We start from the raw sequence: 115,343 nt of genomic DNA, 5'->3' as shown, positions 1-115,343 counted from the left end.
AGGGCACCACGGTGCCAGGCTATCCCAACCTGTTTTTGATCATCGGGCCCAACACCGGGCTGGGGCACAACTCGATGATCCTGATGATCGAGGCGCAGGTCACCTACATCCTCGACGCGCTCAAGCAAATGCAGCGACATCGCATCGCCACCGTGGACGTCAAGCCCGCAGTGGAGAGCGCCTACAACCAGCACCTGCAAGACCAGCTCAAACGCACCATCTGGAACACCGGCGGGTGCCAGAGCTGGTACCTCGACCCGCGCACCGGCAAGAACACCACCCTGTGGCCCGGCTCGACCTGGCGTTTCAAGCAGGTGACCCGGCAATTTGCGCTCAAGGACTACGTGGCCGGCCTGGGGCCGGTCAATGCCCCTACCCGGCCGATGCCGCCGCCCCATTCCACCGCAGAAGGTAGCCTGTCATGAAGTCATTCAACGGCCGCGTGGCGGCGATTACCGGCGCGGCGTCCGGCATGGGCCGCGCCTTGGCCCTGGCCCTCGCGCGTGAAGGTTGCCACCTGGCGCTGGCAGACAAAAACAGCCAAGGGTTGGAGCAGACCCTGGGGTTGATCAAGACCTCGACCCTGTCGCCGGTGATGGTCACCACCCAGGTGCTGGATGTGGCCGACCGCCAGGCCATGGAGGCTTGGGCCGCACGCTGCGTGGCCGACCACGGTCAGGTCAACCTGGTGTTCAACAATGCCGGCGTGGCCCTGTCGAGTACGGTCGAAGGCGTGGACTACGCCGACCTGGAATGGATCGTCGGCATCAACTTCTGGGGCGTGGTCCACGGCACCAAGGCGTTCCTGCCGCACCTCAAGGCCAGCGGTGACGGCCATGTGATCAACACGTCCAGTGTGTTCGGCCTGTTTGCCCAGCCTGGCATGAGCGGCTACAACGCCACCAAATTCGCCGTGCGCGGTTTTACCGAATCCCTGCGCCAGGAACTGGACATGCAACGCTGCGGCGTCTCGGCCACCTGCGTACACCCGGGCGGCATTCGTACCGATATCTGTCGCAGCAGCCGTATCGACGCGAACATGACCGGCTTCCTGATCCACAGCGAACAGCAGGCCCGCGCCGACTTCGAAAAACTCTTCATCACCGATGCCGACCAGGCCGCCAAGGTGATCCTGCAAGGCGTACGCAAAAACAAGCGCCGCGTGCTGATCGGCCGTGACGCCTATTTCCTCGACCTGCTCGCCCGCTGCCTGCCGGCGGCCTATCAAGCGCTGGTGGTATTGGCCAGCAAACGCATGGCGCCCAAGCCGCGCCCCCCGGTATTTGAAACCCACGACGAGCCCCGACTCTGAACAGGAGCACGCAGCATGTTGCCGATTCGCCGCGATATCCATTTCGACCTGCCCGCCGAACGCATCAAGAACTGGCACGAACAAGGTCCGTTCATTACGCATTTTTTCAATGCCCTGTCGCTGCTGTTCCCCCAGGGCGAGCTGTTTTTCATGGACAGCGTGCGCCACTACCGCCAGCGCATCGAGGACCCGGAACTGAAGAAACAGATCCAGGGCTTTATCGGCCAGGAGGCCATGCACAGCCGTGAGCACGTGGCCTATAACGACCTGATGCAAGCCGCCGGACTTCCAGCGCACACCCTGGACCGTCGGCTTAAATTCATTCTCGACCTGCAGAAAAAACACTTTCCGCCGGCCTTCAACCTGGCGATCACCATCGCCCTTGAGCACTACACGGCGATGCTGGCCGAAATCCTGCTCAGTGACCCGTCACGCTTCGGCGATTCGCTCAAGGGTTACCAGCAGATGTGGTACTGGCATGCCCTGGAGGAAACCGAACACAAAGCCGTGGCCTTTGATGTATGGAACACGGTGATCAAGCCTGGGCCTAAACGCTACCTGCTGCGCACGGGCGCCATGCTCACCACCACGGTGTTTTTTTGGCTGGTGGTGCTGGATTTTCATGTGCGTCTGTTGATAGCCGACCGCAAGGCGGGTGGGCACCTCAAAGGCTTCTGGCGCATGTTGAAATTTCTTTATGGTCCCAAGGGCGTTTTCCCACGGATGCTGGTGCCGTGGCTGCACTACTTCAAGCCCGGTTTTCACCCCTGGGACCACGACAACCGTGCACGCCTGGCGGGTATTGATCGCCTGGTCGAGGACATCGAACAGACCCAGCGCGGCTACTAGACCTGCGCCATGGCCGCACGCTGGCGCACAAAGCCTTCCATCTGATCGCCCGGCAGCGCCTTGCTGAAATACCAGCCCTGGATAATCAGTTCGGTGCCGGTGTTCAGGAAGGCCAACTGCTCGGCGGTCTCCACGCCTTCCACCACCACACCCAGGTTCAGCGCTTCACAGAAACGCAACATGCCGGTGAGGACCTGGGCGCCCTTGGGATCGTGCTGGGCCACCACGAAACTGCGGTCGATCTTGATGAAGTCCACCGGGAACTGGTGCAGGTAACTCAAGGCCGAAAACCCGGTGCCAAAATCGTCGATATAGACCTTGGCGCCGATGGCCTGCAGTTTCTGGATGGTCTGGCGCGTGGCCGGGATATCGCTGACCAGTGCGTCTTCGGTGATCTCCACCGACACCTGCCCGTGGGCCTGGGCGAGGATCTCCACCAGGCGCTCGCCGTAGGCGGCGTCGGTCAGGGTTGCGCTGGAAATATTGATGGTCATCGGCAGGGCAAAGCCGAGCTTCTGCCATGCCTGGTACTGGCGGATCGCCTGGGACGCCACCCACATATCCACGTCCGGCATCAACCGCGCCTGGGCCAGCCACTGCAGGAACTCCCACGGTGAATGCACCGCGCCCTGCTCATCGCGGGCGCGCATCAGCGCTTCGCAACCCGTGCACAACCCGGTGCGGGTCGAGACCTGCGGCTGGAACTCAAGATAGAACTCGTAATCGCTGAGCTGTTGGATGTGGTTCAGTTCATTGGCCTGGCGCGCCAGGATCCGATGGGACGCCAGCACCGGGTCCAGCTCGCGCAGTCGGCCTTTTTCTTCCAGGCCGCGAAAGGTCATGTCCAGGGACTTGAGGTACACCGTGCCACCCTCGGTCGCCTGGCGATGAATCGCACGCACATAGGGTGCGTACACCAGCGTGCCCAGGACCAGGAGCGTCACTTGCAGTGCAACGGCCGCCAAGTCGCCGTGGGTACTCAGGTAGGCATTGAGCAGCACCGGTGCGGTAAACGGTACGCTGGCCACCGCCGGGGAAACCCACCCCAGTTGCACAACCGTAAGCGCCACCATTGCGTTCATCGCGGGCACCACCAGAAATGGAATGAACAAGCGCGGATTAAGGATGATCGGCAGGCCGAACAGCAGGACTTCACTGACGTTGAACAATGAGAGCGGCAAGCTCGCCACGGCCACCAGGCGCATGGACTGGCTCTTGGAAAACAGCAGGATTGCCAGCAACAGGCACAACGCTCCGCCCGAGCCGCCGATAAACGCAAAGCTGCCCAGCAAGCCGCTGTTCAACATGTATTTGATCGGCTCACCCGCTGCCAGCGCCGTGCTGTTGAGCACCACGGCCTGGTCCAGCACATCAAACAGCGGCTGCATGGCGTATACGCCGTGGATCCCGAAAAACCACAACAGCGAATTCATCAGGGTGACAAACAACCCGCTGCCGTAGGGCGACTCCAGCGCATCGAGCACCTGGGGGCCCTGCATCTGTGCCACGTAGGGCATTTGCAACAGCAAGGACAGCACCGCCACCAGCGCCAGGGCGGTGATGACCCCAGGCACCACCATATTGATCGTGCCTCGCAGATTGTGCCCCACCAGATCTTCATTGATCAGCCGCGTCCAGCGAAAACGGTGCAGCCAGGCCACCGCCGGTACATTCAGCAGCGGCGAAGCAATCGCAATGAACAGCACAAACGTCGCTGACGCCCGGGGGTACTCCCGCAGGATAAACGTCGCGACCACCACATGGGCCAGGCACAGGAACGCTACCGGCAGTTGCGGCAAGCGGTGCTGGATCGCCAGCATGTACCCAATGGATGCGGCCACCAGCAACGGGATCACCGAGCTGATCTGGTTGTGCAGCCCCGCCAGGAAGGTCACCACCTGCGGGGCCAAACCCATCACCCGGGCGCATTCGGACAGAATCAGAAAGCCCGCCGACACCAGCAGGCACGGCAGGATCCATAGCAGTCCTTCGCGGATCGCGCGCAATGAATCGGCACTGGCCAACGCTGCCAGACGCTGGGTAAAGAAAAGTTTGAACAGCGTTTGCGCCATGACCCATCCCTCTGCCCATCGCCCGCGGCCCTTGAAAGGCAGGGTCGGAAACATCGCGGCTAACGCTACACGTCCTGGCACCGGGTGCGAAAGTCTTTTGCCATGGGTATCGTTGAATTTTCAGCAAGGGGTGACAGGCACAGCCCTGTTTTCCCCAAAATAGTTGAATTTTCTGACCTGGACCGATCCTGGAATCTGCTTCAATACCTGTTATCTGTGTGCCGTGTGCCCACAGCGCTCGCCTCGGGCCAGAAACCGAGGCCTGATCCCACATGATTTGGAGTACACCCTTGTCACCTCCCGGCGATAACCACCAGCTCGCGCTGGATCGATTCTTGAACGAACACCCTGATGTGGCTGCAGAACTGAACACCCTGAACCCGCTGGCCGCGCAGGCCAAGGGCGAAACCCTGGAGCAGTACCGCGCCGAGCGGCTGCATGAAGCCTTCGAGGCCGAAGCCGAGCGCCAGGGTTTGTTTGCCTGGGAGTTGACCCTCAAGCTGACCGCACAATCCCCCGCAGACTTCGAGACGCAGCGCCTGGAAGTGCACAAGGAAGTCGCCCAGATGGCCGGGCTGAGTTGGATCGAATACTGCCAACTGCATGATTTGAGCGACTGACGCGCCCCTAAAGAAACCAGCGACGCCTGCGCCCATTCATTGCTTCACACAATTCCTCGACGCACATGGTGCGGTACTCAGGGTCCATGGCCAGCGCAGAATGCAGCGCCGACCAGCACTGCCGAGGCAGTTGCCGGGGCCTGGGCAGTGGCTTATCCGGCTCGCGCTCGCCGGGCCGTCGCCCCTGGGCCAGCGCATAAATCACGCAGGCGGCGGCATACACCTCGGCCCTGGCGGAGATGTCCTCCCCCGCCAGCAGTTCCGGCGCCGCATAGGCTGGGGTCCAAGCGTTCAAACGGCTGCGACTCAAGCTGGGCAACCCCGCAGCCTGCTGTGCCTGGGCATGGCCCAAGCCAAAATCGAACAGCCGCACGCCCTGCTCGCCCACCATGATATTGGCCGGCTTCACATCGCCATGCAGAACGCCCTGCTTGTGGGCATAAGCCAGTGCATCCAACAGTTGCAAGGCGATGGGTTGCAGCTCCTGCCACGGCAATCCGTCCGGGTACTGCGGCAGCAGACAGTCCAGGGTCATGCCCTGCAGCAACTCCATAGTGAAGAACGCAATCTGGTGCGGCGTATCGACCTCGAAAGCAAACGTTCTGACCACGTGATCGTGCCGCAGGCTTCGGGTCATGGCGAACTCGCTATACAGCAATACATGGCCGTCGGGGCATTCAGCGAGGGTATCGCCCAACAGCTTCAGCGCCACCCACGCATTGGGCTCACCGAACGCCTCGTGCAACAGATCACGGGCCCGGTAGACCACACCCATGCCGCCGGTGCCCAATATCCGCTCAAGGTGATAGCGCCCCGCAAGCAGTTTCGGCGGGGCGATGACGGCACTCATGGCTGCACCACCACGGCCGTCAGATCATCCCGGGCCGGCCCCCGCAATACCTCGGTAAACAAGCGGTCCACGACCTGTCGGGACGTGCCCACACTCAGGGCACTGCCCAACTCGCCATGACTGAGGCCCTGATACAAACCATCGCTGCACAACAAAAACACATCCCCTGGCTGGGTAGTGAACTCCAGCACCGCCAGGCTCAGCGGCTGCCGGCCGCCTATGGCGCGGGTCAAGGCCCTGGCATCCGGGTGGGCCAGGGCCTGTTCCAGGCTCAACTGCTGCTTGTCCATCAGTTGCTGCCACAGAGAATGGTCCCGCGACAGCTGGTACAAGCGTCGTCCCCGCCAAAGATAGCAACGGCTGTCCCCGACCCAAATACAGGCAGCGCGATTGCCCTCCAGCAGCAACGCAACCACGGTGCTGCCCATGATGCCGTCAGCAGCCTGCTCAGTCGTTGCTTGCCCCATTTGCCGGTCGAGCCCGCGCAAGCAGCGCCTCACTGCCTCGACCCGCTCGTCAAAGCTGCCCTGACAGGGCAACGACGCCAGGCTGCTGATGACCCAATGGCTGGCCACATCCCCAGCCTGGTGCCCCCCCATGCCGTCGGCCACCGCCCAGCAACCACGCTGGGGGCAATCGAGGAATGCGTCCTCATTGCGCGCACGCGCCTTGCCTCGCGCCGTTCGCCCGGCGCTACGCCCATCAGCAGGTACCTGGCTCACAGTTGCTCCGGCAAGCGGAAGGTGCGCCAGTTCGCCATCTGAAACGGGCTGGGATCGCGTTGACTGGTAAGCAGGAAGCTGGCGCGCATGCCCGAAAGCTCGGCCATGAGCACTTGTGCATCCCGATCACTCGCATGCTCACTGTGCATCAGCTCGATAAACCGGAACAACGACCAGGGGCCGGTGTTTTTCTCAATTCCCAATGGCCGCTCCTCGCCCCGCTCCAACACCAGGCTGCTACGGCCATTGGAGGCTTCGTTGGGCCATTGGAACGCCATGGGCACGATCGGGCCATGACGGTATTCCAGGTGTTGATCGGCAACGCTCAGGATCGCGCGGCTGACCCCCTGATCCAGGCTATAGGGTGCCAGCGTGAAGCGAACCGCCCACTCGCTCTGGTCTTCAGCGAAAAAACCCTGGCGAATCATCTGGGCTTTCGTCAGTTGCTCCAACAGCGAGCGCGACAGCGCCAGGCTACGGCCATCCAGGCCCCGTGGACGGTAGCGACTGCCCTCGACGCTGACAAAGGGCCGCAGGTAGCTTTCATAAAAGCGCACCATCGCGCCTTGGGGCTTGAAAAACGCCTGGAAGTCGCCAAGGGCGACATCACTGTTGGCCCGCGCGTTGAACGGATACCGACGCTGGATCGCCTTGGCGTAAAAGCCATAGACCTCGCTTTGGTAGCGCCGATTGACATACACATAGGCGTCATTGAGCAGCAGCCGCCAACTCTCATCGGCTATGTTTTCAAACCAGCCTTTGAGCGGTAACGGCAAGCGTGCGGACACATCACGCAAATGGCCCAGTAACGGCTGCTGCCCCTCCATACGTTGCTTGACCATCATGAATACCGCCTGCTCTGGCGTGCTCTCACGGTTAAGGGCCGCCAGTTGCAGATGCCATTCATCGAGCAGCCGCAAAGCCTGCGTCAGTTCAACGCCTGGGTTCTGATCCGCGTCCAGCAATTGGTGCAAGTGCTCGAACCGACGCTGCAGTGCACGGCGGGCAGAATCAGGCGCGGCCTGATCATGCAGCTCGCTGAGCAACACAATGGAGGCCGTAGCGCCCAACTCGTCGGCCTGCTGGCTCACCGCTTCAAGGCGATCATTGGCCGACAGCAAGCGCGTGTTTTCCCGAACCTGCCGCAACAGTTTCAGCAACGGTGACTGCGCTGAGGCCAGGCTGGAAAGCCTGTCTGCATGCTGGCTCAGGCTGTCACTTTCCTGGAGGCGAACCTGGCCAATGGCGTGACTCCAGGTATCGGCGTACTCGTTGAAGTAGCGCTGCTCCAGCTCCTGCATCAACTGGCGCAGGTCCATGGGGCTGAGGTCAACGCTCTCCCCCAGCACCCAGTTATCCTGCGCAATGGCATTGACCAGCCGAGGGCCCTGCTTTTCGAAGTACTGCACATACCTTTTGGTATAGAAGCCGGGGATCGGCTGCTCGGCAACGGCTAATCCCCGCCCCTCGGCCAGCCGATAGGGCTCCAGGATCCGTGCCTGGTTACGCAGCGCCCTATAGACAACCCCCGCCAATGATTCCCCGCGCAGTTCCTTGCGGGCCTCGGCAACCAGCTCAGCGTTCATGGGCGTCACGAAGGGAAGCTCAAGCAAACGTGCGAGATGTTCGTTCAATCGTTTTTGCACGGACGCATCACCGGCATAACGGACAGACCAATGACTGGCCACGCGTTGCGCCAGCCAACCGTTATCGCGACGCTCGCGCAGGCTGAGCATCAGGTAAGCCCGCAGGATATCCAGTAGCCCCTCGCGGTCGCCCAGGCTGGTCCGTACCTGGTCTTCAAGCATCGTGGACACCAGGGGCAACAACTGCTGGTGCAGCAACGTTTCATAGGCACCGACCAGCACCGGCTGGCTCATCGTCCCCTGGTACAAGCCGCCACGCTCGCCCGGTCGAACGTCCGCCAACGCTGGAAACACCTGGGTAGCCGCCAAGCGAACGTCCAGCAGCGGCAGGAGCGCCAGGGTGGCGTCCAAACCGGATGAAGCGGGCAGCTGCGGTTTGCTCAATTGCGCCAGCTGCACCAGGCGCTGGTGATTGACCGAATAACTGTATGCCCATAGCGCCCCCGCCACGCTAATGACCAGGCACGCGGCCAACACCACTAACCCCTGATGTCGACGAATACGTTGTCGCTCCGGTGTCTGCAGCCCCGCAAGATTGGCCTCGGCAAAAATTACCCGGGTGAACAAGCCTTGGACGAAGTGGGAGCGCCGGTCGGCAGTCTGCGCACAGGTCAGGTAAAACCCGCGTAGTCCGTTAATACGCTGAAAACGGTGGGCGGAGAACGCAGACTCCACAAACCCGCACAAACGTTCACCGATTTGCGCGGCCTGCCGAGGGAAATCAAGCATCTGGCCACGGCGCTCGGCATTTCGCTCCTGATGCAAACGCGGGATCAGCTCCGCTGCGAGGCGCTGCAGCATCGCCTCGAACGCCTCGCGGACCTGGTTGATGGCGGTACCGGTCGTGCCCATGACCAAAGGTTCTCCGAGCAACGCTTCGGCACTGTCGCCCTGCGCCGTGTCAAAGAACTCGACAAAGCCTGGCAACCGGTCGGCCTGGGTCAATACAAGATAGATCGGCACATCCACATGCAGCGTCTGCTGGATGTCCTGCAGCCGGGTGTGCACGTGGCGGGCGTGCAGATCCAGATCGCGCTCATTGCTGCCCAGCAGGGTCTCAACCGCCAGCGTCACCACCACACCATTGAGTGGACGGGCCCTGCGCCGCCATTTGAGCAGCCCCAGGAACGTCGACCACCCCGCGCTATCCACTGCATGGTCAGGCTGGGCCAGGTAACGCCCGGCGCTCTCGACGAGTACGGCCTCGTCAGCGAGATACCAATCAAAATACTGGGTTGCGCCTGAGGCCATGGCCGCGTCGCGGTCGAGCGGGAAGTGCGATCCGCAGGCCGCCAGCAGGCAGGTCTTGCCACTGCCCTGCTGGCCGATCAACAGATACCACGGCAAGTCGCTGCGCCAACGCTCGCTGTGTCCACCATAGCGACGGGAGGTTTTCAGCGTGTGCAACGCCTCTTTGAAACGACCTCGTACCTGCTTCTGCTCGTCGTCAATCAACCCCTTGCGCTGATGGCGCTCCTGGTGCTCAGGTTGATTCAATCGGGCGGTACGGCGCGCGCCCACCATGACCATCGCCAACCCCCACAGCAGCAATAGCCCGCTGATGGTCAATAGACGGGCCGGTGCGCCGTGCCAGAACCGGTGGTCATCCACCGCCAGCAATGGCCCGAAAAACCACACCAGCAGCGCGCTGGACAACACGACAATCAGGCTCCAGACCCAACTCTTGCGCAGAACCGTGCCTACGTCCTTGAAGAATGCATTCATTCATCGCTCCCAGCGTTACAAAGGCGACCGTGTCTGATCCGGCGCCAAAGGTTGAAAGGCATGCAGCACCGCCATGCGTTCATTGCCCAATGCCCAGGCAAAGCCCAGGTACATAGCCAGCAAACAGGCGAGAGTGAAGACGCCCACCCCGGTCGCGGAAATAATCCGCAGCCGGGCGCCGGGCGGCAGGTCTGAGGCTGCGGGCACAGACAGCTGCAGGCGATCACCGCGCACATGCCTGATCTGCCGATACAAGCCATCCCGTACCGCTTCCAACTGCGGCCCTCCCCGTTCCATGACGCGGTATTTGCCTTCAAACCCGAGCGACAGGCACAGGTACATCAGCTCCAGCATTGCCACGTGCTTGACGGGGTCGCGGGACAAGCGCTCGAGCAGTTGGAAGCACTTTTCGCCACCGAAGGTTTCGTTGTGAAAGCGGCTCAGCAGGCTGGACTTCGACCAGTCACTGCGGTCGCCCCATGCCGTAGTGACCACGGCTTCGTCAATCACGCTGCACAACACATAGCGCGCCGACATGACCTGACTTTCCTCCGCGCCCTGGTGCAAGGCATGCGTTTCAAACGTCATGATCCCCGACGACAACCGATTGTTGAGGCTCTGCAGGTCTTCGCGGCCGGAACTGCTCTTGAGCTGAACGACCTGCGACAAGAGTTCCCAGGCGGCGGCTACCAGGCTGTTGGGGCCGATATTGAAACTCAGTGCTCCTTGCAGGCCGGCGGTGTAGATAATTCGGTCTTCCAACTGCTCAAAGCGCGGCGGCGATGGAAAGTCCGTCACCGATGCCTGTGCGGGAGCGCGACCATCGCGGTCGAGCAGGACGGTTTTTTCGTCCTGCGGGTATTCGCTGTCGATCGTCATGGCATTCAGTTCCTGATGGCCCAGAAATTGAGTTCGAGTTCGGCAAACTCGCCGCTGGCGTGGAAGGCAAAACCACCGGATTGCTCCAGCTGCGTGATGTCACGGGCACTGAGTTCGAGCATGAAATAGGTTTTGCCGGCATGGAACGGGATCTGTCGGGGCGCTACCGGCAATGGCTTGATCCTGATGCCGGCCAGGTGCAGATTGACCAGCTCGCGGATGCGCTCTACAGAGCCAATTTTCAGGTGTGCAGGAAGACGGTGGCGCAACTCTTCCGAATCGCACTGGGCGGTTGCCGCCAAAATGAATGTCGCGCTACCCAGCAGTTTGAGATCACTCACCGGGCACACGAGCACCCCGTACTGTCGCGGTTCCAAGGCCAGCTCAATGGCATGTTGTTCCAGTACCAACGACAGCACCGTGCGAATGCCTTCCATCAACCCGCGAAAACTCGCCCCCTGCTCTCCATGCTGGTAACGCGTCTCCAACTGCGGGCGTTTGTTGTCGATGGCGAACGTGGACAACTCGCCGAAAACCGACAACAACTCGCGATACAAGGCCTCTGGCCGCACCTGGCTCTGGCCCAGGAAGTGCCGCAACACCAACTCGCTACGATTGATCAATTGCAGCATGAGAAAATCGCCGACCTGAGCCCCCTCCGACCCGCCGCGGATCCGCGCAGCAATCGCATCGCCTCGGGTGGCCAGCAGGCTGATCACTTCCTTGATACATGACGCCACGTAACCTGAGCGCTGCAGATAGATGAACGTCGGTACAAAATCCGCGTCCAGCCGCACGCCCGCCTCGCGCGTCGAATCCAGCACCTGGGCGACCTGAAGTGTCACATGCAGCGGGTCGGTGGCGTGCTCCCCTGACAGCAATCGCAAGTCCGGGCGTGCACAGTTGATCTGGCAACGGGTATCAAAGCCTGCATTGGAATCCGTGATCTCTGCTGCGCAGCTGACGTAGCGCGCCAGCACATCAGTGTGCTGTTGCTGGCGCACTTCAACCTGATTGCCGATGGCCAACGGCAACGCCAGGTACACCGCTTGCCCACCGGTGTTGGGAGGGACCTGCAACACTAGCGGTTCCATCGCGTTGCTCAGTTCGAACAGGCTGCCATCGGGAAATACACCGCTGGCCTGGTTGACGACTACCTTCCCCAAATTGAGGTACTGCACATCGACGTCAAGGGTCAGGAACCCCCAACCATCAACGCCCAGCAAACGGGTGCGGTTGAGCTGTTGGCGATAGTAGCGATCGTTGTGCTGCAAGTGTTGGGGGCGCAGCAGCATACCCTCCTGCCAGATGACTTTATGAACCTGCATTTCTATCCTCCAACCTTAGGACTTGAGGGTCGACGACGCGGACACCGGACTCGTCGAGTAGCAGGTCAACACGCGTCCGTCGCTGCTGGAACACGGACAGCACGAGCCGCCACTGCACATGGGGCAAGTCCCGATAGGCCGCCAGCACCCCGACATAACGACTCTGTGGTTCGAGACTGAGCTTGAGCGCCAACAGCTCACCGGGGCGCAGTTCCAACTCTTCGCTGGCGACCCAATCCTTGGGCAGCGCCTGCTCGGCGCGGCCATAGAGGGTGAAGAAGTCAGCATTTTCGAACGCCACCGGGTGGCGCAGCTCAATCAGGCGCACCACGACAGGAGATGGGCGCCCATGGAGGTCGGGGTTGACGGCTTCGCTGGCCCTCAAGGTCAGGTCCAGCTTGGTCAGGGTTGAAAACGGGGACACGTTGGCACAACCGGCCAGCAGGCCCATTACGAACAACATGGGTATTAGGGTGGCTCGATACATGACCGTCATCCCGGATGAGCCGCGTGCAGTGTGGCGACCAGGCGCACCTGCTCGGCGTAGGCTTTGGAAAATTTGTTGCGCAACAACTGCTCGCCCAAGGGTTGCTCGTCGAGCAGTCGTCGGTAATAGCGTTGATAAGCCCGCCAATGGGATCCGTCGGTAGAGAACCTGACCCGCATGTCCTGGCGCTCGAAGCACAGCAGCAGGTGGCTCGGTGCAAATGCCGCCACCGCGCCGCGCATGGCGGCACGGCAGGCCACGACCAAGGCCAGTTGGTGGACTTGCATTTCCCGCAGTGCCTGGGCGACCGCCGCCTCGGCGGACAACTGGCCCAATTCGCCGGGCCCCAGCAGTGAGGCCAAGGCCGTCTGGGTATCGGCGCAATCCTTCAAGGGGTTGTGGCTCTTGAGCGCAGGCAGGGTCCAACCCAGATTCAACTCGCCGTTCAGCTCATCGCGTGTACGCAGGCTCTGCTGCAGCCCTTCGATGGTTTGCCTGAACAAACCCGCCACTTTGATCGCCTGGGCCTCGCAGGCTTGCGTATCGAGGACATCCATGGGCATGCCCATCGCCTCGGCGAACTGCGGCCAGAATGGGTTACAAGCGTCTGCTGCAACCGGGGTGGGCTGAGTACAGGCCTCATCCGTTACTGGCTCGGCCCATCTCGGCACGATCAAGTGATCCCGCTCTACGGTGCCGTGAGAAAGTGCATAGGCCGCCCTCTCCGTTGCCGGTTCCAGTACCTCAGGGTCCTCGAACGAGGTGTCATACCCCTGCGCAAAATTCGGTGAGTGCAACGGCGCCATGACTAAGAAGGCGTCATCCGGAATCGTATCGTTACGGGAAAAAACCTGCTGGTCATTGGGTGTCACGTGCGCCACCAGTCGTGCACAGATATCCACCGACCCCAATTGATAGACATCTCCCTCGCAGATCAGGCGTGCCTGTCCCTTGGACAAACGTTCCGTGCTGCCCGACACGCCAATGCCGTTGGTGCTGATATCGGTTAAAAAATATTGACTGTCCCGATAACTGACCAGTGCATGGTGACTGGAGAGCAAGCGACTGGCGTCGGGGATAATCCAATCACAGCCCGTCCCGCGGCCGATCACGCCGCCGACGCGGTCAAATGTCTTACCGCATGCAGGCTCACTGCTCCCGGTATTGCACACCTCAAACACTAATTGCATGGCAAGGCTCCCCTGTTCAATCGCCACGGCGGCTCGCCTGGGGGTCACCCAGCGGACGGTAGTCAGCATCATCAAAAACGTAGTTGGCGTTGCATCCACTCAACAAACACAGGACAAGCCCCAAGGCTTTCCACGTACGAAGAGGCATCAGGTATCTCCAATGAAAGTAAGGCCGACGGTGAAGAGCGGGGTCTGTACGTGCGTCATTCAATGCCACCTCGGACGTCGCCATCAGGGATGTTCAAGCGTTTAAGGCGATAAAGCAGCGTGCGGCGTGCGAGCCCCAACTCACGTGCAGTCCGGGTCCGATTGCCACGGTTCTTGTGCAGGCAGTCGATCAGGAATACCCGCTCAACCTGCTCCAGGCGCTGGCGCAACGTCGGGTCGACAGTGGCAGCGCCCGCCCCTGGCGACAGGGACAGATGCTCCGGCAGCAGAACGGCGTCGTCACAGAGCAGCACCGCGCGCTCCACCAGGCATTTGAGTTCACGAACATTGCCGGGAAAAGCGTGGCATGAGAGTTGATCCAAGGCCGCAGCCGACCACTCCACCGGCGCGCGGCCCAGGGCAACACAAGCCGATTGCGCGAACTGTCGCGCCAACAACGACACATCGCCGTCGCGTTCACGCAACGCCGGCAATTCGATCGGGAACTGTGCCAGTCGGTAGTACAGGTCCTCGCGAAAACTCCCCTCGGCCACCATTGCAGCGAGGTCACGATGGGTCGCCGCGATAATCCGCACATCGACCTTATGTGCCGCGCTGGCACCCAGCGGGCGAACCTCGCCTTCCTGCAATACCCGCAGCAGCTTGGCCTGGAGCGCCAGCGGCATATCGCCGATTTCGTCCAAGAGCAATGTGCCGCCATCTGCGGCGTCAAATAGCCCTACATGGTGACGCTCAGCGCCTGTGAAGGCGCCTTTGCGATAGCCGAATAGCTCACTTTCCAGCAGTCCTTCGGGAAAGGCCGCGCAGTTCTGCACCACAAAGGCTTTGCGATTGCGCCGCCCGGCAGTATGGATAGCCCGCGCGACCACCTCTTTGCCCGTTCCGGTCTCGCCGCGCAGGAGCACCGTGTAGGGCGCATTCAGCACCTTGCCGATCAGGCGGTAGGTTTCGTCCATGGCCGTGCTGTTGCCGATCAGCCCATACGTCATACGCGCTACGGGTACGCAAGACGCGGCCTGGGTGCTGTTGCGCGCAGGATGCAGGCGTCGCAACAGCGCCAGTTGACTCAAGGCGAAGCTTCCCAGTTGCCTTAATGACGCGCCGTAGTCCTGCAGCGGTTTCGCCTGCTGGCTGGTGCACAGCAACAGACCCGCAACCGCCTGGTGTCGACCGAACAGCGGCACGCCGACCAATGCGCGCCAAGGTGTCGCTGTCGCCGGTAAAAAACCGCCCTCATACGCACTGTCCGCCAGGTTCTCCAGGCTCAGGACACCGCCATGGTTGAGGACGTCATGCAGCAGTGGCTGATGCTGGAAGTCGGAGCTGCAAGCGAGGTCGCCAAGGGGCAAGGCGCCAGGTAAATGCTGGGCGATCAGCTCAAGTCGGCCCGTCACCTCGTCGCGTCGATACAACTGGCTGAGTTCGCATTGACTCAGTTGCGCGGCCGCTGCAACACACAGGTCTGGCAACGTTGTCTCGTCACCATCGAGCCCCATGCGGTTGAGCCATGCAAGCAGGATATCGGCGTAGGACAGGGGCTGGGGTAAATGAGCAAGCACGCTGTCCCTCATTGGCTGAGCTCGCAGATCGGCACGCCGTCACCATCCAGGCTGGCATGGGCCAGCGACAGCGCCTCACCCATCGCCATCGCCCGCAAAAGTCGATCGACTATTTGCGGCAACAGGTGGATTTCGATCCATTGGTCGAGGTATCGCGCACCGCTGTCGTCATGGGCACACCGCTCGGCCATATGCGTGACCAGCTCGGTCGTATAACTCAATGCCAGCTTGCGCGCCTGCAGCCTTCGCCCAAGGCCGTCCAGCTTGAGCCTTGCCAGGTCATACAACACAGCGCCTGCGAGCGGGTAATAGGGCACGACCCGCATCCGGGCGAGCAGTGCCGGCTTGAAATAGTCGCGCAGCACGGGCCGGATGGCGTCGTGCAAGACCTCAGTGTCAGGCCGTCGGCCGCCGGCACATAAGTCGACGATGCAGTCACTGCCCAGGTTGGACGTCATCAGGACCAGCGTATTGCGAAAATCGATTTCCCGGCCTTCGCCATCATTGACCAGCCCCTTGTCGAAGATCTGATAGAACAGGTTCAACACCTCCGGGTCGGCCTTTTCGACTTCGTCGAGCAGCACCACCGAGTAGGGCCGCTGCCGCACGGCTTCCGTCAGCACGCCGCCCTCGCCATACCCGACATAACCAGGGGGTGCGCCAATCAGCCGAGACACGGCGTGTTTTTCCTGAAACTCCGACATATTGAGGGTGGTGACAAACCGCTCACCGCCATACAGCAAATCACCCAAGGCCAAGGCCGTTTCGGTCTTGCCCACGCCACTGGGGCCCACCAACAGGAACACACCGACCGGTGCGGCGGCCTGGTTCAGCCCGGCGGCCACTGCGCGCAGGTTGCGGTCAAGCGCCTGGATCGCGGGTTCCTGGCCGAGGATGCGTGAGCGCAGCGCATCGGCAACGCCCCGCACCGATTCACTGTGCTCAAGGGCCAGCTGTTCAACAGGAATGCCCGTCCAGGCGCTGATGACCTGAGCCACCAGGCGCGGGCACACGCGCACCTGCTCCGCCAGTGCGCGCTGTTCCAGCCAGCACTGCTCCAAATGTTGACGCTCACCCTCGACCGCCGCCAATCGCCGGCTCAACGCTTGTACAGCCGGCTCATCCGTTGGCAACCCAGCGTCCCTGTCTCGACTCAGCGCCTCGCGCTGCCGCACGCCTTCAGCCTGTTCGGTACATAAGCGTTCCAGCGCCTCGGGCATCGTTACCTGGCTGATGCGCGCACGGGCGCAGGCGGTGTCCAGCACATCCACGGCCTTGTCGGGTAGCTGACGCCCCGCCAGGTAGCGAGCGCTCAACTGCGCCGCTGCGACGACGGCATCGTCACGGATGTATACGCCATGGCTGGCTTCATAGGCCGGAACCAGCCCGCGCAGGATCGAAATCGCCTGTTCGACGCTGGGCTCGCTAACCAGCACAGGTTGGAAACGCCGCGCCAAGGCCGGGTCTTTTTCAAAGTACTTCTTGTATTCGCGCCATGTTGTAGCAGCGACGGTCCGCAACTCGCCGCGGGCCAGGGCCGGTTTGAGCAGGTTGGCTGCATCGCCGGCACCCGCTTGGGCGCCCGCACCCACCAGGGTGTGCGCCTCATCGATAAACAGAATCACCGGTTTCGGCGAGGCGTTCACCTCGTCGATCACGCCGTTGAGACGCCGCTCGAATTCACTCTTGATGCTGGCACCGGCTTGCAGCAAGCCCATGTCCAGGATCAGCACCCGCACGTCCTTGAGGGGGTCGGGCACCTGTGAGCTGGCAATGCGCAGGGCGAGGCCTTCGACCACCGCGGTCTTGCCTACCCCGGCCTCACCGACAAGGATCGGATTGTTCTTGCGCCGACGCATGAGGATGTCGATCAACTGGCGAATCTCGCCATCGCGACACAGCACTGGATCGATACGCCCTTCATGGGCCCGGCGTGTCAGATCATGGGTAAAACGTGCCAGCACTGACTCGCCGCTTGCTGCCGGGACAACGTCAGGTTCCTGGCTCAGCACATAGCCGTGGACACGCTGTGCATCCAAACGGCTCAACAACGCGTGATAGCCACTGCCTGCATGCTGTTGCAGGTGACGCAGCAGGGCCAGTAACAGGGCTGCGTGGTCGACGACGCTTTGGCGCAATTCCAGATGAGCAACCATCAACGCCTGTTGCAACCAATGCACAAGCGCCTGGGCAAATACCGGATTACGTGAAGCACTTGCCTGCCCCTTGGGTTGCAGCGTTGCCTGCAGCGTCTGCACCTCAATCCCCGCGTCGGCCAAGGCACGCATCAAAACGCCTTGGGGACGTTCCAGTTGGGCCAGCAGCAGGTCTTCCACCAGGACCTCCAGGCCGCCACGGGTCACACAGCGTTCGGCCGCGCGCTCCAGGTCTTGGCGGACGGGGGGCGTCAATGTCTGGATCAGTTGTTGCAGGTCTACATTCATCATAATCCTGAGTCCCTAGTGAGCATTGCTGGCCACGATGAGCACACCGTCGGCGCACTCATGCGCCAGCCAACTGGTCCAACCCAGCCTGCAGACGTTGTGTTCGCCCACGTACAACGGCCTGATCGCCTCCTTGGCCAGCACCAGGCGCAGGTCGTATTCCAGTGGGTCTCGCACGGTCATTCGTACCAACGAACACAGCAACGGATACTCCGACCCCGTCGGTAAAAAACCATGAAAGCGCTGCCAATCCAGCGCCTGGATATGCACCCTGAACTTACCGCTGCGGTCGGCGACCCGGCTTCCCAGTACCTGGTCGAGGCCCAGCACGCTGTTGGCACAGCCCAACTGGTTCAACTGCGGGGGAGCCACAACAACCGTGCGTTCCACCCATTGCTCTATAAACACGCGGTCGTGCCTGAAGTAGTAACGCAGCACCGTCTCGATCACTGCCGCCGAATGCACCCGCAGCCCAAGCAACCCCAGGTAGGGCAGCAGTCGCTTGCAGTCCAGTTGCGCTGCCGTGCGAATCGGCAGGCCCTTCAATCCAATCAATGCAAACATCTGGTCGGAAAACGCATCACGCGCCTGCGCCTGGAAACACGCCTGGTAGCGGTATTTGCGCCAGATCGGCAACATCAGCCGCTGCAGACGATGGTGAAACAGGTCCAGCAAGTCTCGGGTCGCGTGGCCGCCCGCCCCGTCGGCACACGCCTGCTCGCCGTAAAACGCCGGCAAGGGCGAACCTGCGCCACACAGGCCCAGAACGTTGAGGCGCAGGCGCGCGCGCAATTGATCGTGTTCAACAAAGAACTCCACTCGGTCGATATCGTGACCGGGAAACCCCAGGCCTGGGTTGGCCTGAAACTCCAATCGGTCATAGAGCGCGTTGTCATCCAGCAACGGATGGGCATCGCGCAGGCGCTTGATCACCTGCAAAATCGCCTGGAACAGCGAGTATTCGCGGATGCCGCTACACAGTTTTTTCAAAGCAGGGGCTGCTGCCCCATCCGAGGTGGCCATAGGTACACATCTCCTTGTGTGCTGATGACACGTAGTTCGTGGTAGGCATTAAGGCTGGCGTACAGCGCAAAGAACTCGTTGAGCACCGAGGCGAACACAAACGCTTCGCCCTGCCCCAGGAAACCTTGGGAATCAATCGCCAGGTCGATCCGCAACCCTCGAAACGGCATCCCTAGGTGCAAGCGATCGACGGCCGTATGGCGGATGGATCGCAAGGCGCCGAGCTTTCTCTGGCTGATCTTTTTCGCTTGCAGATCGTGGTAGCGCGGCACGTCATAGGTTTCGAGGACCATCCTCAAGGCACCGATATCGCTCAGTGACACGTAGTTGAGCGACATATTGCTGATAAGGCGCCAGAGAAAATCCTGTTCCAGGGGCGGTGCAAAACTCGCCGTCGGCGCGCAGATATTGCGAAACGACAACCCTTCCGGCGTCTGCTCACAGGCCTGAATGATCTCCCCTGCCTGCAGTTGCCCTGGCAGGTTGTGATTGGTACATGTCAGCTCGATCGACAGCGTTTCCTGGGTATGCCCCTGGCCGTCTGCGAATCTCAGCCAGGTATCGAGCCCGGCATGATGGGCCGACGCGCGTTGGCGAATGCAGTAGCTGGCAGGGGCTGCCGAGGGGGCGGCATCACCCTCATGTTCGAAGGATTCAAACGGCACGTACGCCTGATACCCCAACCCACCAGGACGCCAGCCCGTGACCTTGTCTACGGAAAATACACAGGCGTTTGCACGCGCGTATTCCCCGGGAATCAGCAGGTACTCGTCCTGCTTGCCGTCCAGCCGAATCGGCACTGCATCCTGTTTGAACAGATTGACAATGGGCGTGCAGTACAGCTTCACGTTGTCCAGCGTGGGGCATTCGGTTGCCTGGCCCCTGCGTAGCTTGAAGCACACCTTGAGGCTGCAGATTTGCTTGAGCACGTCCTGGGGCAAGCAGTGCAGGACATCCAGGCCCCCCACATCCACGAACAGGTACTTTTCGGGAAAGGCGAAGTACTCCTGCAGATGGCGGTACCCGCCAAACGTGTTCTGCGGATAGGGCATCAGTGCATGCTCCTCGGCAAACCCTACCGGTGTTACCTGATCGCCGCCCAGACGCAACACCAGGGCCTGGCCATCCGCCCCACTGACAGCACGCCCATCGCCGCCCAAGGGCAGCAGCTCGATGCCCTCGACCTCGCGCAGCAGGCTCAGGTACAACGCCTGACTGATGTAGCGGTCTCCGGACAGATGCAGGCGCAATTGATCGAACGTACATTCGCTGAAATTGCCTTCGGCACTCATGTCCAGGCGCAGGCTCAACAACGCCTGCTCTCCCTGGACGTAGTACTCCAGCGCAGCCAGTTGCAGCGGCTGGATACGTGTGGCGTAACAGGTTCGAAAGCGGCAACGCTCGCCCTTGACCGCAACGCTTTCCACCGGCGTATCCCGAGCGACCATCACGCCGGGCCCGATCTGCCTCAACGGATCAAACTGCAAGATGCTGAACGCGGGTATCGGCCGCATGTAGTTGGGCCACAGTAAATGCATCAACGAATGCGTCAGCTCGGGCAACTCGTCATCCAGTTTCTGGCGCAAGCGTCCGGTGAGAAAGGCAAAGCCTTCCAGCAAACGCTCCACATCCGGATCCTGACCGGCCTCCCCCAGAAAGGGCGCCAGCGCCGGATTGCGCTCGGAGAAACGCCGTCCGAGCTGACGCAACGCACTGAGTTCGCTCTGGTAATACGGGTTAAAGGACATCCGGCATGACCTCAACCTGTGCTGCACTGTGCAGGCGCGCGGTGAACACCACAGGCCGCGTCACACCGTCGACACAGAGCGTGGCATCGATGGCAAACGCCAGGGCCAAAGGATCGTGACCACAGCGCAGCGCCCTCACACGCACGTGCTTCAGGCGTGGCTCATAGGCGCGGATAAACCGCTCGATCAACACGCGCGACTGGCTCAATGACTCATGCAGGCTCTGGTTCATGTCATTGAGGTCCGGCATCCCGTAGTCGGCCAGTGTCTGCACACTGCCCACGCGAATGCTGAGCATCTTTCCCAGATGGGCTGCAACGGACGTCGCAGCACAGGCCGGATGTGCGGCCGGAAGTGCAAGTCGCTCAAACAGGCTTTGGTTACGGGTCATCCGTTGGCCCCTGTTCATGCTTTATCAAGCTTGCCAACCAGGGACAGCGTGAAGTCAGCCCCCATGTATTTGAAGTGCGGGCGCACGCTCAGGTTGACGCGGTACCAGCCAGGCTCACCCTCCACATCACTGACAACGATCCGTGCCGCACGCAAAGGCCGCCGCCCCCGCACTTCGGCACTGGGGTTTTCCTGGTCTGCCACGTACTGGCGAATCCACTTGTTAAGCTCCAGCTCCAGGTCGGTACGCTCCTTCCAGGACCCCAATTGCTCGCGTTGCAGAACCTTGAGGTAATGGGCCAGGCGATTGACCACCATCATGTAGGGCAACTGAGTGCCCAGGCGGTAATTCAGCTCAGCTTCCTTGCCCTCGGCACTGATGCCGAAATGCTTGGGCTTTTGCACCGAGCTGGCGGAGAAAAACGCGGCATTGTCACTGCCCTTGCGCATCGTCAAGGCAATGAATCCCTCTTGCGCCAGCTCGTACTCGCGACGGTCGGACACCAGTACTTCAGTGGGAATCTTGGTTTCGATTTCGCCCATGCTGTGGAAATGATGCAAGGGCAAGTCTTCCACGGCGCCACCGCTTTGCGGACCGATGATGTTCGGGCACCAACGAAACCGCGCAAAACTGTCGGTCAATCGTGTGGCAAGGGCGTAGGCGGTATTGCCCCATAGGTAGTGCTCGTGACTGTTCACCACGGTTTCCCGATAGGCAAAGGTCTTGACTGGACACTCCAGGGGATCGTAAGGCGTGCGCAACAGGAATCGCGGCACGGTCAGCCCGACATAACGGGCATCTTCGCTCTGGCGAAAGCTTTGCCATTTGGCGAACTGCGGACCTTCGAAGTGGTCCCTGAGGTCCTTCAAGTCAGGCAGATCGGTGAAGCTTTCCAAACCGAAAAATGTCGGCCCTGCGCCAGCGATAAAGGGGGCGTGGGCCATGCAGGCAACCTTGGAAGCGTATTGCATCAGCTTCACATCGGGGGCACTGGGAGAGAGAAAATAATCAGCGATGATCGCGCCTACAGGTTGACCACCGAACTGACCGTATTCGGTACTGTAGACATGCTTGTACAGCCCTGACTGGGTCACCTCGGGCGAGTCTTCGAAGTCATCCAGCAGGTCCTGGCACGAGACATTCAGCAGTTCGATCTTGATGTTCTCTCGAAAGTCGGTGCGCTGGACCAGTAACTGCAGGCCCTTCCATGAGGATTCCAGGGCCTGGAAACTCGGGTGGTGCAGAATCTCATCCATTTGCCGACTGAGTTTCTCGTCAATCTCGGCAATCATCCGGTCAACCAGGCGTTTCTTGACCGGTTCACCGTTGTTCTGCGGCTTGATCAGCTCTTCGATAAATGCCGAGACGCCACGCTTGGCGATGCCGTAGGCCTCGTCGTCCACACTCAGCAGCGTCTGGGCGATGATGTTGTCGAGGATGCTGTACTCGTCAGGCGTGTGTACAGGCATCGGGGTATGTTGAGTCGTCATGGCGTCAGTGTCCTTTTACTGAAAATGTCAGGCGGTTTGGCCGCTCAGGCCCAGCTCCGCCAAGACCCGGGCACGGGATTCGTCATCGGCCAGGGCCTGCTCGATGGCTTTGCGAAAGCTAGGGGTGTTGCCCAGCGGCCCCTTGAGCGCCATCAGCGCCTCACGCAGGGCCATCAGCTTGTGCAACTCGGGGATCTGCTCCACCAGGTTCGCGGGGTTGAAATCCCTCATCGAATTGATGCGTACCTGGATGACCAGCTCTTCGACATCCGCGCAGTCCTGGAGGCGATTGGGTACATTCAGCATCAGGCTCAGCGCCTGTTTGGCCAGCACCTCATCGAACGTGTGCGGGTTGATGGCGATGGGCTTGCGATCTTCAAGCTTGCGCACGTCCTCACGCTGGGTGAAGTCGCCCAGCACCAGAAGTTTCAACGGCAGCTCGACTTCCTCCTGTGCTCCGCCGATGGCGGGTTTGAAGGTGATATTGATGCGTTCCTTGGGTGCTACCGAACCTTCTTTGGCCACGGTAAATCTCCTTTTTCAAGTGGCTCGTAAGCCTATTCAAGTACCGCTTCGAGATCGAAGAGGCACAGCCTGCGGTGGGTGTCTTCCTTGCGTTCGCGTACGGCATGGTTTTGTGGCATCAGGTCACAGCAGCGATGCAAGAGTTGTGTCACTTGAAACGCCAGCTCGGGCTCCCAGCGTTCCAGGCCCGAGCGTTGCAGTTCGAGATCCAGATGTTCCAGCTGGATCTTCGCCAGTTCATGCTTGCCGGCGTGCACACATAAGCGCGCCTGGGCCAGGCGCCAATAAAAGCGGGAACGATCGCCGCGAGCGGCGTGCAGGCCTTGCTTGAGCTCGTGCACTGCGGCTTTGAGCCCCTCCTTGCGCAGCCGTGGCAGCAGCGCCTGCAAGGCGATCTCCCAGGGCGCGGTGTCGACCGCAACGCTGGGCGGCTGCGGGGCTTGCAGGTGATGGGAAACGTGCAGTGCGATCCAGTCACGAGTGCCGCTGCCGGCAAAAGGATCGCCCCCTTGGAAGCGAAACATCGGCAAGTCCGGCAAGCGTTGCAGCAACAGGGCGAAACTCACTTCCAGCTCGGTCATAGCCAGGTCTGCTTGCTGGGCTTCCAGGCATTGCCAGAGCATGTGCAGCCCGTCGAACCAGAACATCGCACCTGAGAGGCAGGCCTCCAGTTCAAGCAACAGGTCGGCGTAGTGGCCTTGGTCAAAACGTTCCTGATAGCGCTTGAGTTTGTCGGGTGCAGGCCCGCACAACGCGGTGACGCGCTCACCGTTGGCATCCGGATAGCGGACGATGGCCAACCAAGCCAGCGTTCGCCCCAGGCGCAAGGCCCGCAGGTCGGTAGCGTGCTGGCGTAACCACCAGGCACACAACGGACGGGCCTGCTCCTGCAAGGCACACAGCAATTTATTCGCGTCTTTTTCGTTGTTTAACGTCAGTTCGGTGTTTACCACTGGAGTGGCAGCCGATTGCACGTGTGCAGTGACGCCGTCCAGCGCTGCGACTGGACGCTGGTCTTGTACAGCCCTCTCCAACCATTGGTCCAATTGCCTGCGAATCGGCAGCAACAGCGGCGCTCCATCGGCCAAATGTGCAGTCCAGAGCTCATCGAGGCACCCAAGGCGCTCAAGCATGGAACGGACCAAGGGCTGCTGGTCCTGAAGCGAAAGGCGTTGAGCCGGCAGTGTCTCAAGGCGCAGGACCAACCAGCCGAACGCAGCACTGCGGGTGCGCAGCTTTTTCGGGTAAACGTCTGACCAGTGATGCTCACACAGATGGTGCAACAGCCCGAGGCCAGCCAGCAGACCGGCAAAGGACTCACGCTGGTACAGCGCCCAAGTCAACCAGACAGCCACGCGCAGATCCTTGGATTGCTCACGCAACAGGCATTCGCTGATGTCCAGAAGCTTTTGCCAGTCAGGCTGGCCAGCGCCATGAATGGACTGCACCTTTTCCAGTTCGGACTCCAGCGTTTCAAATTCACTCGAATAGCGAATATCACTGCCCGCAAAACTAGTTGCCAAACAGGGCGAGCTGGCAAGTTCAAGGTAATAAGCGCAGAGCTTGTCTGAATACACCATATTAGGACCGCACGCGACTAATCAAGGTACGAACGACAAACTAAGCGCATTTAAATTTTGCACCAGAATGCCATATAAACTTCGCTGGATACGCCGCGAAGTTCGCAAACCTTAGCCACGTCAATAATATTCAGCAAGCAATAGACTGACACTTAAGATATTTCCTACGACAGGCGTAAATCGAGGCATACGCAGGATTTTGCACACTTACAAAGTTATATTTCGCCGATTTTCGGCAGAGCACCAAATACCTAGCGCCGCATCAGCATGAGCAACTAACTGCGCACGGGTGCGCAAACAACATGCGCAAAACGGCGATCAAAACCATAACAACGGACTAAATCCCACGCCGATAGCCATATCACGCCAAGCCGTTATTGGTTCCCACACTTTCCGGCACGGTTTTTGTTATAGGCATTCCCACCCGGCCAACACAGTTGCCGGTTGGGACTACTTTTTTAATCAGGCAAGGAAACCCGTCATGCCAACACCCGCGTATCTTTCCATCACCGGTGTCAAACAAGGTTTGATTACGGCAGGCACATTTACCAAGGACTCCGTAGGCGGCAGTTATCAGAAAGACCATGAAGACCAGATCCTGGTCCAGGCCTTTGCTCACCAGGTGATCATTCCCCGCGACCCGCAGTCCGGTCAGCCGACCGGCCAGAGGCTCCACAAGCCCTTGATGATCAGCAAGGTCTTCGATAAGTCGTCGCCATTACTGTTCGAGGCATTGACCCGCGGTGAAGAGGTCACGTGCCGGCTGGAATGGTTCCGTACCCAACCGGCGGGCACCCAGGAGCATTACTTCACGATTGAACTCAACGGGGCGAGGATCGTGGACATCCAGTCGCGCATGCCCAATTGCCAGGACCCGGACAACGCGCATTTCACTCACTTGGAGGATGTGTACTTCACCTATCGCAAGATCGTATGGACCCACGAAGTATGCGGCACAATCGGGTCGGATGACTGGTGCAGCGCGGTAGGCGATTAAGTCGGATCTGCGCAGGGGAGGTGCCAGGGACGGCACCTCACCGGCCGGCCAACTACACCATCGCCAGGGGATGCTTGCGCTTGGGTGCGCCGAATACCCGATCAATGGCATCCAGGTCGTGCTCATCCAGCACCACCTTGGCGGCGCCCGCGTTAAGCCGCACGTGCTCCGGAGTTACCGCCTTGGGGATGGCGATCACACCGTCCTGGCGCAGCACCCAGGCCAGGGCAACCTGGGCAGGCGTGACCTCGTGGCGGCGGGCGATCTGTTTGAGGGTCTGGCTGGCCAGCAATTCACCACCCTGGGCAATCGGGCAGTACGCCATCAGCGGTAAATGGTGCTGTTGCCACCAGGGCAACAGGTCGAATTCGATCCCGCGCTCTTCAATGTTGTACAGCACCTGATTGGTCGCGCAGGCCGGGGATGCGAGTTCCTGCAGGTCGGCCACATCGAAATTGGACACACCCCAGCGGCCAATCTTGCCGGCCTCGCGCAGGCGCTCGAACGCTTCGACGGTTTCTTCAAGAGGGTACTGGCCACGCCAATGCAGCAGGTACAGATCAATGTAGTCCGTGCCCAGGCGCTGGAGGCTGGCTTCACAGGCACGGGGCACACCCTTGTGGCTGGCGTTGTGCGGGTAGACCTTGCTCACCAGGAACACTTGCTCGCGCCTGCCGCGAATGGCTTCGCCAACGACCTCTTCAGCGCCGCCCTCGCCATACATCTCGGCGGTGTCGATCAGGGTCATGCCCTCATCGATCCCCAATTGCAATGCTGCGACTTCAGCGCGGCGCTGGCCTGGGTCTTCGCCCATGCGCCAGGTGCCCTGGCCGATGACAGGGACGGGAACGCCTGCCAGATCAATGGTGCGCATGACAACCTCCTGATGAATTCGCGGATTAACAGTGTGGCATTGACCGGACAAAAGGGTTCAATCGAAGTATGGTTGCGCTTTGCCAAGTCGCCAGGAAGGACCTGCAATGCTGTTTGTCGTGATGCTCGGGGGCAAGCACCCACGGGCAAGAATTGAAGTTCACGATGTGGTGTTCGCCGTAGCGGACACGCTGGAAGGCACCTACCCGCAATTGCGTGAAGCTTGGTTCGGCAGCCCCAAGGGTGTGCATATCGATTCGTGGATGGCGGTGGATGGCGTCGACGGCTGGAAGGTCGAACTCAGCCACCTGGCCCCCGCTGCCGACGCCCATCACCTGTACTTCATCAACCTTGGCGGTTATGAAGCCAACAGCTTTGGCGAATCCCACCACTACCTGCTGGTGGTCGCCCGCAACAAACGGGAGGCGACCGGCAAGGGCAAGCAAAAGATGCTGCGCCATTGGTCCCAGGCCCACACGGACGGCGTACTGGATATCGACGACTGCCTGCCCATCGACCTGGTGGACGGCCGCTACCTGCACCTGGTGCAAGGTGACCATCGACCGATCATTCAGCAGAATGACTACATTGTCTTGAATTGATGAGGGCTTATTCGACCGGACATCAGATGACTTAGGTAATGTCAGACGTAACACTGCTGTTGCTGTTGCTGTTGCTGTTGCTGTTGCTGTTGCTCTGGCTCTGGCTCTGGCTCTGGCTCTGGCTCTGGCTTTTGATCTTGATCTCAGGCGCCCCATCAAACACGCTGGCCGAACGCAGGCTTGAATCCGTGGGTAACCCGGCAGGACGCCGGGTTAGCCGTCCTGGGCCAAGGATGGCCCATGACGGCGGCCCACGGATTCAAGCCTGCGTTCGGGCACACCGAGCCTAGGCGAGGTGCCGAGTGTTGGGGCGAGGACCTTTTGCTTACTTTTGGGTCCCTCCAAAAGTGAGCCGCTGTAAGAGCGGAACCATAGGTGGCCGTTACCGCAGCAACGGATATGTACTCGGTCTGATCCAACATCCTGGTCGGCTGTCAGGCCGCCATCGGGAGCAAGTCGAATCGTCGCACCGCCCCTCCCACATTTGATCTCCATACATCAGGTAGATACTAGTCTGCTCTGGATCTCACTCCATTACCGCAGCAACCGATATGCACTCGATCTAATCCAACATCCTGGTCGGCTGTCAGGCCGCCATCGGGAGCAAGTCGAATCGTCGCACCGCCCCTCCCACATGTGATCTCTATGCATCAGGTAGATACCAGTCTGCTCTGGATCTCACTCCATCACGCCAATACCCAAGCCCAACGCCCCAACCTGAACCCCAGCGGAACTTTGCCAGGAAATAACCGCCTGAATCCGGTACGCTCACCGTTTTTACTCAAGGAGTTAATCCCCATGGCCAAAGCCACCGCCCGTCACATCCTCGTTGCCACTGAAGACAAGTGCAACGAACTCAAGGCCCAAATCGAAGGCGGCGCCGATTTCGCAGAAATCGCCAAAGCCAACTCCAGCTGCCCATCCAGCCGCCAGGGCGGTGACTTGGGTTCGTTCGGTCCAGGCCAGATGGTCAAGGAATTCGACACCGTCGTCTTCAGCGCCCCGGTCAACACCGTGCAAGGCCCGGTGAAAACCCAGTTTGGCTACCACCTGCTGGAAGTCACCAGCCGCCAGGACTGATCCAGTCCGCGCTGCTGCTTGAAACAACGGCCCGCCTCTTGGTGGGCCGTTGTGCATGTGACGACTGGCGACGCTGATGCCGTTAGCGTACAAATCCCTATTCTTCTTCACCCGGCGTTCAAGGCTGACAATGCGATTGGCTTTTTCCAGACTGCTCAGTACCTCCCTGGCCTTGTTACTGGCCAGCAGCGCCGTGATCGCGGCGCCCCAACCGTCCATGACCGTGTACGGCGAACCGGCCAAGTATCCCGCCGGTTTCAGCCATTTCGACTACGCCAACCCCAACGCCCCCAAGGGCGGCAGCCTGCGGCGCTCGGCGCTGGAGATCGGACGTTTCGACCATGTGCTGCCGTATATCGACAAAGGCATCGGCGTCTCCCAGGTCGACGGCTGGCTGTATGCGCCCCTGGCCCTGCGCTCCCTGGACGAGTCCTATACGGTATATGGCCTGGTTGCAGAGAAGATGGAGCGCGCGGAGGACGGCCTGTCCCTGCGCTTCTTCCTCAACCCCAAGGCGCGTTTTGCCGATGGCAAGCCGATCACTGCCGAAGACGTGCGCTACAGCTTCGACCTGCTGATGACCCAAGGCAGCCTGCGCTTTCGCACGCTGTTCGCCGACGTCAAGCACGTCGAAGTCGAAGGCCCGCGCCAGGTCCGTTTTGATTTTTCCAGCAATGAAAACCGCACCCTGCCCCTGGATGTCGCGACCCTGCCGGTATTCCCCGAGCACTGGTGGAAAACCCGCGACTTCGCCAACGGCGGCGGCTACGAAGCCCCCCTGGGCAGCGGCCCGTACAAGGTCAGCAAGATCGACTCGGGCAGCACCATCACCTTTACCCGCGACCCTGACTGGTGGGGCAAGGACTTGCCCGTCAGCCGCGGCCTGTACAACTTCGATCACCTGAGCCTGGAGTACTTCGGCGACACCGAAGTGGCCCGCCAGGTATTGCGCGGGGGCGCCTACGACTTCAACCGTGAGTTCTCCGCCACCGGCTATTCCATCGGCTACAACGGCCCGGCCCTGGACGATGGCCGCCTGCAACGCGCGCACCTGGCCAAGGACATGCCGCAACCGGCCCAGGGTTATGTGTTCAACGTGCAAAAACCAATGTTCAAGGACCGCCGCGTGCGCCAGGCCCTGGCGATGCTGTGGGACTTCGAATGGGCTAACCGGCAGATGATGCGCAACCTGTACATCCGCCAGCAAAGCTACTTCTCCAATAGCCCGCTGGCCGCCACCCAGTTGCCCACCCCGCAAGAACTGGCGATTCTCGAACCCTTGCGCGGGCAGATTCCCGACGAGGTGTTCACCCAAGTGTTCAAGGCGCCAGTCACCGATGGCAGCGGCATTATCCGTGACAAGCAACTGCAAGCCCTGGCCCTGCTGGAAGACGCCGGCTGGAAGCCAGACGGCGACAAACTGGTCAACGCCGAGGGCGAGCCGCTGGAGTTCACCTTCCTCAATGCCCAGAACGGGCTGGAGCGCCTGTTGTTGCCGTACAAACGCAACCTCGCACAGATCGGCATCACCTTGAACATCCGCCGCATCGACTCTTCGCAATACGTCAACCGCTTGATGGCCCGCGACTACGACATGATCGTGACGGGCTTCCCGGTGACCACGTCGCCCGGCATGGAGCTGTACAACTACTTCGGCTCGACCGCCGCATTCGATCCGGGCGCCAACAACTACATGGCGCTCAAGGACCCGGCCGTCGACAGCCTGATCAAGGGCCTGGTCAAGGCCGACACCCAAGCGCAGATGCTCACCTATGCCCACGCCCTGGACCGGGTGCTGCAATGGAATTACCTGTGGATCCCCAATTACTACCCGCCCGGCACTTCCGCCGCCTGGTGGAACCGCTTCGGCCGCCCGGCCATCGAGGCCAGGAATGACGAAGCCCTGGAAACCTGGTGGGAAATCAGCCCTACTCCGCTGACGAATGAACAAATGAACGCCGAGTTGAAAAAACGCGCAGGAGCTCGCTGATGTTTGCCTATATCGTGCGGCGCCTGCTGCTGATCATCCCGACGCTGGTGATCATCCTGCTGGTCAACTTCGTGATCGTCCAGGCCGCACCCGGCGGGCCGGTGGAGCAAGCCATCGCTCACCTGCAAGGCATCGGCGGTGGCGCAGTCGGCGGCTCATCCGGCGACGCTGTCAGCAGCGGCTCCCGCGCCAGCCGTGGCCTGGACCCGAAACTGATCAAGGACATCGAAAAACAATACGGCTTCGACAAGCCCGCGCCGGAACGCCTGTGGCTGATGCTCAAGAGCTACGCCCAGCTGGATTTCGGCAACAGCTTCTTTCGCGGCGCCACCGTGATCGACCTGATCCTGGAAAAGATGCCGGTCACCATTTCCCTCGGCCTCTGGGCCACGCTGATCACCTACCTGGTGTCGATCCCCTTGGGCATTCGCAAGGCGGTGCGCCATGGCAGCAGTTTTGATGTCTGGAGCAGCACCGCCATTGTGATTGGCTACGCGATGCCGGCGTTCCTGTTCGCGATGTTCCTGATCGTGGTGTTCGCCGGTGGTACGTCATTGAACTGGTTCCCGGTGCGCGGGCTGGTCTCGGAAAACTTCGCCGAGCTGAGTACCGTGGGCAAGATCGCCGACTACTTCTGGCACCTGGTACTGCCGGTCAGCGCACTGGTGATCGGCGGGTTCGCCACCCTGACCATCCTGACCAAAAACTCGTTCCTCAATGAAATCACGCGCCAGTACGTAGTGACCGCCCGCGCCAAGGGCCTGAGCGAACGGCGGGTGCTGTACGGTCATGTGTTTCGCAACGCCATGCTGCTGGTGATCTCGGGGATTCCCCAGGCGTTTATCAGCGTGTTCTTTGCCGGATCACTGCTGATCGAAGTGATTTTTTCCCTCGATGGCCTCGGCCGCATGAGCTACGAAGCCGCCGTCTCCCGGGATTACCCGGTGGTGTTTGGCTCGCTGTTTATCTTCACGTTATTCGGGCTCTTGATAAAACTGATCGGCGACCTCTGCTACACCCTGGTGGACCCGCGTATCGACTTCGCCGCGAGGAACGCCTGATGCTTAACCTGTCTCCCGTGGCCCGTCGGCGTTTCGAACGCTTCAAGAAAAACCGGCGCGGCTGGTGGTCGCTGTGGTTGTTTATCGGCCTGTTTATCCTGACCCTGGGCGGCGAGTTGATCGCCAATGACAAACCCTTGGTGCTCAGTTACAAGAACGAGCTGTATTTCCCCGTCTTCAAGCGCTACACCGAGCAGCAGTTCGGCGGGCAACTGCCGTTCCAGGCCGATTACCGCAGTGACTACGTGCAAAAGCTGATCAAGCAGGACGGCGGCTGGATGCTGTTCCCGCCGATCCCGTTCAGCGACGACACGCCCAACTACGAACTGACCCGCCCGGCCCCCAGCCCGCCCTCGACGGTGAACTGGCTGGGCACCGATGACCAGTCGCGGGATGTGTTGGCGCGGGTGATCTTCGGCGCGCGGGTGTCGATCCTGTTTGCCCTGGCGCTCACCGCGATCAGCGCCGCCATCGGCATCGCCGCCGGGGCCTTGCAAGGCTATTACGGCGGCTGGGTGGATCTGCTCGGCCAACGCATCCTTGAAGTGTGGTCCGGGCTGCCGGTGCTGTACCTGCTGATCATCCTGTCGGGGTTTGTCGAGCCGAACTTCTGGTGGTTGCTGGGGATCATGGCGCTGTTTTCCTGGCTGGCCCTGGTGGATGTGGTGCGCGCCGAGTTCCTGCGCGGGCGCAACCTGGAGTACGTCAAGGCCGCACGGGCGCTGGGCCTGGGCGACGGCAAGATCATTCGCCGGCACATCCTGCCCAACGCCATGACCGCCACCTTGAGCTACCTGCCGTTTATCCTCACTGGGGCAATTTCCACCCTGAGCGCCCTGGATTTCCTCGGTTTCGGCATGCCTGCGGGCAGTGCGTCATTGGGCGAGCTGATTGCCCAGGGCAAGCAGAACCTGCAAGCGCCGTGGCTGGGCTTGACGGCGTTCTTCACCCTGGCGCTGATCCTGTCGCTGCTGGTCTTTATCGGCGAGGCATTACGTGATGCCTTCGACCCACGCTCATGAGTGACTGCATATGAACCTGATCGAAATCCGCGACCTCAGCGTCGCGTTCAGCGGCCAGACCGTGGTGCGCAACCTGAGCCTGGACGTCCGCCCCGGCGAGTGCCTGGCGCTGGTGGGCGAATCCGGCTCGGGCAAGTCGGTGACGGCGCACTCGATCTTGCAACTGCTGCCCGAAGCCGGCACGGACACCCGCGGCTCCGTTAAGTATCGCGGCCAGGAACTGATCGGCGCCTCGGCGTCGACCTTGCAGAAACTGCGCGGCAACCGCATTGCGATGATCTTCCAGGAGCCGATGACCTCCCTCAACCCGCTGCACAGCATCGAAAAACAGATCGGCGAAACCCTGCTGCTGCACAAGGGCCTGGGCGGCAAGGCGGCGCAGGCGCGCATCCTGGAATTGCTCGAACTGGTAGGCATCCAAAAACCTCAGGAACGCCTGAAGGCCTATCCGCACCAACTCTCCGGGGGCCAACGCCAACGGGTGATGATCGCCATGGCCCTGGCCTGTGAGCCGGAGCTGTTGATTGCCGACGAGCCCACCACTGCCCTCGACGTGACCGTGCAGCGCAAGATCCTGCTGCTGCTCAAGTCCCTGCAACAACGCCTGGGCATGTCGCTGCTGCTGATCAGCCATGACCTCAACCTGGTGCGCAGCATTGCCCAGCGCGTGTGCGTGATGCGTGCCGGTGAGATTGTCGAGCAGGCTGACTGCGAGACCTTGTTCACGGCGCCACAACATCCCTACAGCCGCCTTTTGCTGGACGCCGAGCCGTCCGGCGATGTGCTGTGCAGCGACCCACGGGAGACCGTGCTGGAAGTGAACGACCTGAGCGTGCAATTCCCCCTTGGCGGCGGCCTGTTCCGGCGCAAGACCTACCTGCGCGCCGTGGATGGCATCAGCCTCAGCGTGCAGCGCGGCAAGACCCTGGGGATTGTCGGCGAGTCCGGTTCGGGCAAGTCCACTCTCGGCCAGGCGATCCTGCGCCTGCTGGATTCCACCGGCAGCATCCGTTTCCAGGGCGAGGCCCTCGACCCGCTCAACCACAAGCAAATGCGCCCGTGGCGCAAACAGATGCAGGTGGTGTTCCAGGACCCCTACGGCAGCCTCAGCCCGCGTATGTCGGTGCAGCAGATCATCAGCGAAGGCCTGGAGGTGCATGCGCCATGCAGCGTGGCCGACCGCGATGCGCAAGTGATCCAGGTGCTCAGGGACGTGGGCCTCGACCCGGCCAGCCGCCATCGTTTCCCCCATGAATTCTCCGGCGGCCAGCGCCAACGCATCGCCATCGCCCGTGCGCTGGTGCTCAAGCCGGCGCTGATGCTGCTGGACGAACCCACCTCCGCCCTCGACCGCACCGTGCAGAAGCAGGTCGTGGCGTTGCTGCGCGAGTTGCAGGAAAAATACGGCCTGACCTACCTGTTTATCAGCCATGACCTCGCCGTGGTGCGCGCCATGGCCCATGACATGATCGTGATCAAGGACGGCAAGGTGGTGGAGCGCGGGCCGAGCCATGACGTTTTCGAAGCGCCGCAGCACCCGTATACCAAAGAACTCCTGGCGGCGGCCGGCGGGCTGTCGTCATGAGTACCAGCCTGACGGACTACCAACAGGTTCGCGGCCTGGCAATCCAGTCGCTGTTCGAGATCATCGAGCAGTCCAGCGAAGGCACGGTGATTGTCGATCGCGACGCCAATATCGTCTGGATGAACGAGCGCTACGCCAAGCGCTTCGGCCTCAACAGCGCCGATGAAGCCATCGGCCAGCCGTGCGAGCGGGTGATTTCCAACAGCCTGTTGCGCCAAGTGGTGCGCACTGACCGGCCGATTCTGCTGGACATCCAGGACACCCCCAAAGGCCCGTTGGTGGTGATGCGCCTGCCGATCCACAACGATGCCGGTGCCGTGATTGGCGCGATTGGTTTTGCCTTGTTCGATGAACTGCGCAACCTGTCGCCGCTGATCGAACGCTACCTGAGCATGCAGCAGGAACTGGCCTCCACCCGCTCGTTGCTGCGCTCACGCCAGAGCAAGTACAACTTCGCGCACTTTATCGGCACCAGCGCCGCCAGCCTGGAAGTCAAACGCCGTGCACGGCGCAGCGCAAGCGCCGAGTCGCCGGTGCTGTTGCTCGGTGAGACCGGCACCGGCAAGGAACTGCTCGCCCAGGCGATCCACGGCGCCTCACCGCGTGCGCACAAGGCCTTTGTCAGCATCAACAGCGCGGCGATTCCCCATGACCTGCTGGAAGCCGAATTCTTCGGCACCGCGCCGGGCGCCTTTACCGGCGCCGATCGCAAGGGCCGTCCGGGTAAATTCCAGATTGCCCAGGGCGGCACGCTGTTCCTTGATGAAATCGGCGATATGCCGCTGCCGCTGCAAAGCAAGCTGCTGCGGGTGTTGCAGGAAAAGGAATTCGAACCGGTGGGTTCCAACGAGATCCTGCACAGCGATGTGCGGGTGATCGCGGCAACCTCCATGGACCTGGAAGCGGCGATCAAGCGCGGTGAGTTCCGTGCGGACTTGTATTACCGCCTGAATGTGCTGCCAATCCAGGTGCCACCGCTGCGTGAGCGGCTGGAGGATATTCCGGCGCTGAGCGAAGCGATCCTGGAGGAGCTGCGCAGCCAGCATGAACTGGACCGCGAAGCCCTGGCGCTGTTGGCGCAACATGCGTGGCCGGGGAATATCCGCGAGCTGCGTAATGTGCTGGAGCGGGCGGCGTTGCTGAGCGATGACTTGGTGTTGAACGCTGAGGAGATTCGCACGGCGATTGGCACCTTCAGCCCGGTGGAACGCGGTGCGGTGGACACGGTTGAGGGTGAGACGTTTGCCGCGGCGCGGGAGCGGTTTGATCGGCAGGTGATTGCGGCGGCACTCAGGGCGTGTGACGGCAATGTGGTCGAGGCGGCCAGGCGATTGGGGCTGGGGCGGTCGACGCTGTACAAGAAAATGGTGGCACTGGGAATTGCCTGATCTCCAAACAGAGACAAAATTCTCCATAGAAAGACACTCCCTGTGGGAGGGGCTTGCTCCCGATAGCATCAGGTCAGTCAACACATTTACTGGCTGATGCACCGCTATCGGGAGCAAGCCCCCTCCCACATTTGGTCTTCATTTGTCTCTAAATTGAGACAGCATTCAAAAACACTCGAAAGAAATTAAAAAATATCTATATATTTCAATAGCTTGAAAACATGGCACACATCTCGCTATAGCCCTCCCCACCGCTTCACCCACAACAATAACAATCCGATGGAGACACACCATGAGTGTGATCATTGCCCTGGCAGCGCTCGCGTTGCTGATGCTGGCTGCCTACCGTGGCTATAGCGTTATCCTGTTTGCCCCCATCGCCGCCCTCGGCGCCGTGCTGCTCACCGACCCGTCCGCCGTCGCCCCTGCCTTTACCGGGGTGTTCATGGAGAAAATGGTCGGCTTTATCAAACTGTATTTCCCGGTGTTCCTGCTCGGTGCGGTGTTCGGCAAGCTGATCGAGCTGTCAGGCTTCTCGCGCTCTATCGTGGCGGCAGCGATCCGTTTGCTTGGCACGCGCCAGGCCATGCTGGTGATCGTGCTGGTCTGCGCCCTGCTCACCTACGGCGGCGTGTCGCTGTTTGTAGTGGTGTTCGCGGTGTACCCGTTCGCGGCGGAGATGTTCCGCCAGAGCAATATCCCCAAGCGCCTGATCCCGGCGACCATCGCCCTCGGTGCGTTCTCGTTCACCATGGACGCCCTGCCCGGCACGCCGCAGATCCAGAACATCATCCCCAGCACCTTCTTCAACACCACCGCCTGGGCGGCGCCGTGGCTGGGGCTGATCGGCACGATCTTCGTGTTCTGCACCGGCATGCTCTACCTGGCGCGCCAGCGCAACAAGGCACAACGCGCTGGTGAAGGCTATGGCACCGAACTGCGCAACGAGCCTGAGACCGCCGAAAACCTCACGCTGCCCAACCCGTGGATTGCGCTGTCGCCGCTGATCCTGGTAGGGGTGATGAACCTGCTGTTCACCCACTGGATCCCGCAGTGGTACGGCAAGACCCACAGCCTCAGCCTGCCGGGCATGAGCGCACCGGTAACCACTGAAATCGCCAAGCTCACCGCGATCTGGGCGGTGCAGGCGGCGTTGCTCGTGGGCATCATCATGGTGCTGGTGTTCGGCTGGTCAGCGATCAAAAGCAAGCTCGCCGAGGGCAGTAAAAGTGCGGTCAGCGGCGCCTTGCTAGCGGCGATGAACACCGCGTCCGAATACGGCTTCGGTGCAGTGATCGCCTCGCTGCCGGGCTTTCTGGTCCTGGCGGATTGGCTCAAGGGCATCCCCAACCCGCTGGTCAACGAAGCGATTACCGTAACCCTGCTGGCCGGCATCACCGGCTCTGCGTCCGGTGGCATGAGCATCGCCCTGGCAGCCATGTCCGAGAGCTTTATTTCGGCGGCCCATGCGGCCAATATTCCCCTTGAAGTGCTGCACCGGGTCGCGGCCATGGCCAGCGGCGGCATGGACACCCTGCCCCACAACGGCGCGGTGATCACCCTGCTGGCGGTGACCGGCCTGACCCACCGCGAAGCCTACAAGGACATTTTCGGCATCACGATTATCAAGACCCTCGCGGTGTTCGTGGTGATCGGTACTTTCTACGCCACCGGCATTGTGTGAGGTTTTCATGACGACTTTGAACGGCAAGACCGCCCTGGTTACCGGTTCCACCAGCGGCATCGGCCTGGGTATCGCACTGAGCCTGGCCAAGGCCGGTGCCAACCTGATCCTCAACGGCTTCGGCGACGCCAGCGCGGTGGTCGCCCAGGTGCAGGCGTTTGACGGCAAGGTCGGCCATCACCCGGCGGACGTCAGCGACCCGGCGCAGATTGCCGACATGCTCGCCTACGCCGAGCGTGAGTTCGGCGGCGTCGACATCCTGGTCAACAACGCCGGCATCCAGCACGTGGCGGCGGTGGAGGACTTCCCAGTGGAGCGCTGGGACTCGATCATCGCGATCAACCTGTCGTCGGTGTTCCACAGCACGCGCTTGAGCCTGCCTGGCATGAAGGCCAAGGGTTGGGGGCGTATCGTCAACATCGCCTCGGTGCACGGCCAGGTCGGCTCGGTGGGCAAGGCCGCGTATGTGGCCGCCAAGCACGGCGTGATCGGCTTGACCAAAGTGGTGGGCCTGGAGACCGCCACCAGCAACGTGACCTGCAATGCAATCTGCCCCGGCTGGGTGTTGACGCCGCTGGTGCAGAAGCAGATTGATGATCGCGTGGCCAATGGCGTCGATCCGCAGCAGGCGCAGCATGATCTGCTGGCGGAGAAACAGCCGTCGCTTGAGTTCGTGACGCCGTCGCAGCTGGGTGAGCTGGTGCTGTTCTTGTGCAGCGAGGCCGGTGCGCAGGTGCGGGGGGCGGCGTGGAACATTGATGGCGGCTGGCTGGCCCAATAAACCAGACACTGAAAATCAGTGTGGGAGGGGGCCCTCTCCCACATTTGACCTATGTTGACGGGTAGATTTTTACAAGAACAAGAGACCTTGCTGATGTCCGAGATCCTCTGGCAACCCTCCCCGGAACGCATCCGCAACACGCGGATGGACCAGTTTCGACGCTTTATCAATGATCGCCACGGCGTGCAGCTCGCCGACTACCCGGCCCTGCACCAGTGGAGCATCGACCAGCGCCCGGACTTCTGGCAGGCGATCGTCACGTTCTTCGAGGTGCAGTTTCGCAGCCCGCCCAGCGCGGTGCTGATCGAAGATGCCGAGATGCCCAGCGCCCAGTGGTTCCCCGGCGCGACCCTGAACTTTGCCGAGCACCTGCTGCGCCGTCGCGATGATCACCCGGCCGTAGTCGCGATCAGTGAAGACGGCCAGCGCGAACAACTCACCTACGCCGAGCTGGCTGCCCATGTCGCCGGCCTGCAAGACAGCCTGCTGGCGGCCGGTGTCGGCAGCGGTGACCGGGTGGCCGCCTGCATGCCCAACACCTGGCAAACCCTGGTCGGCATGCTCGCCACCACCAGCCTGGGCGCGATCTGGTCGTGCTCCTCACCAGACTTCGGCACCCAAGGTGTCATCGACCGTTTTGGCCAGATCGAACCCAAGGTGCTGATCACCTGCGCCGGGTACCGCTACGCCGGTAAAACCATCGACCAAAGCGCCAAGCTCAATGAGATCCTCGAACGCCTGCCGTCCCTGGAACAATTGATCATCGTCCCGTATGCACGGCCCCAGGCATGCGTCGAGGACTATGAGACCCAGGCCCGCGTCGCGCTGTGGAGCGACTTCTACCAACCCGGCGGCGAGCCTGAGTTCGTCGCGGTGCCGTTCGATCACCCGCTGTATATCCTCTATTCCAGCGGCACCACCGGCGTGCCCAAATGCATCATCCACGGCACCGGCGGCGTGCTGCTTACCCACCTCAAGGAACACGGCCTGCACGCGGATCTGTCTCGCGAGGACTGCCTGTTCTACTACACCACCTGCGGCTGGATGATGTGGAACTGGCTGGTCTCGGTGCTGGCAATCGGCGCCACGGCGGTGCTGTATGACGGCTCGCCGTTCCACCCCGGCCCGGAACGCCTGATCGACCTGATCGACGCGGAAAAGATCAGCGTGTTCGGCACCAGTCCCAAGTTCCTCGTCACCCTGGAAAAGGCCGGGCTGCAACCGCGCCTGAGCCATGACTTGGGCAGCCTCAAGGGGCTGATTTCCACCGGTTCGCCGCTGTCGCCCCAGAGCTACGACTACGTGTACCGCGAGATCAAGGCCGAGCTGTGCCTGTCCTCAATGTCTGGGGGCACCGATATCGTCTCCTGCTTTGTGATCGGCAACCCGGTGTTGCCGGTGCGGCGCGGGGAAATGCAGTGCAAGAGCCTGGCGATGGCCATCGAGGTGTGGGACGACCAAGGCCGGCCGTTGGTCGGGGAAAAAGGCGAGTTGGTGTGCACCCGGCACTTTCCGGCGATGCCCATCGGCTTGTGGAACGACCCGGGCCGGCAGAAGTTGCGCGCCTCGTATTTCAGTCAGTTCCCCGGCGTATGGGCCCAGGGCGACTACGCCGAGCAACGCGCCAACGGCAGCCTGCTGATTCACGGCCGCTCCGACGCGGTGCTCAACCCGGGCGGCGTGCGCATCGGCACTGCGGAGATTTATCGACAGGTGGAAAAAGTCCCGCAGGTGCTGGAAAGCCTGGCCATCGGCCAACGCTGGCGGGACGATGTGCGGGTGGTGCTGTTCGTGCGCCTGGATGACGGCGTGATGCTGGACGACGCCCTGGAGCAACACATCCGCCAGGTGATCCGCGCCAACACCACGCCGCGCCATGTGCCGGCGAAAATCCTCGCTGTCAGCGATATCCCCCGCACCATCAGCGGCAAGATCGTCGAACTGGCGGTGCGTAACGTGGTGCACGGCGAGCCAGTGAAAAATACCGACGCACTGGCCAATCCGCAGGCGCTGGAGCAGTTCCGCGACCGCCCTGAACTGGCCGAGGGATGAAAGGTTTCAGCCCTGAAGCACTCATTTGAAGACAAACCCCCAATGCATGCTATTTTTCGAGGGTAGTCATCCATCGGTGTCCCACGGGATAATGGGTGTTGTCATTTTTCAAAGCGTTACGCTCAGGGCTTTTTATGAAGGGAACAACCACCGGCAGCGAAGCCGCTGCATTGATTGCGCGGCTGGACTGGGCCCAAAGCCCCCTCGGTGAGGCCAATGATTGGCCGCAAAGCCTGCGCACAGCCGTGGATATCGTGGTCAACTCACCGATGCCGATGCTCCTGCTGTGGGGCAGCCAGCTGACCCAACTCTACAACGACGGCTTCGCCTTGCTGGCGGGCAATAAACACCCCGAGGCCATGGGAAAGCCGGCGCACCAGAGCTGGCCGGAACTCGAAAGCTTCACCGCACCGATCTACGACGCCGTACTGACCGGCCAGGTGCGCACCTTCAGCGAGCAGCGCTTCGTCCTCCAACGCAATAATCGCGACACTGAAATCTGGCTGGACCTGACCTACAGCCCCATCCGCGACGAAAGCGCCCGCGTGGCCGGCATCCTGGTCACGGCCATCGAAACCAACGAGCGCCGCCGGGCCCAGCACAACACCGAGCAGCGCCTGCAACTGGCCCTGGCCGCCACCGACGCGGTGGGCACCTGGGATTGGGATATTGGCGAAGACCGCTTTATCGCCGACGCGCACTTCGCCTACCTGCACGGCGTCGACCCGAGCGCGTCCGGCCAGTTGCCGATCAGCGACTACCTGCTGGGCGTGCATCCCGAAGACCGGGGCACGGTGACGCGCAGCATCAAGCATTGCATCACCCATGGCACCGAATACGCCGAGGAATACCGCCTGCAACAAGCCGACGGCCAAGTGCGCTGGGTGTTTGCCCGTGGCCGTTGCTACAAGGATCACCAGGGCCGCCCGGCGCGTTTCCTCGGCGCGGCACTCGACCTCACCGAGCGCAAGCATACCGAGCAAGCGCTGCGCCAAAGCCAGACCGAGCTGCAGTTGATCATCAACGCCATGCCGGTACTGATCGGCTACGTCGACCACGAGCAGCGCTTTCGCCTGAACAACAGCGCCTACCTCGACTGGTACGGCATGACGCCCCAGGAGCTGTACGGCAAGACCATCCGCGAGGTACTCGGCGACGAGGTGTACGCCGGGCGCGAAGACAAGATCGCCGCCGCGCTCAAGGGCAAGGCCTGCAGTTTCATGACCATCACCCCCCATCGCGATGGTCGCCCGCGTCATGCGCTGATGAAATACCTGCCCCGCTTCAGCAATGACGGCTCGGTAAACGGCTTCTACATCTTTGTGATCGATGAAACCGAACGCAAACTCACCGAAGAAGCCCTTCGTCACCTCAACGAGAACCTCGAAGAACGCGTGGCCCAGCGCACCCAGGCGCTGGCCGAAGCCAACGAACGCCTGCAAAACGAGATGTTCGAGCGTGAGCGCGCCGAAGATGCCCTGCGCCATGCGCAGAAGATGGAAGCCGTGGGCCAACTCACCGGCGGTATCGCCCATGACTTCAACAATATGCTCACCGGCATCATCGGCAGCCTGGACCTGATGCAGCGCTACATCGCCGCCGGGCGCAGCGAGGAGATCGGCCGTTTCACCGACGCCGCCGTGTCCTCGGCCCATCGCGCAGCCGCCCTCACCCACCGCCTGCTGGCCTTCTCGCGGCGCCAGTCGCTGGACCTTCGCCCGCTGGATCCCAACCAGCTGGTGGCGTCCCTGGAGGAGCTGTTCCAGCGTACCAAGGGCGCACATATCACGCTCAAGGTGCAACTGGGCCACGACATCTGGCCGGTCAACACCGACGCCAGCCAATTGGAAAACGCCCTGCTCAACCTGGTGATCAACGCCCGCGACGCCATGCCCGACGGCGGCGAACTGCTGATCGAAACCGCCAACAGTTACCTGGACGGCACCGACATCACCACCCTCGAACCGGTCAGGGCCGGCGACTATGTGATGCTTGGCGTGTGTGACAACGGCAGCGGCATGGCGCCGAAGATTCTCGCCAAGGCGTTCGACCCGTTCTTCACCACCAAGCCCATCGGCCAGGGCACGGGCCTTGGGCTGTCGATGATCTATGGGTTTGCCCAGCAGTCCGGTGGCCACGTGACCATCCAGAGCGAACCGGGCCAGGGCACCTGCGTGCGCCTGTACCTGCCACGCCTGCACGGCACCGCCCTGGAGAGCAGCCTGCCCACTCATTTGGGCGAAGCTCCGGTAGCCCTTGCCGGCGAAGCGGTGGTGGTGGTCGAAGACGACCCGGCGGTGCGCATGCTGGTGGTCAATGTGCTCGACGAGTTGGGCTACACCGCACACCAGGCAGCGGATGCGCGTGCGGCGCTGCCGTTGCTGGAGTCGGATTTGCGCGTAGACCTGCTGGTGACCGACGTCGGCCTGCCCGGTATGAACGGCCGTCAACTGGCAGAGATCGCCCGCCAGCATCGGCCGGGCCTGAAGGTGCTGTTCATGACCGGCTACGCGGAAAAAGCCGCCGAGCGCCAGGGCTTCCTGGAGGACGGCATGGACATGGTCGCCAAGCCGTTTTCCGTCGACGTGCTGGCGACCAAAATCCGCAGCATGATCAGCGTTGATGGTGCAGTTAAGGCATAATCGCGCGCCGTCGCACACCTGGTAGAGATCAATGAAAGCCCAAGCCCGTCATATCCTGGTGAAAACCAGCGAAGAAGCCGAACAACTCAAGCAGCGCATTGCCAAGGGCGAAGCGTTTGATGTGCTGGCCAAGAAGTACTCCACCTGCCCGTCCGGCAAACGCGGGGGCGATTTGGGCGAAGTGCGGCCGGGACAGATGGTCGGGGTGATTGATGCGGTGATCTTCAAGAAGCCAGTGAAGGTGGTTCACGGGCCGATCAAGAGCAAGTTTGGGTATCACCTGGTGCAGGTGTTTTACCGCGACTGAGGCGTTGACTTAAGACCGCTATCGGGAGCAAGCCCCTCCCACAGGGGATCGCATTCCTCCAGATGAAATGCGGTCACAGGTGGGAGGGGCTGTGCGACGATTCGACTTGCCCCCGATCCGCCGCAGGCGGCCATTCACCTACTCCCTGGGGATCAGCGCACCCGGCACCTGGATAACGCGGCTCGCCAGCCGATGCCCGGCCAAAGCGGCCTCCTGCGGCGAACCACCCTTGAGCCGACTGGCCAGGTACGCCGCGCTGAATGAATCCCCCGCCGCCGTGGTGTCCACCACCTTCTCCACCTTCAATGCCGGCACAACAAAGCGCTCGCCGTCGCAACGAATCAAACACGCATCCGCACCGCGCTTGAGCACCACTTCCGCAATCGCCGGGTACGCCGCGAACACCTGTTCGCTGTCGGCATAACCAAACAACGCGCGTTCGTCATCTTCGGTCAGCAAGGCGATATCCACCTCGGCCAGTACTGTGCGATAAGCCTCACGGGCAACGTCCACCGTGGCCCACAGTCGCGGCCGGTAGTTGTTGTCGAACACCACTGCGCCGCCACGCCGGCGGGTTTCGATCAGCACTTCGAGCAAGCGCTGGCGCCCGACTTCACCCAGCACCGCCAGGGTAATGCCGCTGAAATACACCACGTTGTAGTCCGGCAATGCCGCCAGGATCGGTACGGCCGCCGGCGTGGTAAAGCAGTCACGCACGGCCGCTTCGTTGCGCCAGTAGAGGAATTTGCGTTCGCCGTTGGCATCGGTCTGGATGCAGTACAAACCCGGTAAGCGTCCGGGCAAGCGCTGGACCTTACTCAGCCCCAGACCTTCTTCGGCCCAGTGCGCACACATGGCGTCGCTGAAGCTGTCATCGCCCAGGGCGGTGACATAGTCCACCATGCCGATATCCCCCAGCTCACGGCGCAGGTACACCGCCGCGTTCAGGGTGTCGCCGCCGAAGCTCTGGTGCAGGCTGCCGTCGGCGCGGTGTTGCAGTTCGATCATGCATTCGCCGATCAGGGCGATGCGGGGATGGGTGGTGGTCATGGCTTTACACTCAGAAACGGGTTTCCAGGGACTCAATCACCTGCAACTGCTCATCCACCAGACAACCGACCTGCCACTTGTCGAAGGTCAGGCAAGGGTGCGAGGTGCCAAAGGAAATGATGTCGCCGATGCGCAGCTCTACCCCCGGCGCTATGGTCATGAAGGCGTGCTGGTCCATCACGGCGGTGACGGTGCAGGCGCTCACGTCATCGCCTTCGGCGGTCAGGATCCCGGCGCGGTAACGCTTGAGCGGCACCGGCAACCCGGCGTCGTAGGCCACGTCGCGCTTGCCCAGGGCGATCACCGCAAAACCCGGCTCAGGCAACGACTGCACATGGGCCCAGACTTCCAGGGCCGGGCGCAGGCCTTCATGCAGGTCGCTGCGGCGGTCGAGCACGCAGCATTGCGCCGCTTTGTAGATGCCATGGTCGTGGGCCACGTAGCTGCCGGGGCGCAATACGCTAAGGAAACGGCCGGCGGCGTTTTGCGTTTCGAAGGACTCGGCGATCAGGTCATACCAGGCCGAGCCCGACGCGGTGATGATGGGCTTGGGCAGGTCGAAGGAGCCATTGTTTTGCAGGTCCACGGCCAGGCGCACCAGGCTCGCGGCGAAGTCGCGGATGCCACTGATGGCGTGCTCGCCGTGGATCACTCCTTCGTAGCCTTCAATCCCGGTGAGCGCCAGGGCCGGCTGGGCCTTGATCGCCTTGGCCAGATCGCGCACCTCCTGCTCGCTGCGGCAACCGCAACGGCCGCCGACCACGCCGTACTCGATCATCACGTTGAGGCGCAGGCCACGGGCGGCGAAGAACAGCCCCAGGTCAGCGACGTTGTCCGGATGGTCGACCATGCAGTGGAAGTCAAAATCCTTGTCGGCCAACAGGTCGGCAATCAACGCCATGTTCGGCGCCCCCACCAGTTGGTTGGCCATCAGCACACGGCGCACGCCACCGGCATACGCGGCGCGGGTCTGCACTGCGTTGGCCAGGGTGATGCCCCAGGCACCTTGGGCGATCTGGCGCTGGAACAGCGCGGGCATCATGCTGGTTTTGCCATGGGGTGCGAGTTCGGCACCGCTGTTGCTGACGAAATCCTGCATCCAGCGAATGTTGTGCTCCAGGGCGTCGCGGTGCAGCACCAGGGCAGGCAGGCTGACGTCACGGACCAGGTAGGCACCGACCGCGGCGGCGCCCTTTTCAACGGCATTGATGGCAGACATGAAATGCTCCTATTCGTTGATGCGACGGGCCAGGTTGTTGGCGCTGTCGATCAGCACCCGGCGATAGTCGTTGTAGTTTTTGCTCGCATCGGCCCGTGGGGCGACGATGCACAGCGTCGCAATGCTGACGCCCTGCGCGTCCCGGACCGGGGCGGCAAAGCAGTGGGTAAAGGTGTCGGCCACGCTGTCGAAGGAAAAGAAACCGTCGAGGGTGGCCTGGCGGATTTGCGCGAGGAAGGTCTCCAGCGGCAGGCGCTGGCCATCCGGCAGGATAAAGTCGTCGTGGTCGATCAGGTCGATGATCTGCTGGTCGCTCAAGTGCCCCAGCAACAGGCGCCCGGAGGCTGTCCACGGAATGGGCGCGTTTTCACCGATATCCGAGGAAATACGGAAATGCCGCTCGCCTTCGCGCATCAGCGCCACCGTGTATTTGCGCCCGTTAAGCAGGCACATCTGCGCGGTCTCGTGGGTTTGGCTGACGATCTCCTGCAAGGCATGGTCGGCCTCGCGGGTCAGGTCGAAATGGCGTAGATGCGCCTGGCCGAGGAAGTACAACTGACGGCCGAGGTAGACGTGACCGTCTTTGCCCACGGTTTCGAGGATGCGCCGCTCAAGCAGGGACGCAACCAGTTCGTAGACCGTGGATTTGGGGCTGCCGATGCCGCTGGCAATATCATTCGGGCGCAGGGGCTGGCCGATTTCCTTGAGAAAATCGAGGATATCGAATGCACGGTCCAGGCCTTTGGCGCGGCGTTTGATGGTGTCTTCGGTCATGGCAATTTCGGTCCGGTCGAAATGGTAGGGCTGGCGCAGGTCCACTGTGGGAGGGGGCTTGCCCCCGATGGCGGCGTGTCAATCAACACCTCTGTTACTGATACACCGCTATCGGGGGCAAGCCCCCTCCCACATTTGATCTCTGGTGGGCTTAAGAGTGGGGCAATTTAGCCCTTTTTCTTGTAGGCCACGCAATCAATCTCGACCTTGCAATCCACCATCATGTTGGCCTGCACACAAGCCCGCGCCGGGGCGTGTTCCGGGGTGAAGTATTCGCCGAAGACCTTGTTGAAACTCCAGAAGTCCCGCGGGTCTTCCAGCCACACGCCCACCCGTACCACGTCTTTCAACTCGTAGCCGGCTTCTTCGAGGATTGCCACCACATTGCGCATGGTCTGCCGGGTTTGCTCGATGATCCCGCCGGTGATGATTTCGCCGTCCACCGCAGGCACTTGGCCCGAGACGTACAACCAACCGTCCGCTTCCACCGCGCGGGCGAAGGGACGAGGCTGGCCACCGCCGGCAGTACTGCCGGCACCGTAACGAGTGATGCTCATAAAAATATGCTCCTGATTAAAAACGAATGTTCTTGAGAAATTCCGCCAGGCGCGGCGATTGCGGCCGCTCGAAGATATCCTTCGACGAGCCCTGCTCTTCAATCCGACCCTGGTTCATAAAGACGATCTTGTCCGAGACTTCATAGGCAAAGCGCATTTCGTGGGTGACCAGCAACATGGTCATGCCCTCCTCCGCCAGGCCCTTGATCACGCTGAGCACCTCGCCCACCAGTTCCGGGTCGAGGGCCGAGGTGACTTCGTCGAACAGCATCAGGCTGGGGTTCATCGCAATGGCGCGGGCAATCGCTACACGCTGCTGTTGGCCGCCGGACAACTGGCCCGGGAAGTGATTGCGGCGCTCCAAAAGTCCTACACGGTCCAACCATTTTTCCGCGAGTGCCACCGCCTCGTCCTTAGGCATTTTCTTAACTTTCAATAAGCCCAGAGTCACGTTCTGCAACGCGCTCAAATGCGGGAACAGGTTGAACTGCTGGAACGCCATGCCAGTCATCGCTCGGTGCTGTGCGATCACGCGCTCGGGGTGACGCACGCGCTTGCCGCCGATGTCGCTGTAGCCGATGGACTCGCCATCCAGGGTGATCTGCCCGCCCTGGAATTCTTCCAGCAAGTTGACGCAACGCAACAGGGTGGTCTTGCCCGAGCCGCTGGAGCCGATCAACGTCACCACGTTGCCGCGCTGCATGGACAGGTCGACGCCCTTGAGCACTTCGACCTCGCCGTATTGTTTACGCAGGCCGCGGATATTCAGCAGCGGCTCGGTTGTTTGAGGTTGGTTCATGGCAAGGCCACCCGCTTTTCAATGTAGCGCCCGAATAACTCGATGGCGTAGTTGATGACAAAGAACAGAAACCCGGCGAACAGGTAGAACTCCAGGGTCATGAAGGTACGTGCGATCACCTGCTGGGTACTCAGCAGCAATTCAGCGACGCCGATCACCGAGAGCAAGGTCGAGGCCTTGACGATTTCCGTCGAGGAATTGACCCAGGTCGGCAGGATCTGCCGCAACGCCTGGGGCAACAACACGTAGGCCAGGGACTGCTGGAACGTCAGGCCAATCGCCTTGCCCGCTTCCAGTTGCCCCCGGGGAATGGCTTGCAGTGCACCGCGCACGATTTCCGAGACGTGGGAGCCGCAGAACAGCGTGAGCCCGACGGCGCCGGCCTGGAACGCGGTGATCTTCCAGCCCAGGGCCGGCAGCATGTAGAAACACGCCAACACCAGCACAAACACCGGGGTGCCACGGATCAGGTCGACATACAGGCGAAACGGCGCACGCATCCAGAATTTGCCGTAGGTCAGGATCAACCCCGCGACGATGCCGATCAGCGTGCCAAAGATAATCGCCAGTGCCGATACAGAGACACTGGCCTGAAACCCCGCCCAGAGGGTATCCCGGGCGATCCACAACTCATGCAGCCAGCTGGGGGACTCGTACATGGAAACCCTCCTTAACGACGGATCGCCAGACGCTGTTCCAGGTAACGGAGCAGCATGGCAATGAGGTAACAGGCCGCCACGTAGAGCGCGGTCGTGACCAGCCAGGTTTCAATCACCCGGTAGCTTTCGACGTTGATCTTGCGGGCGTAATAGGTCAGCTCGGGCACCGCGATGGCGGCGGCCAGGGAGGTGTCCTTGAACAGCGAGATAAAGTTGTTCGACAGCGCGGGCAGCACGTTACGCAGCATCACCGGCACGGTGATATAGGCGCGGATCCGCCATTCGCCGAGGCCGATGGCCAGCCCTGCTTCGCGCAAGCCCTTGGGAATATTCAACAGCCCGGCGCGGAACACTTCAGTCAGGTAGGCACCGGCGTAAAGCGACAAGGTGATGATGAACGAGGGGATCTTGTCCAGGCGGATGCCGAGACCGGGCAAGGCGAAGTAGATCAACAGGATCAGCACCAGGATCGGCGTATTGCGGATCACCGTCACATACACCGAGGCGAAGATGCGCAACGCGCGGTGTTTGGACAACATGGCAAACGCCATCAACAGGCCGATCACGCAGCCGATGGCGATCGACAGCAATGCCAGTTGCAGGCCCAGGCCGAGCCCCGCCAGCAAGGTGTCGAAATCACGCCACACGGCGGCAAAGTTCAACTGATAGTTCATGGTCAGCAGTACCTGATGGGGGCGCCGTTGGCGGCGCCCCGGTTTTCACGAATCACTTGAACTCGACGGGGAAACCAATCGCAGGCTCCGGCAGGTCCACACCAAACCACTGCTTGAACGAGGCTTTGTAGGTGGGGAACTCCACACCGGTCATGGCTTCATGCAGGGCGGTGTTGACGAAGTTCAGCCAATCCTGGTCGCCACGCTTGACCGCGCACGCGTAGGTTTGCGGGCTCCAGGCGTAGGCCGGGCTGCGATAGCGGCCGGGGTTCTGCACCATCAGGTATTTGACCGAGGACTGGTCGGTGGCGGCGGCATCGGCGCGACCGGAGTTCACCGCCTGGTACATCAGGTCGACGCTGTCGTACTGGTCGACCTTGGCCTTGGGCAGTGCCTGGTGCACCAGTTCCTCGGCGTAGACGTTCTGCAGTACAGCCACGGTGACGCCATCACCGGCCGCTTGCAGGTCTTCAATCTCTTTGTACTTGCTGTTGTTCGGCAGCAGCAGGCCCACGCCTTCGCGGTAGTACGGCAGGGTGAACGCCACTTGCTGCGCACGACTGGCGGTGACGGTGATGAACTGACAGCTCATGTCGACCTTGTCGGTCAGCAGGTTGGGAATGCGTGCGTCGGAGGACTGCACCACAAACTCGACCTTGCTCGGGTCGTTGAACAAGCCCTTGGCCACAATGCGGCCGATGTCGATATCAAAACCCTGCAACTTGCCATCCGCTCCCTGGAAGTGCCACGGCGCATTGGTACTGCCTGTACCCACGATCAGGTGCCCACGCTTGAGCACATCATCGAGCTTGCTGTCCGCCGCCTGCACGATGCCTGCGAGGGAAGCCGATGCGGCGAAGAGAAAAACACACGCTTTAAACACGGAAGGTCGGTGATGCATGACAAGCACTCCAGGAGTTGTGTATTCCGCTATACCGGAACTTAGTATGTAACAACGGAATAGACAGCAGAAAGTGTGCCACACATGCCGGGCGAAACCTATGACCTCGATAAAGTGCTTAGTAATCAGACAGATAAATCGCGACCTGAGATGCGGCGTTGCGCCAGCACTTGCAAGCGGATTGCTACCCAAGGCCTCACACGGAGGTGACAGCACGATTCAAGTGCGTCACCGCCCCGTTACTACGCACATCGGCGGTGCACCCGCCCATGGAAAATCCGCAGTGCTGGACTAGTCTTTGGCACACGCCTCATGACAAGGACCGCACTCCGATGAAGTTCAGTCTCACCTTGGTTTTGCTGTGTTTTCTGGCGGCCGGCAGCGCGCAGGCCAGCAACGACCGCCGCGAATGCAAAGAAGAACTGCGCAAGCTCAAAGCAGCGTTCGACACCAACTACACCAGCCAGAATCACCATGGCTATCGCCGCGCCAAGGCGTCCAGCGACAATGAGGAATACCGCAAATGCGCGAGCCAGGCCCGCAAGGCGCGCGAACGTGCGGAGCGTGATGCCAACCTGTAAAGGTTGACAGTAGACGATGGCGGTCCCCGGGCTTAGCGTTGGCAAAAGCCTGCACGGCTCACAGGGAGATGATCATGGGGATTGCCACCGCAACCATTGCCAATGCCGAAGACTACCGGCGCGTGCTGAGCACTTCACGCCCGGTATTCATGCTGTTCATCTCAGCTCACTGCCCGGCCTGCGGGGTAGCCGGGCCGCTGTTTGAGCAGATTGCCAGTAAATACCGATCGGTGATGAGCCTGGTACTCGATTGCGCGAAAACGCCGAGGCACCCAAAGGTTACAGGTACCCCGACGCTGCTGATCTTCCAGAACGGCACCTTGATGGAAACATTCAAAGGTTTCGGACCGGAGGAACAGCAAGCGCAGTTTGTGGAGGAAACCTTCAGGCGTTATGCACGCCGCAAGGGTGCAAAATCACCTGCGTCACCCGCCGCTCCTCTACCGCCGCCACCGTCAGGCGCCAGCCCTCATGCTCCAGGCTATCACCCACCACTGGCAGGCGGTCGAGCAGGCTCATCACCAGACCGGCCAGCGTCTGGTAGTCCTCGGTCGCAACAGCCTTGAAGCCGGTACGTTGGCGAATCTGGGTGAGGTTCAAGGCGCCATTGGCACGGAAGCCAGGACCCTCCTCGACAATATCCGGCCCTTCGATTTCACTGGCGTCCGGCAATTCACCGGCGATGGATTCCAGAATGTCGGTCATGCTCAATACGCCCATGAAGTCACCGAATTCGTTGATCACGAAGGCGATATGGGTCGACTCCTGGCGCATCTGCTCCAGGGCATTGAGGATCGAAAAGCTCTCCAGCAGGTTGATCGCCCGACGCGCGAGGTGCTCCAGGTTCGGCTCGTTGCCGGCCAGGTACTCCTTGAGCAATTCCTTCTTGTGCACGAAGCCCAGCGGCTCGTCCACGGCACCGTTACGGATCAACGGCAGGCGTGAGTAGGACGAGTGCATCAGTTTCAAGCGAATCGTATCGGGATCGTCGGCCAGGTCGATAAAGTCGACGTTGGCCCGCGGCGTCATCAAGGTGCGAATCGGCCGCTCAGCCAGTTGCAGCACACCACTGATCATCACCCGCTCACGTCGGTCGAACAGCGGACCTTGCGCAGCATCCGTCTCGCCCAACAGGTCAGCCACCTCTTCACCCACTTCTTCCACCGCCAGGCTGCGACCGCCGAGCAAGCGCATCACCGCATGGGCTGTACGCTCACGTACCGGCAACACACCCTGGGCAGACTTCTTGCGACGAGCGCGGGCAATCTGGTTGAACACCTCGATCAGGATCGAGAAACCGATGGCCGCGTACAGGTAGCCCTTCGGAATATGGAAACCCAGGCCTTCGGCGGTCAGGGCGAAACCGATCATCATCAGGAAGCCCAGACACAGCATGATCACCGTCGGGTGGGCATTGACGAAGCGGGTCAGCGGCTTGCTCGCGACGATCATCAGGCCGATGGAAATGATCACGGCGATCATCATCACCGCCAACTCATCGACCATGCCCACGGCAGTAATGACCGCATCCAGAGAGAACACGGCGTCGAGCACCACGATCTGCGCCACGATTGGCCAGAACATGGCGTACGCCACATTGCCCGAGCGCTGGGCCACATGGCCTTCCAGGCGTTCGTGCAATTCCATGGTGGCCTTGAACAACAGGAACACACCGCCGAACAGCATGATCAGGTCACGGCCGGAGAAGCTCTTGTCGAACACCTCGAACAGCGGCTGGGTCAGGGTCACCAACCAGGAAATACTCGCCAGCAGGCCCAGGCGCATCAGCAACGCCAGGGACAAACCGATCAAGCGCGCACGGTCACGCTGCTCCGGCGGCAGCTTGTCCGCCAGGATCGCGATAAACACCAGGTTGTCGATGCCGAGCACCAGTTCCAGCACAATCAAGGTCAACAGGCCGAGCCAGGCCGTTGGATCCGCTAACCATTCCATTTATATAAGTCTCTCTACGGGTTTCAGAATGCCGGGCACGGCAAAGCGCGGTCAGTGGACCGGGACAAGGTTAGCAGTCGGAATACGGGATGTTTCAGCGGGAACGGCGACAGTGGATGTCTTGGGGAAAGACGACTGGGAGGCTCCGAGAGGATGTTCATGCAGGTCCTGAAATAACAAAAGGACTTGGATCCTACAGTCGAAACACAAACTTCATACAATATAAAAATGTTACCAAACCTGTCTTCGATCCCCACACAAAACGAGGCGGGAGGGGCTTGCCCTAATCCAGTCAGTTAAGGCTTTTTGTAGGAGCGAGCTTGCTCGCGAAAAACTCACAGGCGCCGCGTTCATTCAGGAAGCACGCGTTATCGTTGACGTTTTTCGCGAGCAAGCTCGCTCATACAGGAGGCGATGTACGCTTAGCTGACGGGCAAGCGCCCGCCCACAGGTATGACCTATACCCCCAATAGGGTTACCAGAACCGTTGCTGGGTCAGGCGGCTCCACCAGGTCAGCAGCACGCGGTCTACCGAGCCGCTGGCCGCCAGGCCCACCCGCTCCTGCAGGCTTTTACGCTCGGCATAGTGCAGGTGGAAGACCTCGGCGGTCTTGGCCTTGGTGGCCAGGTATTCGTCGCTGGTTTGCAGTTCGTCGACCAGTTGCTTATCCAGCGCTGCAACGCCCAGCCACACCTCTCCGGTCGCTACGTCGTCAATCGCCAGCTGTGGGCGATAACGCGAGACGAAGTTCTTGAACAACTGATGGGTGATGTCCAGGTCTTCCTGGAACTTCTCGCGGCCCTTCTCGGTGTTTTCGCCAAACACCGTGAGGGTGCGTTTGTACTCGCCGGCGGTCAGCACTTCAAAGTCGATGTCGTGTTTTTTCAGCAGGCGGTTGACGTTGGGCAACTGCGCCACTACGCCAATCGAGCCAAGGATGGCAAACGGGGCGCTGATGATCTTCTCGCCGATGCACGCCATCATGTAGCCGCCGCTGGCCGCGACCTTGTCGATGCACACGGTCAACGGCACGCCCGCCTGGCGGATACGCGCCAGTTGCGACGACGCCAGGCCGTAGCTGTGGACCATGCCGCCGCCGCTTTCCAGGCGCAGCACCACTTCGTCCTTGGGCGTGGCCAGGCTCAGCAGTGCGGTGATTTCATGGCGCAGGCTCTCGGTGGCCGAGGCCTTGATATCGCCGTCGAAATCCAGCACGAACACCCGTGGCTTGGTTTCGGGCTTCTTCTTGCTGTTCTTCTTTTCGGCTTTGCTTTCGGACTTGCGCAGGGCCTTGAGCTGCTCCTTGTCGAGCAGGCTCGACTCAAGGCGCTCACGCAGGCCCTTATAGAAGTCATTGAGCTTGCTGACCTGCAGTTGCCCGGCGGCTTTGCGACGCCCTTTGCTGCGCAGTGCCGCGAAGCTGATCAGTACCACCAGAATAGCGATCACCAGGGTGACGGTCTTCGCCAGAAAGCTCGCGTATTCAGCCAAAAAATCCATGTGTCTCCTTAAACAATGCACGGCGCCAGGCGCGGATTGGCCAAGCATACCGACGGGATCGCCGGGCGACCAGTGCTCAAACCGCCAGCAGGTGCGCGCTCTAACGAGGTTTTAAAACAAGCGTATGTTTTTTCATTGACAGCTCCCTGGCATCCTCATAACCTCGCCAGACTTTCAACGTACCGGGAAAACGGACGTGGGCAGCATCTATCTGATTCGACATGGCCAGGCCTCCTTCGGTGCAGACGACTATGACGTCCTGTCGCCCATCGGCGTGGAACAAGCGCAAGTGCTCGGTCGTCATCTGGCGGACATGGGCCTGGTGTTCGACCGCTGCATAGCCGGCGACCTGCGCCGCCAGCAGCACACGGCCACTGCCGCCTTCGATCAATACCGCACCCTCGGCCTGCCGGTGCCTGCATTGGAAACCGACAGCGCCTTCAACGAATTCGACGCCGACGCAATCATCCGCGCCCTGCTCCCCGACCTGCTCAGCAGCGAACCCGACGCCCTGGACATCCTGCGCAACGCTGCGCAAAACCGCAGCGAATTCCAACGCATTTTCGCCCTGATCATCGAACGCTGGCTGGCCGGCACCTATGACCCGCCGGGACTGGAAAGCTGGCTGGGCTTCGTCGAGCGCGTCCAAGGAGGCCTGCAACGCATTCTTGAACTGGCGGACAACACACAGAAAATCGCCGTGTTCACTTCCGGCGGCACCATCACCGCCCTGCTCCACCTGATTACCCGGATGCCTGCCGCCCAGGCCTTCGAACTGAACTGGCAAATTGTTAACACCTCGCTCAACCAGCTGAAATTCCGCGGTCGCGAGGTGGCACTGGCTTCCTTCAACAGTCACACCCACTTGCAACTGTTGAAGGCGCCGCAACTCATCACCTTCCGATGAAGTGCGGCCAACCGTGACCCCAAGGTCACTGGACTCACCATAAAAGGATCGAAACCATGACTGACGTAGCTAAAGCCGTAGAAGCAATGAAAGCCAAATTCAACCCAAGCGCTGCTGAAGGCTTGGACCTGGTGTTCGGTTTCCGTATCGACGACACCAAGAACTTTTCCCTGGTGGTCAAAGACAAGACCTGCGAACTGAAAGAAGGCGAAAACCCTGACGCCCAAGTGACCCTGGTCATGGACGGCGAGACCATGAAAGGCATCGTCGACGGTTCCACCGACGGCATGCAGGCCTTCATGGGCGGCAAGCTGCGCGCTGAAGGCGACATGATGCTGGCCATGAAACTGAGCGAACTGTTCCCGGCCTGATTCACGGGCAACCCTGAATCTCTGTGGGAGGGGGCTTGCTCCCGATGGCGGTTGGTCAGTCGCTTCATCAGTTGACTGACCCACCGCTATCGGGAGCAAGCCCCCTCCCACATTTGGGCTGTAGCAGCAACGCCACCAACGCACTCCATCCGGTCTGGTGTGATGCGCCCAGCCCCCGCCCGGTCTCGCCATGGAAATACTCATGGAACAACACCAGGTCACAGCTAAGCGGGTCCGCCTCCAATGGCGCATACCCGGCCATCGATGGCCGTGCACCGTTTTCATCCCGCAGAAACAAGCGGGTCAACCGCTGGCTTAGGCTGTCGGCCACCTCCTCCAGCGATGCCAGATACCCACTGCCCGTCGGGTACTCCACCGAGAAGTTGTCCGCGTAATAGCGGTGAAATTCGCGCAGCGATTCGATCAGCATGTAGTTCACCGGCATCCACAATGGCCCGCGCCAGTTGGAGTTGCCGCCGTACAAACGTGAGTCGGATTCACCCGGCTGATACCGGGCGCACAAGGTGTCGCCGTTCATCTTCAGCGCCAGCGGCTGCTCGGAAAAGGCCTTGGACAAGGAGCGCACGCCAAAGGCCGAGAGAAACTCCTCATCATCGAGCATGCGTCGCAGCAGATCCTTGGTGCGCTCGCCCCGCAACAGCGCGAGTAACAGGCGATTGCCCTGCCCTGGTTCGTTCCAGCGCGACACCAGCTTGGCCAGGTCCGGCCGGTGATGCATGAAACCCAACAGCCGTTCACGCAACCCCTCCAGCCCTTCGTGCTCGCGCTGTTCCAGCACCAGCACGGCAAACAATGGCATCAGGCCGACGATGGAGCGCAGGCGCACCGGCTCGTTCTGGCCGTCGGGACGGTGCAATACGTCGTAGAAAAACAGGTCCTGTTCATCCCACAGCCCCTCGGCGCTGTCGTCGACCCGGTTGATGGCGCCGGCGATGTACAGGAAGTGCTCGAAAAACTTCACCGCAATATCGACGTACACCGCATTGCGCTTAGCCAACTCCAGGCCGATACGCATCAAGTCCAGCGCATACGCCGCCACCCAGGCGGTGCCGTCGGCCTGATCCAGCTGATAACCCGGCGGCAACGCAGCCGAGCGGTCGAACAAGGCGATATTGTCCAGCCCCAGGAAGCCGCCCTGGAACAGATTGCGGCCCTCGGCGTCCTTACGGTTAACCCACCAGGAAAAATTCAGCAGCAGCTTGTGGAAGATCCGCTCAAGGAAATCCAGATCGCCGACACCGGTCAGCGCCTTGTCCTGCTGATACACGCGCCAGCTGGCCCAGGCATGCACCGGTGGGTTGGCGTCGTCGAAACGCCACTCGTAGGCCGGCAGTTGGCCGTTAGGGTGCATAAAGCGGTCCTTCACCAGCAACAACAACTGTTGCTTGGCATACCCAGGATCCATCAGCGCAAATGCCACCGCCTGGAAACCCTGGTCCCACGACGCGTACCACGGGTATTCCCAGGTATCGGGCATGGAGAGGATGTCGAAGTTGGACAGGTGCCGCCAATGGGTATTGCGGATATGCAGGCGCTCGGGCGGTGGCGCGGGCTGGGCCGGGTCGCCGTCGAGCCACTGGTTCACATCAAAATAGTAGAGCTGCTTGGACCACAGCAAGCCGGCCAGGGCCTGGCGCTGCACATTGCGCGCATCGTCATCGGCGATACCTTGCTGCAAGGCGGCGTAGAAGTCATCGGCCTCCTGGCGCCGCTGTTCAAACAGTTTGCGCGCGTTGACCTCGGGGGCGTCCACGGGCGCAAAGCGCAGGTAAAGGCTTTGGCTTTGCAGGCCCGCCAGTTCAAGGATAAAGCGCGCGGCCACCTTGGTACCGGTGTCGCGGCGAATCGCAGCGTCCAGCCCATCGACTACGTAGTCGTTGATCCCGTCCTTGAAAGGCCCCGGCGCCGGTTGCCCGTCGAGCAGCGGGAAGTTGCTTTCGTTCTCACAGAACAGCCATTCCAGGCCCTCCTGGCCCCAGGCGCTGAGATGCCGATCAGGCAGTTCATGATGACGGGCCAGCACGTATTCGCCGTCCAGCCTCAACTGCGGCTTGGGTGCATCAAAGGTCCAGCTCCAGTCATTGCGCGCCCATACCTGCGGCAACACCTGCAGGCGCGTCGGCTGCTGCGAACGGTTGTGCACGGTGACGCGCATGAAGATATCGTCGGGCTGATGCTTGGCGTATTCGACGCTGACGTCGCAGTAGCGGTTGTCTTCGAACACACCGGTATCGAGGATCTCGTACTCGGCATCGCCCAGCCCACGGCGGGCGTTTTCGGCGATCAGGTCGGCGTAGGGAAAGGCGGCATGGGGGTATTTGTAGAGCATGCGCATATAGGCATGACTGGGCACACCGTCGACGAAAAAGTACAGTTCCTTGACGTCTTCACCGTGATTGCCCTCGGCGTTATTCAGGCCGAACAGGCGCTCCTTGAGGATCGCGTCACGCTCGTTCCACAGGGCCAGGCCCAGGCACCAGCGTTGCGCCTTGTCGCTGAAGCCGGCCAGGCCATCCTCGCCCCAGCGGTAGGCGCGGCTGCGTGCATGTTCATGGGGGAAGTAAGCCCAGGCATCGCCGTCGGCGCTGTAGTCTTCGCGCACCGTGCCCCATTGGCGTTCGCTCAGATAGGGGCCCCACTCGCGCCAACGCTCGGCATCCTGTGTCGCCAGGCGCTGGCCTTCAATCGTGTCCAGTATTCGGGTGTTGGGTGTGGCCGTCATCGGGTCCTCCATCGCCTACCAGGTGAGGAGCAGTGTAGAACCCAATGACGCCCGGGTGCACATGAAGACTTAGAAGATGGCGTACGTGTAGTTGAAGATCAGGCGCGTCTGATCCTGATCGGCGGTGCCGGTGTTTTTGCCGTGGTAGGTACCGGTACGCAAGGTGGTACCGAAGCCTTTCAGAGGACCGGCCTGGACCACGTAGTCGAGGCGGAAGTCGGTTTCGTTTTCTTTCTGGTCAGGGCCACCGGCGACCTTCGACTTGATATCCGAACCGTCCAGGTACGCCACGGACGCTTTCAGACCCGGCACGTAGGCCTTGAAGTCATACGAGTACTGCCCGAAGTTGACCTGCTCGCCCGCCCGGGAGAACTGGCCCACCACCGCATCGGTGAACAGGTAGAAGTCGCTGCCGCCGGCACCTTGAGCGTGCGGATCGGCGAGGCTGCCCTGGTTGACCCACACAAAGCCGCCATCGTCACCCACGCCAATGTGGCCGAGCATCAAGCTGCTGCCGCCCAGTTGGTAGGTGAACGCGGCACTGTAGGTTTTGTTGTCCACTTCGTTCGCGTGCTTGGCGTAGCCGCCGTTGTTGTTGAACTGGTAGCCACTCTCGCCATTCTTGCCGTCGCTGCTGCTGTCGAAGTAACGCAGGTCGGTCTTGAACGACTGGTCGTTGCCCAGCGGCAGCACGTGGACCAGGCCGAAGTAGTTCTGTTTGTAGAAGTCCTGCAACTGGGCGTAGTAGTACTGCAACGTCAGGTTCTTCGCGACGACGTTGTCGGACGAACCAAACGGCTTATAGTCCACCCCACCAAACTTGAAGCTGTCGCTGTCGCGCGTACCACCGGCCACGCTCAAGCCCGTGGAGTTGCTGGAGGCACGGCCTTCGGCACGGTTCAGCTCGCCGCCGGTGAAGGTGACGTTGGGGATGTCGCTGGAGGTAAGGATGCCGCCGTCAAAGGTTTGCGGCGCCACGCGGCTGTCGTTGGAGACCAGGATCGGCAGCACCGGCGCCAGACCACCACCGACATGCAACTCGGTCTGGGAAATACGGAACTTCACGTTGCCGGCCGCACGACCGAAGGCATCCGCCGGCTCGGTACCGTTGTTCTTGGTCGGGAAGAAGCTGTTGCCGTTACCCGCCAGGCCTGGGCCCGCGGTGTGACCATCTCCGCCGTCCAGGCGCAGGGCGCCGAAGGCCATGACGTCGAAACCCAGGCCAACGGTGCCTTGGGTGAAGCCGGACTTGTAGTCGAAACGCAGCGCGGTAGCAGCTTCGCGCAAGTCGTTGTTGGTCCCCGAGCGGTTATCCGCGCTGTAGTACATGGTCCGCGAACTGACGGACGCATGGCTGTCTTCAAGAAAGCCGCTGTGGCCATTGCCCGTGCCCAGCGCGCCGAGCCCGAAGTCATCAGCGTAAACCTGTTGTGCAAGAACGGCGGCGGTGATCGACAACGCCAGTGTAGAAATTTTCATTAACTGCGGCCCCTGAATGTTCTTTTATCGTGTTTGGCGTGCAAAACAACTGTCAGCTCTGCAAACGTGGCGATTCTTTCACGCCGGCCAGGGTGGGCCTCGTGAAGCTTTCTTTAGAAAAGTGGGCGAAAAATGAAATTATCTGGCCGCCTATTTTTGTCGTATTCACGTCATCTCATTCATTTGCAGAATGAAGTCCAGAGGATTCTTCGTTTGCACGCCTGCCCACCGGCCAACAAAATCCAGGCATAGGCCACCTCCATCGGCAACGTCATCAGGAATTTTTCTATGCACACCACCGCACATGTCAGCCCCGACGAGATCCGCAAGGGCTTTTCCAAGGCCATGTCCGATATGTACCGAGATGAAGTTCCCCTGTATGGCGCGCTGATGGAACTGGTCGCCGCCACCAACACCCGCGTACTCGACAGCGACCCGCGCCTGGCGCAACAGCTGCAGCGCACCGGCGAAATCCAGCGTCTGGACATGGAGCGCCACGGTGCCATCCGCCTGGGCACTGCGGCGGAGCTGGCGACCATCAGCCGCCTGTTCGCGGTGATGGGCATGCAGCCGGTGGGCTATTACGACCTGACCCCCGCCGGCGTACCGGTGCACTCCACCGCCTTTCGCGCCGTGCATGAAAGCGCGCTGCAAACCAGCCCGTTTCGGGTGTTCACCTCGCTGCTGCGCCTGGAACTGATCGAAAATCCCGAGCTGCGCGCGTTTGCCGAAACCGCCCTGGCCAAGCGCTCGATCTTCACCCCCGGCGCCCTGGCGCTGATCGAACAAGCAGAGCAAGACGGTGGCCTCAACGCTGAGGATGCCGATGAGTTTGTGCGCCAGGCCCTGGAAACCTTCCGCTGGCACCACACCGCGACCGTCACCGCCGCGCAGTACCAGCAACTCAGCGACCAGCACCGCCTGATCGCCGACGTGGTGGCCTTCAAGGGCCCGCACATCAACCACCTGACCCCGCGCACCCTGGACATCGACCAGGTCCAGGCCGCCATGCCCGGCAAGGGCATCACCCCCAAGGCCGTGATCGAAGGGCCGCCCCGCCGCCACTGCCCGATCCTGTTGCGCCAGACCAGCTTCAAGGCCCTCGACGAACCCATCGCCTTCACCGATGCCCAGGGCAGCCACAGCGCGCGCTTTGGCGAAATCGAACAGCGTGGCGTGGCGCTGACGCCCAAAGGCCGTGCGCTGTACGACCAACTGCTGAATGCCGCGCGCGATGAGCTGGGCGCCTTCCCCAACGAGGGCAACGCCGCGCGTTACATGCAGTTGATGGAGCAGCACTTCCAGGCCTTCCCGGATAACCACGCGCAGATGCGTGAACAGGGCCTCGCCTACTTCCGCTACTTCGCCACGCAGAAGGGCCTGGCCGCACGCGGCCAGGCCGATCAACCGCGCACACTGGAGGCACTGGTCGCCGCCGGCCATGTGGATGTCGAACCGCTGGTGTATGAGGATTTTCTGCCGGTGAGTGCGGCGGGGATTTTCCAGTCGAACCTGGGGGACTCGGCGCAGAGTCACTACGCGGCCAATTCGAACCAGGCTGAGTTCGAGAAGGCACTGGGGCGCCAGACGATTGATGAATTGATGTTGTATGGCGAAACGCAGCAACGCTCGATGGATGAATGCACGCGGACACTGCTCGCGTAAAAACACAGAGTGCCCACCCGGCTCACCGGCGTAATCCTTGCGCCGTAACAGTCCCCAGAGCCGGGTGGGCGAGCGGCATCATAGACAGTGGCGTGAATGATGCCCCTAAGACAATCCTGAATAAATACGCTGTGCTTTTTGTAGGAGCGAGCTTGCTCGCGAAAAACTTGAGAACGCCGCGTTAAATCAGAAGAGCGGCGTAATCGTTGACGTTCTTCGCGAGCAAGCTCGCTCCTACCGGTGGGTCAAGATTTTCATTTAACCCAATCGCCCCACAATCTCGTCTTTGACCAACAGCCGCTTCTTCTTCAGCTTCTCCACATCCTCATCGCTGGCTTTGGCCGATTCTGCCTTCAGCACCTCCCCGTCGGCAGCGTCGTATTGAGTGAGCAGCGAGTCCAGGCGTTTGTCGCTCGCCCTGCGTTCGTGAACGGCTTCCTTGCTCAACCCCAAGTCCTGATACAGGTCGTGTTTCACTGGCATGGCGTACCTCCGCAAGTTGATCAATGGCTTACGCCCTTGAAGCTAGCCCATTCCAAGGGGTCTTGTCATGTCCGAGGGCAATTGCTCCCCGTTCGTCGCACCGCCGAGGATGGGATCAAACCTTTGCCACACACTGCCCTCCACTGTAGATCGCCACCCGAGGGAGAACGGTTTCATGACTCACGCTGCCACTGCTGTCGACACCCTGTGCATCAACACGCTCCGCACCCTGGCCATGGACGCCGTGCAGAAGGCCAACTCCGGCCACCCCGGCACGCCCATGGGCCTGGCGCCGGTGGGGTATACGCTGTGGAGCCGCTTCCTGCGTTACCACCCCGAACATCCCGACTGGCCCAACCGTGACCGGTTTGTGTTGTCGGTGGGGCATGCGTCGATGCTGTTGTATTCGCTGCTGCACCTGGCCGGTGTGGTCGAGATCAATGCCCAAGGCGAACGCTCGGGGCAGCCGGCAATCAGCCTGGACGATATCAAGCAGTTCCGGCAGATGAGTTCCAAGACCCCGGGCCATCCCGAGTACCGCATGACCACCGGCGTGGAAACCACCACCGGTCCCCTGGGCCAGGGCTGTGCCAACAGCGTCGGCATGGCCATGGCCGAACGTTGGCTGGCCAAGCGCTTCAACCGCGACGGCCAGGTGCTGTTCGACTACGACGTCTACACCCTCTGCGGTGACGGCGACATGATGGAGGGCATCAGCAGCGAAGCCGCGTCGATGGCCGGGCACTTGAATCTGGATAACCTGTGCTGGATCTACGACAACAACACCATCAGCATCGAAGGCCACACTGAGCTGGCCTTCAGCGAGGACGTGATCAAGCGCTTCCAGGCCTATGGCTGGCACACCTTGCACGTGACCGACGCGAATGACTTGCAGGCCCTGAGCGAGGCGCTGAACACCTTCAAGCGCAACACCGGCGCGCCGACCCTGATCGTGGTCGACAGCGTGATCGGCTACGGTTCGCCGCACAAGCACAACACCGCCGCCGCCCATGGCGAGCCGCTGGGCGATGAAGAGATCCGCCTGACCAAGGCCGCGTATGGCTGGCCCGAAGACTCAAGCTTCCTGGTACCCGATGAGGCCCGCACAGTACTGCGCGATGCACTGCTGGAGCGCAGCCAGCCGTTGTATGACGCCTGGAACCAGAACCTGTCGCAACTGGAGCAATACGCGCCCGAACGCGCCGACGAACTGCGCCGCATGCGCGCCGGCGAAATGCCGCAGCATTGGCAGGACGATTTGCCCAGCTTCGACACCGACGCCAAGGGTGTGGCCAGCCGTGCTGCCGGAGGCGAAGTGCTGAATGCGTTGGCCCAGCACATCCCCTGGCTGCTCGGCGGCTCGGCGGACCTGTCGCCCTCGACCAAGACCAACCTGACCTTCGACGGCGCCGGGCGCTTCAGCGCAGATGACTACAGCGGGCGCAACCTGCACTTCGGCATCCGCGAACACGCCATGGGCGCAATTGCCAATGGCATGGCGCTGTCCTACCTGCGGCCGTACACCTCGACGTTCCTGGTGTTCAGCGACTACATGAAACCGCCGATCCGCCTGGCCGCGATCATGGAGTTGCCGGTGGTATTCGTGTTCACCCATGACTCGATTGGCGTGGGCGAGGATGGACCGACCCACCAGCCCATCGAACACCTGACCCAACTGCGCGCCACGCCGGGGCTGCTGACCCTGCGCCCCGGCGACGCGAATGAAACCCTGGAGCTATGGAAAGTTGCGCTGGCACAAACCCACCGGCCAAGTTGCGTGGTGCTGTCCCGCCAGCCCCTGCCGACGCTGGATCGTACAAAGTACGCGGCGGCCTCGGGTGCGGCCAAAGGTGCGTATGTACTGGCGGGAGCTGATGAGCCTAAGGTGATTCTGTTGGCAACGGGCAGTGAAGTCAGCCTGGCGGTCGCAGCGTATGAGCAGTTGAAAAGCGAAGGGATTGCCGCGCAGGTGGTTTCAATGCCCAGCTGGGAACTGTTCGAAGACCAGGACCAAGCCTACCGCGACAGCGTGTTGCCGCCGGCAGTGAAGGCACGGGTAGTGGTGGAACAGGCCGGCCCCTTGGGCTGGGACCGCTATGTCGGCCAGACCGGCGCCAAGGTAGTGATGAACAGCTTCGGCGCATCGGCGCCGCTGGCGAAGTTGCAGGAGAAGTTCGGGTTTACGGTTGAGAACGTGGTGAAGCAAGCCAGGGCACAGATCAACCTGACCTAACGCTGAGCAAAATGTGGGAGGGGGCTACACCCCGATGGCGGTGGCTCAGTCAAATTATTAGCGACTGACACTCCTTCATCGGGAGCAAGCCCCCACATTTGGATCTCATCGCGTGTTAGAACAGCTCTCGGGCCAGGAATGGCGCGGTGCGGCTGGTTTTGTTTTTGGCCACTTTCTGCGGCGTGCCACTGACAACCACCTTGCCACCCAAATCCCCAGCCCCCGGTCCGATATCGATTACCCAGTCACTTTGCGCGACCACGCGCATTTCATGTTCGACCACGACCACCGTATGCCCCGCATCCACCAGATGATTGAGCTGGCTGAGCAAGCGGTCGACATCCCGTGGGTGCAGCCCGGTGGTGGGTTCGTCTAACACATACAACGTCGCGCCACGGGCATTGCGTTGCAGTTCGGTGGCCAGCTTGATGCGCTGCGCTTCGCCGCCGGACAGCTCTGTCGCCGGCTGGCCCAGGCGCAGGTAACCCAGGCCGATATCCCGCAGCACTTGCAGCGAACGCAATACGCCAGGTTGTTCGGCAAACACCGCCACCGCTTGTTCCACCGTCAGCCCCAGCACCTGGGCAATGCTCAGGCCTTGCCATTTGATCGCCAGGGTTTCGGGGTTGTAGCGCGCGCCATGACAGGTCGGGCACGGTGCATACACGCTGGGCATGAACAGCAACTCGACGCTGACAAAGCCCTCGCCTTCACAGTTCGGACAACGCCCCTTGGCGACGTTGAAGGAGAACTGTCCGGCGTCGTAATCGCGCTTCTTCGCTGCCGGTGTGGCAGCGAACAGTTTGCGTACGTTGTCGAACAAACCGGTGTAGGTCGCCAGGTTGGAGCGCGGGGTGCGGCCGATGGGTTTCTGGTCCACCTGCACCAGACGACGGATATGGTCCAGCCCGGCACCGATGCGTCCGCCGCTGGTTTGCGGGGTGTCGTCTTCCAGGCTCGGTTCTTCGTCGTTTTCCAGCACACGACCGAGGCCGCTGCCGACCAACTCCAGCAGCGCCTGGCTGACCAGGCTGGACTTGCCCGAGCCGGAAATACCGGTAACCGCCGTAAAGCAGCCCAGCGGAAAATCCACGCTCAGGTCCTTGAGGTTATTGCGCGTAACACCTTCCAGGCTCAGCCAGCCGGTGGGTTCACGGCGCGCCTGATTCGCAGGGCGTTTTTCGGCAAACAGATATTCCCGGGTCTGCGACGCTGTAACGTCCGCGAGACCGGCAGGCGGCCCGCTGTACAGCACTTGCCCACCGTGCTCGCCAGCGGCCGGGCCCACATCGATCAGCCAGTCGGCGCGGCGCATGGTTTCCAGGTCATGTTCCACCACAAACAACGAATTGCCTGCCGCTTTCAAGCGTTCGAGCGCAGTGAACAACGCTTCGCCATCTGCCGGATGCAAGCCTGCCGAGGGTTCATCCAGCACATAGATCACACCGAACAACTGCGAGCCCAATTGCGTAGCCAACCGCAGGCGCTGCAACTCCCCGGACGACAGGGTCGGCGTGCTGCGCTCCAGGGACAGATAGCCCAACCCCAATTCGATCAAGGTACTGACCCGCTCCAGCAGATCCGCGGCGATGCGCTGCGCCGCCAGGCGTTTTTCCACCGACAGCTTCATCTTGTCCTGCCCCGCCGCCACCGGCCGCAACAATGCGGCCAGTTGCGTCAATGACAGTTGCGACAACTCACCAATGTCCACCCCGGCAAACTTCACCGACAGTGCGGCCTTGGTCAACCGCTTGCCCTCGCACAGCGGGCAGGCGCTGCCCTGCATGAACTGCGACACACGCTTTTTCATCAGCGCGCTTTGGGTGTGGGTGAAGGTGTGCAGGATGTAGCGCCGCGCACCGCTGAAGGTGCCCTGATAGCTAGGCTCCAATTTGCGCTTCAGCGCTTCGCGGGTCTGCTCGGGGGTGAAACCGGCATACACCGGCACGGTGGGGGTTTCTTCAGTGAACAGGATCCAGTCGCGCTGTTTTTTCGGCAGTTCGCGCCAGGGGATATCCACGTCATAGCCCAGGGTCACGAGGATGTCGCGCAGGTTCTGGCCCTGCCACGCCAGCGGCCAGGACGCCACCGCGCGCTGGCGAATGGTCAATGACGGATCGGGCACCATCAGCGCCTCGGTCACTTCATACACGCGGCCCAGGCCATGGCACTGCGGGCACGCGCCCTGGGGCAGGTTCGGCGAAAAGTCCTCGGCATACAGCATCGGCTGCCCCGCCGGGTAGCTGCCGGCGCGCGAGTACAGCATGCGGATCAGGCTCGACAAGGTGGTCACACTGCCCACCGAGGAACGCGCACTCGGCGTACCGCGCTGCTGTTGCAACGCCACGGCGGGTGGCAGGCCCTCGATGCTGTCCACATCGGGCACGCCCACCTGGTCGATCAGGCGTCGCGCATAGGGCGCCACCGATTCGAAATAGCGACGCTGGGCTTCGGCATACACCGTGGAAAACGCCAGGGACGACTTGCCTGAACCCGAGACACCGGTAAACACCACCAAGGCATCCCGGGGAATATCCACGTCGACGTTCTTCAGGTTGTGTTCGCGGGCGCCGCGCACCCGTACATAGCCAAGGTGCTGGGCAGTGATCGGGGGGATGGTGCGCTGTGAAGTCATGAACAACCTTGTCTGGCGGTGAGCACGCTGCGCAGCCGTTGCGTCAGGGCCTCGGGACTGTAGGGTTTACTCAGCAGATGAATATCGGTGCTGAGCAGATGATTGCTGGAAAGAATGTCGCGGGTGTGCCCGGAGGTGAACAGCACCGCCACCGGCGGCGACTGAGCGCGGGCCCACTCGGCCAGGTCGGTACTTTTGATCCGGCCGGGCATCACTACATCGGTGAAGATCAGGTCGGGCCGCACCCCGCCCTGCAACGCTTGCATCGCGCGGTCGCCGTCCTCGGCGGTAAACACCGTGTAGCCGGCCTGCTCGAGCAGCTCCACCACGGTTACGCGCACGTCTTCATTGTCTTCAACCACCAGGATCGTCTCATCCGCACTGGTGTACAGGACCGGCTCAACGTGGCTCTCCTGGCTCTCTTCACCCAGGTCGCGAGGGAAATACATCTGCACCACGGTGCCCTTGCCCTCCTCGCTCCACACCTCCACGTGCCCGCCGCTTTGCCGGACGAAACCAAACACCATGCTCAAGCCAAGGCCGGTGCCGTGGCCGTTGCGCTTGGTGGTGAAAAACGGCTCGAACACCCGCGCCAGGATGGCCGCCGGCATGCCCACACCGATGTCCGTGACGGCCAGGCGCACGTACTCGCCCGGTTTGATGCTTTTGCCGATGCAATCCTTGGGATTGAGGATGATATTTTCGCCGGTGATGCGAATCACACCCTCGCCTTTCATGGCATCGCGGGCGTTGATCGCCAGGTTGAGCAACGCATTTTCCAGCTGGTTGCGGTCGACGTTGATGCACCAGGAATCCTGCGGCAGTTGCACGTCGATATGAATGGTTTCACCGAGTGCGCGCTGCAGCAGTTCGCCCAGCCCGGCATAGATGCGCTGCGGGTTATATACGGCCGGTGACAACGGTTGGCGACGGGCAAAAGCCAACAGTTGCGACGACAGTTTGGCGCCACGCTCCACCGCCGCGATGGCCGCCGTGACGCGCCGCTGTACCTGGGCATTCTCCGGTTCATGGCGGGCCAGCAGATGCAGGTTGCCGGCGATGACTTGCAGCAGGTTATTGAAGTCGTGGGCCACGCCACCGGTCAGGCCACCAATGGCTTCGAGCTTTTGCGACTGGCGCAATTGCTCTTCAGCGGCGGAACGTGCCTGGACTTCGGCGGCCACGCGCTGCTCCAGGTTATGGGTCAGTTCCTGGCGCAAGCGCTCGGAGTGCACATGGGCGGTGGTTTCCACCACAATCGCCAGCACACCGGCCGGCTGCTGGTCATCCCCGGCGACGGGGCTGTAGTAGAGATCCAGCCACACCGTTTCCGGCTGGCCGTTGCGCAGCAGCACCAGGTCTTTATTGTTGAACGATAGGGTGCCGCCGGCCAGGCAGGTGTCCACCACATGGCGGTTGAAGTCGGCCACTTCCGGCCAACCCAGCTCCACCGGCGTGCCCAGCAAATACGGATGGCGGCCACCGGCAAACACCGAATAGCTGTCGTTGTAGATCATGTACCCCGCGGGCCCCCAGAGCATCACCATGGGCACGGGGGACGCCAGCATCATCTGCACGGTACAGGCGAGGCTGGTGGACCAGCGGTCAAGCGGTCCCAGGTCGGTGGTTGACCAGTCAAATGCGCGAATTCGCTGGGCCATTTCGCCGGCCCAACCTTCACAGCCGTGGGGGTCGGATAAGAATTGCATCGTTCGGCTCTGCGCAGAGAAAGGACAGTCGCAATTTTTTGAGCGTATCAAGGGAAGATGGTTTCATTTTGTATAAATTAGGGGTTAATCACGCCAAACGCTACCGGCCTCAGTGAAAATCCCGGCTGCGCACCGTGATGCCTTCCAGCAGCGGCGTCAGGTCGGTCAGGCGCCCGGCGATCAGGTGCCGCACCTCGCCCACCGCCTCCCAGCGCCCGTCCACCTTGAGCAGGCGCGACCCCACCAGGGCCTGGCGCTGACGTTCGGCGAGGTCGCGCCAGACCACCACGTTGAGGTTACCGAACTCATCTTCGAGGGTGACAAAGGTCACGCCACTGGCGGTGCCCGGACGCTGCCGACCGGTGACCAACCCCGCGACACTGACATTACGCCCATGCTCCACCGCCATCAGCTCGCGGGAACTGCGGCAGCGCCGCTTGCGCAGCTCATCGCGCAGCAATGCCAGCGGATGCGGACCAAGGGTGGTGCCGAGCATCGCGTAGTCCGCGTGCAAGTCCTCGCCCACCGTGGGCGCAGGCAGCGCCACCACCGCCTCGTCAGGGCTGGGCAGGCCGGCGAACAGCCCAAGTTGCCTGTGCACCCCCGCCACGTCCCAGCGCGCCTGGTGGCGGTTGCCGGCCAGGGCGCGCAGGGCACCGGCATCCGCCAGCAATGCCTGGGCGCGCGCCTCCAGCCCGGCGCGTTCGTCCAGATCGGCAATATCGCTGAAGGCCCTGTGCTGACGTGCCGCTTCAATACGCCGCCCATCCTCTTCGCGAAACCCGGCGATCATGCGCAAGCCCATGCGAATCGCCGGTTGCTGGCCGTCGATGGGTTCCAGGCTGCAATCCCAGTCGCTGGCCTGCACATCCACCGGGCGGATCTGCAGGCGATGGCGCCGCGCATCCTGCAGGATCTGGTCCGGGCTGTAGAAACCCATGGGCCAGCTGTTGATCAGCGCACAGGCGAAGGCCGCCGGCTCATGGCATTTGAGCCAGCAACTGGCGTACGTCAGCAAGGCAAAACTGGCGGCGTGGGACTCGGGGAAACCGTAGCTGCCAAAGCCCTTGATCTGCTCGAAGATCTGCGCGGCAAAGGCCTCGGTGTAGCCATTCTTCAGCATGCCGGTGCGCAGGCGTTCTTGATGCGGTTCGAGGCCACCGTGGCGTTTCCAGGCGGCCATGGAACGGCGCAACTGGTCGGCCTCGCCGGGGCTGTAGTCGGCGGCGACCATGGCGATCTGCATCACTTGCTCCTGGAACAGCGGAATGCCCAGGGTACGCTTGAGCACCGCCTCAAGCTCCGGCGACGGATAGGTGGTGGGCTCCTCTTCGTTACGTCGGCGCAGATAGGGATGCACCATGCCGCCCTGGATCGGCCCGGGGCGCACGATAGCGACCTCGATCACCAGGTCATAAAAGGTCTTGGGCTTGAGCCTGGGCAGCATCGACATCTGCGCCCGCGACTCGATCTGGAACACGCCGATGGTGTCGGCCTTGCTGATCATCGCGTAGGTGGCCGGGTCCTCCTTGGGGATCGTCGCCAGGGAAAAGTCCAGATGGCGATGGCGGCGCAGCAGATCGAAACAGCGGCGGATCGCGCTGAGCATGCCCAGGGCGAGGATATCCACCTTGAGCAGGCCCACGGCATCAAGGTCGTCCTTGTCCCACTGGATGATGGTGCGCTCGGCCATGGCGGCGTTTTCCACCGGCACCAGGGTGTCCAGCGGGTACTCGGAAATCACGAAGCCACCGGGGTGCTGGGACAGGTGCCGGGGAAAACCGATCAGTTGCTGGGTGAGTGTGAGCACGCGGCGCAGGATCGGGCTGTCGGGGTCGAAGCCGCCTTCGCGCAAGCGTTCCAGGGGCGGCGCATCGTCACTCCAGCGCCCGCAACATTCAGCCAGCGCGTTGATCTGGTCCGGCGGCAAGCCCAGGGCCTTGGCCACATCGCGCACCGCACCGGCCGCGTGGTAACTGCTGACCACCGCCGTCAGCGCCGCGCGGGTGCGGCCATAGCGCTGGAACACGTACTGCAGCACTTCTTCGCGGCGTTCGTGTTCGAAGTCGACGTCGATGTCCGGCGGCTCATTGCGCTCCTTGGACAGGAAACGTTCGAACAGCGTGTTCATCAGGCTCGGGTTGATCTCGGTGATCCCCAGGGCAAAACACACCGCTGAGTTGGCCGCCGAGCCACGCCCCTGGCACAGGATCGAACGGCTGCGGGCGAAGCGCACGATGTCGTGCACGGTGAGAAAGTAGCTTTCGTAGCCCAGCTCGCTGATCAGTTCCAGCTCGTAATTGATCTGCTGCAAGGTCTTGGCATCGACCCCTTGCGGCCAGCGCTGGGCGATGCCTTCTTCGGTGACGGTGCGCAACCAGGATTTGGCGTCATGCCCCTCGGGCACCAATTCGCGCGGGTAGTGGTAGCGCAACTGGCTAAGGTCGAAGCTGCAACGCTGGGTGATGGCCAGGGTTTCGTCGAGCAGCGCTTGCGGGTACAGCGTGGCCAGGGCGTCGAGGCTGCGCAAATGCCGCTCGCCATTGGGGTGCAGGCGCGTGCCGGCTTCGGCCACCGGTACGTGATGACGGATCGCGGTCATGGTGTCTTGCAGGGCGCGGCGGCCGCGCGCATGCATATGCACATCGCCGCAGGCCACCGCCGGAATCTGCAGGCTGGCGGCCAGGTGCAGGCGTTGCTCCAGATGCCGCGCATCGTCCTGGCCGCAGTGCAGGTGCACCGCCAGCCACAGGCGTTCGGCGAAGGTACGGCGCAGCCACTGGATCGAGGCCTGGGTGTCGCTGTCTTCGGCAATCCATAGTGCCAAGAGGCCGTTGAGGGGGCGGTCGAAGTCTTCTTGCAGCAGGCGATAACGGCCCTTTTCAGCGCGGCGGCGGGCCAGGGTAATCAGACGGCACAGGTGCTGGTAGCCGCTGAGGTCCTGCACCAGCAGCACCAGTTTCGGGCCATTCTCGATGCGCACTTCGCTGCCGATAATCAGCGGCAAATCCACCGCCTTCGCGGCCTGCCAGGCCCGCACAATGCCGGACAACGTGCATTCATCGGTGATCGCCAGGGCGCTGTAGCCCTGGCGCTTGGCCCGCTCGAACAACTCCAGGGCGCTGGAGGCACCGCGCTGGAAGCTGAAGTTGGACAGGCAATGCAGCTCGGCGTAACTCATGGCCACCGCCGCCTGTAGGCGCGAGCTTGCTCGCGAAGCGCGTTAACGATGACGCGGGAGCCCTGGGTCATCGCGGTGCCCTTGCGTTTTTCGCGAGCAAGCTCGCTCCTACAGAGGCCGGTTGCAGCCTCATGCAAACCAGCCCTGCAGCCACAGCCCATCGCTTTGCCCCACGCTGCGGTAGGCCCAGCCTTGCTGGCCGGCGCGGGTCTGGATCAGGTAGTAGTCGCGGCGAATATCGGCGCCGTCCCACCAGCCGGATTCGATGCGCTCCGGGCCCATGAGGATCTGCACGCCCTGCTCGGCCAGCAAGGTCGGTTCGTTCAGCAACCAACCGGGACGCTGGACCTTGTTCAAGGTGACGCACGGACTTTTATCCGCCGCCATTTGCCAGGCACATTCGGGGCGATGGTCGGCATGAAAGCGCAGGCCTTGCACCGCTTCATCCCCCAGGCGGGCACGCAGGCGTTCGCGCAGTTGCTCCCAGGGCAAGGTCTGTTGCGGGCGATCGTCGAACAGGTCCTGGCGTTGTGGCACGAACACCGGCAGGTCCTGGGCCACCAGGCGAAAGCCGCGCACCGGAGAACTGACCTGGACTTGCTCCAGGCGCCCACGGGCCAGTTCGAACAGCATCGCCGGTTCGCGCTCGGCACTGAGCAGGCCGACCGTGATCACGCTGTCCGGCGCCTGGGCATGTTCCAGGTGCAGGTCGAAACGCTGCACGCCACTGTCGCGGCCGCAGAGGAAGGCCGAGAGGTCGGCGGTCAAACGGCGCAGGGGGAATAACAAGGCCTGGTGGGATTGCACATCGAAATTCAGCTCGATGCGCACATCGAACTGGTCCGGCGGCTGATAGAACGCCAGGGCCAAAGGCCGTTGCCCGCTCAACGCATCCAGGTGCTTGAGCAGGCCGGCGTCAAAGCGCCGCGCCAGGGTGTGCCGGGGCAACGCCTGCACCTGGGCCAGGGTACGCAGGCCCATGCGCGATAACGCGGTGGCGGTCTGCGGGTCGAGACCGGCGCGGTCGATGGGCAGCGGCGCCAGGGCCTGACGCAACGCGTCATCATCGGCCACGGCCAAGCCATCGTAAAGATTGGCCAGCACCCGCGCCGCCGCCGGGTTGGGCGCAGCGACGATACGGTGACGAAAACCCAGCTCGGTGAGTTCCTCGCGCAAGCGTGCCTCGAACTGCGGCCAAGGTCCGAACAGGCCCAGGCTTGATTCAATCTCGAACAGCAACGCACGTGGGTAATACACACTGACCTGGGAACTGAAGCGGTAGGCCCAGGCAGCGAGAAACTGCTGCCAGCGTTCGATCTCCACAGGGTCGTACTCGGCGCTGGCAAATGTCTTGGCCAGGGCATGGGCCGCCGTCAGCGATTGGCCGGGGCGCAAGCCCAATGCACGGGCGGCGTCATTGACGGTTTGCAGCACACGTCGCTGCGGGGTGCCGGCCAGCAATGCCAGGGGTTGATCCGGCTCGGGATGCACACGCTGCACCCCGTCCAGCGCCAATTGCGGGAAAACAATACATACCCAGCGCATGGCAACCTCAGTGCCCCGCCAGTGCAATCGGCGCCGGATGAGCCAAGCCACCGCGGCACTTGAGCACCCGTACCTGCGCGGGTTTTGCCTCAACCGCCAGGCGTAAGGCGGCAGGCGATGCGTTGATCGCCTCACTCAAGGATCGCCAGGCAAACGCCAGGGTCTGGCCGGTTTCCGCCGCCACTTGCAAGCGCCGCAACGCCCGATCATCCGCCTTGCGCGGCCAGCACAGCACCGCGCCGCAACTGCCGGAGCGCAGGCACTGCTCCACTGCCCACAGCGCATCGCGGTCCTCGGCCTGGATCACCGAGAGCTGACGCAAATCCACCCCGGCGTTTTGCCAGGCGTGGGGATACGGCGTATAGGGCGGCGCCACCAGCACAATGCGCTCCCCCGCCGCCGACAACCGCGCCAGGGTCGGCAGCACCAGTTGCAGTTCGCCGATGCCTTCCTTGGCCATGAGGATTTCGCTCAAGGCCGACTCCGGCCAGCCACCCGTGGGCAACACCGCATCCAGCGCCGCCAGCCCCGTGGCGTGCACGCTGGCCGGGGGCGCGGCAGGCCGGCCTTTCCAGACGCGGCCGCCATTGAACAGCGTATCCAGCGCAACCACGGCGCCCATCAGCCTTGCCTCACCAGACCGCAGAACACCCCTTCGATGGCCAAGTCCTGGTCGGGGCCTACCACGATAGGTTCGTACGCGGGGTTGCGCGGCAGCAGGCGCACACGGTCGCCACTGCGTTCGAAACGCTTGATGGTGACTTCGCCGTCCAGGCGCGCCACCACAATCTGCCCGCTCAAGGCTTCGGCACTGCGGCGTACGCCCACCAGATCGCCGTCAAGGATGCCGTCTTCGATCATCGAATCGCCTTGCACCCGCAACAGGTAATCCGGGGTTTTCGCGAAAGTGGCAGGATCAAGTTGCAGGCGACTGTGCACTTCGGCATCCGCGCCGATAGGCCGGCCAGCCGCCACTCGGCCGAGCACCGGGACATCCAGCCACTCCGGGCGTACGGGCTGGTTGAGCAAACGAATACCACGCGCCTGGTTGGGGTTGACCTCAATGAAGCCGGCTTCGGTCAGCGCCACAACGTGTTTACGCGCGACACTGCGGGACGCAAAGCCGAACGCCTCGGCGATCTCGGCGAGGCTGGGGGGTTGGCCTTGCTGCGCGATACGGTCGCGGATGAAGGTCAGGATGGCGGTGCGGCGGGGGGTCAGGTTTGTCATGGAGTACATTTGTACTCTTATAGGAAATTTCTTACAAGAACCGGTAGTCGGAGTTGGGTGTTATGCAGATTCAATGTGGGAGGGAGCTTGCCCCTCCCACATTGAACCGAGTACACCAGGCTCACAACTCCGATCGGCCCAGAGGCCGCCAAGCTCAACCCCCTCCCGCCATATGCTCCGCAATCCTGCCCCTCAACCACCGCTCCGCCGGGTCATTGTCATGCACCCCGCTCCACACCATCGACAACTCCGCCGCATCAATCGCAAACGGCGGGTCCTCTGCCCGTAGCGCCGTGCCCTCGGTCAACGCACATGCCGCATAATCCGGCACCGTCGCAATAATCTGCGTACCGGCCAGCAACGCCCGCAGCCCACTGAATTGCGGCACCGCCAGCACCACCCGCCGTGCACGGCCGATACGCGCCAGGTCCAGGTCGATGTTGCCGCTCAAGTCCCCGGAGAACGACACCATCGCATGGGGCCGCTCGCAGTACTCATCCAGGGTGAGCGGCGCCAACCCGTCATCACCGCGCAGTACCTTGCAGGGAATGTCCCGCAGTTTCTTACGCTTGGCATTCGCCGGCAGTTCGGTGGTGTAGCTCACCCCCACCGAGATCTCGCCACTGGCCAGTAACGTGGACATCAGCAGGTAGTTGGCGCGGCGTACCACCACGATAATGCCGGGGGCTTCTTCGCGCAGTTGGCTGAGCAACGGCGGGAACAGGCCGAACTCGGCGTCGTCGGACAGGCCGATGCGGAACACCGCACAACTGGTGGAAGGGTCGAAGTCCTTGGCGCGGCTGACCGCGCCTGAAATGGTGTCCATGGCCGGTTGCAGTTCCTTGAGTATCGCCACGGCGCGCGGTGTGGGCTCCATGCCCCGGCCATTGCGCAGCAGCAGCGGGTCGTCGAACAAATCTCGCAGCCGACCCAGGGCCGCACTCACCGCCGGTTGGCCCATGAAGAGCTTTTCGGCAACCCGAGTCAGGTTCTTCTCGAACATCAGCGCTTCGAAAATCACCAACAGGTTCATGTCGACGCGGCGCAGGTCGTTGCGGTTCATGGCGGTATCCAAACGGTTAGCAGGCTGCCAGCTAAGCAGGCAAAACACTGTCTGGATTGCACGCCTGTGCTGTCTTTTTCGTGACCGCACCTGGCGAAATTAACAACGATTAACTCGCCAGCCAGACGGTCCGGCGCCAAAAATGAGCCGGTCTACACTGCATCCATTCACCGGGAACGCTCCCATCGACTGCGGATATTCGTCATGGCCCGACCTGCGTACTACTCTCCTCGCTTATCCGCTACCGGCGGCCTATGCCCACGGCGCGAGCGCATCGCCAAGCAATTGATCCTCGCCAACCTCGGCGAAAGCCTGGCGATTGCCGACCTGGCCCAAGCCTGCGCCCTGTCGCGCAGCCATTTCTCCCGCGCATTCAAGTGCACCACCGGGCTGTCGCCCCAGGAATGGATACGCCAGCAACGCATCCAGCGGGCCAAGGAACTGATCACCGGATCCTCCTTGAGCCTCACGCAAATCAGCCTGGAGTGCGGGTTTTGCGACCAGGCGCATTTCTGCCATATGTTCACGCGCAGCGAGGGCGTCAACCCGATGACCTGGCGAAATCACCAACTGCGTCACAAGCCTCAAGAGATCGCCGCCTAGTGGTCTGCATGCGCCTGGAATATGCTGGCCGCTACTTTCCCCAGAACATGGCCACCCATGAGTGACCCACGCGACCAGGCCGTGCATTTCGGCCCCTACCGTATTCACCCGCACCAGCGTCTGGTGCTGGAAGCCGGTCGCCCGTTGCGCCTGGGACGGCGGGCAGTGGATATCCTGCTGATCCTGCTGGAGCAGGCCGGCAATGTGGTGAGCAAGCAGGAACTGATCGCCCGGGTCTGGCCTAAAAGCGTGGTGGAAGACGGCAACCTGCGGGTGCATATGGCAGCGCTGCGCAAGGCCCTGGGCGATGGCCAGGCCGGGCAGCGCTATATCGTCACGGTGGCCCAGCGCGGCTACAGTTTTGTGGCACCACTGAGCATCGAGCCGATGAGCCTACCCACCGAAGGCGCGCCCCAACGCCCGAGCCACAACCTGCCGCTGCGACGCACGCGCATGCTCGGCCGCCAGGCCCTGATCGACAGTCTGGTGCAGCACCTGCCCGAGCAACGCTTTATCACCCTGACCGGCGCCGGCGGCATCGGCAAGACCACCGTCGCGTTGCGCGTGGCGGAATTGTTGATCGGGCATTACCCCGACGGTATTCGCCTGCTGGACCTGGCGCCTCTCAGCGCACCGTCGATGATCCTGCCCAACCTCGCTGCGCTGCTCGACCTCACCCACACCGAGCACGAGCCGCTGGCTGTGTTTGCACGCCGCCTGCAGGCGCGCCAGTTGCTGCTGGTGATCGACAACTGCGAGCACCTGCTGGACGACATCGCACTGATCAGCGAGACCCTGCTGCGCCACGCGCCCAAATTGCACATCCTCGCCACCAGCCGCGAGGCCTTGCGCGCCGAGGGCGAGTCGGTGCAACGCCTGGAGCCCCTGGCCTGCCCGCCCGCCACCGGCAACCGCGCCCAGGCCTTGGGCTATCCGGCCCTGCAACTGCTGATCGAGCGGGCCATGTCCCATCAGGACAGCTTCGAACTGAGCGACGCCGAACTGCCCCTGGCCATCGACATCTGCCAACGCCTGGACGGCATTCCCCTGGCAATCGAGCTGGTGGCCGCGCAGATCGAACGCTTCGGCCTGCCCGGCCTGCTGGTGCAAATGGAAGACAACTTCCGCCTGCTCACCCGTGGCCGACACAGCGCCCTGCCCCGCCATCAAACCCTGCGCGCCACCCTGGACTGGAGCTTCGAACTGCTCACTGGCTGCGAGCAAATCTGCCTGCGTCGCCTCGCGGTGTTCCGGGGTGGTTTCAGCCTCGCCAGTGCTGCGGCGGTGATCGCCGGGCAAGAGGTTGCGCCGGCCGAGGTGCTGGGTTCGATCACCCAACTGGTGGCGAAATCCTTGCTCAATGTGGAGGCCGGGGATGACGAGGTGATCTATCGCCTGCTGGACATCACCCGCACCTATGCCCTGGAAAAACTCAGCGTCGCCAATGAACTCGACGCCACCCGTGAACGCCACGCCAACCGCTGCCTGGTGCTGATGAACCAGGCGCAGGACGATTGGGAGCAGACCGCCACCCAAGCCTGGATCGACCGCTATGCCCCGCTGCGCGAAGACATTCGTGCCGCCCTCGACTGGGGCCTGGGCGACCAGGGCGTCCACCTGCTGGGCATTCGTCTCACTGTCAGCGCCACGCCGCTGTGGCAGGAGTTGTCACTGCTGCGCGAACACGGCCTGTACGTGGGCAAGGCCCTGACGCGGCTGGGGCAATCGAGTGTGCCGAGCCAGCGTTTGAACATGGCCTTGCAGTTGGCATTCGGCAGCTTTTCCTATCACGCCCAGGGCGGCACGCCGCAGACCATCGAAGCCTTTGCCTGTGCGCAGCGCCTGGCCGAAGCCGACAAGAACCTGGTCGGCCAACTGCGTGCGGTATCAGGACAAATGGCGGTCAGCCTGTGCGGCGGCAACTACCACGAGGCCTTGAAGCAAAGCCTGCATTTCGACCGATTGGGGCCTCAGGCCGAGCCGTTGCTGGCCCTCAGCGCCCAACGCCTGAGGGTGCTGGCGCAGCACTTCGCCGGCCACCAGACGCTGGCGCAGCAGAATGCCGAACAGGTGATCCAGAGCATGGCCCAGAGCGGCCATCTCAACCGATTTACCCACGGATTTGGCGTGCAGTACGACCAGAGCGTGGCCTCGTTGACCATCCTCGCACGCATCCTGTGGCTGCGCGGTTTTCCCGAACGTGCGTGGCGCACCGCAAGCCAGGCGCTGGAGTTGGCGTTGCAGATCAACCACGGCACGTCGATTTGCTACACCCTGGCCCTGGCGGGGGTGGTCATCGCCCACTACAACGGCGACAGCCTCGCAGCCCGCGACCAGTTGGACCTGCTGCTACAGCAGGCGCAAAAACATTCGGTGCAGTTGTTCCACACCTGGGCGCAATGCTACGAAGGCACCGCGCAGATCGCCGATAGGCAGGGGTTGGGGCTGGTCGAAGACATCCTGGTGACCTTCAACGCCCGTGCAGTGGATGAGGCCTTGTTCGAACGCGCCCGGAGCGGTGCCGCCGGCTGGTGCAGCCCGGAAATCCTGCGCGTGCGCGCCGAGGCCATGCCCGATGCCAACGGGGCTGAGGCGCTGCTGCTCGAAGCCCTGGGCCTGGCACACCAGCAAGGCGCGTTGGCCTGGGAGCTGCGCTGTGCGGACTCCTTGGCGCGGCTGTGGCAAAAACAGGGTCGTGTGCAGGCCGCCCGCGACCTGCTGGGTTCGGTCTACGCGCGATTTACCGAAGGCTTCGCCACCCAGGACCTAGTCCGCGTACGCCGCCTGCTCGACGAGCTGCAGGACAAACGGCCGGCCTGAAAACGTCCCCAGGTAATGCCCATAGCCCTGCTGCAAACGCGCCACCTGCTGCGGGTTGCGCAGGAGTGCCAGGCCATAGCTGCGCACACTGTTGAGCAGGCGATAGCGTGGATAACCCGGACCGGGTTCCACGCCCAGCAGCGAGGTGCCGACCAGGCGCCCGAGCAGGTACGACAAATCAGCGTGTTCCAGCTCGGTGCCGGCCACCAGCTTGCTCAGGGTGGGCAAGGTCACGGCCATCTTGAATAAGCTCAATTGCAGGAACAGCCAACGCTCCGGCAGGCTCAGGCGCTGGTATGTCCAGTCCAGGGCGGCGGTCAGGGATTGGTGGCGCTCCACCGCCGTGCGGCGACCCCGGGTCAGTACCTGCAACCCACTGTGCAACTGCGCCTGTAAACCGCGTACGCCCAACGCGTCCACCTGGGCCGCCGCCAGTTCAAGGGCCAGGGGAATACCGTCGAGGCGCCGGCAGATGTCCCGCAACGGCGCCAGGTCCTGGTGGCGCAATACAAAGCCCTGTTGACCGGCACACGCCCGCGCGACGAACAGTTGCACGGCGGGGAACGCCATCGCCTGTTCAATACTGCCCACCGCCGACGGCGCCGGCACGGCCAGTGGGGGCACGCGCAGCACCCATTCGCCTGGGGCCTGCAACGCTTCGCGACTGCTGACCAGCACGCTGACCTGGGGCGCGTTTTCGCGCAGCGCCCGCAAAAGATGTCGACAGGCACCGAGCAGCAGGTCGGCGCCGTCGAGCACCAGCAGCAATTGCCGGGACACCAGTTGGCGGCACAACTCAGTGACACTGCCGCGGGGTTCCAGATGCAGGGCCGTGGCCAGGTGGCACAGCATCAGCAGCGGTGTCTCCAGGGTGGCCAGGTCGACCCACCACACACCGTCGCGGTAGCGCGGCAACACGCGCTCGGCCAGCGCCAGGGCCAGGGTGCTCTTGCCCACGCCGGCGCAACCGGTGAGGGTTATCAGGTGCTGCCCGGACACCCGCCGCACCAGTATGCCCAGCAGCTCATCGCGACCGATCACCGGGCTGAGTCGGGTGGCGAGGTTATGCCGGGGCAGCACCGTGGCGGCTGCAACCTCCACAGGTGCAACAAAACAGTAACCGCGCTGGGGGTCATTGAGGATAAGGCGTTGCCCGTCGAGGGCACGGCGCAGTGCGGCGATGTGCACCCGCAGGTTGTTCTCTTCCACCACACTGCACGGCCAGACCCGCTCGATCAGGGTGGCCTTGCTGATAAATTGCCCTGGCGACTCCAACAGTACCGCCAGGATATCCAACGCCCGCCCGCCCAGCGACACCGGCCAACCCGCCTTGCTCACCAGTCGCTGCTGCCTGTGAAAGACATAGTCACCGAAACGCACCGTGCTATCCGCGTCAATCGCCAGAGGGATATTCATGTCTGCAATCGCGCTGGAACACCCGGTCTTGGGCGTCCGCGCATCCTTTTCCATGGGCTCGACGCTATCTTGCCAGCTACCCGTGACAGGACAATGCTGGCACGGGGAGCACGACGGACAATCGGGTGCGCGAGACGGACATCCTGTCGTTAACTGAACTGCTGTCGGTATTGGGTAGGGTTCAGGCCGAGTTTTTCACTGAATAGAAAGCGCATATGCCGCACGCTGCCGAAGCCTGCGTGGAACGCCACGGTCTTGAGCGGCAGGTCGGTGGTTTCCAGCAGTTGCCGGGCGCGGTCGATGCGCGCGCCTTGCAGGAAGGCCATGGGCGTCATTTGCACATCCTTGGCGAACAACCGGGCAAAGTGGCGTGCACTCATGCCCGCCAGCTCGGCCATGGACTCGATGCTGAAGGGCTGGTCCAGATGGGCGAGCACATGGTTCTGCACGCGGGTGATCGCGGTTTCCTGGGGCGCCACGGACGCGGTCATCGGACTGAACTGGGCCTGGCCGCCCTGGCGCTTCATCACCACCAGCAGCACCTTGGCCACATCCACCGCCACTTGCTTGCCATGGTCCTGGGCGACGATCGACAGCGCCAGGTCGATACCGGCGGTGACCCCACCCGAGGTAATCAAGCGCCCGTCCTGCAGGTAGATGCGATCTGTCTCGACGATGGCCTTAGGGAAGGCCTTGATCAGCCGCTCGGTGTAGTGCCAGTGGGTGGTCACGCGGCGCTCGTCGAGCAGCCCGGCGTGGCCCAGCACAAAGGCTCCGGTGCAGATCGAACCGAAGCGTCGCGCCCGTGGCGCCGCCGCCTTGAGCCAGGGCAGCAGCGCCGGGTGGCATTCGTTATAGGCACCCGGGCCGCCGGGCACCAGCAGCAGGTCATAAGCCGCCTGGGCCTGGTCCAGCAGCAGGTCAGTCTGGACCAGCACCCCATTGGAAGCGCGCAACGGACCGGGCTCGGTACCCAGGGTGAGAATCTGGTAATGCTCCGCCGCCGGCAGGTAGCGGTTGGCAATGGAAAACACTTCGAGCGGCCCGGCCATGTCCAGCAGGAGGAAGTCCGGGAACAGCGCCATGGCCACGGTTTTCATACAGGAAGCATCCATCAAGGGGAAAGAAAGCGGCAGGCATTATGGCATGCCTTTAACTGTCAATCTGAGAGAGACAGTTATTCAAATTTCAGCTTCTTAATGAATATTTCAGTTACCAGTAACCTTCTTCTCAACGCAAGCGCCCTGCATCTCGCAGCCCGCGCTCACTTGAGGACACCACCATGCTGACCCTTCGCAAAGCTTCCGAACGCGGCGCCGCCAATCACGGTTGGTTGAAGTCGTTCCACACTTTCTCGTTCGCCAACTATTGGAACCCCGATGAACAGGGTTTTTCCGACCTGCTGGTGATCAACGACGACCGCGTCGCGGCCGGCAAAGGCTTCGGCCAGCACCCGCACCGCGACATGGAGATTTTCTCCTATGTGCTTGAAGGCGCCCTGGAACACAAGGACACCCTGGGCACCGGTTCGGTGATCCGCCCCGGCGATGTGCAACTGATGAGCGCCGGCAGCGGCGTGGCCCACAGCGAGTTCAACCACAGCCAACACCTGGGCGTGCACTTCCTGCAAATCTGGATCGTGCCCGCCGTGGCCGGTGCCGAGCCGCGCTATCAACAGGAGCACTTCAGCGCGGCGCAGAAACAAGGGCGCCTGCAACTGATCATCTCGCCGGACGGCACCGACGGCTCCCTGACCGTGCGCCAGGACGCCAGGGTGTACGCCGGGCTGTTCAAGGGCGACGAAGCCGCGACCCTCGACCTGCCGCCGGATCGCCACGTGTACATCCATGTGGCTCGGGGCAGCGTCGACATCAACGGCCAGCGCTTGCAGGAAGGCGACGGTGCCCGAGTGCGCGATGAGCGGCAAATCCGCCTGAGCCAGGGCCAGGATGCCGAGGTGCTGGTGTTCGACCTGCGCCCCCAGGAACGGCCACAGATGCCGTGACCGGCGCGGCGATGGCCCTTTGAAACGGGCCATCGCTGGCATCGATAGTCACCATCAGCGCAATGAAGTTCTCTTAAAAAATGCAACGCGTAACATCAAACCCATACCAAGCAACACCCAACTAAAACACTCGGAGCACACCATCATGAAACGCCAAATCTTGCTTAGCCTCGCTTTCTCGGTACTCGCTGCAAACGCATTTGCCCACCCTGTTGTTGCTGAAGGCGGCGCGGATCGCCTGATCGAAAGTCGTGTTGCCGAAGGTGGCTCGGATCGCCTGCTGGAACGTCGTGTTGCCGAAGGTGGTGCTGATCGCTTGCAGCAACGCGGTATTGTTGAAGGTGGTGCCGACCGCCTGCAAGGCAACCGCGTTGCCGAAGATGGCGCCGACCGCCTGCAAGGCAACCGCGTTGCCGAAGATGGCGCCGACCGCCTGCAAGGCAATCGCGTTGCCGAAGATGGCGCCGACCGCCTGCAAGGCAACCGCGTTGCCGAAGGTGGCGCTGATCGCTTGCAGGAACGTGGCCTGGCCGAAGGCGGTGCTGATCGCTTGCAGCAACGCGGTCTGGTCGAAGGCGGTGCTGATCGCCTGCTGGACAACCACGCATAACCTGCCCTGCTTAAAGGGCACCCCAAACCGGCCTGATCAGCCGGTTTTTTTTCGCCTTCGATTAATGCAGGTCGCGATCTACCCACACCACGGCCTTGCCGATCTGTTGCCGCGCTTCGATGCGCTCATGCACCTGCTGCAGCGTTTCCAACGTGTAATGCCCTTCGATAGCCACGGTCAACGTGCCTTCAAGCATCGCCGCAAACACCGCGTTGGCGCGCCGTTGTACGGTCGCGCCGTCAGCCATATGGTCGGCCAATCGGGGACGCGTCAAAAACAGCGAGCCCGCCTCCCCCAGTTCCATCGGGTCGAGGTCGGTCAGCGAACCCGAGACATTGCCATAGTTCACGATCAGGCCGCGCGTGCGGCAGGCGCGGAAGCTGTCACGCAGGGTGCTTTTGCCGAGCGAATCGAAGACCACATCCACCCCCTGCCCGCCCGTGGCCTCCAACACCCGCTCGGCAAATCGGCCGCCGTCATAGACCCAGGCCTGGTGAGCACCGCGTTCGTGGGCAATGGCACAGCGTTCAGCGGTGCTGCCGGTGGCGAACACCGTGGCGCCTGAGCGCCGGGCCATCTGCACCAACAACTGGCCGATGCTGCCGCACGCAGCGTGGACCAGGCAGGTGTTGCCGGTCTGCAACCTGGCGACATCCTCGATCAAGTAGTGGGCGGTACAGCCTTGAAACATCGCCGCAGCAGCCTGATCGAAGGCGATGGCAACGGGAATCTGCGCCACCCTGGCTGCGGGCACCAGGGCGTACTCGGCGAAGGCGCCCCAGGCGATGCACCACGCCACCCGATCGCCTACGGCCAAATGGCTGACGCCTGCGCCGACTCCCACCACGACGCCGGCGCCCTCCATACCCAAGGTGCAGGGCACACGCACCGGATAGGTCGACGACTGCGCATATTTGCCCTGGCGGGTATGGATATCCATGAAGTTGATCCCGGCGCACGCCACCTTGACCAGCACATGCCCGGCCAACAGCTGGGGTTTGGGGACGTCATGGCGCAATTGGGCGACTTCAGGGCCGCCGTAGGTTTGCAAGGTAATGGCTTTCATCGGGGACAACTCCGTGTGCACTGGGAAGCGGCCATGGTAAAAGGACACCCTCAGTAGGAAAATTCCCCAAACTCTCCCAGCCTCCGTGCGGAAATAACCCGATGTTCGATTGGCAGGATCTGTATTACTTCACGGTGTTGGCGCGTAGCCAGTCGTTGTCGGCGGCCGCCCGCGAGTTGCAGGTGGAGCACGCCACCGTCGGGCGCCGCGTCGATGCCCTGGAAAAAGCCCTCGGCGTCAAGCTGGTGGACCGCCTGCCGCGCAGCCGCCCACTCACCGCGCAAGGCCTGGCATTGGCGGAGTTGGCGGCGGGCATGGACGAAATGGCGACGCAGGTGATGCGCCTGTCGCGGGTCGCGTCCATCGAAATGGCCGGCACGGTGCGGGTCAGCTGCCCGCCGTCCATCGCCCACTATTGCATCGCGTCCCATATAGCGCGCCTGCGCAGCCGATACCCGCAGTTGAACCTGGTGCTGATACCGTCGACCGAACTGGCTGCGCTGGACAAAGGTGAAGCGGATATTGCCCTGCGCACGGTGCGTCCCGATGAGGAAGCCCTGGTGCGCAGGAAGGTCGGCGTGGTGCGTTTCGGGCTATATGGCCCGCCGACATTCCTGCAATTGCCGGCTGCGCAGTGGACTTTCATCGCCTACGACAGCAGCCGCGATCACCTGCCCCAGCAAGCCTGGATGCACCAACTGCGCGGCAGCCGTGAGATCGCGTTTGCCGCAAGCGACCTGGCCACCCAGCAAATGGCGGCCAGGGCCCAGGTGGGCGCGGTGGTCTTGCCGACCGTGGTGGGCGATCACGACCCGTTGCTGGTCAGGCTGCCCACGGCGGTCGAAGGCCCTTTACGTGATATTTGGCTTACGGTGTACCCCGACATGCGCCGCTCGCCGTCCGTGAAGGTGGTCATGGAGTTTTTGGTGGCGTGCATCGAGGCCGAGGTGCAGCTACGTCGTTGACGTCGAGCCGAGGCGGTGTCCGCCAACCTTGGGGTCGCCCTGCCGGCGCTTTTTCCGGCCTGAGCAGGCAATGCTTAAACCTGCGCCGGTGAAAAAAAATCGTTGGAACTAAAATACTTATCGCACATTAAGAGTTTGCACTAGCATATGTCTAAGTCCGTACAACCCCCCGTGCACTATCCCCCTATTACCCGGCTGCGCTCGTAAAAGCCAAGTGGCGAATGTTAAAATTTGTCACGTTTTAGCCTAATCAATTCGATTAGTATCTAAACGCTAGCAGCGATTGAACTGACGGCCTTGCATGCCGGAAAAGGGAGTAGGTGATGCATTTTTCCAACGTCCTCGCTATTGCACGGACTCAATCGAAATCGGAGGACTTTCGGGCGCTTTTAGTTCGCACTGTAGCGAATAATTTAAAAGTCGATACACGTTGCTACGGGCAACTAATTGACACCCAGGAAAGTCACATGCATTACCGTGCCATCATCCTGGAAATTGATACACCCTCCGCCAGCAATCTAAGCCTGGACATAATAAGAAAGGCGCGAACTGAAAATCCCGACTGCACGATATTCGTCGTCGTCACCTTTGCCTCCACCCTGAGCAAAACAAAATACTACCTGGCCGGCGCCGATTACTGCATCAAGGTGATCGAAACTTCCCCGGAAAAAAAGTTGCACCTGTTTGATGCGTTCCTCAGCGAAAGTGCTCGTTTCAATCAGTGCGACCTGATACTCGACCAGGACCGCATGTGCCTGTATGGCGACGGCAAGAAGTTGGAAATTTCCTTCGTCGAAATGAAAGTACTGGAAGCGCTTATTCAGAACCGACTGCTCAGTCATAATGAGATCGCCAGTGTCATGGGACTTAATACCAAGTACTACGACTCCCGCGCACTGGAAAAATCCATCAGCCGTTTGCGCAGTAAAATCAAGGCGCACTACGGTGAAAACATCATCCAGAATATTCGCGGTTATGGTTACAAACTCAGCCGGGGTCTTATTTGCGCCAGCCATTTCCACTCTGCTCAGGAAGGGCCGAACCGTGAATAGCGAAAAAACCCCCTCTTTACAGCCCCCTCACTTCAAGATCATCAGGCAAGCCATCGTTGATCGCGGTCATGCCTGGTGGGGCAGTGAAATCAGCGTGGCGGGGGGCGTTAATCTCGAACAACTTGAAAGTGCCTGCACTGAGGCCTTGCGCCATATCCACCCACCGCGCAAAACGCTTAATGCACTCCACCCGGCGAAGAGTCATACGCTTCTGCGCATCGGGCAATCAGCCTTGATGAACGACGATATTCTCAGGGCGATCATTCAAGCCGCGCGGGCATTGGAATACCACAAACACCCCTTCACCCTGAGTCTCGACAACCCACTGGACGCCCTGCCCGGTCCGGTAGAACGGCGGGCGATGGTGCGCCAGTTGTATAAGTTGAAAGACCACAGCATCACATTGGCCTACAACAACTACAGACTCGATACAAAGCCGGCAGACCTGCTGATCGACCTTGAGCTCTACGACTACATAAAAATGCCGTTTCCGGATTCTGCCCTGCGGCTCAGCCTTAATACCCGTTCGGACCTGTTCGACCGGCTCTATGACCGCATGCTGGAGCTGATCAGTGTGAGCAAAGTGTGCTTTATCGCCGATCAGGTCGAATTTGCCGACAGCGCAATGCTGGCTAAAAACTTACCGTTCGAATACTTTCAGGGCGGTTATTACTCCCCCGCTGACTGCCTCTAACAACTGCATCTTCCTGATATGGGTGGACCTTATGAGCTCCTTCAAGAAACACGCCTTCGCTCCGACACTTGCATCTATCGCACTGCAGGACTTCACGCCCAACGCAGAGTTCTTCCATTACGATGTAAACGCGGCGGCCAAAACGGACCCCGCCGATACAAACCTGGCGTTTTCTCAACCACAGATCACCCCGCGCTTTAATGCCTACATCATTACCCACACCCTCAACTTGCCCTCACAACCGTTTAACGCCAAGTGGCAAGAATCCATAATGCCAACCGCCAAGGACCCTGACAGCGCGCCGAATAACCACACACGCACCCAGGATATAAGCGCTGAACGAACGCCACCGCATCCACAGGATTTCTGGCTGCTCACCCAACATGACCGAACACTGGTCAAAGGTGGCCTGCGCATCTCATTGACCACCATTGAATCGGCATTGATTAAAAAGATGCTGCACCATGAAGAGCGTGTGGTCAGCAAAGAAGAGTTGATCCGTAATATAGGGCGTGAACCTGATTTATACCGCGGACTGGAAATGTGCCTGAGTCGCCTGCAGGAAAAATTCAAGCGGGTCAACGACGGTGAACGTCTGTTTCGTGCAGTAAGAAACCGTGGTTATTGCCTGACGCAAAAAATTAAAAAGCCGCTAGAGCTTAGTCAGCCACGCCGTTAACAAAAATAAAAAAACCCAGACTTTTTAATTCACCCTGCCTATTAACAAACTCTTCTACCTGCCCTTTTATAACACCCCCTTCGCTAGCACGCTCCTGACCTTGTTATAACTCGTCAGCCACTGCCCCCTGCCGTTCATTACTATCAATGGGTACGCGCCTGCGCGTGCCTGTCGTTTATAACAGCTAACCCCTTAACGCCTGCCACCACGTGCGCGGTCATCACCGGGAGCAGAACTATGCTTACTAACACTAGACTGCATCGAAACCTGACCCCCAGGGGTTTAACGTTCTGGGGACAATGGACACTTGCATCGGGCTTGGTGGTTGCACTGTTATTTACGTTGGTTATCCTAAAGACCGGCCAACTGGAGTATTACTACCGCGTCTTGGCCGCCTTTACGATATTAGCCTCTCTCCCGGCGTATACATTGTGCGACGTCTATAGCAAGAAAGATGACTATGCCGTGGGCCTTGGACGTTTATTCATGGGCTGGCTGTTAACCATGGCTATATTGTTTGCCGTGGGCATAGCGTGTAATGCCAGCGCCCTGTTTCCGCTGGAAACCTTATTACTCTGGGCGGCCGTCAGTTACCCGTTATTGGCACTGTGTTATATACCGCTGCACAGCCTGTCCCGGTATTACCATCGCCAACTTCACGAGCGCCACAAGTCGTTGATCGTAGGCACTGGCAAGCTTGCCGTGGACCTGGCCAGAACCCTCTCGCGGCAAAAACGCTCGCCCCTGGTGGGCCTGGTCGGCAGCCGTGCCGAGGCCGCAGAGGCTGCGCAAGCGCAGATACTCGGCGAGCTGCCGCAATTACCCCAATTGATCCGACAACACGGCATCCGCCGGCTCTACATCACCCATTCATTGCAGGAAGCCACCCACATTGAGGCGTTGTACCTCAACCTGCTGGAGATCAGCGTGGATGTGATCTGGGTGCCCGACCTCAATAACATGCTGCTGCTCAACCATTGCGTGGCCGAGGTGGATGGGCTGCCAGCGATCTTCCTCAATGAAAGCCCGCTGACCAGCCGCCCCACCGCAGCGCTGAGCAAATCGCTGCTGGACAAGAGCCTGGCGCTGCTGGCGATCATCGTGCTGAGCCCACTGCTGTTGCTGTTCGCGGTGTTGATCAAGCTCACCTCCCCTGGCCCGGTGATCTTCAAGCAAGACCGCCACGGCTGGAACGGTGAGGTGATCAAGGTGTGGAAATTCCGCTCCATGCGCGTGCATGACGACCATGAGGTACGCCAGGCCAGTCGCAACGATTCGCGCATTACCCCGGTGGGCCGGTTTATCCGGCGAACGTCCATCGATGAATTGCCGCAGTTGTTCAACGTGCTGCAAGGCCACATGGCACTGGTCGGCCCGCGCCCCCATGCGATTGCGCACAACGACTACTACTCGGGGAAAATTCGCGCCTACATGGCCCGCCACCGGATCAAACCCGGTATCACCGGCCTGGCCCAGGTCAATGGCTGCCGGGGCGAGACCGAGACCCTGGAGAAGATGCAACAGCGCGTCGACATCGACCTGCGCTACATCAACACCTGGTCGCTGTGGCTGGACATCAAGATCCTGTTGAAGACGCCGTTTACGCTGCTGTCCAAGGACATCTACTGATATCCGGCAATCAATACAGTTCAAATGTGGGAGGGGCTGCGCGGCAGCCCCAAAACCAGCCCCAGAGGAGTGCCTGATACACCGCATTCGCCTTCATCAGGGGCGCTTCGCACCCCAACGCGGGACAAGCCCGCTCGCCACAGAGGTTCCCGTTTGCTGCGCGACAGCGCTACGTCGAAGAGATAGTGGGATCTATTCGGTGATCTTGCCGATGTTCTTATAGAACAGCTCACTGTCGCGCCCGTCGGTCATCGAATGCAGTGAGTAGGCGCGGTTCAAGCGTGCGCCGCCATCGCGGGTCAGCGGTGCCCATACCAGGTTGGCGCGACGCATCGTCGACAGGCTCATCAACTCATCGAACGGAATGGACAGGTACAGGCCTTTGTCGAAGCTGCCCTCACCGTACTGTTCACTGGACACGGTGGTACGGGTGATCCACGCGCCAATCCGCACGCCATTGTTGAATTCCCGCGACAGGTCCAGGGTCGCGCCCCAGTCCCTGGCCAGGTAGCGGCCCACACTCAAGGCGCCCTGAATGTTGAACGGCAGATCGGTATAGCCGGTGATATGTCCGGTGACGGTGCGGTAATCGCGCAAGCTGAAATCCTGCTCGAAACCACGCTGGCGCACGTAGTTCAGATCGGCACCCAATGCCCAGCGCAGGCCCATCGGGCGGTACAGCACTTCACTGCCGACACCGGCATACATCGATTCCAGCAAGCCACCGTAGACCATCCCGTAGAGGTCCTGGTCCAACTGCACCGCATGGTTGAGCTGGAAGGTCGGCAGGGTCACATCGGACGTGGTCATGTAGCGGCGCAGGTCGGTCCGCACCCGTGGCAGACCACTGGGGGCATCGTAGGTAAAGCCGTCGTAGTTGTTCAGCAGGTTGACGCTGAGCAGGCCGCTCCACCAGGTATTGCGAGTGAATCGGTACTCGGCGTCGAGGTCGGCGGAGACCTGGTAGAGCAAGCCATCCGGCCCGCCGACGTTCTGCTTGTAGCCCAGCCCCACACCATAGGTGAAGGGTTTCGGTGGCTGGGTATACAGCACTGTCTGGCTGCGGTTGCTGGCGCGATTGACCTCGACCTGGCGATGCAGGTCCTGCAGGTCTTCACGCTGGTTGACCACCTCGCGAAAGGTCTCGCGCGGCACGCTGGTTTCTTCGATCGGCAGCGCATAACGCTCGCTCACCAGGGTGAACCAATCGATCTGGTCATTCACGCTGTTATCCAGAATCCGACTGGCGCGACCCACCGCCTTGGCACTGTAGAAATAGCGCTGCTGTTCGCCGTACACCAATAGCTCGGGCCCGCGCTGGGTAATGCGCTGCACGTTGTAGCCGGCATTGTCGTGCAGGCGCTGGGAGACGGCAGCCCAATCCACCTGGTCCATCGGCGTGGTCGGTGCCTTGGCAGGCAACTTGGGTGCCGGTGGGTCGTAGGTTTTTACCGGGGCTTTGCGGCTGACGAAATTGGTGTGCAGGGTGATACCGAACATGGCGGTGTTGCCACGCTCCCAGGCGGCGCTCACATCGATGGCGTCGGCCAGCTTGTAGACCAGGCCCAGGTTGATGGGCGAGTCCTGGCGCTGGTTGTTGTCGCGGGGCTCGTTCTGATAGTCGTTGCCTTCGTATTCCAGCTTGAGGCTCAGCGGCGCCCAGGGTGTCTGATAGGCGATCCCCCCAAACAACGCGGGTCGGCCGCGAAAGTAGCCGTTGGAAAAACTGCCGGACCCTTCGGCGGTGGGTCGCTCGTTGAAACGATCATCCAAGGCGCCCAACGGGTTGTCGAAATCACCGCGACTGCCCAGGTACCCCCAGGCGATGCCGGCACTGAAATCCACATCGCCGTAACGCTTGTTGGCCACCAGGTACTCGCTGGAAAACAACCCGGTGCCGCCCAGGTCCATGAAGCCCAGCGCCACCTCGGGCAGCCAGTGGCTTTCCTGATACAGGCGCACTTTGGCGTCGACGGCCTTGTCCTTATAGCTCTGGCCGCCGCTGAACGACTCGGCACCATAGGGGCGGTTGGTGATCGCGGTGTAGCGAAAGGTACCCTCCAGCCAGTCCAGGGGTTGCGCCGAAAAGCTGTAGCGGCTGTAGGGTTCGGTGCGGTTGGCATTCACGCTGAGCTCGCCGGCGGGCGCCATGCGTGCGGTGGGGGTTTGCAGCAGCCCGACGCCGCCAAAATCGCTTTGGGTGTAACGGGGATCGCCATGTGCGACGCCACAGGGCACCAGCAGCACGGCCGCAATACATAATTTCAAGGCGTGACCTCGGCCAGGGGTTGGGTGGCAAGAAACTCGGCCAGTTGCTGATTGAGCTCAGGGGTGGGCGGGTCCAGGTCGTCATTGCGGATCGGCACCAGCAACGTGCTGCCCGGTGCGGGCGGCATGCCGTCTTCGCGGTTCCATGGGGCAATGCCCAGGCGCGTGACGTGGCCATCGGGCTGGATCAGCCACAGGTAATCGCGGTCCGCTTCCGCCAGGGCCGGACAGGCGTGGAGGTAATCGAGGGGCCGCTGCATCGGCTGGAATGCCAACGTGCAGGCCACGGCGACGGCCCCCACGACGCGCACGCTGTGGGGTCTCGGCGGATAGACCAGGCGGTCGCCATCACTGACCCGCAGGTTCGGCGCAAAGCCGACTTCCACGGCCACCGGATCCAGCATCGCCCGTTGGCGGCCGGTCACCGGCAAGGCCTGCACCTGCTGATACAACTGCGCCGCAACCTGCACGCGACCTTCATGCCCGGCCGCCAACGCCGCCTGCTGCAGGGTGTGCAGGTCAAACAGCACACCGGCCTTGAGCCGTGCCTGCTGCGCCAGCAAGGGTTGGCGCAGCCAGGCCGCACCGAGCCAATAGCCCTGGGCATCCGGTTGCGACGCGGTGATGACATCCAGCAAGCGAGCTTCGGGCGCCAACGGGATCGACCCCGGATGGCGCACCTCGCCGCTGACTGTCATCGCGGCCTGAGACACACTGGCGCAACCGTACAACAGCAGCAGTGCACCGAGTCTTCGAACCATCATGGGGCGTCCTTGCGGGTCGGTTGCAGTTGGGTGATGGTCAGGGTCAGGTCGGGCGTCAGGTGCTGCTCGCTCTGCACGATAAAACCGTCGGAGGGGTCGACCCAGTACCGGTTACGCGCCTGAAAGCCGGCGGCCTCGATGTCTTCATCGACCCGCAGCAAGGCATAGGGTTTGTCGAGAATCTCGACGGTCTCCAGGCCCTGACGCGTCATGCGGCTGTTGACCGTAACGCCCAGGCGATAGCCGTCCACCAGGTCGATCTGGCGCGTGCTGCGATAACCGTCCGGCACCCGGTGCAGCCCCTGCTGGAACGGCGACCGGCCCTGCCAGCGCGTGCCATCCAGGTCAGTGCCCAGGCCCACCGTACGCACCACCAGACCGTCGCGCAGCAGCAGCACCTGTTTGCCGGACGCCACCCAGAACTGCAGGTCATCACGCTGGCGGATCAGCGCCATGACCCCTTCGCCGGACACCGTGGTGACCTTGATCTGCGGGAACGGCACCGCATCCACCTGGGCCTGGCTCAACACCAGCGGCGTCGGCCCGCCCACGGCAGCCTTGAAGGTATCCAGCGAGGCCTGCATCAGCGGATTGCAGCCCGCCAACAGCCACGCCAACCCTGCGTACGTACCGATTTTCAGACTGTTCACGCAGGTACCACCCTATCGGCTGCTGGCTTCGCTCAGGTTGTTCTGGGTGGATGCGCCAATGCCGATGATCGACGCGGACGGCACCAGCTGGCTGATAAAACGGTTCCAGCGCGTGATATTCGCCGGGCCGACAAACACCACGTCCTGTGGCTGCACATCAAAGCGCGTGGCGAGGGCCATGGCCGAGGGGGAACCGGCTTCGAGTTGGAACACCTTGGCCGGTTCCACATTGATGTTCTGTGCGCCGCGAATCACGTAGATGGCATCGGCGTTGGAGGTGTTCTGGTTGACCCCGCCCACCGAACCCAGCACGTCGGAGAGGTTCATGCTGCGGGTCTTGAAACTCAGCGCGCGAGGTTGCATCACCTCGCCCATCACGTAGATGCGCTTGCGGTCGTTGTAGGCCAGGTACAGCTGGTCGCCGTCCTTCAGGTAAATGTCATTCAGGCGCGACTGCTCAAGGTTGAGCGTGTCGAGGTCCAGGGTGTAGCGCTTGCCGCCACGGGTGAGGGTGAGGTTCGACAGGTCGGCGTTGATCGGGTCGATACCGGCCGCGCCAAGGGCTTCGCTCACGTTCATGGCAATGGTGGTGATGGGCATCGGACCGGCCTTGATCACCGCGCCGCTGATCACCACTTTCTGGCTGGCAAAGCGCAACACGCTGACATCCACCTGGGGGCTGTCGATGTACTGGCGCAGCTTGTCGGTGATCTCGCTGCGCAGCGCTTCAATGCTGCGCCCCTTGGCAACCACCTCGCCCACATAGGGGTAAAACAGATTGCCCTCCGGGCTGACCAACCGACCGTTGGCATCGATCTGCTGTTGCGGGCCGGACGGCGCGGTGAGTTCAGGGTGATCCCATACCGTGATATACAACGCATCATTGGCGCCGATCAAATACGGCCCGGGTTTATAACTCAAGAGTTCCGCAGGGATGGAATAAGGCACGTGGCTTGCCGCGTCCATGGCCAATAACTTTGGTGTAATCGGAATTAAATCCACGCGACTGTTTTCAGCCCCGCCCTCTTCGGTCAGGGCGGCCGTGTCCATATATTGGCCCGGGGCAAACATGCAGCCTTGCAATAATGCAGCGGCCACGGCTGCAATAGAAAAAATACGCATCATAGTGCTAGGACACTCGCGATAGACGACAAGAAAAAAAGACCACTTGGGCGGGGAATCCAAGCGGTCTTAAAAGCGGAGGGTGTACGACTAGTTGCTGGTACCCGTAGTGCCGGTGGTGCCGGTAGTACCCGTGGTGGTGCCGCCATTGGAGCTGCCGCCGCTGTTTGAAACAGCGGCAACACCCGCAATCAGGGCAGCGCCGACCAACAACGTTTGCCCCACCGTAACGGTTCCGACCACTTCGGTATCAAGCCCCAACGGTAACTCGTCGGCCATCGCCGAAGTACTCAAGACACCGAGTACCAGAATAGCCAATGATTTTCTCATGTCAGACTCCTTATCATCAGTGAGCAGGCAAACCGATAGTGCCATTCAACTAAACAGCACACCAGACAGATATATTTAACCGGCTTAGTTGAAAATAACGTTTTTTCGGCAACCCCCCGGTCTGCACTGCATTGCGCCCGGCGAAGTTATTTAAAACGTTATTAATTGTCGGAAAACATCAGGCCCTGCCGTACTTGTCTTCAAAGCGCACAATATCGTCCTCGCCCAGATAAGAGCCCGACTGCACCTCGATCAACTCCAGCGGGATCACCCCTGGATTTTCCAGGGCGTGCACCTGGCCGATGGGGATATAGGTCGACTGGTTTTCCGCCACCAGGTAAGTCTGTTCGCCATTGGTCACCCGCGCCGTACCACTGACCACGATCCAGTGCTCGGCGCGGTGGTGATGCATCTGCACCGACAGCTTGGCCCCCGGTTTCACCGTGATGCGCTTGACCTGGTAACGCTGGCCGTTGTCCACCGAGTCGTACATGCCCCATGGCCGATACACTTCGCGGTGGTTGAGATGCTCATGGCGCCCGGCCTGCTTGAGCAGGTCGACGATGCCCTTGACCTGCTGCACCTGGTCCTTGTGGGCCACCAGCACCGCGTCCTTGGTCTCGACAATGATCAAGTCCTGCACCCCCACCGTGGCCACCAGCCGACTGTCGGCGTGGACGTAGGTGTCACGGGTGTCCAGGCTCAGCCCATCGCCGCGGATCACATTGCCGCTGGTGTCTTTTTCGCTGGCCTCCCACAACGCCGACCACGAGCCGATATCACTCCAGCCAGCCTGCAACGGCACCATCACCGCGTCGCTGGTGTTTTCCATCACCGCGTAGTCGATGGAATCGTCCGGGCACGCGGCAAAGGTCGCGGCATGCACGCGGGTAAAGGGTTGATCCTGGCTGCCTCCTTCCAGCGCCACGCGACAAGCCTCAAGGATGGCCGGCTGGAAGCGTTCCAGTTCCTCCAGGTAACGGCTGGCGCGGAACATGAACATGCCGCTGTTCCAGTAATACGCACCGCTGGCCACATACGCCGCCGCGGTGGCGGCATCGGGCTTCTCGACGAAGCGCTTGACCCGATAACCGCCCTCGCCCACCCCCGCGCCCTGCTCGATATAACCGTAGCCGGTGTGGGCGCTGGTGGGGGTGATACCGAAGGTCACCAGTTTGCCGTCACGGGCAAGCGGCAGCGCCACTTCCAGGCTGGCATGAAACGCCGGGATGTCTTCGATCAAATGGTCCGCCGCCAGCACCAGCAGGATCGGGTCCTGGGCGTCAGCCACCGCCTTGCACGCCGCCAGCGCGATAGCCGGCGCCGTATTGCGCCCCACCGGTTCCAACAGGATGCTGGCCTGCTCCATGCCCAACTGGCGCAACTGCTCGGCCACCAGGAAGCGATGTTGTTCATTGCAGATCAACTGCGGCAGCGCAACGTTGGCGCCTTCCAGCCGCGTGATGGTCTGCTGCAGCATCGACAGGTGCGCGTCGGTCAAGCGCAGGAACTGCTTGGGGTTCAGTTGCCGCGACAGCGGCCACAGGCGCGACCCCGAACCGCCTGCCATGATCACGGGTAACAACATGAGAGCGTCCTCGGGAAAGAGAGTCAGAAATAGGCGCGAGCGTGTTCATGCACCCGCAGGCTGATGCGCAGTTCATCCTGGGGCCACCAGCGGTAATGCTGGTGTTGCTCCGTGGGCGGCTGCAGGGTCTGGCCTTCCGGCAGGTCCAGGCAATAGCTGAGCACCACGTAATGGGTGTCCGGCCCGGCCCCGGCGTTGGCGAACACGCTGTCGTCGTAGAAGTGCTCGAACACCCCCAGCAGCCGCGCCTCGGCGCGCTCAAAGGTGTGCCCCAGTTCGTCGCGGGTGATGCGCCGAAAGGCGCTGTCGAGGCGTTCGTTTTTCTGGATACGCCCACCGGGCACGAACCAGAAGCCGTAGGCCGGCCGGTTGACGCGCAAGCCCAGCAAGGCCTCGCCACGGCTGTTTCTCACCACCAGATCGATCGCCACCAGCGGCGTCGACGCCACGACCGTATTGAAGGTCGGTAAATCAAGCCACATACCCATCAGACCTGTGCCAGAAAGCGTTGCAGAATGCGTTCCTTGTCGAGGAACTCCTTGGCGTAGTTCAACGCCACCTCATTGCGCGCGGGCAATGCCAGTGCCCGCTCGATCCCTGTGTTCAGCGCCGCGACGGACTCCGGTTCAGCCAACAGCGCAATGCCGGGGTGTTCCTCGCACAGGCGGCCGAGGGTAGTGCCAGGGTCGGCGGTGATGATGGCGTGGCCGCCCACCGCCAGGATATTGGTCAACTTGGAGGGCAGCACCGCGTCCGCCACCCCGCGCTTCTGGATCACCAGGTGCACGTCGGCCGAGGCCAGCAGCGCCGGCAAATCCTCGTAGGGCTGCAACGGCGCAAACAGCACATTGCGCAGGCCGTCGCGCTCTACACGCTCAAGCAAACGCGCCTTGCCGGTGCCCTGGCCGACGATCAGGAACACCAGCTCCGGGCGATCGGCATGGGCCTGGGCGGCGTCGAGGATCAGCTCCAAGCCCTGCTTCTCGCCGATATTGCCGGAGTACAACAACACCTTTTGGCCCGGCGCCACACCCAGGCGTTGCAGCAGTCCACAACTGCGGGGCACCTGGCGAAAGCGCGCGGTTTCCGACCAATTGGGAAAGAACAGCAGGCGCTTGCTGCTCACGCCCTTGCCCTTTGCTTTGTCGAGCATGCCGCTGGAAATCGTCGAGACCCGGTCAAAGCGCCGCAACAGCCAGCGTTCAAGCCCAAACGCCAGGCGACGCATAACGGAGCCGCCACCGATACCGAGGCCGAACATCGCATCCACTTCGTAGTCCTGGATATGCAGCACCGAACGCGCGCCACTGAGCTTGGCCAGCAACAACGCCTGGGGCGCACAAAACAGCGTGGGCACCACCAGGATCACCAGGTCCGGTTTCCAGCGCAGTTGCCCCAGCACCGCCAGACAGGAGCTGGCGGAAAAGCTCATCAGGTGCAGCAGCCGCGTGAGCGCGCGGGGCTGGCGTGGCACATACAGTGGGCAGCGAATCACCGTCACACCGTGGTCCTGCTCGGTGCGAAAGCGCCACGGCGAATAGCCCTCGCCCACCTGCCACTGCGGGTAATACGGCGGCGCCGTCACCACCCGCACGTCATGCCCCTGGCCCGCCAGCCAGCGTGCCTGTTCGCCGCTGTACTTGCCGATGCCGGTGAGCTCCGGGCTGTAATTGATGCCGTACAGGAGGATCTTCATCACTGGCCCCGAGGCTGTTCGAGGGCGGCGAGGTAGGCGTTGTAGGCGTCGCGCAGGCCTTCCTCCAGCGGCACATAGGCTTCCCAGCCGAGGGCGTTGATGCGGCTCACATCCAGCAGCTTGCGCGGCGCGCCGTCGGGCTTGCTGGCGTCAAAGCGCAACTGCCCCTTGAAGCCGGTGACCCGCACCAGTGCCTGGGCCAGTTCGGCGATGGTGCAATCCACCCCGGTGCCGACGTTCAAGTGCGAACGCATCGGCTGGGTCTGCTCGCGGTAGCGTTCCTGGCTGAGTTCCATCACATGCACGCTGGCCGCCGCCATGTCATCCACATGCAGGAACTCGCGCCGCGGCGTGCCACTGCCCCAGATCACCACTTCCTCATCGCCGCGCTGGGTCGCCTCGTGGAAGCGCCGCAGCAAGGCGGCGATCACATGGCTGTTCTGCGGGTGGTAGTTGTCGCCCGGGCCGTACAGGTTGGTGGGCATCACGCTGCGGTAATCGCGGCCATGCTGGCGGTTGTAGCTTTCGCACAGCTTGATGCCGGCGATCTTGGCCACCGCGTAGGGTTCGTTGGTGGGCTCCAGCGCACCGTCGAGCAACACCGCTTCGATCATCGGTTGCGGTGCATGCACCGGGTAGATGCAGGACGAGCCGAGGAACAACAGTTTCTCCACGCCATGGCTATGGGCGGCGTGGATCACGTTGGCCTGGATCATCAGGTTCTGATAGATGAAATCGGCCGGGTACGTCGCGTTGGCGTGAATCCCGCCGACCTTGGCGGCCGCCAGGTACACCTGGTCCACACGGTGCCTGGCGAAGTACGCCTGCACTGCCGCCGGGTCGAGCAGGTCCAGCTCATCACGGCCGGCCGTGAGCAACTGCGTGTAGCCCAAGGCCCACAGGCGCCGCACGATGGCCGAGCCGACCATGCCGCGATGACCGGCCACGAAGATTCGCGCATCAAAGTCACGGGCCATGCTCAGTTCTCCACGGCAATCGGTGCATCGTGACCATGGGAGCGCAACAAGGCGTGGCGCTGGGCGATTTTGAGGTCTTCGCGGACCATCTCGGCGCACATTTCCTGGGCGCTGATCTCCGGGACCCAGCCGAGCAGACGCTTGGCCTTGGACGGGTCGCCCAACAGCGTCTCGACTTCCGCCGGACGGAAGTAACGCGGGTCGACGCGCACAATCACATCGCCCACCAGGATCCCCGGCGCCAGGTCGCCATCAATCCGCTCGACCACCGCCACCTCCTCCACGCCCTTGCCGACAAAGCGCAAGTGCAGGCCCAGTTCCGCCGCCGACCAACGAATAAAGTCGCGCACCGAATACTGCACGCCGGTGGCGATGACAAAATCCTCGGGGCTCTCCTGTTGCAGCATCATCCACTGCATGCGCACGTAGTCCTTGGCGTGGCCCCAGTCGCGCAATGCATCCATGTTGCCCATGTACAGGCACTGCTCCAGGCCCAGGGCGATGTTGGTCAGGGCGCGGGTGATCTTGCGGGTCACGAAGGTTTCACCGCGACGCGGCGATTCGTGGTTGAACAGGATGCCGTTGCACGCATACAGCCCATAGGCTTCGCGGAAGTTCACGGTGATCCAGTAGGCGTACAGCTTGGCCACCGCATAGGGCGAGCGCGGGTAGAACGGCGTGGTTTCCTTCTGCGGGGTTTCCTGCACCAGCCCGTACAGCTCGGAGGTCGAGGCCTGGTAGAAACGGGTCTTCTTTTCCAGGCCCAGCAGGCGGATCGCTTCAAGGATGCGCAAGGTGCCGAGGGCATCCACATCGGCGGTGTATTCCGGCGAATCGAAGCTCACCGCCACATGGGATTGGGCGCCAAGGTTGTAGATTTCATCGGGCTGGATCTGCTGGATGATGCGCGTCAGGTTCGACGAATCCGCCAGGTCGCCATAGTGCAGGATCAGGTTTTTATGCAGGGCCTGGGGGTCCTGGTAAATATGATCGATGCGCTGGGTATTGAACGACGAAGAACGGCGCTTGAGGCCGTGCACGGTATAGCCTTTTTCCAGCAACAGTTCCGCCAGGTACGAGCCATCCTGACCGGTAATCCCGGTGATAAGCGCAACTTTGTTCATGTCTGTCTCCCAATTGATAGGCGAGCGAAGGCCGACACCCAAACTTGGGTGTTTGTTAAAAACGCTCAGTTACTTCGGTGTGGGCAGGTTCAAGTTATGGCCGGTCAACTTTGAGAGTTCCCGGACAATGGCTTCCTTATCGTTTAAGTGCGCAATCGCGGTTTCCAGTTCGAGCACTTTGGCGCCCACCAGAAAGCGGTACCAATAGCCCTGGAGCAGGTGATAGACCAGGCCGCTGCGGCCATCGAGAAACCCCAGCTGGATGATGTAGCGCCACAGGAAATACGCGGTGGAACTGAGGGTGAACGGCACGCGGTTGTACACGCGGTTCTTGACCAGGCGTTTGGCCTTGGCCTGGAACGAACTCTGCCCGGCATGCAGTTCATCGCGTATCGCAAACAGCCCCAGCCGCGCGTTAAGCACTTCAATCGCTTCGCGGGTGGCGTACTGGTTGTGCTTGTGGGTGAAGAAGGTCAAGTCATGCAGGTTATGGTCGGCAAAACCGCCTTCGAGGGTGATGGTGCGGCCCTCGGCGACCGAGATGTGCTCGTCCATCCAACGGTCCTCCATGCGCCCCTGCCCGGTGCGCCACAGCCGCAGCATCTTCAGGGGGTAGCGGCCGCCATGGCGCACCCAGCGCCCCATGAAAATATGCTTGCGCTTGAAGTTGATGCCGGTGATGTCGCGGGCCAGGGTCGGCAGCCGGTTATTGATCGCCGCAGCGAGGTCGGCCTCGATGATTTCGTCGGCGTCCAGGCGCATCGTCCAGTTGCCGGTAATCGGCAGGTGATCCAGCGCCCACTGGAACTGCTTGGCCTGGTTGACGAAGGCGTGCTGCACCACCAGTGCGCCATGACGCCGGGCGATGTCGCAGGTGTCGTCGGTGGAGAACGAATCGACCACCATCACCTCGTCGCTGAAGGCACGCACCGAATCGATGGCCCGGGCGATATGCAGGCTTTCGTTGTAGGTGAGGATGATCACGCTGACGGTTTCACGCTTCATATCAACCACCGTGCAACTGCAGGACTTCGGTGGTGAGCCGGCGCGGTGAACGCGCGGCCCGGAAGTGGCTTTCCAGGGGCAGCCCCACGGCGATCATCATGATCAACCGCTCGCTGGCCGGGATGGCGCCGATGCCACGGATTTTCTTTTCCACCGAATTGAGGATCGCCAGGTTCAGCGGGCACGCGCCCAGGCCATTGGCGTGGCAGGCCAGCAGCAGGCCCATGGAAAACAACGCACCGTCGACGTAAAGCTGGTTGCGCTGCCCGGCGCCGCCCCAGGCGGTGACTTCGGACGTGACCACAAACAGGTTGTCCACCGACTGCGCAAACCCGCGCGAGCCGCCTTGCAGTTCCAGCAGTTGCGCGATCACCGCGCGGTCCTGATACACATGCACCCGCGACGACTGTCGGTTGCATTGCGAGGGTGACGACTGCGCCAATTCCACCAGGGACGTCAGCAGGCCCGTGTCGATCTTGCCGGCCTGGAACATGCGGCAACTGGAGCGCGATTGCAGGAACGCCTTGGCATCCAGCCCGCCGTTGCCCAGCCACGGCGCCGCACGTTTGATGCCGCCGCTGCCGGCGGTGCCGTCGCGCTTGAGGTGCTCCACATAGGCATCCAGGTAGAACACGAAATCGTCGCTGATGCCGAGGGTGCGGTGCAGGTCGAGGTAGCCCTGGAAGGCGCCGAGGGCCATCTCCACCGGCAGCGCCGAATACGTGCGGTCGTATTCGTTGAGCATGTGGATGATGCCGTTGATCTTGTCCTTGCCGAACAGCGGCTTGGGTTCCTTGAGGGACAGGCCCTTTTCCACCGTGTGGGTTTCGATGAGGATCTTGTAGAACAGCTTCTTGTTGCGGCTTTCCAGCGGCGAGTAGCCGTTGTGGCGAATAAACGTGAGCATGTCGCGAAAGAACTCGCTGACGAAATACATCAACTTCCATGCCTTATCCATCATGGGTTTCACCTGTTTCATAGTGCGATGTCTCTCGTTTTGAGGGGGCGGCACGGCGCACCGACGCAAATCATCCAGGCCGGCAGGCTGGCCGTGACCACCGAGCGCGCGCCGACCACGCAGCCCTCCTCCAACACACAACCGGGGTGGATAAACGCCTCGGCGGCGACCCACACGTGGTCCTTGATCACGATCTCGCGGGTCACCAAAGGCCGCAGCAGGCTGCGGGTGTCGTGGGTGCCGGTGCACAGGAAGCTGCGCTGGCTGATGGCGACCTTCGAACCCAGGGTGATCCTGGCCATGGCGTACACATCGACCCCATCGGCGATGGCGGTGTAGTCGCCGATCTCCAGGTTCCACGGCGCCCAGATGCTGCATGTGGGCGCGATGCGACAGCCCACGCCGACCTTGGCGCCAAAGCAGCGCAGCAACCAACTGCGCCACTCGTGCAGCATCCAGCGTGGCGTAGGGCGAAACAGCAGCTGGTAGACGATGCCCCACAACAGGCGCCGCGCCTTGTTGCTGCGCGGCAACGTATCGACGTACTTGAGTTGCGCGAAGTCGCTCATGGCCGCAGCGCCGCCAGTTGTTCCAACAGGTAGCGCTCGCCCACCTGTTGCAGGGCCTGGCGCCGGTCCCGCACTGCCACCCAGTCGATGGGCGCCGCGATCAAGGCCTGCACCTGGTCGGCATCGTCTGCGGGCAGGAAGCGTTGCGACAGCTCCAGCTTTTCCAGCAGGTTACGCACGCGGGCGTTCAGCGAGGCCTTGTTGCCCGGCAACCCCACGGCGATAAACGGCTTCTCGAAAATGATTGCGAACACCGTGGCATGGAAGGAGTTGGTCACCACGTAGGCGCTTTCCTTGAGCAACTTGAGCCAATCCTGCGGACCCACCTGCACGGTCTCGCCGATCTGCCGCCAGCGCCGGTGCGCGTTATAGGGCGAGACAATCGGTCCGGCCACATGCTGCGACAGCGCCTGGGCCACTTCGCGCACGCCCACGCCGGTGCGCAACGCATAGCAGAACACATGGCCGGTGCGGGTCTGGGTGGACGTGGCGAGCAGCGCCGAATAATCGCGGTGCAACAGCGTCGGGTCCGGCACGCACTGGGCGGCCAGCCCTGAGACCTGGTGCACGATGCTCACCCCGCTCTCCTCGCGCACACTGATCGCCGACAGTTGCTTGAGCATGCCCTCGGCTTCGGCGTGGTACTGCGGCTCCAGGTATTCCTTGCCGAAACTTGCGGCGTAGGAGATGCGCCGGATCGCCTTGTCGCAATCGAAGGCCAGGAAGTACGCCGGATCGAGGCCGGTCTGGCCCGAGGGGTTCCAGATCTGGTCGCTGCCGGCCACCAGCAACTGCTGGCCGGCCACCGCCTGGTTGAGCTGGTGGGCGTGGGCGTAGCGCGGCTCCTGGATATTCAGGAAACGCGCCTTGAACGCCTGGAACTGGCGCGACTGGGCATTCGGTCCCAGCACCTGGGTTTTCAACGCCAGGACCTTGAGGTACAGGGCCTTGAGGTTGGCCTTGAGCTGGCTTGGGTTGAACAGCTGGCGGATCTCGCTGCCATCCTCCACGTAGGCCGGGTGGTAGTTGATCAGGCTCACCTGCAAGCCCTGCTGCTGCAGCCAGCGCTGCAAGGCATAGGCTTGCAGCACCGCGCCAAAGTTTTCGCTGAAGTGGTACGTCAGTATCCCGGCCCTGATGGGGCTTGCAGGTGCGTTCATGATCCAGCCCGTTTCAGTAAGTAATTTGGGTAAACAGCCTGGCGTGCAGGCGCAACCTTGTTGAGCAGGCCGATGAACATCGACCACACCAGCAAGTAGCTGCCATCGAAGGTGGTGAAGAACTGGTAGCTGGTCTTGAACGAGAAAATCAGCAGGATCGCCACCACGGCCAGGGATACCGGACTGCGCGGCAAACCGCTGAACAACAGGCAAAACAGCGCCACCCCGACCACCCCCAGCTTGGCGGTCACGCCCCAGTAGCCGTTCTCGATATCGAACTTGGAGTTCTCGAACCAGCGCTCGTCATTGGTGGGCACGCCGGGAGTCAATTGCTTGGCCAGGCCATTGCCCAGGAACACCGTGGTGGGGTTGTCGAGAAACGACTCCTTGGCATGCGCGATCTCGAACGCGCGGGTCACGTCCTCGCCCTTCTCTTCGAACAAGTACGTGGCAAAGCGCGACACCGCCAAGGGGCTGGCATAGAAGGTCAGCGTGCCCAGCGCAGCGATGGCCACCACCAGCACTCCCAATGACTTGAGCTTGCGCTGGGTAATCGCCGACAACAGGATCATCACCGCCATCGCCGCAAGGATGGTCTTGGAACCGGCCGCCAGCAGCGTGACCGCGAGGATCAGCATCAAGCCGATCTTGCGCTGGCAACAGGCATAGAAAAACAGCAGCACCGCCGAGCTGGTGGGGAACAACATGATCCGCCCGACTTCGTCGCTGGACTTGGACGCGGCGTTGGTCAGGTCGATGCCCGCGCCATACAGGCTGACCTGCAGCAACTGGCCAAGGGCGAAGATGTAGATGATGCGTTCGAGGATGCGCCGGTAGTTGACGCTGTGGGCCCGCGCGATTTTTTCCACATTGGCCAACACATAGCTGTACCCGGCCAACAGCAGCACAAAATAGAAAAACGGAATGCCGGAGCGCAGGAACTGGTACAGCGAGATCTTCGCCCCACTGCTCAGCAATACCTGCAAGACGCTGGACGCGACCACCAACGCCAGCAATGGCAGCGCCCGGGTAAAACCACGCGCCGCGTACACCACGAACGGCAGCAGCAGCAACAGCGCCAACGGTTGCGAGAGGTTGTTGCTCAGCGCCAGGGGCAAGGCGAAGAACGTCAGCGGCAAGTAGAGGGTCAGGCGCGCCTGGGACAGCATCATGGGCCGACCTCCCCGCCACGGAGCACCCGCAGGTATACCAACACCACCAGTTCCGGCAGCGACAGCAACAGCGACGCGCCCAGCAGCGGATCAATACGCTCCTTGCATGCGAGCCACAGCAGCAGGGCCGCGACGCTGCTCAAGGCGTAGATCACCGAAGTGCGGGTGTGGCGGTTGGTGGAAATCAGCATCGCCGCGAGGATGAACCACGCCACATTCAAAATCGTATGGGAGCCGATCAGCGCCAATGACAAGCGATCGACCTGCACCAGGCCATGGCTCCACAGCAGGATAATCTGCGGCCCGGCCCAGATCCCGGCGGCATACACCAGCACGCACAGGCCCAGCACCAGGGAGCTGGCGCGCTGGGTAAACCGTCGCGCCTGTTCGAACTCGCCGCGCCCGGCCAGGCGCGAGATCTCCGGGGTCAGGGCGTTGCTGCAGGTAATACCCAACTGGATGATCAGGCGCATCAAGGTGCGCGCCATGGTGTAACCCACCACCACCGCCGGGCCGGCGATCTGGTTGAGCACTTGCAGGCCGCCTTGCAGGGTGATCGCTTGGGCCAGCGGGATCGCCGCGCTGCCCAGCGCCGGTTTCCAGATACCGCGAAACTCGGCCCAGGATGCCGATGCCAGCCCCAGCAACGGCCAGGGTGAAATACGCCGCACAAACAGGGTCACCAACACCAGGAACAGCACCTGGCTGACGAACATGCCCTGTGCCAATTGCAGTTCGGAGCCGCCGAGCAGCAGCACGACGATGGACAACACAATGTCCAGGGTCCTGCGGTTGGCCATGATGAAGACGCCGCCGACGGTTCTGTCGATGGTGCGAAACCAGGCGTCGATCGGCCCACCCAGCAAGCGCGTGCACAGGTAGCCGGACATGCACAGCACCACCAGGCTGGCCTGCTCTGGGGTCAGTGTCTTGAGCCCGAGCATTGATACCCAGTCGAGCCACTGGCCCAAGGTCAGGGCGAATACCAGCACCAGCGCAACTACCGCCAGGGTAAAGGCCAACGCGGTCTGCACACTGCGCCGCGCCCCCGGCACATCGCCTTGGCTGGCGCGCAAGGTGGCGCTGGTGGCCGACGCCTGGGCCACCCCCAGGTCCAGCAGGCTGAGCATCGACGGGATACCGGTGAGCACCAGCCAATCGGCATAGCGCCCGGTGCCCCAGGCGTGCAGGAAGAACGGCACCAGCACCAGTTGCGCTGCCAGCGTCACCAATTGGGTGTAGCCATAGCTGAGCACGTTGAGGCGAAACCGTCGCGACAACGAACGCGGCATTTCAAGCACTTTGCTCATGGTCATCAGGCCTTGTCGGACTGATAGGCGTAGCTGTAGTAGCCGTAGTCGCCATAGCCGTAGCTGGCGGACCGGCGTTTTTCCACACCATTGAAGATCGCGCCCTTGAGCTCGATGCCGTTCTGATGGAAGCGGCGCAGGGTCAACTCGATTTCCTTCGCCGAGCTCACCCCAAAACGCGTGACCATCAGGCTGGTGCCGGCCTGGCGCCCGATAATCGCGGCGTCGGTCACCGCCAGCAAGGGCGGCGTGTCGATGATCACCAGGTCATAGCGCTCGCTGACTTCGGCCAGCAACGCAGCAAAGTTGGGGTGCATCAACAGTTCCGACGGGTTGGGCGGGATCTGCCCACGGCCGATAAAGTCGAAGCGCTCCACAGCCGTCGGGTGAATCGCTTCCTGCAGATCACAGCGCTTGGCGAGCAGGTCGGACAACCCCGCCTCTACCGCCTTGCCAAGCGTCTTGTGCAAGTACCCCTTGCGCATGTCCGCATCGATCAGCAATACGCGCTGGCCCGACTGCGCGACAATCGCCGCCAGGTTGGCCGAGACAAACGTCTTGCCTACCTCGGGACTCGGGCCGGTGATCATCAGGCGGTTGTTCTTGGCTTCGAGCATGGCGAAGTGCAGGCTGGTGCGCAGGCTGCGCATGGCTTCCATCACCAGGTCATGGGGGTGGTTGACCGCCAGCAGCGAAGGTGCGCCTGAACGGCCCTTGGCGGCATTGGTTTCCTCGGCCTTTTGCAACAGGCTGAAGGGGATCGAGGCGTACACCGGCAGGCCGAGTTTCTCGATGTCATCCGGGCTTTCCAGGCCACGGTTGAGCAGGCTGCGCACCAGCACGATGGCCACCGAAAGCATGCCGCCGAGCAACATCGCCAGCAGCACCACGATGACCTTGCGCGGTTCCACAGGCTTGGCCAGGTTGACATCGGCACTGTCGATCAGGCGCACGTTACCCACGGTGCCGGCGCGCATCACGTCCAGCTCCTGGGAGCGGTTGAGCAACTGGGTGTAGATCTCGGTGCCCACTTGCACGTCGCGGGTCAGGCTGAGCAATTCCTGCTGCGTGCTCGGCAAGCCTTCGACGCGCTTGGTCATCTGCGCCTGCTTGGCGTTGAGTTCCGCCAGCTTGGCGATCAAGGCACGATAAGCCGGGTGCTGGGGGGTGAACTTGCGGTCCATCTCGGCCTGTTGCAGCTTGAGTTCGGAGATCCCGGTATCCAGGGCCACTACCTGGTCGAGCACCGCCTTGGCTTCGAGGCTGATGTCGATGGATTTGCTGCGGGTCTGGAAGCGGTTCAAGGCGTTCTCGGCCTTCTCCAGGTCGCGACGTACCTGGGGCAACTGGTCATTGAGGAACGACAGGCTCTGCGCCGCCTCGGCCGAGGTGCGGTCGACGTTCTGCTTCACATACAGGTTGGAGATTTCATTCAGCGTACGCACCGCCAGGGCCGGGCGCGTGCTCTCCAGGGACAGGCTGATGATCCCCGACTCCTTGCCGCGCTCGATCACGGTGAGCAGGTCCTGGTAGTCGGCCACCGCGTCCAGGCGCGACTTGCGCACGATCTTGAAATGCGCGCCCGGGTTGGCCCGCATTTCCTTGACCAGCACCTCGACGCCCTCGGCGGCAAACGGCACACCGACGCTTCCTGCGGCGATCTCGACGCCGTCCTCATCAAATAACGTGTAGGCCTGGGCTTCGCCGGCCACCAGTACCAGCTTGGTTCCGAGCAACGCGGTGGGCAGGTTCAACGTACTCAGCGCCAGGGCCTCGCCACCCGCCGACCAGCGGCTGAAACCGAACAGCGGCGGTGCGATGTCGCCCTTGTGTTCAGGCGCATAACGCCGCGCGAGGAAGCCACCGATCAACGGAAAATGCTGCGGCGTGATAGTGATGTCCAACGCCAGGGTATCGACGGTCTTGCCAATGATGGTGCGCGACTTGATCAGCTCGATCTCGGTCACCGCCGGCGATTCCTTGCCCAGCAGGCTGCTGACGTCGGAGAAACCGAGCATGTCGTTCTTCTTCGGTTCCACCTGGATCAACGCATTCGCCTGGAACACCGGCGCCGACAGAATGGCGTAGGCCGCACCGATCAGCATGCAGGTGCCGGTGATCCCGGCGATCAGCCATTTGTGATCGATCAGGTTGCCGAGCATGCCGAGCACATCGATCTCGTCACGGTGAGGGCTTTCAGGGGAAGCGTTCTGGGGTGAATACATAAATCGCGTCTTCGTCCTTGCAATCGTTTAAAGAGGGAGCGTCAGCGCGCCAGGCGCTTGGCCCAGGCCTGTGCGGCCTGTTCGATCAAGGCATAGGCCTGCACAAAGGCCGGCTTGCCCTGGCGATAGGGGTCGGTGATCTCGCGATCGTGCTGCCACTTGCCCAACAGGAACACCTTGCCCCGCGCCTCGGGGGCGAGGTTGAGCACGCCGTCGATGTGCCGTTGTTCCATCACCAGGATCAGGTCGGCCTCACTCACGGCGCCGGCGTCGAGCTGCCGGGCCCTGTGCGCCTGCGGCACATGTCCGTGCTCCTCCAGCACCTGCCCGGCCAGGGGTTCCAGCGGATGATCACGCAAGGCCGCCAGGCCCGCCGAACTCACCTGGATCCCGGAAGGTGCAAGCGCGGCCCCCAGCAAGTGTTCCGCGGTGGGGCTGCGGCAGATGTTGCCGATGCACACGATCAATATCTTTTTGAACAAGGCAACCTCCCACGCACCGCACACTTATTCTTCGGCAAAAGGGATGACCTTATTGAATAACCCACAACTAACGACCGAGTAATTATGACCACAGCCGATAAACCGCGACCATCTATCGCCTAAGACAAAAAATAACATTCGGGTATTAACCGACTAAAAATAACATTCCGGTATTTTTCCACCCCCGCATAATAAAGTGCCGTTTGAATGCAGCAGACAGGGGACGGCCATGAACACTTCAAAGTTATTGGTAGAGCGTATTGGCCTATTTCCTTCTTCGGGAAATATTCATGTGGAAGTGCATAATTCAACCCATGTCGTCGAACGCATACAGGTGCTGTATGCCGACAACTCACTGGACAGCGACGCGTCCGGCGCCGGGTTTTCCATGGTCTTTGCCGACTGGCGCTTCAAGTTGCAGGTCAGTGATGCGCTGTCGGTGTGCCTGTGCGTGGAAAGTCGCGGCGACAGCCAGTTCATGCAGGTCAAGACGGCCGAACTGCTGGCCAATATCTGCGGCACCGAGGAGCGGCCATGAGCCTGTGGGCGGGCTTGAGACGCGGCTATGCGCTGCGCCGGCTGACGGGGATATTCGAGGGGTTTGCCGAGCCGGTGCTGGGCGCGCAGTACCAGCGCAACACCCGGGCCATCGGCCGCTGGCTGGACCAGTTGCGAGGCAGCTCCCGCGAGCAGATCACCCATGCGCTGTTCCAACAGATGAAGCGCGCGCGGCGCCGTGGCAATGCGCGACGCTTCAACGCGCAGACGACCTTGCTGGCGCTGATGGTGGAAAGCAACCTGGCCCTGGACCTGGCGACTTACTCGGCCTTTCTCTGCGCCGTTTCCAGTCGCCAGGCAGGCTCTTGATGGGCTTGGTCGGCGCCTGACAGGGCCACTGCAACGCGGTTGAGCAGCAACTCCGCGTTGTACTTGGGCAGCAGCGCACAGAGCAGCAAAAACACCAGCCCGCCGCCCATGAACCTGGGGGACAGCCTGATGGGCGCGGCGTCGATGCGCCACAGAAAGGCAATGGCGGCTGTCGCCCCCAGTACGGCACCGGCCAGGGCTTCATTCAGTGGATGTATATAAGGCGCGACACAATAAGCACTGAACCCGAGACTTATCGTTAACCCCAGCAACGCCGCGGGCCAACGCCAGGCCAAGTTGAACTGGCGGGCCAACAAACTTATCGCCACCGTGACCATTAAACAGGTGTTCATGGCGTGGCCACTGATCACCGCAATATCCAGCGGCTGGGACGATAATCCCCAGCCTTTAAACAGCAACTTGCTGGCCGCCACCATCGAATAAGTAATACCCACCGTTAGTACCCAGGCCCGCAATGCGGACGGGCTGGAATACCTTAACCAGACAGCAATCATGAGTGCGGCCGGAATCATGACGGTAATGCCGCCATATTGCGCAAGTTCTGCCCGCATCACTGCTTAACCTTCGAGGTGCCGTTTTCGGCGCTCATCAGACCTCAGGCCCGAAAAAAACACAACGTTATCTCGCGTCAGCAACGCAGTCAAAATGCAATTTCCTGATTACTTAACACAAACATGATTCTCTATTTTAATAATTAGGTTAGAACCAAACGGCATTTTACACCGGCTGTCGCGGCCCCTACCGTGGACGAGCATGACCGACCCCCTGCCCGGCGGAGGTACTCACCCCCTACTCGACAAGGACAGACCATGAGCATTGAATTCATCGGCTATATCGGCGGTCACCACGCTTCCGAGATCCACCCGCGCAGCGGCCCTACCCTGCAACCGGACTACGTGGAAACCGTGGCCCGCGCCCACGAAGAAGCCGGTTTTGACCGCGCGCTGGTGGCGTTCCATTCCAACAGCCCGGACAGCACGCTGATCGCCTCCCATGCCGCCAGCGTGACAAAAAAACTGCAGTTCCTGATCGCCCACCGTCCGGGCTTCGCCCAACCCACCCTGGCCGCCCGCCAGTTCGCCACCCTTGATGTGTTCAATGGCGGGCGCACCGCCGTGCACATCATCACCGGCGGCGACGACCGTGAACTGCGCGCCGATGGCAGCCATATCGGCAAGGACGAACGCTACGCGCGCACCGATGAATACCTGAGCGTGGTACGCCAGGAATGGACCAGCGACCAGCCCTTCGACTTTGCCGGCACCTACTACCAGGTCGAAGGCGCGCACTCCGCGGTGAAGTCGCCGCAGCAGCCGCATATCCCGCTGTACTTTGGCGGCTCTTCCAAGGCCGCGATTGAAGTGGCAGGCAAGCATGCCGATGTGTATGCGCTGTGGGGCGAAACCTATGAGCAGGTACGCGAGATCGTGACCCAGGTGCGCGCCGAGGCTGCCAAGCATGGGCGCACGATTCGCTTCAGCCTGTCGCTGCGACCGATCCTCGCCGCAACCGAAGAACAGGCATGGGCGCGTGCCGACAGCATCCTGCAACAGGCCACCGAGTTGGCCGAGAAGAATGGCTTTGTGCGGCGTGAACCGCCGAATGAAGGCTCGCGCCGGTTGCTGGCGGCGGCGGCGCAGGGCTCGCGGCTGGACAAGCGTCTGTGGACGGGGATTGCGGGGTTGCTGGGGGCGCAGGGGAACTCCACCTCGTTGGTGGGGACCGCCGAACAGGTGGCTGAGGCATTGCTCGATTATTACGACCTCGGCATCACCACCTTCCTGATCCGTGGGTTTGATCCGCTCAATGATGCGATCGACTATGGCAAGCGGTTGATCCCCCTCACCCGCCAGCTGATTGCTGAACGCGAGCAGGCCAAACAGGTCGCGTAAGCCAGAACACTACAAAACCAATATGGGAGGGGCTTGCCCCTCCCACATTTTGATCTTCACCTGGCTGGAGATCAGTTCTTGTAGTCGGTATCAGTCCGCTCCAACTGCCGAATCAGCGCATTCCAATGCCGCGCCACCCCCGGTCCTTCGCCACTGGCGTGTGCCTTGGCCTGCTGCTCGACCTTTTCCACCACTTCGGCTGGTGGGAAGATCAGCTCCGCATTCCCCGCCGCCTGCGCCGCGACCTGAATATTGCACGCGCGCTCCAGCTGTTGCAGCTGCGCAAATGCATGTTCAACACTGACACCGGCAGTCAACAAGCCATGGTTGCGCAGGATCATCACGCTCTTGTCACCCAGGTCCGCGACCAGGCGCTCACGCTCGTCCAGGTCGAGGGCAATGCCTTCATAGCCGTGGTACGCCACACGCCCGGAAAAACCAATGGAATGCTGGGAGATCGGCAGCAGCCCGTCCTTTTGCGCCGACACCGCAATGCCGTCGCGGGTATGGGTGTGCAGCACCGCCTGCAGGTCATGGCGTGCGCCGTGGATCGCGCTGTGGATCACATAACCGGCGTAGTTGATGCCCAGGCCGGTAGGGTCGTCGACGATAGTGCCGTCGAGGTCGACCTTGACCAGGTTGGACGCGCTGATTTCATCAAACAACAGCCCGAAGGCGTTGATCAGAAAATGCTCCTCCGGCCCCGGTACACGGGCGGAGAAGTGGGTATAGATGTGATCGGTCCACTTGTACAAAGCGGCCAGGCGATAAGCGGCGGCCAGTTTGACGCGCACCTCCCACTCTTGCGGGGTAACGCGCTGGCGAACATTGCTGGTGAGATTGGTGATCGAGGTGACGCTGCTCATGGCAAAACTTCCTGGATGGCCTTAAGGACTTCCAGGCAAGCCTAGGGGATGACCAAAAATAATAAAAAGCACATTTTAATCTAAGCTAATTATTATTTTTTTTCATATAACCCTTACCAATAATTCAGGGCAAATGTGGTAGATCCCACGACCTCTTCGACGCAGCGCTGTCGCGCAGCAAGCTGTGGCGAGCGGGCTTGCCACAAGAATGCGGTCGCCTGAAATTGTTCAGGCAGGACTCAAGACTTCAGGGTGAAATTTTAACCCCCTAAAATCATTCAGTTATTTTAAGTTTGATAAGAGGGGCTTGCCCCCGATGGCCATGAGTATCTCCCGCAACGCTAACACCGATGCGAAGCGAGCCGCCCTTGATCTTGCTTTTGATCTTGATCTTGATCTTGATCTCAGGCGCCCCGTTAACCACGCTGGCCGGAATCCGACAGTGATTTAGGGGGTAAACCGGCAGGGATGCCGGTTTAGCCGCCCCGCGCCATGGATGGCGCGTGGCGGCGGCCCCCCAAATCACTGTCGGATTCCGGGCACACTGAGCCTAGGCGAGGTGCCGAGTGGTGGGGCAAGAGCCCTTTGCTTACTTTGGGGCTTTTCCAAAGTGAGCCGCCGTCAGGGCGGAACCCTAAGCCGCCGTTACCGCAGCAACGGATATGTACCCGGTCCAATCCAAAAAAATGGTCGGCCCAGAGGCCGTCATCGGGGGCAAGCCCCCTCCCACAGGGTTACGCGGCGTTGCGGACTTTATGCAGGGACGCCGCCACCCGCTTGCCAAACGCATCCACCGGCCCCTGCAGGTTGCCCAGGAAGTGCGGATAGATCAGCCACAAATCCATCACCGGCTTGAAATCCTTGAGCGGCATCACTGCCAGTTGCTCGCGGTGTGCACTGCGCTCCAGCAACGGCCGGGGCACCAGGCCCAAGCCCAGGCCGTCCGCCACCAGGCCCAGTTGCAGCTCGGTGCCGAAGGTCTCCAGGTTGACCCGCAGGGCCAGGCCCTGATCGGACAAGGTGCGCTGCAAGCCGGCACGGAAGCCGCAGCCGTCCGGGTTGAGGACCCAGCCGTTCTGGTACACATCGGCCAGCTTGCACGGCTTTTTCGGCAACTGGGCCTTGGCGCAGACCACCACCAGTTCCATCTTGCCGATGGACTCGCCGACGATGTTGTCCGGGAAGATCTTGCCTGCCGGGAACAGCGCCGCCGCCGCGTCCAGTTCGCCGCGTTCGATCTTGCCCACCAACTGGCTGCCCCAGCCGGTGGCGACCTGGGCACGCAAGTCAGGGTATTCGTTGCGCAGGTGCTTGAGCGCATCCAGCAGCACCACATCGCCGATGGTCTGCGGCACACCCAGGCGCAGCAGGCCGGTGGGCGGTGCGTCGGTGGCCACCAGCTCGCGCAGGGCATCCATCTCGCGCAGGATCAACCGGCACTGCTCATAGACGCGGGTGCCGATCAACGTCGGTTTGAGGGGTTTGGTGTTGCGGTCGAACAGCTCCACGCCCAGCGCCTGCTCGAAGTTCTGCACGCGGCGGGTAATGGCCGGCTGGGTCAATTGCAACGACTCGGCGGCATGGCTGATGGACTGGCAACGAATCACTTCGACAAAGGCATCGATATCGTCAATTTTCATTTGGGCCGCACATAGAGAACAGTCATTAAGATGTGTGTGAAGCATAGTTGCAGGAACGTGGCGTGAATAGCCCGTGCTGCAATCGATAACGTCTAACGCTATTCAGACCGGTTCTAAATTACCTTCAGCTATAAGCTAATCATTAAACAATAGCATATTAACTATAAACATTATGCTTAGATAAACCCATCCCTGCGACCACACGATGGAAGTGCCATGACCCAGGCCCGACACCCCGAGAGACTCAGAGCCTTCATAGGCGCCCTGGCGGAATTGATCGACGGCAATCCACGCGAAGGCGACCTGTTGCACCGTGGCGGCAAGCTGCTGGCGCAACTGGTCAGCCATGACGACTGGCTCCCCGATGAATTTGCCCAACCCGATCCCGAGCGCTACCAGCAGTTCTTGCTGCATGCCGATTCGCGCCAGCGTTTCAGCATCGTCAGCTTTGTCTGGGGGCCGGGGCAAAGCACGCCGATCCACGACCATCGGGTCTGGGGTCTGATCGGCATGTTGCGCGGTGCAGAGTTTTCCCAAGGCTTCCAACGCGCGCCCGACGGCAGCCTGGTCGCCGAAGGCCAGCCGATTCAACTGGTGCCGGGCCAGGTCGAGGCGGTGTCGCCCAAGGTCGGCGACATCCATCAGGTGAGCAACGCCCACAGCGACCAGGTGTCGATCAGCATTCATGTGTACGGCGCCAATATCGGCGCGGTGCGCCGTGCGGTGTACCAGCCCGACGGCAGCGAGAAACTGTTTATCTCCGGTTATTCCAACGCCTTCCTCCCGAATATCTGGGACTTGTCCAAAGAAAAGAGCCCTGCCCTATGACCACCGTATCGACCCGTAGCTTCGCGCAGATTCGCCAGGCCCTGTTGGACCACGAAGAACTCGCCCTGGTCGACGTGCGCGAAGAAGCGCCGTTTGCCGAATCCCACCCGCTGTTCGCGGCGAATATCCCGCTGTCCAAGCTGGAACTGGAGGTGTATTCGCGCATTCCACGCCGCGATACCCAGGTCACCGTCTACGACAACGGTGAAGGCCTGGCCACCCGTGCCGCCGAACGCCTGGTTGCGCTGGGCTACACCCAGGTCAGCCTGCTGGAAGGCGGCCTGGACGGTTGGCGCCGGGCCGGTGGCGAGCTGTTTATCGATGTGAACGTGCCGAGCAAGGCCTTTGGCGAGCTGGTGGAGAGCGAGCGCCACACGCCGTCCCTCGCCGCTGAAGAAGTGCAGGCGCTGCTCGACAGCCAGGCCGATGTGGTAGTGCTCGACGCCCGCCGTTTCGACGAATATCAAACCATGAGCATCCCCACCGGCATCAGCGTGCCCGGTGCCGAGCTGGTGTTGCGCGCCCGGGAACTGGCGCCCGACCCGGCCACCCGCATCATCGTCAACTGCGCCGGGCGCACCCGCAGCATTATCGGCACCCAGTCGCTGATCAATGCCGGCGTGGCCAACCCGGTGTCTGCACTGCGCAACGGCACCATCGGCTGGACCCTGGCCGGGCAGAAACTTGCCCACGGTCAGTCGCGGCGCTTTGCTCCGACTTCGGAAGAACACCGCCAGATCGCTGCCGTTGACGCACGCCGCGTCGCCGACAAGGCCCGCGTCGGCCGTGCCACCCTCACCGACTTGCACGCCTGGCAGCAGGACACCACCCGCACCACCTACCTGTTCGATGTGCGCACCCCGGAAGAATTCGAAGCCGGCCACCTGCCCGGCGCGCGCTCCACCCCTGGCGGCCAACTGGTGCAGGAAACCGACCATGTCGCCAGCGTGCGCGGGGCACGCCTGGTGCTCGCGGATGACGATGGCGTGCGGGCGAATATGTCCGCGTCCTGGCTGGCCCAACTGGGCTGGGACGTGCATGTGCTGGATGACCTGCAAGCGGCGCACTTCAGAGAAGAAGGCGCCTGGGTCGCGCCGGTCCCCGCGCCGCCCCAGGCCGAGCTGATCAGCCCGCACACCCTCGCCGAATGGCTCACCCATGGCGACACCGTGGTGCTGGATTTCACCGCCAGCGCCAACTACGTGAAGCGCCACATCCCCGGCGCCTGGTGGGTGTTGCGCGCGCAACTGCCCGAGGCCCTGGCCAAGGTGCCCGCCGCCCAGCGTTATGTACTGACCTGCGGCAGCAGCCAACTGGCGCGCCTGGCGGTGGCCGAAGTCGAAGCGATCACCGGCAAGCAAGTGTTCCTGCTGCAAGACGGCACCGCCGCCTGGATCAACGCGCAACTGCCACTGGAACAAGGCGAAACCCACCTGGCCTCACCGCGTATCGACCGCTACCGCCGGCCGTACGAAGGCACCGACAACCCCAAGGAAGCCATGCAGGCTTATCTGGATTGGGAGTTCGGTTTGGTCGACCAGTTGGCCCGTGATGGGACACATGGGTTCTATGTGATCTGATCAGTTTTTTGCAGGTCCAGCACAGATCTCTGTGGGAGGGGGCAAGCCCCCTCCCACATGGGCCGCATCTACTTCAAGACCAATAAATGCAATTAAAGAATAATCAATTCAAAAATAATCAATTAT

General features: G+C 61.7%; 98 protein-coding genes and 1 pseudogene (1 of these 99 running past the window's edge). 37 read left to right on the top strand and 62 right to left on the bottom strand.

What is annotated here, in order from left to right:
• The 3 genes in view from AD670_RS03435 to AD670_RS03425 are tightly spaced (at most 15 nt apart) and all read left to right on the top strand, a layout consistent with a single transcriptional unit that may run on beyond the window.
• On the top strand, positions 1 to 425 hold the end of the coding sequence (locus tag AD670_RS03435; protein WP_053128348.1) for an NAD(P)/FAD-dependent oxidoreductase. The gene continues 1,114 nt to the left of window position 1, outside the view; the window shows 425 of its 1,539 coding nt (coding positions 1,115–1,539); its start codon lies off the left edge, out of view; it ends in the stop codon at positions 423 to 425.
• A complete protein-coding gene (locus tag AD670_RS03430; RefSeq protein WP_053128346.1) occupies positions 422 to 1,312 on the top strand; it encodes an SDR family oxidoreductase in 891 nt (296 codons plus the stop codon). The genes AD670_RS03435 and AD670_RS03430 overlap by 4 nt, the downstream gene beginning before the upstream one ends.
• Positions 1,313 to 1,327: 15 nt before the next feature.
• Entirely contained in the window at positions 1,328 to 2,161 is an 834-nt protein-coding gene (locus AD670_RS03425; RefSeq protein WP_053128344.1) for a metal-dependent hydrolase, read from the top strand.
• Here AD670_RS03425 and AD670_RS03420 read toward each other — a convergent pair.
• Complete coding sequence (locus AD670_RS03420; RefSeq protein WP_053128342.1) at positions 2,158 to 4,233, bottom strand: EAL domain-containing protein; 2,076 nt, start codon at positions 4,231 to 4,233, stop codon at positions 2,158 to 2,160. The genes AD670_RS03425 and AD670_RS03420 overlap by 4 nt on opposite strands.
• Before the next feature lie 290 nt (positions 4,234 to 4,523).
• Between AD670_RS03420 and AD670_RS03415 the strand changes: the two genes are divergently transcribed.
• Positions 4,524 to 4,853, top strand: coding sequence for a DUF6388 family protein (locus AD670_RS03415; RefSeq protein WP_053128340.1), 330 nt, complete (start codon positions 4,524 to 4,526; stop codon positions 4,851 to 4,853).
• A 7-nt stretch (positions 4,854 to 4,860) separates the two neighbouring features.
• Here the strand turns inward: AD670_RS03415 and AD670_RS03410 are convergent, their stop codons facing one another.
• From AD670_RS03410 to tssA, 16 genes are read right to left on the bottom strand one after another with little or no spacing between them, the layout of a single operon-like run.
• Positions 4,861 to 5,703: a serine/threonine-protein kinase gene (locus AD670_RS03410; protein ID WP_053128338.1), complete on the bottom strand. Its 843-nt coding sequence runs from the start codon at positions 5,701 to 5,703 to the stop codon at positions 4,861 to 4,863.
• Complete coding sequence (locus AD670_RS03405) at positions 5,700 to 6,425, bottom strand: PP2C family serine/threonine-protein phosphatase (protein WP_053128336.1); 726 nt, start codon at positions 6,423 to 6,425, stop codon at positions 5,700 to 5,702. Before AD670_RS03405 ends, AD670_RS03410 begins: the two co-directional genes overlap by 4 nt.
• Positions 6,422 to 9,796, bottom strand: a complete 3,375-nt coding sequence (gene tssM, locus AD670_RS03400) for a type VI secretion system membrane subunit TssM (RefSeq protein WP_053128334.1) — start codon at positions 9,794 to 9,796, stop codon at positions 6,422 to 6,424. Before tssM ends, AD670_RS03405 begins: the two co-directional genes overlap by 4 nt.
• A 15-nt stretch (positions 9,797 to 9,811) precedes the next feature.
• Entirely contained in the window at positions 9,812 to 10,675 is an 864-nt protein-coding gene (gene icmH, locus AD670_RS03395; RefSeq protein WP_053128332.1) for a type IVB secretion system protein IcmH/DotU, read from the bottom strand.
• Between the two features lie 5 nt (positions 10,676 to 10,680).
• Positions 10,681 to 12,003: a type VI secretion system baseplate subunit TssK gene (gene tssK, locus AD670_RS03390; RefSeq protein WP_053128331.1), complete on the bottom strand. Its 1,323-nt coding sequence runs from the start codon at positions 12,001 to 12,003 to the stop codon at positions 10,681 to 10,683.
• Complete coding sequence (gene tssJ / locus AD670_RS03385; RefSeq protein ID WP_053128329.1) at positions 11,990 to 12,490, bottom strand: type VI secretion system lipoprotein TssJ; 501 nt, start codon at positions 12,488 to 12,490, stop codon at positions 11,990 to 11,992. The genes tssK and tssJ overlap by 14 nt, the downstream gene beginning before the upstream one ends.
• A 5-nt stretch (positions 12,491 to 12,495) precedes the next feature.
• Positions 12,496 to 13,680 carry a type VI secretion system-associated FHA domain protein TagH gene (gene tagH, locus AD670_RS03380; RefSeq protein WP_053128327.1) on the bottom strand — a complete coding sequence of 395 codons (1,185 nt, stop codon included), beginning with the start codon at positions 13,678 to 13,680 and terminating at the stop codon, positions 12,496 to 12,498.
• A gap of 16 nt (positions 13,681 to 13,696) precedes the next feature.
• Positions 13,697 to 13,828, bottom strand: coding sequence for a type VI secretion protein (locus AD670_RS31840; RefSeq protein WP_082340896.1), 132 nt, complete (start codon positions 13,826 to 13,828; stop codon positions 13,697 to 13,699).
• Between the two features lie 55 nt (positions 13,829 to 13,883).
• Positions 13,884 to 15,419, bottom strand: coding sequence for a sigma-54-dependent Fis family transcriptional regulator (locus tag AD670_RS03375; RefSeq protein ID WP_053128325.1), 1,536 nt, complete (start codon positions 15,417 to 15,419; stop codon positions 13,884 to 13,886).
• Positions 15,416 to 17,854, bottom strand: a complete 2,439-nt coding sequence (locus tag AD670_RS03370) for an AAA family ATPase (RefSeq protein ID WP_053128323.1) — start codon at positions 17,852 to 17,854, stop codon at positions 15,416 to 15,418. The genes AD670_RS03375 and AD670_RS03370 overlap by 4 nt, the downstream gene beginning before the upstream one ends.
• Positions 17,855 to 17,866: 12 nt before the next feature.
• Positions 17,867 to 18,874, bottom strand: a complete 1,008-nt coding sequence (gene tssG, locus AD670_RS03365; protein WP_053128322.1) for a type VI secretion system baseplate subunit TssG — start codon at positions 18,872 to 18,874, stop codon at positions 17,867 to 17,869.
• A complete protein-coding gene (tssF, locus tag AD670_RS03360) occupies positions 18,838 to 20,622 on the bottom strand; it encodes a type VI secretion system baseplate subunit TssF (RefSeq protein ID WP_053128320.1) in 1,785 nt (594 codons plus the stop codon). The genes tssG and tssF overlap by 37 nt, the downstream gene beginning before the upstream one ends.
• Entirely contained in the window at positions 20,612 to 21,013 is a 402-nt protein-coding gene (gene tssE, locus AD670_RS03355) for a type VI secretion system baseplate subunit TssE (RefSeq protein ID WP_053128318.1), read from the bottom strand. Before tssE ends, tssF begins: the two co-directional genes overlap by 11 nt.
• Positions 21,014 to 21,027: 14 nt before the next feature.
• Positions 21,028 to 22,503: a type VI secretion system contractile sheath large subunit gene (gene tssC, locus AD670_RS03350; protein ID WP_053128316.1), complete on the bottom strand. Its 1,476-nt coding sequence runs from the start codon at positions 22,501 to 22,503 to the stop codon at positions 21,028 to 21,030.
• 27 nt (positions 22,504 to 22,530) lie between these two features.
• The gene (gene tssB / locus AD670_RS03345) at positions 22,531 to 23,028 is read right to left on the bottom strand and encodes a type VI secretion system contractile sheath small subunit (RefSeq protein WP_053128314.1); all 498 of its coding nucleotides are present in this window, start codon (positions 23,026 to 23,028) and stop codon (positions 22,531 to 22,533) included.
• Between the two features lie 32 nt (positions 23,029 to 23,060).
• Complete coding sequence (gene tssA / locus AD670_RS03340) at positions 23,061 to 24,608, bottom strand: type VI secretion system protein TssA (RefSeq protein ID WP_053128312.1); 1,548 nt, start codon at positions 24,606 to 24,608, stop codon at positions 23,061 to 23,063.
• Positions 24,609 to 25,089: 481 nt separating this feature from the next.
• Here tssA and AD670_RS03335 point away from each other — a divergent pair, with 481 nt between their 5' ends.
• Positions 25,090 to 25,605: an Hcp family type VI secretion system effector gene (locus AD670_RS03335; RefSeq protein WP_053128310.1), complete on the top strand. Its 516-nt coding sequence runs from the start codon at positions 25,090 to 25,092 to the stop codon at positions 25,603 to 25,605.
• A 52-nt stretch (positions 25,606 to 25,657) separates the two neighbouring features.
• Here AD670_RS03335 and AD670_RS03330 read toward each other — a convergent pair whose 3' ends face one another.
• Positions 25,658 to 26,479, bottom strand: a complete 822-nt coding sequence (locus tag AD670_RS03330; protein WP_053128308.1) for an aldo/keto reductase — start codon at positions 26,477 to 26,479, stop codon at positions 25,658 to 25,660.
• Between the two features lie 106 nt (positions 26,480 to 26,585).
• Here AD670_RS03330 and AD670_RS03325 point away from each other — a divergent pair, with 106 nt between their 5' ends.
• The 12 genes from AD670_RS03325 (at position 26,586) to AD670_RS03270 (ending at position 42,672) form a co-directional block, all read left to right on the top strand.
• Positions 26,586 to 27,080, top strand: a complete 495-nt coding sequence (locus AD670_RS03325; protein ID WP_053128306.1) for a DUF1543 domain-containing protein — start codon at positions 26,586 to 26,588, stop codon at positions 27,078 to 27,080.
• 798 nt (positions 27,081 to 27,878) lie between these two features.
• On the top strand, positions 27,879 to 28,160 hold the full coding sequence (locus tag AD670_RS03320) for a peptidylprolyl isomerase (RefSeq protein WP_044274278.1): 282 nt from the start codon (positions 27,879 to 27,881) through the stop codon (positions 28,158 to 28,160).
• Positions 28,161 to 28,290: 130 nt separating this feature from the next.
• Entirely contained in the window at positions 28,291 to 30,150 is a 1,860-nt protein-coding gene (locus AD670_RS03315) for an extracellular solute-binding protein (protein WP_053128305.1), read from the top strand.
• Positions 30,150 to 31,211 (top strand): microcin C ABC transporter permease YejB, encoded by a 1,062-nt coding sequence (locus tag AD670_RS03310; protein ID WP_053128304.1) that lies wholly within the window; start codon positions 30,150 to 30,152, stop codon positions 31,209 to 31,211. Before AD670_RS03315 ends, AD670_RS03310 begins: the two co-directional genes overlap by 1 nt.
• Positions 31,211 to 32,233, top strand: coding sequence for an ABC transporter permease (locus AD670_RS03305; RefSeq protein ID WP_053128302.1), 1,023 nt, complete (start codon positions 31,211 to 31,213; stop codon positions 32,231 to 32,233). Before AD670_RS03310 ends, AD670_RS03305 begins: the two co-directional genes overlap by 1 nt.
• 10 nt (positions 32,234 to 32,243) lie before the next feature.
• Positions 32,244 to 33,818 (top strand): ABC transporter ATP-binding protein, encoded by a 1,575-nt coding sequence (locus AD670_RS03300; protein ID WP_053128300.1) that lies wholly within the window; start codon positions 32,244 to 32,246, stop codon positions 33,816 to 33,818.
• On the top strand, positions 33,815 to 35,206 hold the full coding sequence (locus AD670_RS03295; protein ID WP_053128298.1) for a sigma-54-dependent Fis family transcriptional regulator: 1,392 nt from the start codon (positions 33,815 to 33,817) through the stop codon (positions 35,204 to 35,206). Before AD670_RS03300 ends, AD670_RS03295 begins: the two co-directional genes overlap by 4 nt.
• A gap of 292 nt (positions 35,207 to 35,498) precedes the next feature.
• Positions 35,499 to 36,890 carry a GntP family permease gene (locus AD670_RS03290; protein ID WP_053128296.1) on the top strand — a complete coding sequence of 464 codons (1,392 nt, stop codon included), beginning with the start codon at positions 35,499 to 35,501 and terminating at the stop codon, positions 36,888 to 36,890.
• A gap of 7 nt (positions 36,891 to 36,897) precedes the next feature.
• A complete protein-coding gene (locus AD670_RS03285) occupies positions 36,898 to 37,671 on the top strand; it encodes a 3-hydroxybutyrate dehydrogenase (RefSeq protein ID WP_053128294.1) in 774 nt (257 codons plus the stop codon).
• A 93-nt stretch (positions 37,672 to 37,764) separates the two neighbouring features.
• The gene (locus AD670_RS03280; RefSeq protein WP_053128292.1) at positions 37,765 to 39,723 is read left to right on the top strand and encodes an acetoacetate--CoA ligase; all 1,959 of its coding nucleotides are present in this window, start codon (positions 37,765 to 37,767) and stop codon (positions 39,721 to 39,723) included.
• A 134-nt stretch (positions 39,724 to 39,857) separates the two neighbouring features.
• On the top strand, positions 39,858 to 42,365 hold the full coding sequence (locus AD670_RS03275) for a PAS domain-containing protein (RefSeq protein WP_053128290.1): 2,508 nt from the start codon (positions 39,858 to 39,860) through the stop codon (positions 42,363 to 42,365).
• 31 nt (positions 42,366 to 42,396) lie between these two features.
• The gene (locus AD670_RS03270) at positions 42,397 to 42,672 is read left to right on the top strand and encodes a peptidylprolyl isomerase (protein ID WP_010564624.1); all 276 of its coding nucleotides are present in this window, start codon (positions 42,397 to 42,399) and stop codon (positions 42,670 to 42,672) included.
• Between the two features lie 138 nt (positions 42,673 to 42,810).
• On the opposite strand, the gene AD670_RS03265 is transcribed toward AD670_RS03270, so the two are convergent.
• The 8 genes from AD670_RS03265 to AD670_RS03230 all read right to left on the bottom strand — a co-directional run bounded on the left by AD670_RS03265 (position 42,811) and on the right by AD670_RS03230 (position 49,305).
• A complete protein-coding gene (locus AD670_RS03265) occupies positions 42,811 to 43,722 on the bottom strand; it encodes a sugar kinase (RefSeq protein WP_053128288.1) in 912 nt (303 codons plus the stop codon).
• Positions 43,723 to 43,732: 10 nt separating this feature from the next.
• Positions 43,733 to 44,941 carry an amino acid deaminase gene (locus tag AD670_RS03260; RefSeq protein ID WP_053128286.1) on the bottom strand — a complete coding sequence of 403 codons (1,209 nt, stop codon included), beginning with the start codon at positions 44,939 to 44,941 and terminating at the stop codon, positions 43,733 to 43,735.
• Between the two features lie 9 nt (positions 44,942 to 44,950).
• Positions 44,951 to 45,715 carry an IclR family transcriptional regulator gene (locus AD670_RS03255; RefSeq protein ID WP_053128357.1) on the bottom strand — a complete coding sequence of 255 codons (765 nt, stop codon included), beginning with the start codon at positions 45,713 to 45,715 and terminating at the stop codon, positions 44,951 to 44,953.
• Positions 45,716 to 45,882: 167 nt separating this feature from the next.
• Positions 45,883 to 46,272 (bottom strand): RidA family protein, encoded by a 390-nt coding sequence (locus AD670_RS03250; protein ID WP_010210958.1) that lies wholly within the window; start codon positions 46,270 to 46,272, stop codon positions 45,883 to 45,885.
• A gap of 16 nt (positions 46,273 to 46,288) precedes the next feature.
• Entirely contained in the window at positions 46,289 to 47,071 is a 783-nt protein-coding gene (locus AD670_RS03245) for an amino acid ABC transporter ATP-binding protein (RefSeq protein ID WP_053128284.1), read from the bottom strand.
• On the bottom strand, positions 47,068 to 47,730 hold the full coding sequence (locus tag AD670_RS03240) for an amino acid ABC transporter permease (RefSeq protein WP_053128282.1): 663 nt from the start codon (positions 47,728 to 47,730) through the stop codon (positions 47,068 to 47,070). The genes AD670_RS03245 and AD670_RS03240 overlap by 4 nt, the downstream gene beginning before the upstream one ends.
• Before the next feature lie 11 nt (positions 47,731 to 47,741).
• On the bottom strand, positions 47,742 to 48,404 hold the full coding sequence (locus AD670_RS03235) for an amino acid ABC transporter permease (protein ID WP_053128280.1): 663 nt from the start codon (positions 48,402 to 48,404) through the stop codon (positions 47,742 to 47,744).
• Between the two features lie 52 nt (positions 48,405 to 48,456).
• The gene (locus tag AD670_RS03230; RefSeq protein ID WP_027608633.1) at positions 48,457 to 49,305 is read right to left on the bottom strand and encodes a transporter substrate-binding domain-containing protein; all 849 of its coding nucleotides are present in this window, start codon (positions 49,303 to 49,305) and stop codon (positions 48,457 to 48,459) included.
• A 332-nt stretch (positions 49,306 to 49,637) separates the two neighbouring features.
• Here AD670_RS03230 and AD670_RS03225 point away from each other — a divergent pair, with 332 nt between their 5' ends.
• The gene (locus AD670_RS03225; RefSeq protein ID WP_053128278.1) at positions 49,638 to 49,886 is read left to right on the top strand and encodes a hypothetical protein; all 249 of its coding nucleotides are present in this window, start codon (positions 49,638 to 49,640) and stop codon (positions 49,884 to 49,886) included.
• A gap of 68 nt (positions 49,887 to 49,954) precedes the next feature.
• Positions 49,955 to 50,251: pseudogene (locus tag AD670_RS30505) on the top strand (thioredoxin family protein); the annotation flags it as partial.
• Positions 50,252 to 50,270: 19 nt separating this feature from the next.
• Here the strand turns inward: AD670_RS30505 and AD670_RS03220 are convergent.
• Together AD670_RS03220 and sohB are read right to left on the bottom strand one after the other, a co-directional pair.
• A complete protein-coding gene (locus tag AD670_RS03220; protein ID WP_053128276.1) occupies positions 50,271 to 51,839 on the bottom strand; it encodes a TerC family protein in 1,569 nt (522 codons plus the stop codon).
• A gap of 475 nt (positions 51,840 to 52,314) precedes the next feature.
• On the bottom strand, positions 52,315 to 53,340 hold the full coding sequence (gene sohB, locus AD670_RS03215) for a protease SohB (protein WP_053128274.1): 1,026 nt from the start codon (positions 53,338 to 53,340) through the stop codon (positions 52,315 to 52,317).
• Positions 53,341 to 53,536: 196 nt separating this feature from the next.
• Between sohB and AD670_RS03210 the strand changes: the two genes are divergently transcribed.
• Positions 53,537 to 54,247 (top strand): histidine phosphatase family protein, encoded by a 711-nt coding sequence (locus AD670_RS03210; protein ID WP_053128272.1) that lies wholly within the window; start codon positions 53,537 to 53,539, stop codon positions 54,245 to 54,247.
• A 56-nt stretch (positions 54,248 to 54,303) separates the two neighbouring features.
• Positions 54,304 to 54,618, top strand: a complete 315-nt coding sequence (locus tag AD670_RS03205) for an SCP2 sterol-binding domain-containing protein (protein WP_053128270.1) — start codon at positions 54,304 to 54,306, stop codon at positions 54,616 to 54,618.
• Positions 54,619 to 54,685: 67 nt separating this feature from the next.
• On the opposite strand, the gene AD670_RS03200 is transcribed toward AD670_RS03205, so the two are convergent.
• Positions 54,686 to 57,361, bottom strand: coding sequence for a glucosidase (locus AD670_RS03200; protein WP_053128268.1), 2,676 nt, complete (start codon positions 57,359 to 57,361; stop codon positions 54,686 to 54,688).
• 69 nt (positions 57,362 to 57,430) lie between these two features.
• Positions 57,431 to 58,840: an OprD family outer membrane porin gene (locus AD670_RS03195; protein WP_053128266.1), complete on the bottom strand. Its 1,410-nt coding sequence runs from the start codon at positions 58,838 to 58,840 to the stop codon at positions 57,431 to 57,433.
• A 288-nt stretch (positions 58,841 to 59,128) separates the two neighbouring features.
• Between AD670_RS03195 and AD670_RS03190 the strand changes: the two genes are divergently transcribed.
• Positions 59,129 to 60,505, top strand: a complete 1,377-nt coding sequence (locus AD670_RS03190) for a VOC family protein (protein WP_053128264.1) — start codon at positions 59,129 to 59,131, stop codon at positions 60,503 to 60,505.
• Positions 60,506 to 60,763: 258 nt separating this feature from the next.
• Here AD670_RS03190 and AD670_RS03185 read toward each other — a convergent pair whose 3' ends face one another.
• On the bottom strand, positions 60,764 to 60,988 hold the full coding sequence (locus tag AD670_RS03185) for a DUF465 domain-containing protein (RefSeq protein ID WP_053128262.1): 225 nt from the start codon (positions 60,986 to 60,988) through the stop codon (positions 60,764 to 60,766).
• Between the two features lie 175 nt (positions 60,989 to 61,163).
• Between AD670_RS03185 and tkt the strand changes: the two genes are divergently transcribed.
• Positions 61,164 to 63,221, top strand: a complete 2,058-nt coding sequence (gene tkt, locus AD670_RS03180) for a transketolase (RefSeq protein WP_053128260.1) — start codon at positions 61,164 to 61,166, stop codon at positions 63,219 to 63,221.
• A gap of 115 nt (positions 63,222 to 63,336) precedes the next feature.
• On the opposite strand, the gene uvrA is transcribed toward tkt, so the two are convergent.
• From uvrA to AD670_RS03145, 7 genes are all read right to left on the bottom strand, one after another.
• The gene (gene uvrA, locus AD670_RS03175) at positions 63,337 to 65,856 is read right to left on the bottom strand and encodes an excinuclease ABC subunit UvrA (protein ID WP_053128258.1); all 2,520 of its coding nucleotides are present in this window, start codon (positions 65,854 to 65,856) and stop codon (positions 63,337 to 63,339) included.
• Positions 65,853 to 67,565 carry an ATP-binding protein gene (locus tag AD670_RS03170; protein ID WP_053128256.1) on the bottom strand — a complete coding sequence of 571 codons (1,713 nt, stop codon included), beginning with the start codon at positions 67,563 to 67,565 and terminating at the stop codon, positions 65,853 to 65,855. The genes uvrA and AD670_RS03170 overlap by 4 nt, the downstream gene beginning before the upstream one ends.
• A 109-nt stretch (positions 67,566 to 67,674) precedes the next feature.
• Complete coding sequence (locus AD670_RS03165) at positions 67,675 to 70,746, bottom strand: error-prone DNA polymerase (RefSeq protein ID WP_053128254.1); 3,072 nt, start codon at positions 70,744 to 70,746, stop codon at positions 67,675 to 67,677.
• Between the two features lie 129 nt (positions 70,747 to 70,875).
• A complete protein-coding gene (locus AD670_RS03160) occupies positions 70,876 to 72,291 on the bottom strand; it encodes a DNA polymerase Y family protein (protein ID WP_053128252.1) in 1,416 nt (471 codons plus the stop codon).
• 7 nt (positions 72,292 to 72,298) lie between these two features.
• Positions 72,299 to 72,913 (bottom strand): translesion DNA synthesis-associated protein ImuA, encoded by a 615-nt coding sequence (gene imuA / locus AD670_RS03155; RefSeq protein WP_053128250.1) that lies wholly within the window; start codon positions 72,911 to 72,913, stop codon positions 72,299 to 72,301.
• Complete coding sequence (gene lexA, locus AD670_RS03150; RefSeq protein WP_053128248.1) at positions 72,913 to 73,530, bottom strand: transcriptional repressor LexA; 618 nt, start codon at positions 73,528 to 73,530, stop codon at positions 72,913 to 72,915. Before lexA ends, imuA begins: the two co-directional genes overlap by 1 nt.
• Positions 73,531 to 73,675: 145 nt before the next feature.
• Complete coding sequence (locus AD670_RS03145; protein WP_053128246.1) at positions 73,676 to 74,584, bottom strand: LysR family transcriptional regulator; 909 nt, start codon at positions 74,582 to 74,584, stop codon at positions 73,676 to 73,678.
• A gap of 204 nt (positions 74,585 to 74,788) precedes the next feature.
• Here AD670_RS03145 and AD670_RS03140 point away from each other — a divergent pair, with 204 nt between their 5' ends.
• Both AD670_RS03140 and AD670_RS03135 read left to right on the top strand, forming a co-directional pair.
• Positions 74,789 to 75,187, top strand: a complete 399-nt coding sequence (locus AD670_RS03140) for a helix-turn-helix domain-containing protein (protein WP_053128244.1) — start codon at positions 74,789 to 74,791, stop codon at positions 75,185 to 75,187.
• Between the two features lie 57 nt (positions 75,188 to 75,244).
• Positions 75,245 to 78,007, top strand: coding sequence for a winged helix-turn-helix domain-containing protein (locus AD670_RS03135; RefSeq protein ID WP_053128242.1), 2,763 nt, complete (start codon positions 75,245 to 75,247; stop codon positions 78,005 to 78,007).
• Here the strand turns inward: AD670_RS03135 and AD670_RS03130 are convergent.
• Complete coding sequence (locus tag AD670_RS03130) at positions 77,954 to 79,477, bottom strand: winged helix-turn-helix domain-containing protein (protein WP_053128240.1); 1,524 nt, start codon at positions 79,475 to 79,477, stop codon at positions 77,954 to 77,956. The two genes, AD670_RS03135 and AD670_RS03130, sit on opposite strands and share 54 nt — an antisense overlap.
• 95 nt (positions 79,478 to 79,572) lie before the next feature.
• A complete protein-coding gene (locus tag AD670_RS03125) occupies positions 79,573 to 80,523 on the bottom strand; it encodes a GlxA family transcriptional regulator (protein ID WP_053128237.1) in 951 nt (316 codons plus the stop codon).
• 182 nt (positions 80,524 to 80,705) lie between these two features.
• On the opposite strand from AD670_RS03125, the gene AD670_RS03120 reads away from it, so the two are divergent.
• Together AD670_RS03120 and AD670_RS30500 are read left to right on the top strand one after the other, a co-directional pair.
• Positions 80,706 to 81,428: a pirin family protein gene (locus AD670_RS03120; RefSeq protein ID WP_053128236.1), complete on the top strand. Its 723-nt coding sequence runs from the start codon at positions 80,706 to 80,708 to the stop codon at positions 81,426 to 81,428.
• A gap of 145 nt (positions 81,429 to 81,573) precedes the next feature.
• Entirely contained in the window at positions 81,574 to 82,038 is a 465-nt protein-coding gene (locus AD670_RS30500; protein WP_082340894.1) for a phage infection protein, read from the top strand.
• A 61-nt stretch (positions 82,039 to 82,099) separates the two neighbouring features.
• On the opposite strand, the gene AD670_RS03110 is transcribed toward AD670_RS30500, so the two are convergent.
• Complete coding sequence (locus tag AD670_RS03110; protein ID WP_053128234.1) at positions 82,100 to 83,104, bottom strand: quinone oxidoreductase; 1,005 nt, start codon at positions 83,102 to 83,104, stop codon at positions 82,100 to 82,102.
• Positions 83,105 to 83,205: 101 nt separating this feature from the next.
• Here AD670_RS03110 and AD670_RS03105 point away from each other — a divergent pair, with 101 nt between their 5' ends.
• The 5 genes from AD670_RS03105 (at position 83,206) to AD670_RS03085 (ending at position 88,123) form a co-directional block, all read left to right on the top strand.
• A complete protein-coding gene (locus AD670_RS03105; protein ID WP_053128231.1) occupies positions 83,206 to 84,069 on the top strand; it encodes a LysR family transcriptional regulator in 864 nt (287 codons plus the stop codon).
• A 323-nt stretch (positions 84,070 to 84,392) separates the two neighbouring features.
• Positions 84,393 to 85,121 (top strand): winged helix-turn-helix domain-containing protein, encoded by a 729-nt coding sequence (locus tag AD670_RS03100; protein ID WP_053128229.1) that lies wholly within the window; start codon positions 84,393 to 84,395, stop codon positions 85,119 to 85,121.
• Positions 85,114 to 85,815: a hypothetical protein gene (locus AD670_RS03095; RefSeq protein WP_053128227.1), complete on the top strand. Its 702-nt coding sequence runs from the start codon at positions 85,114 to 85,116 to the stop codon at positions 85,813 to 85,815. Before AD670_RS03100 ends, AD670_RS03095 begins: the two co-directional genes overlap by 8 nt.
• 31 nt (positions 85,816 to 85,846) lie before the next feature.
• The gene (locus AD670_RS03090) at positions 85,847 to 86,494 is read left to right on the top strand and encodes a winged helix-turn-helix domain-containing protein (protein WP_053128225.1); all 648 of its coding nucleotides are present in this window, start codon (positions 85,847 to 85,849) and stop codon (positions 86,492 to 86,494) included.
• 237 nt (positions 86,495 to 86,731) lie between these two features.
• Positions 86,732 to 88,123, top strand: a complete 1,392-nt coding sequence (locus AD670_RS03085) for an undecaprenyl-phosphate glucose phosphotransferase (RefSeq protein WP_053128223.1) — start codon at positions 86,732 to 86,734, stop codon at positions 88,121 to 88,123.
• Between the two features lie 192 nt (positions 88,124 to 88,315).
• Here the strand turns inward: AD670_RS03085 and AD670_RS03080 are convergent, their stop codons facing one another.
• The 18 genes from AD670_RS03080 to AD670_RS02995 form a co-directional block, all read right to left on the bottom strand.
• Positions 88,316 to 90,391, bottom strand: coding sequence for a YjbH domain-containing protein (locus AD670_RS03080; protein WP_053128221.1), 2,076 nt, complete (start codon positions 90,389 to 90,391; stop codon positions 88,316 to 88,318).
• Positions 90,388 to 91,155, bottom strand: a complete 768-nt coding sequence (locus AD670_RS03075; RefSeq protein WP_053128219.1) for a capsule biosynthesis GfcC family protein — start codon at positions 91,153 to 91,155, stop codon at positions 90,388 to 90,390. Before AD670_RS03075 ends, AD670_RS03080 begins: the two co-directional genes overlap by 4 nt.
• Complete coding sequence (locus AD670_RS03070) at positions 91,152 to 91,805, bottom strand: YjbF family lipoprotein (RefSeq protein WP_256243855.1); 654 nt, start codon at positions 91,803 to 91,805, stop codon at positions 91,152 to 91,154. The genes AD670_RS03075 and AD670_RS03070 overlap by 4 nt, the downstream gene beginning before the upstream one ends.
• Positions 91,806 to 91,817: 12 nt before the next feature.
• A complete protein-coding gene (locus tag AD670_RS03065; protein WP_053128217.1) occupies positions 91,818 to 92,930 on the bottom strand; it encodes a polysaccharide biosynthesis/export family protein in 1,113 nt (370 codons plus the stop codon).
• Positions 92,931 to 93,017: 87 nt separating this feature from the next.
• Positions 93,018 to 93,257 (bottom strand): hypothetical protein, encoded by a 240-nt coding sequence (locus tag AD670_RS03060; protein WP_053128215.1) that lies wholly within the window; start codon positions 93,255 to 93,257, stop codon positions 93,018 to 93,020.
• A 178-nt stretch (positions 93,258 to 93,435) separates the two neighbouring features.
• Entirely contained in the window at positions 93,436 to 94,845 is a 1,410-nt protein-coding gene (locus tag AD670_RS03055; RefSeq protein ID WP_053128213.1) for a mannose-1-phosphate guanylyltransferase/mannose-6-phosphate isomerase, read from the bottom strand.
• Positions 94,846 to 94,868: 23 nt separating this feature from the next.
• Entirely contained in the window at positions 94,869 to 95,327 is a 459-nt protein-coding gene (locus tag AD670_RS03050) for a GDP-mannose mannosyl hydrolase (RefSeq protein ID WP_053128353.1), read from the bottom strand.
• 5 nt (positions 95,328 to 95,332) lie between these two features.
• The gene (locus tag AD670_RS03045) at positions 95,333 to 96,541 is read right to left on the bottom strand and encodes a glycosyltransferase WbuB (RefSeq protein WP_053128211.1); all 1,209 of its coding nucleotides are present in this window, start codon (positions 96,539 to 96,541) and stop codon (positions 95,333 to 95,335) included.
• On the bottom strand, positions 96,541 to 97,518 hold the full coding sequence (locus AD670_RS03040) for a GDP-L-fucose synthase (protein WP_053128210.1): 978 nt from the start codon (positions 97,516 to 97,518) through the stop codon (positions 96,541 to 96,543). The genes AD670_RS03045 and AD670_RS03040 overlap by 1 nt, the downstream gene beginning before the upstream one ends.
• Before the next feature lie 2 nt (positions 97,519 to 97,520).
• Entirely contained in the window at positions 97,521 to 98,642 is a 1,122-nt protein-coding gene (gene gmd / locus AD670_RS03035; protein WP_053128209.1) for a GDP-mannose 4,6-dehydratase, read from the bottom strand.
• Between the two features lie 69 nt (positions 98,643 to 98,711).
• Complete coding sequence (locus AD670_RS03030) at positions 98,712 to 99,647, bottom strand: glycosyltransferase family 2 protein (RefSeq protein WP_053128208.1); 936 nt, start codon at positions 99,645 to 99,647, stop codon at positions 98,712 to 98,714.
• Between the two features lies 1 nt (position 99,648).
• Positions 99,649 to 100,608, bottom strand: coding sequence for a nitroreductase family protein (locus tag AD670_RS03025; protein WP_172681437.1), 960 nt, complete (start codon positions 100,606 to 100,608; stop codon positions 99,649 to 99,651).
• 14 nt (positions 100,609 to 100,622) lie between these two features.
• Positions 100,623 to 101,174 (bottom strand): acetyltransferase, encoded by a 552-nt coding sequence (locus AD670_RS03020; protein ID WP_053128206.1) that lies wholly within the window; start codon positions 101,172 to 101,174, stop codon positions 100,623 to 100,625.
• Positions 101,171 to 102,334: a polysaccharide pyruvyl transferase family protein gene (locus tag AD670_RS03015; RefSeq protein ID WP_053128204.1), complete on the bottom strand. Its 1,164-nt coding sequence runs from the start codon at positions 102,332 to 102,334 to the stop codon at positions 101,171 to 101,173. Before AD670_RS03015 ends, AD670_RS03020 begins: the two co-directional genes overlap by 4 nt.
• On the bottom strand, positions 102,331 to 103,506 hold the full coding sequence (locus tag AD670_RS03010) for an O-antigen ligase family protein (protein ID WP_053128202.1): 1,176 nt from the start codon (positions 103,504 to 103,506) through the stop codon (positions 102,331 to 102,333). The genes AD670_RS03015 and AD670_RS03010 overlap by 4 nt, the downstream gene beginning before the upstream one ends.
• Complete coding sequence (locus AD670_RS03005) at positions 103,503 to 104,816, bottom strand: lipopolysaccharide biosynthesis protein (protein WP_053128200.1); 1,314 nt, start codon at positions 104,814 to 104,816, stop codon at positions 103,503 to 103,505. Before AD670_RS03005 ends, AD670_RS03010 begins: the two co-directional genes overlap by 4 nt.
• Before the next feature lie 5 nt (positions 104,817 to 104,821).
• Positions 104,822 to 107,041 carry a polysaccharide biosynthesis tyrosine autokinase gene (locus AD670_RS03000; RefSeq protein WP_053128198.1) on the bottom strand — a complete coding sequence of 740 codons (2,220 nt, stop codon included), beginning with the start codon at positions 107,039 to 107,041 and terminating at the stop codon, positions 104,822 to 104,824.
• Positions 107,042 to 107,082: 41 nt separating this feature from the next.
• A complete protein-coding gene (locus AD670_RS02995) occupies positions 107,083 to 107,523 on the bottom strand; it encodes a low molecular weight protein-tyrosine-phosphatase (RefSeq protein WP_053128197.1) in 441 nt (146 codons plus the stop codon).
• A 229-nt stretch (positions 107,524 to 107,752) separates the two neighbouring features.
• On the opposite strand from AD670_RS02995, the gene AD670_RS31830 reads away from it, so the two are divergent.
• Positions 107,753 to 108,061: a phosphomannomutase gene (locus AD670_RS31830; RefSeq protein ID WP_240435298.1), complete on the top strand. Its 309-nt coding sequence runs from the start codon at positions 107,753 to 107,755 to the stop codon at positions 108,059 to 108,061.
• Complete coding sequence (locus tag AD670_RS02985) at positions 108,058 to 108,390, top strand: hypothetical protein (protein WP_053128196.1); 333 nt, start codon at positions 108,058 to 108,060, stop codon at positions 108,388 to 108,390. The genes AD670_RS31830 and AD670_RS02985 overlap by 4 nt, the downstream gene beginning before the upstream one ends.
• Here AD670_RS02985 and AD670_RS02980 read toward each other — a convergent pair.
• Complete coding sequence (locus AD670_RS02980; protein WP_262417377.1) at positions 108,342 to 108,962, bottom strand: hypothetical protein; 621 nt, start codon at positions 108,960 to 108,962, stop codon at positions 108,342 to 108,344. The two genes, AD670_RS02985 and AD670_RS02980, sit on opposite strands and share 49 nt — an antisense overlap.
• Before the next feature lie 258 nt (positions 108,963 to 109,220).
• On the opposite strand from AD670_RS02980, the gene AD670_RS02975 reads away from it, so the two are divergent.
• Entirely contained in the window at positions 109,221 to 110,303 is a 1,083-nt protein-coding gene (locus AD670_RS02975) for an LLM class flavin-dependent oxidoreductase (protein ID WP_053128194.1), read from the top strand.
• Positions 110,304 to 110,374: 71 nt separating this feature from the next.
• Here the strand turns inward: AD670_RS02975 and AD670_RS02970 are convergent, their stop codons facing one another.
• Together AD670_RS02970 and AD670_RS02965 are read right to left on the bottom strand one after the other, a co-directional pair.
• Positions 110,375 to 111,169 (bottom strand): class II aldolase/adducin family protein, encoded by a 795-nt coding sequence (locus tag AD670_RS02970; RefSeq protein WP_053128192.1) that lies wholly within the window; start codon positions 111,167 to 111,169, stop codon positions 110,375 to 110,377.
• A 734-nt stretch (positions 111,170 to 111,903) separates the two neighbouring features.
• The gene (locus AD670_RS02965) at positions 111,904 to 112,809 is read right to left on the bottom strand and encodes a LysR family transcriptional regulator (RefSeq protein WP_053128190.1); all 906 of its coding nucleotides are present in this window, start codon (positions 112,807 to 112,809) and stop codon (positions 111,904 to 111,906) included.
• Positions 112,810 to 113,025: 216 nt separating this feature from the next.
• Here AD670_RS02965 and AD670_RS02960 point away from each other — a divergent pair, with 216 nt between their 5' ends.
• The gene (locus AD670_RS02960) at positions 113,026 to 113,637 is read left to right on the top strand and encodes a cysteine dioxygenase (protein WP_027608695.1); all 612 of its coding nucleotides are present in this window, start codon (positions 113,026 to 113,028) and stop codon (positions 113,635 to 113,637) included.
• Positions 113,634 to 115,217, top strand: coding sequence for a rhodanese-related sulfurtransferase (locus AD670_RS02955; protein ID WP_053128188.1), 1,584 nt, complete (start codon positions 113,634 to 113,636; stop codon positions 115,215 to 115,217). Before AD670_RS02960 ends, AD670_RS02955 begins: the two co-directional genes overlap by 4 nt.
• The last annotated feature ends 126 nt before the right edge of the window (positions 115,218 to 115,343 follow it).

It is taken from the genome of Pseudomonas sp. MIACH (assembly GCF_001269925.1).
Classification (GTDB): domain Bacteria; phylum Pseudomonadota; class Gammaproteobacteria; order Pseudomonadales; family Pseudomonadaceae; genus Aquipseudomonas.
The sequence above is the reverse complement of the archived record's forward strand: the minus strand, read 5'-3'. Positions and strand labels throughout refer to the sequence as shown.

Excerpts from the sequence above, each read along its gene's own strand:
- AD670_RS03430 (WP_053128346.1), top strand. The coding sequence starts at position 422 with ATGAAGTCATTCAACGGCCGCGTGGCGGCGATTACCGGCGCGGCGTCC.
- AD670_RS03425 (WP_053128344.1), top strand. The coding sequence starts at position 1,328 with ATGTTGCCGATTCGCCGCGATATCCATTTCGACCTGCCCGCCGAACGC.
- AD670_RS03420 (WP_053128342.1), bottom strand. The coding sequence starts at position 4,233 with ATGGCGCAAACGCTGTTCAAACTTTTCTTTACCCAGCGTCTGGCAGCG.
- AD670_RS03410 (WP_053128338.1), bottom strand. The coding sequence starts at position 5,703 with ATGAGTGCCGTCATCGCCCCGCCGAAACTGCTTGCGGGGCGCTATCAC.
- tssM (WP_053128334.1), bottom strand. The coding sequence starts at position 9,796 with ATGAATGCATTCTTCAAGGACGTAGGCACGGTTCTGCGCAAGAGTTGG.
- icmH (WP_053128332.1), bottom strand. The coding sequence starts at position 10,675 with ATGACGATCGACAGCGAATACCCGCAGGACGAAAAAACCGTCCTGCTC.
- tssK (WP_053128331.1), bottom strand. The coding sequence starts at position 12,003 with ATGCAGGTTCATAAAGTCATCTGGCAGGAGGGTATGCTGCTGCGCCCC.
- tssJ (WP_053128329.1), bottom strand. The coding sequence starts at position 12,490 with ATGTATCGAGCCACCCTAATACCCATGTTGTTCGTAATGGGCCTGCTG.
- tagH (WP_053128327.1), bottom strand. The coding sequence starts at position 13,680 with ATGCAATTAGTGTTTGAGGTGTGCAATACCGGGAGCAGTGAGCCTGCA.
- AD670_RS31840 (WP_082340896.1), bottom strand. The coding sequence starts at position 13,828 with ATGCCTCTTCGTACGTGGAAAGCCTTGGGGCTTGTCCTGTGTTTGTTG.
- AD670_RS03375 (WP_053128325.1), bottom strand. The coding sequence starts at position 15,419 with ATGAGGGACAGCGTGCTTGCTCATTTACCCCAGCCCCTGTCCTACGCC.
- AD670_RS03370 (WP_053128323.1), bottom strand. The coding sequence starts at position 17,854 with ATGATGAATGTAGACCTGCAACAACTGATCCAGACATTGACGCCCCCC.
- tssG (WP_053128322.1), bottom strand. The coding sequence starts at position 18,874 with ATGGCCACCTCGGATGGGGCAGCAGCCCCTGCTTTGAAAAAACTGTGT.
- tssF (WP_053128320.1), bottom strand. The coding sequence starts at position 20,622 with ATGTCCTTTAACCCGTATTACCAGAGCGAACTCAGTGCGTTGCGTCAG.
- tssE (WP_053128318.1), bottom strand. The coding sequence starts at position 21,013 with ATGACCCGTAACCAAAGCCTGTTTGAGCGACTTGCACTTCCGGCCGCA.
- tssC (WP_053128316.1), bottom strand. The coding sequence starts at position 22,503 with ATGACGACTCAACATACCCCGATGCCTGTACACACGCCTGACGAGTAC.
- tssA (WP_053128312.1), bottom strand. The coding sequence starts at position 24,608 with ATGGTGTATTCAGACAAGCTCTGCGCTTATTACCTTGAACTTGCCAGC.
- AD670_RS03335 (WP_053128310.1), top strand. The coding sequence starts at position 25,090 with ATGCCAACACCCGCGTATCTTTCCATCACCGGTGTCAAACAAGGTTTG.
- AD670_RS03330 (WP_053128308.1), bottom strand. The coding sequence starts at position 26,479 with ATGCGCACCATTGATCTGGCAGGCGTTCCCGTCCCTGTCATCGGCCAG.
- AD670_RS03325 (WP_053128306.1), top strand. The coding sequence starts at position 26,586 with ATGCTGTTTGTCGTGATGCTCGGGGGCAAGCACCCACGGGCAAGAATT.
- AD670_RS03320 (WP_044274278.1), top strand. The coding sequence starts at position 27,879 with ATGGCCAAAGCCACCGCCCGTCACATCCTCGTTGCCACTGAAGACAAG.
- AD670_RS03315 (WP_053128305.1), top strand. The coding sequence starts at position 28,291 with ATGCGATTGGCTTTTTCCAGACTGCTCAGTACCTCCCTGGCCTTGTTA.
- AD670_RS03310 (WP_053128304.1), top strand. The coding sequence starts at position 30,150 with ATGTTTGCCTATATCGTGCGGCGCCTGCTGCTGATCATCCCGACGCTG.
- AD670_RS03305 (WP_053128302.1), top strand. The coding sequence starts at position 31,211 with ATGCTTAACCTGTCTCCCGTGGCCCGTCGGCGTTTCGAACGCTTCAAG.
- AD670_RS03300 (WP_053128300.1), top strand. The coding sequence starts at position 32,244 with ATGAACCTGATCGAAATCCGCGACCTCAGCGTCGCGTTCAGCGGCCAG.
- AD670_RS03295 (WP_053128298.1), top strand. The coding sequence starts at position 33,815 with ATGAGTACCAGCCTGACGGACTACCAACAGGTTCGCGGCCTGGCAATC.
- AD670_RS03290 (WP_053128296.1), top strand. The coding sequence starts at position 35,499 with ATGAGTGTGATCATTGCCCTGGCAGCGCTCGCGTTGCTGATGCTGGCT.
- AD670_RS03285 (WP_053128294.1), top strand. The coding sequence starts at position 36,898 with ATGACGACTTTGAACGGCAAGACCGCCCTGGTTACCGGTTCCACCAGC.
- AD670_RS03280 (WP_053128292.1), top strand. The coding sequence starts at position 37,765 with ATGTCCGAGATCCTCTGGCAACCCTCCCCGGAACGCATCCGCAACACG.
- AD670_RS03275 (WP_053128290.1), top strand. The coding sequence starts at position 39,858 with ATGAAGGGAACAACCACCGGCAGCGAAGCCGCTGCATTGATTGCGCGG.
- AD670_RS03270 (WP_010564624.1), top strand. The coding sequence starts at position 42,397 with ATGAAAGCCCAAGCCCGTCATATCCTGGTGAAAACCAGCGAAGAAGCC.
- AD670_RS03265 (WP_053128288.1), bottom strand. The coding sequence starts at position 43,722 with ATGACCACCACCCATCCCCGCATCGCCCTGATCGGCGAATGCATGATC.
- AD670_RS03260 (WP_053128286.1), bottom strand. The coding sequence starts at position 44,941 with ATGTCTGCCATCAATGCCGTTGAAAAGGGCGCCGCCGCGGTCGGTGCC.
- AD670_RS03255 (WP_053128357.1), bottom strand. The coding sequence starts at position 45,715 with ATGACCGAAGACACCATCAAACGCCGCGCCAAAGGCCTGGACCGTGCA.
- AD670_RS03250 (WP_010210958.1), bottom strand. The coding sequence starts at position 46,272 with ATGAGCATCACTCGTTACGGTGCCGGCAGTACTGCCGGCGGTGGCCAG.
- AD670_RS03245 (WP_053128284.1), bottom strand. The coding sequence starts at position 47,071 with ATGAACCAACCTCAAACAACCGAGCCGCTGCTGAATATCCGCGGCCTG.
- AD670_RS03240 (WP_053128282.1), bottom strand. The coding sequence starts at position 47,730 with ATGTACGAGTCCCCCAGCTGGCTGCATGAGTTGTGGATCGCCCGGGAT.
- AD670_RS03235 (WP_053128280.1), bottom strand. The coding sequence starts at position 48,404 with ATGAACTATCAGTTGAACTTTGCCGCCGTGTGGCGTGATTTCGACACC.
- AD670_RS03230 (WP_027608633.1), bottom strand. The coding sequence starts at position 49,305 with ATGCATCACCGACCTTCCGTGTTTAAAGCGTGTGTTTTTCTCTTCGCC.
- AD670_RS03225 (WP_053128278.1), top strand. The coding sequence starts at position 49,638 with ATGAAGTTCAGTCTCACCTTGGTTTTGCTGTGTTTTCTGGCGGCCGGC.
- AD670_RS03220 (WP_053128276.1), bottom strand. The coding sequence starts at position 51,839 with ATGGAATGGTTAGCGGATCCAACGGCCTGGCTCGGCCTGTTGACCTTG.
- sohB (WP_053128274.1), bottom strand. The coding sequence starts at position 53,340 with ATGGATTTTTTGGCTGAATACGCGAGCTTTCTGGCGAAGACCGTCACC.
- AD670_RS03205 (WP_053128270.1), top strand. The coding sequence starts at position 54,304 with ATGACTGACGTAGCTAAAGCCGTAGAAGCAATGAAAGCCAAATTCAAC.
- AD670_RS03200 (WP_053128268.1), bottom strand. The coding sequence starts at position 57,361 with ATGACGGCCACACCCAACACCCGAATACTGGACACGATTGAAGGCCAG.
- AD670_RS03195 (WP_053128266.1), bottom strand. The coding sequence starts at position 58,840 with ATGAAAATTTCTACACTGGCGTTGTCGATCACCGCCGCCGTTCTTGCA.
- AD670_RS03190 (WP_053128264.1), top strand. The coding sequence starts at position 59,129 with ATGCACACCACCGCACATGTCAGCCCCGACGAGATCCGCAAGGGCTTT.
- AD670_RS03185 (WP_053128262.1), bottom strand. The coding sequence starts at position 60,988 with ATGCCAGTGAAACACGACCTGTATCAGGACTTGGGGTTGAGCAAGGAA.
- tkt (WP_053128260.1), top strand. The coding sequence starts at position 61,164 with ATGACTCACGCTGCCACTGCTGTCGACACCCTGTGCATCAACACGCTC.
- uvrA (WP_053128258.1), bottom strand. The coding sequence starts at position 65,856 with ATGACTTCACAGCGCACCATCCCCCCGATCACTGCCCAGCACCTTGGC.
- AD670_RS03170 (WP_053128256.1), bottom strand. The coding sequence starts at position 67,565 with ATGCAATTCTTATCCGACCCCCACGGCTGTGAAGGTTGGGCCGGCGAA.
- AD670_RS03165 (WP_053128254.1), bottom strand. The coding sequence starts at position 70,746 with ATGAGTTACGCCGAGCTGCATTGCCTGTCCAACTTCAGCTTCCAGCGC.
- AD670_RS03160 (WP_053128252.1), bottom strand. The coding sequence starts at position 72,291 with ATGCGCTGGGTATGTATTGTTTTCCCGCAATTGGCGCTGGACGGGGTG.
- imuA (WP_053128250.1), bottom strand. The coding sequence starts at position 72,913 with ATGGGCGCCGTGGTTGCGCTGGATACGCTGTTCAATGGCGGCCGCGTC.
- lexA (WP_053128248.1), bottom strand. The coding sequence starts at position 73,530 with ATGTACTCCATGACAAACCTGACCCCCCGCCGCACCGCCATCCTGACC.
- AD670_RS03145 (WP_053128246.1), bottom strand. The coding sequence starts at position 74,584 with ATGAACCGCAACGACCTGCGCCGCGTCGACATGAACCTGTTGGTGATT.
- AD670_RS03140 (WP_053128244.1), top strand. The coding sequence starts at position 74,789 with ATGGCCCGACCTGCGTACTACTCTCCTCGCTTATCCGCTACCGGCGGC.
- AD670_RS03135 (WP_053128242.1), top strand. The coding sequence starts at position 75,245 with ATGAGTGACCCACGCGACCAGGCCGTGCATTTCGGCCCCTACCGTATT.
- AD670_RS03130 (WP_053128240.1), bottom strand. The coding sequence starts at position 79,477 with ATGGAAAAGGATGCGCGGACGCCCAAGACCGGGTGTTCCAGCGCGATT.
- AD670_RS03125 (WP_053128237.1), bottom strand. The coding sequence starts at position 80,523 with ATGAAAACCGTGGCCATGGCGCTGTTCCCGGACTTCCTCCTGCTGGAC.
- AD670_RS03120 (WP_053128236.1), top strand. The coding sequence starts at position 80,706 with ATGCTGACCCTTCGCAAAGCTTCCGAACGCGGCGCCGCCAATCACGGT.
- AD670_RS30500 (WP_082340894.1), top strand. The coding sequence starts at position 81,574 with ATGAAACGCCAAATCTTGCTTAGCCTCGCTTTCTCGGTACTCGCTGCA.
- AD670_RS03110 (WP_053128234.1), bottom strand. The coding sequence starts at position 83,104 with ATGAAAGCCATTACCTTGCAAACCTACGGCGGCCCTGAAGTCGCCCAA.
- AD670_RS03105 (WP_053128231.1), top strand. The coding sequence starts at position 83,206 with ATGTTCGATTGGCAGGATCTGTATTACTTCACGGTGTTGGCGCGTAGC.
- AD670_RS03100 (WP_053128229.1), top strand. The coding sequence starts at position 84,393 with ATGCATTTTTCCAACGTCCTCGCTATTGCACGGACTCAATCGAAATCG.
- AD670_RS03090 (WP_053128225.1), top strand. The coding sequence starts at position 85,847 with ATGAGCTCCTTCAAGAAACACGCCTTCGCTCCGACACTTGCATCTATC.
- AD670_RS03085 (WP_053128223.1), top strand. The coding sequence starts at position 86,732 with ATGCTTACTAACACTAGACTGCATCGAAACCTGACCCCCAGGGGTTTA.
- AD670_RS03075 (WP_053128219.1), bottom strand. The coding sequence starts at position 91,155 with ATGATGGTTCGAAGACTCGGTGCACTGCTGCTGTTGTACGGTTGCGCC.
- AD670_RS03065 (WP_053128217.1), bottom strand. The coding sequence starts at position 92,930 with ATGATGCGTATTTTTTCTATTGCAGCCGTGGCCGCTGCATTATTGCAA.
- AD670_RS03060 (WP_053128215.1), bottom strand. The coding sequence starts at position 93,257 with ATGAGAAAATCATTGGCTATTCTGGTACTCGGTGTCTTGAGTACTTCG.
- AD670_RS03055 (WP_053128213.1), bottom strand. The coding sequence starts at position 94,845 with ATGTTGTTACCCGTGATCATGGCAGGCGGTTCGGGGTCGCGCCTGTGG.
- AD670_RS03050 (WP_053128353.1), bottom strand. The coding sequence starts at position 95,327 with ATGTGGCTTGATTTACCGACCTTCAATACGGTCGTGGCGTCGACGCCG.
- AD670_RS03045 (WP_053128211.1), bottom strand. The coding sequence starts at position 96,541 with ATGAAGATCCTCCTGTACGGCATCAATTACAGCCCGGAGCTCACCGGC.
- AD670_RS03040 (WP_053128210.1), bottom strand. The coding sequence starts at position 97,518 with ATGGCCCGTGACTTTGATGCGCGAATCTTCGTGGCCGGTCATCGCGGC.
- gmd (WP_053128209.1), bottom strand. The coding sequence starts at position 98,642 with ATGAACAAAGTTGCGCTTATCACCGGGATTACCGGTCAGGATGGCTCG.
- AD670_RS03030 (WP_053128208.1), bottom strand. The coding sequence starts at position 99,647 with ATGAAGCGTGAAACCGTCAGCGTGATCATCCTCACCTACAACGAAAGC.
- AD670_RS03025 (WP_172681437.1), bottom strand. The coding sequence starts at position 100,608 with ATGATGGATAAGGCATGGAAGTTGATGTATTTCGTCAGCGAGTTCTTT.
- AD670_RS03020 (WP_053128206.1), bottom strand. The coding sequence starts at position 101,174 with ATGAGCGACTTCGCGCAACTCAAGTACGTCGATACGTTGCCGCGCAGC.
- AD670_RS03015 (WP_053128204.1), bottom strand. The coding sequence starts at position 102,334 with ATGAACGCACCTGCAAGCCCCATCAGGGCCGGGATACTGACGTACCAC.
- AD670_RS03010 (WP_053128202.1), bottom strand. The coding sequence starts at position 103,506 with ATGATGCTGTCCCAGGCGCGCCTGACCCTCTACTTGCCGCTGACGTTC.
- AD670_RS03005 (WP_053128200.1), bottom strand. The coding sequence starts at position 104,816 with ATGAGCAAAGTGCTTGAAATGCCGCGTTCGTTGTCGCGACGGTTTCGC.
- AD670_RS03000 (WP_053128198.1), bottom strand. The coding sequence starts at position 107,041 with ATGTATTCACCCCAGAACGCTTCCCCTGAAAGCCCTCACCGTGACGAG.
- AD670_RS31830 (WP_240435298.1), top strand. The coding sequence starts at position 107,753 with ATGAACACTTCAAAGTTATTGGTAGAGCGTATTGGCCTATTTCCTTCT.
- AD670_RS02985 (WP_053128196.1), top strand. The coding sequence starts at position 108,058 with ATGAGCCTGTGGGCGGGCTTGAGACGCGGCTATGCGCTGCGCCGGCTG.
- AD670_RS02980 (WP_262417377.1), bottom strand. The coding sequence starts at position 108,962 with ATGCGGGCAGAACTTGCGCAATATGGCGGCATTACCGTCATGATTCCG.
- AD670_RS02975 (WP_053128194.1), top strand. The coding sequence starts at position 109,221 with ATGAGCATTGAATTCATCGGCTATATCGGCGGTCACCACGCTTCCGAG.
- AD670_RS02970 (WP_053128192.1), bottom strand. The coding sequence starts at position 111,169 with ATGAGCAGCGTCACCTCGATCACCAATCTCACCAGCAATGTTCGCCAG.
- AD670_RS02965 (WP_053128190.1), bottom strand. The coding sequence starts at position 112,809 with ATGAAAATTGACGATATCGATGCCTTTGTCGAAGTGATTCGTTGCCAG.
- AD670_RS02960 (WP_027608695.1), top strand. The coding sequence starts at position 113,026 with ATGACCCAGGCCCGACACCCCGAGAGACTCAGAGCCTTCATAGGCGCC.
- AD670_RS02955 (WP_053128188.1), top strand. The coding sequence starts at position 113,634 with ATGACCACCGTATCGACCCGTAGCTTCGCGCAGATTCGCCAGGCCCTG.